The following is a 114736-nucleotide window of genomic DNA, read 5'->3' as shown; positions in this document are numbered from 1 at the left end:
ACGGTTGGAAATAAAGCCGGGATAATCGTTCACCACACAGGGAACCTTATTCAGCATTTTGGTAAGATCAAATACAGTTTGGGTCACATCCTTGTCTGTAGCATACCCGTTAATGATCTCTACCAGGCGCATTACCGGTACGGGATTCATAAAGTGCATACCGATCACTTTGCCGGGACGCTTAGTAAAGGAGCCTATGCGAGTAATGGAAATAGAAGAGGTATTGCTGGCCAGGATAGTCTTTTCGGGACAAAGACGATCGAGCTCCTGGAAGATCTTGATCTTAAGGTCGATATTTTCGGAAGCAGCTTCTACCACGAGGTCAGCATCCCCTACGGCTTCGGCCATGTCGGTAAACAGCTCGATACGGGAAAGTGCCGCCTCTTTATCTTCGGCAGTAAGCAGGTTCTTGGTCACCTGGCGATCCATATTGGCGCCGATCTTGGCCACCGCTTTTTCCAATGCTTCCCTGGAGATATCGACCATGTGCACTTTACAGCCGTATTGCGCAAATACATGGGAAATGCCATTGCCCATTGTGCCGGCGCCAATTACCGTTACTGTTTTTATCTGCTCCAGGCGTGCTTTGGCTGCCGCATCTAATCCTAATGTTTCTGCGTTCACTGCTGTTGTTTGTTCTTTAACTTCAGACATGATTAATAATTAATTTTTTTTAAAAACGCCTAAAGGTAACCTTTTTTTAATAATGGCGTGCATGAAAATGGCAGCTATATATACCCTCCGGAATCGGCTGTAAACATGCAGGGAAAAGAAATAGGAAAAAACTTCTTGTTATGGCTGAAAACTATAACTTTGCGCCCATGACACGAAAAAACCGCTTATTCGTTGCAGGCAGCTGCCTGCTTTTATTGGCAGCCTGCCAATCTCCCAAAGACCAGATCGTACGTAAATGGCAGATAGATAGCTTCGAAAGTCCTTTCAGAGATTCTATGCTGAAGGTACAGGAGCATTCTATAGATACCATTACCGTAGTGGATAGCAATATGGCCATGTATGTAGGTACTTTCAACGTGGATAGCTTCAAGATGTTGCTCAAAAAACAGATCAGGCAATCCAAGGAAGACTATGAGAAAGCAGCGAAGGAAAGCCGCCTCACCTTTACCAAGGACGGTTATATGATCAACGAGGAAGGCAGCGCCGGACGGAAAGATTCTATGAAATATACACTGACTGATGATAAAAAGCTGATCGTAAAGCCGGTAAATATTCCTGCCGGAATGCCCAGCAAGCCGGATACCATCAACATCGAAAAGATCAGCAGCAGCGAAATGCGCTTCAAAGTAGGTAAGGAAAAACAGGTGATGTATATCAACCTGAAACCTGCCGGTGAAAGCAAGGCTACAGAAAAGAAAGCTGAAGAGAAAAAATAACTTTTGTCAAGATTCAGACCAGACTACGCCTCCCGGTAAACGGAAGGCGTAGTTTTCGTTTTATAATTCGGTAGAATAAACTATTTTTACCCCCGCTTAAAATCAGATCAATAATTTATGGCAGAAATAGCTTTCCGGCAGGCGCTGCGCGAAGCGCTCAGCGAAGAGATGCGCAGGGATGAAAGAGTGTTTTTGATGGGTGAGGAAGTAGCTCAGTACAATGGCGCCTACAAGGTAAGCCAGGGCATGCTCGACGAGTTCGGCCCCCGCAGGGTGATCGATACGCCTATTGCAGAGCTGGGTTTTACCGCCATCGCAGTGGGCGCTGCATCCAACGGTCTTCGTCCTGTAGTGGAATTTATGACCTGGAACTTTGCCGTACTGGCGCTGGACCAGATCATGAACCACGCTTCCAAAATGCTCTCGATGAGCGCAGGCCAGTTTGGCTGCCCCATCGTATTCAGAGGACCCAATGGTTCGGCCGGACAGCTCGGCGCCCAGCACTCCTCCGCTTTTGAAAGCTGGTACGCCAATATTCCGGGACTTAAGGTGGTATCGGTATCTAATCCATACGATGCCAAGGGCCTGCTGAAATCCGCAATCCGCGATGATGATCCGGTTGTTTTCCTGGAGTCGGAGCTCATGTACGGCGATATGGGCGAGGTGCCCGATGGCGAGTACCTGATCCCTCTGGGTAAGGCCGCTGTAAAAAGAGAAGGCACCGATGTAACGATCGTTTCGTTCAACAAGATGATGAAAGTAGCCATGGGCGCTGCGGAAGAGCTGGCCAAAGAAGGTATCAGCGCCGAAGTGATCGACCTGCGCACCATTCGCCCGCTGGATAGTGAGACCATTATCAATTCGGTGAAAAAGACCAATCGTCTCGTGATCGTGGAAGAGCAGTGGCCATTCGCCTCCGTATCTTCCGAGATCAGCTACCGGGTGCAGAAAGACGCCTTCGATTACCTGGATGCCCCCATACACCGCATCTGCTCGGCCGATACCAATATGCACTATGCGCCCAACCTGGTGGCGGCTTACCTGCCCGATGTGCCGCGCACGGTGAACCTGGTGAAAGAGGTGATGTACATCAAAAAATAACACAACGTATACCTGCTCAGAATTTGACAAACTATCCGGTTTGTCAAATTTTGTTTTGGGGAACGCCCCGCTATAATAAAATAGCTTATTTTAGCGTTTAATCATTGAATCGCAGCGAAAAAAGACATGTTTTTATCCATAAAGAGAGCCCTCCTGCTTGCCTTCTTCGTACCCGGTATATTCAAAGCTTCGGCACAGGAGTTTTATCAATCTACCGAATACGGTGTGCTCCTGGGAGCCTCTACTTATTTCGGCGATCTTAATCCCAATTACGGCTTAAAATACATCAGACCTGCAGGCGGCTTGTTTCTGCGCTATCACCTGAATCCCTATATCGCACTGCGTGGCGCTGTTAACTATACCAAGGTAGGTTACGATGACCAATTTACCTCCAACCCTTACCAGCAGCAGCGCAACCTGAGCTTCCGGTCCGACATTGTAGAGGCCACCGTAATGGCCGAATTTAATTTCTTCTGGTTTTCTACCGGCGATCCACAACACCGTTTCACTCCTTACCTTACTGGCGGCATAGGCGCATTTTATTATGAGCCGTACACCGACCTGAACGGCAGGCGCTACAACCTGAGACCCCTGGGTACCGAAGGACAGAATACAGAAGAATTCAAAAACCGCAAATACAAACCTTACAGCATTTGTCTGCCGGTGGGCGCAGGGATCAAATACTGGCTGGGGCCAGGCGTCAACTTCAGCGCCGAGATCGTCAATCGCTTTACCTTTACCGATTATATGGACGATGTGAGCAATACTTATGTAGGCGCCGACCGCTTTCTCGCCAATCCAAAGAACCCCAGCGTAGCGTCTCAGCTCCAGGACCGCTCGATTACGGTAGATGGGCAAAAGCTGGGCCGTGCCGGCAAGCAGCGCGGCGACAATGCCAGCAAGGACCAATACCTGATGGTTCAATTTTCGCTCTCGTTCCAGCTGAAAACCTACAAATGTCCTTCACACCTGGAAGGACTATGGCAGCCGGATTAAACGTATCTTCGCGGCGCAAATTCAATTCAGCGCGATTTTAATGGCAGCAATTTTCGATATGGACGGCCTGTTGCTCGACACAGAGCCGTTATGGGGCGTAAGCATGCTCAAAATAGCCCGGCATTACCAGGTGCCCGTAGGCACCGATTTCTTCAAGTACACTACTGGTTTGAGAATATACGAGGTTACCGAATTCTGGAAAGAGAAGTTCGGATGGCCGGGCACTGTCACGGCAAAGCAGTTGGCCGAGGATATCCTGGACGACATTATCGCCCTATCCAAAGCAGAAGGCGGCGTAATGCCCGGCGCAGAGGCTTGCCTTCAATGGCTGCAGGCCAACAAGACCAAAACAGGTCTGGCCACCTCCTCACCCACCCGTATGCTCAACGAGCTGATCGGGCATTTCGGACTTACCGGTTACTTTGCTGCCATGACCTCGGCAGATACCGCTCTATTCGGGAAACCGCATCCGGAAGTTTACCTTCAATGCGCCCATGCGCTTACAGAATCGCCATGGAATTGTATTGCGCTCGAAGATTCGGTGAATGGGATGATATCGGCTAAAGCCGCCCGTATGAAAGTGATCGTGGTACCCGAGCCGGCACGATACGAGGATGCGCGCTTCGGCCTGGCTGATGTAAAGTTGCCCAGCCTGGAAGCTTTCAACGCACAGGTGTGGCAATCGCTGCAATAGCTGTGACTGAAGCATAAAATCACTTCCGCTTTGTCTTCGGCTTTACCAGATCGTAAGAGTGATCGATCAGCTCTTTAATCAGTTTATCGCCCAGGCTGCCATCGACGATCACGGTATTCCAGTGTTTCTTGTTCATATGGTAACCGGGAATAATCGTACTATAGGTTTCTCTCAGCTCCTGCGCCCTGTCGGGATCGCATTTGGCATTGAAGGATAGCGGCACGGCGTCGAGGCTGAGCAGCAGGAACATTTTTCCCGCCACTTTGAACACCAGGGCGCCTTCGCCAAAAGGAAAACTTTCTTCGGCGCCCTCCCGGGCAAGGCAATACGTTCTTATAGACTCTGCATTCATGCTTTTCAAGCTTTATGTATCTTTTCCAATAGATAATCGAGCCCCAGCAGCTCGGCGCTGGCCGCTACAGCATTGATGCTCACGCCAAGCACACCGTGGATGCCAATATTCTGGCCGGTAAAGAGCAGGTTGGGTATTTTGGTCCTGATGGGGATACGGGTGCCGGCCTGGTTCTGCACATCGGCCATGATACCGTAGATGCTACCATCGGGCGTGCCCATGTAATCGCGGAAGGTGAGCGGCGTCGCGACCTTGAACGCCAGCATATGCTGCCGTAGCTCGGGATAACGCGCTGCCACCGTATCGATGAGCAATGCGGCCTTCTCTTCCTTAAAGGCGTGGTAACCCGCCTCCCGCTCCGAAGGCGCTGCTGTGATATTACGGGTATCACGCCATTCATCGAGTTCGGAGGCGTGCATATACGTTAATATAGCTACGGTATCGGCATACCCCGGATATTGCGTATCGGCGCCGAAATATAATGCATAGTTAGCGGGCCATTCGCCGGGCGTATAGGCAACCGCCGCGTATACATCGGCGCTGCGGTTCCAGTAAATATTGTGATTGCGGTACGGCACTGTTCCCGGCTGTAACACAATATTGACCATAAAAGCCGATATCGAATTTTCTGCGGCAAGGATACGTTTACGGTATACCGGTTTGATAAGGCTGCAGTCGATCCAGGAGAGGGCCGCGGCCGGATGCACATTGGCTATAAACTGCCTTCCTTCGTATACTGCGCCGGAAGCAGTGACCGCACTTTGGATCGCGCCATTCTTTTCCCTGAGGCCGGTCACCTTTTCATTACGGAAAATGACGCCGCCATGCTCCTGAAGCCGCCGCCAGAGCAGCTTAGATACCTGTGAGCTGCCGCCTTTGATCTTGTAGGCGCTATCGATATAGCTTTTGGTCACCAGGCCATGCACATAAAAGGGGGTTTTGTCGCGGGCGCCGGCGTAGAGGAGGTTATTCCCCATCAGCACATGCTGCAGCTTTTCATCGGGGATCCGTCGCATAATATCGTGCATGGTCCAATGGCTTACGGCCTCCTTCTCATGAGCATTGCCGTTCCTGAGGTTGTACAGCGGGAAGCTATCGCCCACCTGCCGCAGTACTTGTACATATTCATCCAGCGCTTTGGCCGACCGGTTGAAATAAGGTTTCAGCAATGCGGCAAAATGGTCCAGGCCCTGCGCATGGGGGTAATCTTCGGGATCGTCGCCCAGGAGTATACGATCGAAGCCATCCCCGTCGAGCCGGCTGAGCCCGAGATCGTCCAGGATACCGGCATAGCGGAACACGCGATGCTGGCTTTGCCCCTCTTCCAGGGCGCCGATATAGTGCACGCAGGAGTCAAAAAGCTTTTTTTCAAAAGAAAAGGTTTGCAGACAACCGCCGACCTGTTTATTTTGTTCTATTACAGCAACGCGTAACCCTTCCTTTGCCAGGAAAACTGCGCTGAGCAAACCGCCCAACCCGGAACCTATAATTACGACGTCGTAAATTGCCACTGCTATGAATCAAAAACGATCAGATGCGAAGATTAAATTATTTTTCCACATATCCAGCGGCGAAAGTTGATAACCCCGGCTAACAATAAAATAATGGCTTAAGGATTCCAATTTATACATAACTTTAAGTAACGCGCCACGCCGATAGCGCCTCCCGTGGCCTATGATCGAACAGTCCCACTATTACGTACATTAAATTTAACAGACTTTGACAGAACTCATCATCAATCTCGAGACCGTAAACCCCATTGAATTCTTCGGTGTAAACAACAGCAAATTTGACATCCTGAAGAAGAAATTCCCTCTCCTGAAAATATTATCGCGCGGTACACAGCTAAAACTTGCCGGCAAACCGGAAGAAGTGGAAACCGCACGCGAAAAGATCGATCTTATTATTAAATACCTGGAACGTAACGGCAATCTTTCCGAAAATTACTTTGCACAGATTCTGGGCGATGCCGAGGATGACGGCGACGGTACCGGCGAAAATGCCAATATCGTCGATGGCAACGACATCCTGGTCTTCGGTCCCAATGGTAAAGTGATCCGCGCCAAGACGCAGAACCAGAAAAAGCTGGTTGCTGTGTCAGAAAAAAATGACATCATTTTCGCCATCGGACCAGCAGGTACCGGTAAGACCTATACCGCGGTAGCTCTGGCCGTACGGGCCCTGAAGAACAAGGCTATCAAAAAGATCATCCTTACCCGCCCCGCCGTAGAAGCCGGCGAGAGCCTGGGCTTCCTACCCGGGGACCTGAAAGAGAAGATCGATCCCTACCTGAGACCCTTGTACGATGCGCTGGATGATATGATACCCAGCGACAAGCTCAGCTATTTCATGGCCAATCGCGTGATCGAGATCGCTCCGCTGGCTTATATGCGCGGCCGTACGCTCGACAACGCTTTCATTATCCTCGATGAGGCGCAGAACGCGACCGACCTGCAGCTGAAAATGTTCCTGACACGTATCGGGCCTTCAGCCAAAGCGATCATTACCGGCGACCTGAGCCAGGTCGATCTGCCCAAAAATCAGAAATCGGGCCTGGGTAAGGCCGTGCGGATATTAAAGAACGTCAACGGTATCGCTCATATCGAGCTTAGCGGCAGCGATGTGGTGCGTCACAGGCTGGTTAAGGCCGTTATCGCTGCTTATGACAAGGAAGCAGAGCGGGAAGAGGAACTGGAAGAGATGCGCAAAGAGCGCAGAGCCAACCTTAAGGCCGAGCAGCAACCCTGACCTAAACGTCAATTACAAAAAGAGAAGTCAAGTTTTGAAAACTTGACTTCTCTTTTTGCATCAGATCGTCTTTCCCTTCCAGCGACCACTGAACAGGTAACCGCCTGCCGTAAGCAGCAGACAGCCCCAGTAAACGAATTCCGAAGCCCAGGCCACATGCAGTGAGGCCCGCAGCCGTTCTACCGCAATGGTAATATAGACGATATAGACGCAAACGCAGAGCACTTCGATCCCCAGGTTAATGAGCGTATTGCCAGTACCGATAACGGCATTGAAGCAAATGGTGGCCATGCACATTACCAGTGACGAAATAGCCAGCACCCGCAGGCTGTTGACACCCATGGCTACTACCGCCGTATCGCTGGAATAGGCCCCCAGAAACGTTTTGGGAAAAAGAAAAAGAAAGAGGGAAATAAAAATAGTATAGGAAAAGCTGATCCCGATAATCTTTTTTACCAATGGAATTACTTTTTCGGTATGTCCCTGCCCTATGATATTGCTCACCATGGTGTTGCAGGTAGACGCCAGCGCCCAGGTACCGATGCTCACAATGCCCAGCACACTGCGCAGGATATGCGAAGTAGCCAGCTGAGTGACCCCCAGGTGCTCGACATAAATATAAAAGATCTGCCAGCCGCCAATGCTGAAAACATATTGCACGATGAGGGGAGCAGCTACCTTAAGTGTTTGGGCCGATATGCGGGTATCGAATTGCAGGTAGCGGCGGATGGGATACTTGCGGTGCAGCCCTTTCAGAAAAAAAAGACTGTACATAACCAGGCAAAAGATCACTTCTGCTGATATAGAGGCTACCGCGGCGCCTTTCAGGCCCATACGGGGCAATCCCCAGTTGCCGAAAATAAGACCGTAGTCCAGTCCTACATTGACAAGATTGGCCAGCACTGCGCCGTAAATCAGCAGGCGGGATCGATTGGTAGCAATATAAAAGGCATTGATCAATTGCGTGAACATGAGGAAAGGCAGCCCCCAGATACGCAGGTACAGAAAGTCGATGGTAGCGAAAAAGATATTCTCGTCTTTGAGCGTATAGCCAAACAACAGTGGAGAAAACCAGAACGAAAGCATCATGAGCAAAAGCGAGCCCATGGCAGACAGGAACAATCCATTGGTGAAGGTGCGGCTAAGCCCCTGCTCATCACTTTCACCTGCCCTGCGCGAGAGCAGCACCATGATCCCGTTGCTGAGGCCGAAACCGATATAGGTGAGCAGCAGATAATAAATACTGGTCAGGCCGTTCACCACCAGTTCCAGCTGCCCCAATCGTCCCAGAAAAACGGCGTTGGCCATAAAACTGATCTGCGGTATGAGCAGGGACAGCGAAATAGGCGCAGCCAGCTTTAATATTTGTCGTCTCGTGGCGGTAAATTGCATTAATCAAAAGCAGTGGTTGTCGGTTGAACCACAGACAAAATTATTCTATTAATTTTGCGCAGCACATTTTTGCTCTGAAAATATTTCAATATACCAGCCCATGTCCCTTATCAAGCACGAGATATTGCAGCCCGTCCGGCATTTCAATATGCACGACGATCCCCTTACCAATATAGAGACCCTGCACCTGATCGTTTGGGACAAAGGCCTGTGTATAGCGGGCTACGGCCGGGACAGCAATGTGCTCACGACGAAAGTATACCATTACGCCTCCTGGAATATGGCTGCTATCGAATCTATTTTTGTCAACGAGCCGCTGGTGGCGGGTCCGCAGCTGGTCACACATATCTGGATCGCAGATGAAAGAAGCCAGATCATCCCTCAGCCACTTTTCGAAAAAGAAGCGGCTGCTTCCTGGCTACGCCGCTTTTATTTTATCGAAGCCGGAGAGCAGGTAAGGGCGACACCGGTATCCCGCGTACTACCGGCGACCATAAGCTATCCCGCACCCGAGAAGCTGGTGCAGCTGGCGCAGAAATATTTTGCTGAAGGCCGTATTGAAGCGCTTTCGGCAACGATCCTGTGCCAGGAAATGACGCCTGAGCAATACTATGCCGATCTCGTTTTCCTGGATGCGAAGGTATTGCTCACGGTAAGCAGCAATGGCCGGCTGCTCCTGCACCAGGTGATGGAAATGGACCATGTAAATAACCTACTATACCGTATCGCACTCATTTGCCGGGAGCACGACCTGCAACAGGAAGAATTGCGGGTAAGTGTTTCGGGCTTGTGCCTCTCCGAGGCCGTACTGGACGAGCTACGGCATTTCTTTCCCAGGATCACCGTACCCGGCACGGAGCAATTCGCCTCTTTTACATTATTAAGCAAGCTGATATCATGCGCATCATAAGTGGCACACATGGCGGCAGGAAGATCCATCCGCCTACAAATATGCCTCATACCCGCCCTACTACTGATGTGGCCAAAGAGGGCTTATTCAACATTTTACAGAACCAGATCGATTTTGAAGGGATAAGAACGCTGGACATCTTTGGCGGCACAGGCAGCATCAGCTATGAGCTGGCTTCCAGAGGCGCCGCAGACCTGACCATTATTGAGCGGGACAAAAATATGGCTGCTTTTATCCGTAAGACCGCCGCTGAGTTCGGCTTCAGCCAGATCAAGCTGTTGCAGGTAGAGGTTTTCAAATTCCTGAAGTCCTGTATCGATCAGTACGACTTCATCTTTGCCGGTCCGCCTTATGCATTGGTAGAGATTGACGCCATTCCCGACCTTATCTTTGAGAAAAACCTGCTACTGCCCGATGGATTGTTCATCCTGGAACATACACCCCGCAACAATTACGAAGAGCATCCCCGTTTTCTGAAAGTAAAAAATTACGGTACTACCCTGTTTTCTTTCTTTGGGTATGAAGAAGAATCTTAAGAAGGATGAGCGCTGCGCCCTATACTTTATAAAACAAGCTATATTTTTCACAAACACAATCATTGTGCGTAAAGACCTGCTAAAGTTCTATCGTGATCTATCGACAAGGAAAACGGTATAGACAAAGGAAAAATGGAAAAGGAGCTGTATGATAAATGAGGAAAAACCTCATCGAGCTCATCACCGGCCGGGTGCCGGGCTGCGATAAATTGCAGGATGAATTGCAAGCTATTCAACTGGTAGCGCAATTAAAAAATAGCTCAAGTTAAAACGCTACACGCTATCAGCAATCCGGGCTTATTCATTAACGCTACAACATTGTGCAATACGTCGCTCCAGGAATTGTCTGTCAGCTGACATAACCGCCACGGCTAGTGCACGCCGGTAGGCTGCAGCAGCCGCTTCCCACAGCCCCATACGCCGGCAGATATCTCCTTCGGCTGCCGGCAACAGGAAGCGATCTTCCAGGTCGCCGGCGTTTAAAGCCCGCAGATGGCGAAGACTATCGCCTGGGGACAAATAACTTTCGGCAAGAACACGGTTGAGCGTTACCAGCGGGGAAGGATACAATAACTCGAGCTGCCGGTATAAAGCGACAATACCGGCCCAATCGGTCGCGGCAAAGGTAGCGGCCCGGCAATGATATGAAGCAATGAGCGCTTCCAGGTAAAAACGGTTCAGCTGCTGCGGCACGGCCTTGCCGAGGTAAATATAGGCCTCTTCGATGTAAATCTTATTCCAGAGACCACGGTCCTGCTCTTCCAGGCTTAGTAACGCTCCCGCAGCACTTATACGCGCAGGAAAACGGGAAAGCGAGAAGAACATAAGGGCTAAAAGTCCTGCGGCCTCCCCGCCGGTATCGGCCTGCTCCGCGACGAGCTTTGTCAACCGTATGGCTTCATAGCACAGATCATAATTGATGGATGAGTCGCCCCTGGTTGTCTTATAACCTTCATTGAACATCAGGTATAGTACGGTAAGCACGGTGTGCCACCTCCCGATAGAGAAGGCAGCCGGGCCGGGGGTCAAAGGGGCTTTCCTCCTCCCGAAGCAGCGCCTTGCTCCGGGTCAATGCTTTCTTGGCTGCTTCGGGCTGCATCAGCAAGGCATTGGCAATCTCCGGCACGCCGAAACCACACAGTACATACAATGTCAAGGCGATCTGGTTCCGGGTCGAAAGAGAGGGATGACAGCACAGCAGCAACAGTTTCAGCTGGCTGTCTTTTATTTCACCCGGTGCGCAATACAGGTCTATTTGCTGCGTAAAGCCTTCCAGGGTTTGCTGCAACGTCGAACGCAATGCCCGTTCGCGTTGTTCTTTCTTGAATTGGTTGATGGCCTTGTTCCGGGCCACTTGCATCAGCCAGGCCGGCGGGTTAGCAGGTATGCCGGAAAAGCGCCAATGTGTAAGCGCAGCCTCAAAGGTGTCCTGTACGATATCCATGACCTGGTCCAGCTGCTGCAGGCCAAACAGGCGCGACAATACCGCAACCATCTTTCCCGAGTGTTCCCGGAAAAGATGGGCGGTCAGCTGTGGTATGGGATCTGCCTGCAGCACAGCAACGCCTATTCCGTTAAGATCACTTCGCGAATTTCTACCATACCACCGTAGTCCAGGGAGGGACACCCTTCAGCAATGCGTGTAGCCTCTTCCAGCGATGCAGCCAACAGGAAGTAGAAGCCACTGACACCTTCCTTGACCTCGATATAGGGCCCGTCGGTTACGATTCTTTCGCTGCTCTTGATGTACTTACCGGCGGGTGTAAGCGGGTTACCGCCTTTGAAATGGCCTTGCTGCACCAAGGTTTCTACCCATTTTACGTGCCTTTCAATATCTTCCTGCATTTGTTCAGGAGTCATGTTACCATATTGGGCCAGGTCTTCCCGGATCAGCATCAAAAATTCTTTCATCTTTAATTTTTTGAGTGTTGCAATAAGATTGTCGTTACAATGACAACGGCCTTTCGCTTACCGGGACAATTTTTGGTTATTTTTTAAAAAAAGAAGATAAAATAAGCTTATTCCAGCAGCTCTGCATCGCCTTCATCAAGCAGGTTCAGATTAACAGAATCGGCGCCGGCAATGCCTTCCACCGTTCCCCTGATATGGGCTGCATTCAGCAGCACCTTTTCCAGCTGCTTTTCCCTCGCTTTCCACAGGCGTTCCATGGCATCGCGTTCCTTCTGGATGCTCAGCTTCATATTCAAAAAGCCTTCGCGTATGGCCTTCCACTGCTCGCCAAATTCGTGGCCGGTAAGGTAGTCGTACAGCATTACCATTTTATCGCCCTTATTTTCGCCGCTCTTCCGTGTTTCCGCTATTTTCAGCAGTCCGTTGCGCAGCAGCAGAGCCACGCTGCGCACTTCCGCAAAGGAACAGATGTACACACCATCCTTCTCACCAAAGCGGTCCATATCGCGGGGAAAAGCCTGGGTTACGATCACGGCGATATCGGCGCCCAGCTGCCGCATATCGGCCTTCAGCTTTTCGATCCAGTCGAGGGCAAACTCTTTCGTCCTTTTGCTCTCGTAGATAATCTTTCCTGCTTCCTGACCATAATGGTTACGTACCACCTGGATACAATCGGCGCCGCGCACGCCCTTGCCCACTTCCGTTACCTGGTCGAAGGGAAAAGTGGATTGCAATAGCTCTTCCAGCAGCAGCTCCTGCACTTCGCCCTGCAGCTGCATACTGCCTTGCTCAGCCTTGCGCTTCATTTCATCGACCAGTTTCTTCTGATCTTCGATCTGCTTTTCCAGCTCGCGGGTGCGCAGCTGATGCTCCTGGTCCTTTACCTGCATACGCTCGGCCTGCTCTGTCAGCAGCTGCTCTTTCAGGTGTTCGCGTTCCTGGATCAGCTGGCGCTGCAGCTGTAGCTCCAGCTCTTCCTCCTTGTTCTTCAAGGCTTTTTCTTTTTGCAGGTATTCCAGCTCCTTTTTACGGGCTTCTTTCAACCGTTCTTCATTTTCCTCGGCCGATTGCTGCAGGGTCTTCAATTGGTTTTCGTAGTCGGACGACAGCTTTTTGCGCACCAGTTCCTCCAGCTGCACATGCTGCCGCTTCAGCTCGTTATCCAGCTGCTGCCGGAAGACCGTTTCCTGCTGTTCCTGCAGCTTCCTGAACTCTTCGCTTTTTTGTTGCGCCTCGTCTTCTTTCTGCTTTTTATAGTCGAGCATTTGCTTGCGCAGCAACTGCTTTTCTTTTTCAATATTTTCCTTCAGCTCGTCGTTCAATGCTTCTTCCAGCGGGAATTCGGATCCACAGCTGGGGCATTTGATCATGGTTGCCATACTTCAAAAAATTTATGTGCGCCAAATTACAAAAGGAAATCGACATGCCCTGGCGCAGGCCTTGTTCCCGATTAAAAAGGAATGCTTACCTTGCGGGCCTCAAATACAATCTTCATGCAACGTATCTGCGTGTTTCCCGGCTCTTTCGACCCCATTACCAAGGGGCATGTCGATATCATTCAACGTTCTATAGCCTTGTTTGATAAAATGGTGATCGGCGTGGGCATCAATTCCAATAAGCAACCCATGTTCAGCGCCGAGCAACGGGTAGGCTGGATACAGGAAGCATTCAAAAACGACGCCCGCATTGAAGTCTCGGCCTATGAAGGGCTTACCGTCAACTTCTGCAAAAAAATCGGCGCACGCTTCATCCTGCGCGGTGTACGCTATGTGAGCGACTTTGAGTACGAGAAAGCGATCGCCGATATGAACCGCATGCTGGAACCCGGACTGGAAACGGTTTTCCTCACCAGCTCTCCCGAATTCTCCACCGTATCTTCCACGCTGGTCAGAGATGTGATCCGCAACAACGGCAAGGTGGATATGTTTATCCCCGAAGTAGTGAAGTGGTAACGAGGCAGCTGCGTTGCCTTCGTCGATGTATGAAAAACGCTGGAACGCGACGGACATCCCGCTAATACAATAATAGTGGCTCGTTACACGCCCCGGAAACCTGAAGGCTACTGCCAGCGCTTGCCCGATTCCATCAAAATTTCCTTGATGGCTTCGTAGGAATGGTGCACATAGCTCCCCAGCTTCTTTTCGGCTATCCAGCGTGCCTCGAGAATATTCTCCTCTTTCTGCGGATAGAGTTCGAAAGCCTTATCTGTAGTCATATGGTACCAATGCGTCGTTTTGAGCAGCTCGGTGCCGCGCTGATCGTACACATGATAAGTTTCGCAGATCTTGTCGCCAAGATCGAGCTCCGGCAGACCGGTCTCTTCGATCACTTCTCTTACGGCACAATCTTCAATGGCCTCGCCATCGTCGCGCTTTCCCTTGGGCAGATCCCATTTACCCCTGCGATAGATCATAAGCACCCCGCCCTCGGGATTGCTCACTACACCTCCCGCTGCCTCAATAGGCTCATAGGCTTTGTTCAGTTCCCTGATCAGCGCATCAACCGATATATCTTCAACGATAACACCCAGGCTCAGCAAACCTGCAAGGTGTTTTTTTGCCAGGCGGAAATTACGGGGAAATGCTCCGGTAAGCAACATATAGCCGGCGGCGATAGGATGGCTGTTAATGTACTCATCGGCAGAATTGGTCAGGATCAGCGGCCGGTTATTGATATATATTTTACGGGAGAAAAACATGAATTATGGTCGGTATTTGGATGGGTGGCGGCGAAAATCGCTCCTGTGCGAAGGTAGCAAATGAAGCAGCCAAAAAAAATTATAAATAGCGGATATCCCTGCCGGATAAGCTGTAAATTTGCGCCTCATGAGTACAGCTACCCTTTTTGCAGAAAAACTGCTTCATATCAAGGCATTGAAGATAATGCCCGACCAGCCTTTCACATGGGCTTCCGGTTGGAAATCGCCGGTATATTGCGACAATCGAAAGATCCTTAGCTACCCGCACGTAAGGGATTATGTTAAAAGTGAATTGGCCAATACTATTATGGAGCACTTCCCCGATGCAGAAGCGCTTGCCGGTGTGGCTACAGCGGGCATCCCACATGGCACGCTGGCAGCCGATCTGCTGCGTCTTCCCTTTATCTATGTACGCAGCAAGCCCAAAGAACACGGTCTCAGCAACCAGATCGAGGGTGTGCTGACCGCCGGCCAGAAAGTAGTGGTGATCGAAGACCTGGTATCGACCGGCATGAGCAGCCTGGAGGCAGTAGAGGCACTTCGCAACGCCGGCGCCGAAGTGATTGGCATGTGCGCCCTCTTCACTTACGGATTCCCGCAAGCTGCAGAAGCTTTTGAAAAAGCAGGCGTAAAGCTGATCACCCTCAGCAACTACAATGCCTTGATCGAGGTGGCAGAGACGCAGGGCATTGTACAAACTGCCGACCTGGAAAAGCTGTCGCAGTGGCGCCTGTCGCCGGCGACCTGGGGACAATAAGCTTCATCTTTTATAAAGGAAGGCCTGGTATCTTCTTAAAATATAAAGAGAGCGGAACAATATCGTTCCGCTCTCTTTTTCAGTACCGCAAAGGAGATTAACCTTCCTGGTTTGTTTCTTCTGCTGGAGCAGCTTCGTCGTTGTTACCTTCGGGAGCAACTTCGGCTTGTGTAGCGGCAGCAACTTTTGCAGCATTCTTCTCTTCTACACGGCGTACAGACTCCTGGGCAACGCTGTGGCGCTTATCCTGCCTGTGCTTACGATGTGCTTCTTCACGCTTAACCACCAGCTGCTCGTGCTCTGCATTCCATTTTTCAAATTTTTCGTTTGCTGTTTTCTCATCGAACAGTCCGAGGGAAACACCACGCATCAGGTGCTTCATGTACAGTACGCCTTTGAAAGAAAGGATACGGCGAACGGTATTGGTAGGTTGTGCACCTTTGTGCAACCAATCCAGCGCCCTTTCGTTATTGATACGGATAGTAGCAGGAACGGTGAGGGGGTTGTAAGTGCCCAGCTTTTCGATGAATTTACCATCGCGGGGAGAGGTGCTGTTAGCAGCTACAATGAAATAGAACGGGCGTTTCTTAGACCCGTGGCGTTGCATTCTGAGTTTAACCGCCATAGAAATGGAAATTGTTTTTGGGTAAAAAAAATAATTTGGATTGCGAAGTTAATTCTATTTTTTCAAAAATGAATTCAGTAAGGTGAAATAATTCGCCCCGACTTAACGTTTTTTAACGGTAAGGGTACTTTTGCGCTCATTTACAGGACAAGGTTATCGATCAGTCGTATCTCGCCGATGTAGGCTGCGATAAGGGCTACCATTTTCCTGGATGGATCATAATCTGGCAACAGCTCGAGGGTATCGGCAACAGCCAGCTCGATATAGTCGGGCCTGAAGCCTTTGTGGATCAGCAGCTCCCGGCACTCTTTCTGGATCACCGCAAAAGGCTGCATTCCTTTTTTTGATTGTATGGATACCAGGCATTGATAAATAAGGCCGGCCACGCTGCGCTGCGATTCGGTGAGCCTGCGGTTGCGGGAGCTCATAGCCAGTCCGTCAGGTTCCCTGGTGGTGGGCACGCTTTCCAGTTGTACCGCCAGCTGCCGGGTATCGATCATGCGCCGGAGCACAGCCACCTGCTGAAAATCTTTCTGCCCCAGGTAAAGCTTGTGCGGCTTAACGATCTGCAGCAGCCGTTCCACAACCTGTGCTACGCCCTGGAAGTGTCCGGGCCTGTAAGCGCCTTCGAGCACCGTTTCGAGGTAGCCCAGGTCATACGGCTCCTTTACGGCCTTACCATCGGGATAGACTTCCTGCTCCGTGGGCAGGAACAGCACATCGCAGCCTGCCCCGGTGAGCAGCGCAATATCCTGCTCTGTGGTGCGGGGATATTTTTCCAGGTCAGTAGCATTATTGAATTGCGTGGGATTAACAAAGATGCTGCAAACCGTAAGCGCCGGCAATTGCTGTGCTGCCTGCAGCAAGGAAAGATGTCCCTTATGCAAAGCGCCCATAGTGGGCACGAATGCAATGAGCCTGCCCTGCGCCCTTTGCGCCTCCAGATGAGCGGTAATATCTTTTACCGTTTTGAAAATGAACATAGTAAGTTAAATAAAATCACGTGTTGGCATAGCGACCTCCGGCCTCTTTACCATAAGGCGTCCTTTATTTTATAATAATTCCGTACCTTTGCCGCCAAACCTACGGGAAAATGACGGGATTTTCCTGTTTTCGCAGGAAAGATTTTTCAGGAAAAGGCTGTGTTTTCCCGACGCGCGCAGGATTTTTTTTATTTAAGAAAAGACAAATAAACTTCCGTTAGGAAACAATCAACTTGTTCATGTCAGTACAAAGTAAGAAGCGCATACTCATCATCACCAACGAGCTATCACCCTATCTTGAAATTACCGATTTTGCCCATATTCTGAATAAACTTTCCGTAAAGACCTTTGATTCCGGTATGGAGATCAGAGTCATCATGCCCCGCTTCGGCATTATCAACGAGCGCAGGCATCGTTTGCACGAAGTGGTTCGGCTTTCAGGCATCAATGTGGTTGTGGACAAGGATGATCATCCCTTGCTGATCAAAGTAGCATCGCTGCCGAATGCCCGTTTGCAGGTCTATTTCATGGACAACGAGGACTTCTTCAAGAGAAAAGCGGTTTTCCGCGATGAGCATGAGCATTTCTTTGATGATAATACGGAGCGACTGATCTTCTTCTGCAAAAGCGCGTTGGAGATCGTTAAAAAGTTTGGATGGCCGCCCGATGTGATCCATTGCCATGGCTGGATGACCTCGCTTATTCCCATGTTCCTGAAAACCTCTTATAAAAAGGAACCGGTTTTTGCACATTCCAAGTCGATATATACGGCACAGAAGGAGCAATTTACCGAATCGCTGGGTCCCGACTTCCTCAAAATGGTAATGAATAGCGCCGCATTGAAAGACAAAGATGTGGAGCCTTATAATAAAAGCAACAACGAAGCGTTAATCTATGGAGCATGCAAATACGCCGATGTGATTATCCATGGCGAAGAAGAGCTCAACAAGGAAATCGTTTCTGAATTCAAGCCGGGAAAAGGGAAAAAGGTAGTCCCCTACAACCCGGATTGGATGGAAAATACCGAACCGCTCTTTGAGCTTTACCAGAATCTATCCCAGGACTAAGTTATTGATCACAATAGAAAAGAAAATCATTGAAGAGCATATTCTATAAGAATTTAAAAGCCTTTACGCTATGCGCAGGCTTTTTTTCGTTGGCGGCTTGTAAGGAAAAAAGCGCTGTAAGGCCAGACCTTATTCCTCCCGTGGATAATATACATACTTTCGAGGTCAACGATTTTGCCCTTACGGTAAAGAACCTGTATTACGACTCGATGTGGACAAGCGATGTCCAATATAAGTTTGTCAGTATCGGCGGTGTAACCAACGATCCGTTTTTCGGGAAAACACAAGCCGGTTTGTATGTACAATTCCTGCCGCCTTCGGAAGGCTTTACCTTCCCTACAGGTGTTATCATCGATTCGGCGCTGGTATCGCTTCCCTTTAATAACTTCACCTATGCCGATACCGTGGCCTCCAGCACACTTAGTCTGAAGGCTTACCAGATCACCGACCCCTTCGTGCTTGGCGATGGTTCACGTAAATATTACGCGTTCAACAAGCTTCCTTATATCACGACTGCTATCGGGTCCAAGACGTTCACCGTGAAGTCGCTCCGGGATACCACAGTTGTGTTCCAGAAAGATACAGTGGGTGGCTTGCTGCGTATGCGGCTGAGCAATGCGCTGTGCGAGCAGTTCCGTTCCATGCCGCCTTCCATGATGGCCACCAATGCCGCCTTCCTGGATTTCTTCAGGGGCATTTACCTGGGGCCCGACAGTACTGTGCAACAAAATACACTGGCGTCGTTTGCGCTTTCGGGTGGCAGCACAAACACCACCTACGCTGGAGCGCAAATGGAGTTCTTCTACCATACCGCAACCAACGACACGCTGAAGCGCGCTATTTTCCCTTACAATTCCCTGCTCTGCTCGTTTTTCAACGGCATATACCGGAATTACAACGGGGCACCGGTGCAGGGTTACCTCGCCAACCAACAAACTTTGCGGGATTCTATAGTTTTGCAGGGCTACCCGGGCTTCCGTACCGAGGTTACCGTACCCATAGATCCGGCGACTATTCCACCTTCTATCATCAATAAGGCAGCGCTCACGGTCACCTTGCTCAAAGTAGGCGACGACAATCGTTTCAGCGCACCGCCGCAGCTCATCATCCGTACCGTCAAGGATGATGGCACCGAAGCCGTGATCGATGATCTGCTCAATGGCGACGATTCGACTGCAAACAGCTCAGGCCCTGCTTTTGTAGGCGGCACCGCCCTGTCGACCCTGATCGGTGGCTCCCAGTACATCCGTTATATCTTCAATATACCCCGTACCGTTCAGAAAGCGATATCGGCAGGCAAAACCCAACTGAGGCTGCGCATGCTTATCCCCACTGCCTACCAGGGGTCATATCGCCTGGTGGCCGATGGACCAGGGAGCGCCAACAATGATACAAAGCTCCGTTTCAATGTCATTTATACTAAACTAAACTAAGACGATTATTCTATGTGTGGTATCGTTGGCTATGTAGGCCCAAGAGAAGCCTACCCTATCCTGATCAAAGGACTACAAAGATTGGAATACCGGGGTTATGACAGCGCCGGTGTCATTATGCTGCAATCCGATGACTTCAACCTCTACAAAAAGGCCGGAAAAGTAAAGAACCTGCAGCAATATGCCGAGGAGCATGATATCCTGGGCAATATTGGCATTGGACACACCCGCTGGGCCACCCACGGCGTCCCCAACGACGTTAACGCCCACCCCCACATATCCAATTCAGGCCGCTTTGCGATTATCCACAATGGTATTATAGAAAATTATGCCTCTCTCAAGGAGCAACTGAAAAAAAGAGGCTATCACTTCCATTCCGATACCGATACGGAAGTGCTGATCAATCTTATTGAAGAAGTGCAAAAGCAGGAGCAGGTAGCGCTTGAAGATGCCGTACGCATTGCCCTCAATGAAGTCGTAGGCGCTTATGCCATCGTCGTTATTGACCGGGAAGACAGTGACAGCCTCATTGCTGCCCGTAAAGGAAGCCCTCTGGTCGTAGGCGTTGGCAAAGATGAGTTCTTTATCGCCTCCGATGCCACGCCCATTATCGAATACACCAAAAATGTAGTCTATCTCGACGACCAGGAATATGTGGTAGTGAACCGTAACGGGAAAATGCAGATCAAGACTCTGGGTAATATCGAGAAAACGCCCTTTATCGAAGAGCTGGAAATGGACCTTGAGGCCATTGAAAAGGGCGGCTTCGACCACTTCATGCTCAAGGAGATCTACGAGCAACCCAAAGTGATCGCTGATGCCGTAAGGGGCCGTATGAGCGCCGAAGAAGGCTGGATCAAGCTGGGCGGCGTATCGGAATACATCAACAGGATCAACCAGGCCAAACGCTTTATTATTACCGCCTGCGGTACATCTTATCACGCGGGCTTGCTGGGCGAGTACCTGCTCGAAGAGCTGAGCCGCGTACCTGTAGAGGTAGAATATGCCTCGGAATTCAGGTACCGTAATCCCATTATTACGGAGAACGATGTGGTGCTCGCCATTTCCCAGTCGGGCGAAACAGCCGACACCCTGGCGGCGATCGAGCTGGCTAAAGAGCGCCAGGCGCTGATATATGGCATCTGCAACGTGATTGGCTCTTCCATTGCACGCGCAACGCATGCGGGCTCCTATACCCATGCCGGACCCGAGATCGGCGTGGCCTCAACCAAAGCTTTTTCGACACAGGTCGTGATCCTTACCCTGCTGTCGCTGCAAATCGCGCAGCACAAGGGTACCATTTCCACATCTTACCTGCGCCAGGTACTGTATGAGCTGAAAAATATGCCTGAAAAGATCAAGCAGACATTGAAGCTGGATAAGCAGATCCAGGAGATCGCAGCGAAGTTTAAAGATGCCAGCAATTTCCTGTACCTGGGTCGCGGCGTCAACTTCCCGGTGGCACTGGAAGGTGCACTCAAGCTTAAGGAAATCTCCTATATCCACGCCGAAGGCTACCCGGCTGCTGAAATGAAACATGGCCCCATTGCCCTGATCGACGACCAGATGCCCGTAGTAGTACTGGCGACCAATGCGAGTGCCCACGACAAGATCGTATCCAATATACAGGAAGTGAAGGCGCGCAAAGGCAAAGTGATCGCGGTGGTGAACGAGGGCGACCTGGAAATCGCAGCGCTGGCCGATTACACAATCGAAATACCGCTAACGGAAGAAATCCTGAGCCCGCTGCTCACCGTGGTGCCGCTGCAGCTGTTGTCGTATCACATTGCGCTGATGCGCGGAACTAACGTAGACCAGCCCCGCAACCTGGCCAAATCGGTAACTGTCGAATAAAAAAACGCCATCAAATAATAACAACAGGACTCAGCCGGGTATTTCGAGGAAGTACCCGGCTATCTTTTTGGCTCCGGAGATCGTTAAAGAATTATTTCAAATATTTTTCCATTTTTCACCTCCGATTCGTTTTTTTACTTACCTTTGCACTCCCAAATTAGATATCATGCCAAAAGTAAAAACACACTCAAGGGCTAAAAAAACGTTTAAAGTAACCGGTAGCGGCAAGATTACCCGTCGCAAAGCGTTCCGTAAGCACCTTTTGACAAAAAAATCTGCTAAACGCAGGCGCAGCCTCGATGGCTCTGTGTTTATACACAGCGCTAACCTGAAGCTGGTTAAGCGTATGCTGAACATGCGCTAAGCATGCTGCTCTGTTGAAGCAATTAGTCATTTCATTTAAAAACAATAAATTATGCCACGTTCAGTAAACGCTGTAGCATCAAGAGCAAGAAGAAAGAAAATCCTGAAGCAAGCTAAAGGATTCTACGGCAAACGCAAAAACGTCTATACGGTTGCCAAAAACGTATTGGAAAAAGGCCTTGGTTACAAATATGTAGGCCGGAAATTAAAGAAACGTGAATACCGCACTTTGTGGATCGCCCGTATTAACGCGGCAGTACGTGAAGAAGGCCTGAGCTATTCCGTATTTATGAATAAGCTGAACCAGAAAGGTATCGAGCTGAATCGTAAAGTATTGGCCGATCTGGCGCTGAATGAGCCGGAAAGCTTTAAAAAACTGGTTGCTGAAGTAAAATAGCTTAGCTGCCGCTACTGTCCTCCGGACAGTAATTATATCATTAGAAAAAATAATTCCCGATGGAAGCTATTGCATTTGTACACGAGCAATTCAATACAAAAAAAGAGATCCCGACGTTTAAAGCTGGGGACAACATCACCGTAAACTACAAGATTGTAGAAGGCGCCAAAGAACGTATCCAGTCGTTCAAAGGCGATGTGATCAAGCGCCAGGGCCGGGGTGGTACCCAAACTTTCACCGTACGTAAGATATCTGACGGTGTAGGTGTAGAGCGTTTATTCCCACTTTATTCTCCCAATATCGAGTCTATCGTTGTTAATAAGCGTGGCCGTGTACGTCGTGCCAAGCTTTACTATCAGCGCGAACGCTTTGGTAAATCTGCCCGTATCAAGGAGAAAAAGCAAGCTACAGCGAAATAATTTTGCCTTAGCGGCATATAAAATGCCCAAAGCCCCGCAAGATAACCTGCGGGGCTTTGGCTTGTACGGCTATGTGACTATTTACCCATTACTGCAGCGCAGAGACGCCCGCACACCTATAGCCTGGCCGGTATTGGCCGCAGCTGCGTCTCTGCGCTACCAGCGTCGCATTTAGTTCCTCATTTACATGCTGCAGCAGCTTCGGTTATGAGCGCCGCCACTTCCGATGGCATTGAAGCCAGCGAAGCATGGCCAGCTGCCAGGGTAATTACCTTGCGGGCGCCGATCCGTTCCGACATTCGTTTTTGATTTTCCGGCGCAATCATCCTGTCCTCGCTGGATATCTGGTACCAGGACGGCTTATTTTTCCAGGCCGGATTGGTGATCGCATCGCCAAAGGCGCTCGCCAGCGGCGCTTTTTGGGTTACCCCCATTACCATACCTTCCTCTTCAGTAAGATCCTGGCAGAAGCTTTCGTGGAAAAGCGCCGGTTTAACCCATAAATACCCATCGCTGTCGGGCGCCAGGTTGGCTGCCGCTGCCGGAACATGTTCCTGCGTGATGCCACCGGGGCTTTCACCGGCGTCGGGAGCGAATGCAGCGATGTAGACCAGCCCTGCCACATTCGGTTGATTCCCTGCTTCGGTAATAACAGCGCCGCCATAGGAATGTCCTACTAACAGAACAGGGCCATTCTTTTGTGCGATCATCTTCCGGGTACGTTCCGCATCATCGGCAAGCGACGTAAGCGGCAGTTCTACGGCGGAAATGGAAGCGTATCCATCCTGGGCAAGCAACGGAATAACCTTGCTCCAGTGGGCCGCTCCGCCCCAAAAACCATGTACCAGGATGATGTTCAGTTCTCCATTCATAACGATTCATTTTTAGAAGATTAAAAAATAAATTTCATCACGCTAAAACACAATAAATCAGATTTGAACTTAGCCCGGCTATCCCTCTACAACCCCGTAATAGCCGGTATAAGAAGAGCCGGGTCAATAAAGGTAGCGCTTTAAGTGACGAAGCCGCACCGGTAATGCAACCTTAACATGACCTCACTGCCCGAATTTTATGGTTAAAAAGAAGCTTAGCAGGTGGGGCTTTCATTATTTCCTATCTAAACGACCAGCTTAATGAACAGGAGCAGATTGGCTCGATAAGGGGCGCAAGACCAGGCAGGCCGCCGGTCTCTGTAACGAGGGTACCATTGTGATATGCCTGGCATTCAAAATGAAAATTTGCTTGTATACTAAGGCACAGTGGGTTGTTCCGCTACTTTGTTTCTACGGAGGGCACAACACCTGATCAAGCAATCGCTATAGCCCCGGATCCCGGAATAGGCCTACAGTACCGCTTCTTTATCAACCAGCAAGATTAAGAACACAAAAAGACAGCAACCACGTACGGTTGCTGTCTTCAATATAATATGGACACAAAGGCTTACGCCAGTGTTGCCACTTTCTTTGCCAGCTGGGATTTCAAATTGCTCGCTTTGTTCTTGTGGATAACATTGCGTTTAGCCAATTTGTCAATCATAGAAATTACTTTAGGAAGCTGCTCCTGAGCTGCGTCTTTCTCTGTAATTTTCAACATTTCACGGATCGCGTTACGGGTAGTTTTACCATAGTAACGGTTACGGTCACGACGCTTTAAACTCTGACGGGTATCCTTTTTTGTAGCTTTATGATTTGCCATTTTTTACTAGTATCTTTTGTGTTCTTAATTTAGGACTGCAAAGGTATGAAAAGATTATTAATTCTAAAACTTTTTTTTAATACTGCACTTTTGCGGAAGCTTTTTCCATGGCGCTCAATTTTTCCAGGAAAACATCCAACCTGTCTTTCGGTATCCGGAAGTTATAAATATTGCCGGCCTTATAGGTCTCCAGGTAGTCAAAGTAATCGTAGTTCCAGCGGCCCAGCTGACGACGGTCGGTCTCCAGCATTTGCGATACAACCTCAAGGTCCAGCGGCGTTTTGATCCTCACAATGGCCATTCTTTTTACTTCGTCTTCTGTAAATTTCGAAAGCAGTGGATTGGCAGCTTTTTTGACCTTAGCTACAGATCCGCTTACATTGAGCGTACTCCAGTCAAAATTGGTGGGTACTCCGGGTAGCAGGAAATGATTGAGGCGCTCCATGATGGTGGCGGTAGCGACGAAGGCCAGCACATGGTTCTGTGTTTCTTTGGGAAGATACGACTTGATCGACCAGAAATCATCTTTACCAGTACGCTTCATCGCGTTGATCACCGGCCGGGGACCACTATTATAAGCAGCCACTACCAACAGCCAGTCGTCGAGCTGATCGTAGAGATAGCTCAGGTATTTGGCAGCCGCATGCGTAGATTTGGAAAGATCGGTACGTTCGTCACGGCGCCCGCTCACAGTAAGCCCCATCAGTTTGGCTGTAGATTCCATAAACTGCCAGTAGCCTACGGCGCCCACGGGCGATTTGGCGTTCTTATTCAGTGCCGATTCAATTACGGCCAGATATTTCAACTCTTTGGGAATAGAATGGGATTTCAACACGCGTTCGATTACCTCGAAGGTCGCACCGCCTTTGCCACTCACATGGTTCAGCCGGTCGCCGAAATTGGTCATATACTTCTTCACATAATCGACCATATAGCCGTTCATGTTACCGAAATAATCGGTTTCGCCGGCCAGCGGAACAGATTTGAACTTATCGTTCGCTTCCATGATCCGGTCCAGTGGACGGGCAGCTGCCGGCGCTAGGGCCAGCTTAGGTGCCTTGGGTAGATCGGCGGCGCTAACGGCAAGCTTCTCGTTATCCTTATCCCGGTTGTTCCGGCTACGCAGTTCCTGGTTATTGATCACTTTGCCATTTCCATTCATGGCAAAGGGCATAGGCGTTACGCTGTCTATGGCGCCAGACCGGGTATTGAGCGCTGACCTGCTCTCTCCCGGTTCTCTCATCGCAATCTTTTTACCATCCGTGTTTCCCTGACGGGAAATCTGGGCTGTGAGGCCCAGGGGGGTCATTATCCATACTGCACACAAAAGTGATTTCCATTGCATGGGCTAATCGTTATGTTTTAGCGGTTACACATGCAACCGGATTTAATTAAAAACCGGCTGTTTACATCTTAGATCGGAAATAATTCCGACAGGTAGGCTTCACAAAATAATAATAAAAATTTTATTTTGCTATAGCTGAAAACAGAAATTTCAGATGGTGCTTGATTAAGCGTTGGTTTGCTGCTGTTGCTGCTGGTTGGCAACCATATTGTTGCTTGTAGTAGAAGAAGGGGTTTCTTTCATACCGCTTTCAATTTCTTTTTTGATGCCATCTTTAGCATCATTGAATTCACGGATGCCTTTACCAATGCCCTTCGCCAGTTCAGGTATTTTCTTACCGCCAAATAATATGATCACAACCAGGACAATCCACAACCACTCCATACCACTAGGCATAGACAATAACATCGGGAAGTTCATTGATGAAATAGCCATTAAAAAGAATTTATTAAATGAAGCAATAAGACAAAGATAACCTTTTTTTGGTCAACCCGTACATTTTATTCCCCTACTTTAACGCTTGGTTGAGGAAAAAAATCCACTAACGCCTCCTCGGCAACTGACAATTTCTAAAGTACGAAAATGTTTTTTTCCTATAAAAAAAATATTCTACCGATAGCATTCCTACCTGTCAGATTCTTTATTTTTGCACACACTTAACTTATTTAAAATATAACCATGCGGGTTTCCTATTGCCTTATCACCTTCCTGGCGCTTCTGACAGCCTTCCGGGGGCTGGCCGGCGGCAATAATATTGTTGAAAACGAACAAACACTGCGCCAATACCTGGAGCAAACGGTATTCCCGGTCGATACCGGCGCACAAGCTATCGTCCTTTATGAAAAAGGAAGTGCTGAGCTCTATGAGGGCAACCTGACTTACAGGGTTGAAAAAACGATCAAGATCCTGGGGAAAGATGCTATCGGCGACCTTAGTGAAGTAGTGCTGCCCTATGGCGGCCACGGATATGTGCGCAGGATATCGGGCACTACTTATAACCTGGAAGACGGTAAGATCGTAAAGCAATCGATAGAACGGGACGATATGCTGAAAGACAAGATCGACAAAAACACCAAGCTCACGAAATTCAGCCTGCCTTCCGTAAAGGTCGGATCGATCATTCACTATTCCTATATTAAGGAGCAGCCGGGATTCCTGTATGTACCCGACTGGTACTTCCAGGAAAAATATCCCAAGCTGTACTCTACCTTCAGCATGAGCATTCCCAGGTATATCATTTATGATGCCTTACTGCGCGTGAATGTAGCCATGCATGCTACCGAAAAGGAGTCGGCGCTGGACACCTGCAGCGCCTGCTTTATGGACGATCCTACCACCCAGGCCAACGTACGTACCTGGGTGCGCCGGGATGTACCCGCCTTCAGGGAAGAGCCATACATGAGCAGCGAGCAGAATTACCTCGAACGGATCAAGATCCATGTATCCTCGGTAAGACTTGGCGGCATTACCTATAATGTGCTCAAGGACTGGCCCAGCTTTTCGACCGAGGCTTTTATCAAAAGCGAGGGCAGCTGTGGCCAGGCTTTCGCCCGTAACGGTTTCCTTGAAGACAAAGTAACGGAGTTGACCAAAGGCACAACCGACGAGCTGGCGAAGGCGCAGGCTCTATACAGCTATGTAAGGAATCATTATACCAGGGTAAGCGGCGGAACCTTTTCCACCGATATTAAAAAAGTATTCGAAGAGCAAAAAAGTAACCAGCCCGGCATCAACCTGTTGCTAACGGCATTCCTGCGCAAGGCGGGCCTCAATAGCGTGCCCGTGATCCTTAGCACCCGGGACCAGGAGCGCCTGAATATGCTCTTCCCCAATCCCGACCCTGTCAATTGCCTCGTCAGTATGGTAACGATAGGCAAACGGCAATATTTCCTGGATGCTTCCTATCGGTTCCTTCCTTTCGGCATGCTGTTGCCCGAGTGCTATAATGGCTACTGCCGTACGATTACCGAGGCAGGGGGGAGCGGGGTTGAGCTGGAGCCGGACAGCCTGCTGAACAAAACGGTATTTATGGTTTCCTTAATGCCCTCGGAAAAAGACAAACAGAAGCTGCGGCTCAAATTGCAGGAGCAGTTGGGTATCGTCACCAGCGCCTCCTACCGCAGCTCCTGGCAGAAAGATTCTACCAAGCTGAAAGAGAATATTCTTAACTCATTCAACAAAGGCACCATGAGCATAGAGACGGTGACCTGCACGTTTAAGAATATGGATCGTCCCGATGAGCGGCTACTGATCGAGTTTGAAACCCAGGTTAACCTGCGCGACGCCGGCACACTTTATTTTGATCCCTATTTTATCAAATTCCAGGAAAAAAATCCGTTTACTGCCGCCACCCGACATTATATGATTGAGCGGGAGTACCGGGAAGACATCAACTATGTTCTCAACTTTCAGCTGCCGGAAGGCTACGAGCTCGACGACTATCCCAAGTCTTCGGTGTTCAAATTCAACAACCCCGAACAGATCGTGATGAAGAACCTGATGGCCTACGATGAACAGGGTCGCCGCTTCTCACTCAACAGCCGGCTCAGTTCCAACACTACCCTGTTCCCAGCCGACGATTACAATGACCTGCGCACCTTTTACGAAAAGGTGATGGAGCTACAGCAGCAGAAAATTGTTTTGAAGAAAAAAGATTAACCTGTGAAATGCCTTTGTCTCATTCCCGCCTTGCTGTGGGTTACATTCCTGTCGTACCGGGCCGGCGCCCAGAACAAGCGCCTGCTGGATAACGATTCGTTGCTGAAAGTATACCTGCAGCAGCAACCCGGTGGCGCTGATACTGGCGCAGAAGCGATTACCCTGTTCGAAAAAGGATCGGCACGGCTCAAAATGCGTTACGAAAGCTATTATGATCTTACCTTAAAAACAGAACGTTATTTAAAGATCAACAAGCAGCAAGCGCTTGACCTTGCCAATGTTTCTATTCCTTATGCTAATGGACTTGACGTGGATGATATCGATTTCCAATCCATCAACCTGGTAAATGGCGAAGTGATACGGGAAAAGCTTCGCAAAAAAGACATTCTGAAAGAACGGCTTGCCGGTGATGTGAAGCTATATAAATTCAACTTCCGGAATATTAAACCGGGGTCCATTATTTACTACGCTTATACTTACGATATCAGGTTAAATTATTACATGGGTAACAACTTGCCTGCGAGCTGGAGCTTCCAGGGACAATACCCTGCCCTGGAGTCCTGGTTTGAGCTGGTCATACCCGATCATGTAAGCTATCGGTGGGTAGCTAAAAACGTCGCTTTTGCCCGCACTACCCCGGAAACATTTAACCAGCGGGACAGCGCAAGGCTCGAGTCCTACAACGAAAAAAGAAAAGAGAATACCTGTATCTGGAGAAGACACTCGGTTCCGGCTATCAAGCAGGAGGATTATATACGTAATCCCGATCTGCTTACCGAACGGATTAACCTGTCGATCTCGGTCAGATCTCCTTTCTATAATGTAGAAAGCCGAACAATACCGGAAAGCTGGGCCAAAGCGAATGAGCTCTTTTTATACAGGCATCCCTTCCTTGGCTATTGGGCTTTCCACCTGCAGGATACGCTCTCTACGGTACTCGATAAGCTGAATAAAGGCTGGTCCGACAACATGGTAATGGCCAGAGATATCTACACTTTCGTCCGGGATTCAATAGGCGAAAGGGATAAGAACACGAACCCGGTCAGTACCTATTGGGATATTTCGCCTGAAGCCGTCCTTAAGAACAAGAAGGGATCGGCAATGCAAAAGAATATACTGCTCACAGCATTGCTTCGAAAGGCCGGATTCAAAAGCAATCCGATATTGCTCAGTACCACTAACGGCGAGAAAATAGAAGAGCGGTATTTTGAGATGGAAGCTATTAATTATCTAATCTCCTCGGTAAAGATAAACGACAAAGATTACCTGCTTGATGCATCATCAAAGTATCTTCCCTTCGGCATCCTGAAGCCGAGCTGCTACAATGGCTTTGCCTGGATGATAGACAAGGAAGGCAAACCTTTGCAATTGGATCCGGACAGCCTGGAAGAGCGTAAAACCACCGTGGCTACCATAACACCTTCACCAAAAGAGGGCGACTACCACCTCACGATTGAAGAAAAACTGGGCAATGTAAGTGCCCCCCAAATGCGCGCCGCGCTTAAGGAGGATTCGGTCGCCGTCAGGAAAGAGCTGGAGGAAGAGATGAGCAAGCTGAGCTGCAAATCCCGGCTGAAAAGCTATAAGATCATGAACCGGGACCTGCCCGATACCAGCCTCAGAATCCTTTACGACCTGGATATGACGCTGGACACCAGCGGCAACATCATCTATATCAATCCCTTTTTTAAACCGCTGTTTCACACCAACCCGTTCTCGGCCGACCAGCGCCGGTACCCTGTTGAATTCGGCTATGCCTTCACCTACCAGTTTATCCTGCGCTTCAGGATTCCCGACGGCTATGAGCCCGAAGATTACAACAACCCGGTACAGCTGAGCCTGAACGATTATATGTTCTACAAAAGCCTGATGCGTTATGATCCGGCCGACCGGGTACTGTCGCTCAGCTATAGCTTATCGTCTAAAACCGCAACCGTCGATGCAGCAAGCTATGCAAACCTGCGCACCTTCTACGACCGGATCATCAATGAGCAGCATAAAAAAATCGCCCTAAGAAAAACCAACTGATATGAAATCATTCACCACTATTGCCCTACTGCTGCTGGCATCATTCTGCTGCCCGGCCAAAGAGGCTCCTGCGCCCGATCTGGCCACTTCGGGCCTGCCGGATTCGCTAAAGAAAAATGCACACGCCATTATCCGCTACGACAACACCTCTGTGAAGATAAAAGCGCTGGACGAGGTGATCCATACCCGCAAATATGCAGTGACCATACTGGATGAGGCAGGAAAAGGATATGCCGTACTGCGCGAGCAATACAATCTGCTGGTCAAAATAGAGAAGATCAAAGGCCGCCTGCTGGACGCTGCCGGCAAGGAGATCAGGAGCCTGAAGGAAAAAGAGATCGTCGACCGTTCGACTTTCGGACAAAGCTTCGTTTATCACAGCGATTCCCGGATCAAGTATTTCGACTTTCAGCACACGACCTATCCATACACAGTCGAATACGAGATCGAAGAAACATATAAAACCACTTTCTTTTTACCGGGCTGGATGCCGCAACCCGACAACGATTGCGCTATAGAAAACGCGGAATGCACGGTATATTATCCCAGCGACCTCAACATCAGCTACCAGGAATTTCTAATGCCTGCCAATATAGCCCGGAGTACGAACACAGATGGCGACCAGAAGAGCATTACCTGGAAAATAAAACAACTGCCGGCTTACGAAAGGCAGCCTGCCAGCCGCATCGGCAACTATGAAGATCCTACCATAGTGTTTACGGCCAACCGCTTCGAGCTGCTCAAATATAAAGGGGATATGCAAAACTGGCAAAGCTTCGGCTCCTTCTTCTACCAGCTGAATGAAGGAAGGGATGTATTGCCCGATGAAGCCCGGGCTAAAGTACATGCATTGGTAGACGGAGAAACGGACACTTATAATAAGATCCAAAAGTTGTATGCCTATATGCAGCAAACTACGCGCTACGTGGCCAACGAATACGGTATTGCCGGCTGGCAGACCTTTGACGCGGCGAGTGTAGCCAAAAATGGTTACGGTGATTGCAAAGGACTAACCAACTATCTCAAAGCCATGCTTAAAGAAGCTGGCATTCCTGCCTACACCACACTGGTTTATGCCGGAGAGCAGCATCGTAAAATGGACCTGGAGCATCCCGCCAATACCTTCAATCATGTGATCCTTTGTGTGCCGCAGCCCAAAGACAGCATTTGGGTCGAGTGTACCAGCCAGCAACTGCCTGCTGGTTACCTGGGCGGCTTTACCCAAGGCCGGAAGGTGCTGGTGGTAACGGAGAACGGCGGTTATGTATGCACCACGCCCACATACGATAAGGATAAGAATTATATCCAGCGTACGGCTACACTGCAGCTGGATCAGGCTGCCAGCCAGCAAAAGGTAAACCTGCGCTGCCGGTACAGCGGTCCCATGCAGGACGACATCGACAATATGGTCAAGACACAGCCAGAGCACAAGATAAGGGAGCTGGTGAACAGCAAATTCGCTTTTCCCTCATACAGCGCGACCAATTACCAATACCACCAGATAGGCGCGCCCCGGTTGCCAGGGCTGGAAGAAGATGTGGAAGCACAGGTCGCCGGTATTATCAGCAGCACCAAAAAAAGGAGCTTTGTGAACATCGCCTGGATGCGCAATCCCATGCCCGAGATATTCCAGAGCAAGCCACGCACCGTTCCCTTTGTGCTGGCGCAATCTTTCCGTGTCACCGACAGCATCATTGTCGATCTGCCTGCCGACCTGGAAGTGGAAACCCTGCCCAGACCTACCAGCCTTAAATATCCCTTTGCCGAGTACCATGTCCGGCTGGAAAAAGCCGGAAGCAAAATGTCCCTGATACGTATCTACGAGCAGAACGAAGGCGTGTACAGCGCTGCGGATTTTGAAAAATACCAGGAGATGTACCGGACGATCAATGCAGAAAAGGAAAACCTTAATATCGTACTGCTGAACAAAACACCCTGATATGCTTTTATGGAAAAAAGCAGCGCCTGCGTCTTACCGTAAATCGCCTGTCGTTACTTATTAAAACGGCCGGCGTTGTACATGCAGTACCCTTGTTTCACCTCCGGCAGGCGATGTTCCTGTAGTCACCCGCCCCAAAACCGAGACTAAGATGCGTATGTTTGCTTTTCCGCTTTTCCTGGTTATGTTCTTGTCTGCATGCAAGCCGGCGACCGACCCGCAATCGACGCCTGCGGCAAGCCAGCAAGCCGAGCCTTTGCCGGCGCCGCCGGCAAAGGTGGGCGCTATCCCACTGCCTCCGGGCTACGTACGGATCAAAGCAGGGCCTCACGATTATGCCACCTTCCTGCGTATGCTCCCCCTGAAAAAGGACAACACGGTATATCTCTACAATGGCCAGAAAAAGCGCAACCAGAAGGCCCAGTATGCCGTTCTGGTTATGGATATCGGCAACAAAGACCTGCAGCAATGCGCCGACGCGGTAATGCGGCTACGTGCCGAATACCTCTTTGAGCAGCAATTGCCAGGCGCCATCGCCTTCCGCTTCAACAATGGCTTCCTTTGCGACTATGAGCACTATGCAGCGGGCTACCGGGTCTCGGTAAACGGGAATCGATATGCCTGGGTAAAGCAGCAGCCGGCCGATCCCTCTTATGAAACCTTCCGCCGGTACCTGGACCTAGTCTTCAGCTATGCCGGCACCCGGTCGCTACATGCGCAGCTGAAACCGGTCCCCTTTACCAGCCTGGCTGCCGGACAGGTGCTGATCCAGACAGGTGAACCTTACGGACATGCCGTAACAGTAATGGATATGGCTTATCACCCGGAAACAAAGGATACGATCTTCCTGCTTTCCCAAAGCTTTATGCCGGCGCAGGACATCCATATTCTGCGCAATTTTACAAACCCGAAGCTATCGCCCTGGTATTCGATACACACGGAAGGCGACCTCGACACGCCCGACTGGACTTTTCACAAGGAAGACCTGCGCACTTTTTGACAGGGCAGCAGTCCAAAAATGGCAAAGCTGCCGGCTAATGGGCCGGCAGCTTTGTATTACCTATCGCATAAGCTAGTTACATCCTTTCGTAGATGATCGCAGCGCCCTGTCCTACACCAATACACATAGTCGCTAAGCCATAACGGACCTCACGGCGCTTCATCTCGTGCAACAAGGTAGCAGATATACGCGCCCCACTGCAACCCAGTGGATGTCCCAACGCAATAGCCCCGCCGTTCACGTTCACTATTTCGGGATTGATCTTCAGATCACGGATCACGGCCAGCGACTGGGATGCAAATGCCTCGTTGAGCTCTGCCAGGCCAAGATCGTTGATCGTAAGTCCCGCCCGTTGCAACGCCTTTTCGGTGGCCGGTACCGGGCCGATACCCATAATAGCAGGATCGACGCCGGCAACTGCACGGCTCACGATACGGGCCAAAGGTTTCAGGTTATATTGCTTTACGGCGTTTTCCGAGGCCAGCAGCAGCGCCGCGGCGCCATCGTTGATACCGCTGCTATTGCCCGCAGTTACGGTACCATCCTTAATGAAAGCGGGTTTCAGCTCGGCCAGCTTTTCCATAGGCGACAGACGGGGGTGCTCGTCTTTATCGAATGAAAGTGTTTTTCCCTTGCCCAGGGCCACGGTTACCGGCGCCAACTCATCGGCAAATTTACCGGCATCGTGCGCTTTCTGGTACTTATCCTGGCTTTCAAAGGCAAAGCGGTCCTGCTCTTCGCGGCTGAGGCCCCATTGCTTCGCTACATTCTCGGCAGTCTCTCCCATGGTATAGGGATGATATAGCGCCGACAACGCCGGGTTGATGAAACGCCAGCCCATAGTCGTGTCGAACATTTGCTGGTTCCTTCCGAAAGCACCATCTGCCTTACCCATAACGAAAGGAGCACGGGTCATGCTTTCCACACCACCGGCGATGAACAGTTCGCCTTCACCACATTGGATCGATCGGCTGGCATCCATAATGGCCTGCAGCCCCGAAGCACATAACCGGTTTACCGTATTGCCGGCAACGGAAACAGGCAAGCCTGCCAGCAGGGCCGACATACGGGCCACGTTGCGGTTGTCTTCCCCGGCCTGGTTGGCCGCGCCCGCGATCACATCTTCGATAGCGTTTACATCAACTGAGGGATTGCGGGCTACCAGTGCTTTGATCACATGCGCCAACATATCGTCGGGACGCACGGTGCTTAGCGTTCCGCCATACTTGCCAATGGGCGTACGAACGGCATCGATTACATATACGTTATTAGACATTAGATATTAGACATTAGATATTAGACCTTAGATATTAGATGTTAGACCTTAGATATTAGACGTTAGATATTGGACCGCGGACCTACCAGTTGTCTTTGGCCTTGTTGCCGGTCTTGATGGCCTGTTCCAGCTGGGTAGCGACATTCAGCAGCTTTTCATTCACTTCCTTCCGGATGTGCTTGGCCGGCTTGTTGTTCCGTTGCAGCTGATCGTAGCCCACCGTTTCGACAATACCATCGGCATAGGCAGCCTGAACGGCGATATTATCGAAGGTAAATTTATAGCGGCCGTCCTTGAACATGATATTCAGCTTGAAGTTCACCAGGCCATGCGTGATCGCCCAGTTAAAGCCCGAAGCTGCTTTCATGACTAAAGTAGCGGTATTGGTAATGCTCAGGTCGCTTTCGTCGAACTTGATATTGTTATCGTCCGTTTTCATATTGGCGATGATCCAGCTCTTCGCTCTTTTGAACATTTCTTCTTTGCTCACGCCTTCTACATTGACCACCTGCTCATATTGATAGCTTCCGTTCTCGCCTTGCACTACCACTACTTTATACTCCTCTTCTTTATCCTTGGCCTGTACAGCAGGCGCTGTCATCAGCAAGGAAAGTACAACTAACCATATTTTTTTCATGTTTCCGGGATTTCGGTATTGATGTATTAAAAACTACTTGATCACGCCCAGCTCTTTGCCTACTTTGGTAAAGGCGGCGATGGCTTCGTCGAGATGATGCTGCTCGTGACCTGCAGAGATCTGCACACGGATACGGGCCTGTCCTTTGGGCACCACGGGGAAGAAGAACCCGATCACATATACGCCTTCTTCGAGCAGGCGTGCGGCCATTTTTTGCGCGAGCACCGCATCGTACAGCATAATGGGGCTGATGGGGTGCGTGCCAGGCTTGATATCGAATCCGGCCTCGGTCATCTTGCTGCGGAAGTAGCGGGTATTGGCTTCCAGCTTATCACGTAGCTCGGTGGTCTCGCTCAGCATATCCAGCACAGCGATTGAAGCGCCCACTACCGAGGGCGCAACTGTATTGCTAAACAGGTAAGGACGACTACGCTGGCGCAGCATTTCAACCACTTCTTTCTTACCGCTGGTAAAACCGCCGGAAGCACCGCCCAGGGCTTTACCAAGAGTACCAGTAATGATATCGATACGTCCCATAACGTTGCAAAGCTCATGTACGCCGCGACCGGTCTTACCCATAAAACCGGAAGAATGACTCTCGTCGATCATCACGATCGCATCGTATTTGTCGGCCAGGTCGCATATTTTGTCCAGAGGGGCTATAGTACCATCCATTGAGAATACCGAATCGGTAACGATAAGACGGGTACGGGCATCTTTGTGCTCGATCAGGCGCTGCTCCAGCTCGGCCAGGTCGCAGTTTTTATAACGGGCTCTTTTGGCCTTGCACAACCTTACACCATCGATGATAGAAGCGTGGTTGAGCTCGTCGGAAATAATAACATCATCTTCGCCCAGCAAGGGTTCAAACACACCACCATTGGCATCAAAACAGGCCACATACAATATCGTATCTTCCGTGCCCAGGAAAGTGGACAGCTTCTGTTCCAGCTGCTTATGAATGTCCTGTGTGCCGCAGATAAACCGTACAGAACTCATTCCATAACCCCTTTCGTCGATGGTCTTCTTGGCAGCCTCCAGCACTTTGGGATGAGAAGAAAGCCCCAGGTAGTTATTGGCGCAAAAGTTGAGCACTTTTTTGCCGTTCACCATGATCTCGGCGCCCTGCTCAGAATCGATGCGGCGCTCACTTTTAAAAAGACCGGCTTCTTTGATCTCGTCAATTTCTCCCTGTATGCGGGTATAGAATGATTTGCTGGACATATTGTTCCTGGTTAGTTTAAATATTTGAATAAAAAAACAGTGCAAAGCTAATCAATTACCCCCGAGATATACATATTTCCCGCAAACGATTTCGGCATGCAGCATCGCCGGCAGACCCTTATTGCGGCTGTTTTCGTATTTTTAGCGCCTTAAATCATTTTTTGCCTTAAATGTCGTTTCAGAAATCCATTTTGTTCCCTTGCCTCCTGGCTTCCGCGGCAGCGGTATATGGCCAGGAAAAGCTGGGAGAAGGTATGCTTACCTATGCCGTTACTATCAGCGGAAAAGTACCCACACCCGCGAATGAGCCTGCGCTTACGGAAGCCAAATCGGGTATCCTTTCCATTTATGTGAAGGACAACTACGTACGCCAGGATATTAAGCTGGAAGATGGCTATACGTATTCCCGCATCAGCAACTATATTACCGATAAAGATATTATCCTTCAGACGATCAATACCACACACTACGCTATCGAGATCGGGATGAAAGAAGAGCGTAAAAAGAATATAGCCTTTCTGAATGCCACCCTGGAACCGGGGCGGAGCCGGAAAAAGATAGGCGACTTTGAAGCGCAGGAAGCAAAGCTGCAATACCGTGACGGGAGCACTTTCCAACTGTATTATATCGACCGCTATACCCTGTTGCATCCCGAAGTGTTTGAGCGCAGTCCGGAGCTGAACGGTATACCCGCACTATTCGACATACCCGGAAGCAATGGTTTCAGCACGCATTTCGAGCTGAAGACCATCAGCCCTGAGCCCGTATCCTCATCGGTGTTCCAGGTACCTGAGGGCTATCGTATCATCAGCAGAAAGGAGTATGAGAAATTAATACGTTAGTATTGTACATTTGTTCATAGATTAAGCAACGCACATCCTTAAAACCTATTTTCTATGCGCTGGAGAGGCGAACGCGAAAGCGACAATATCGAAGATGGCCGCGGTATGAGCGGCGGCGGCAAAGTGGCCATCGGCGGTGGCATCGGCGCCATTATTGTATTGGTGATCGGCTTGCTTACCGGCAAGGATTTTTCCAGCCTCCTCAATACTTCCCAGGATCCATCGGTAACCCAATCGGCCAACAATGGCCCCCGGGCGCCCAGGAGCGACGATTCCACGGCACATTTTGTGAGCGTGGTGCTGGCCAGTACCGAAGATGTATGGAGTAAGATCTACCGCGACAACAATATGCAATACCAGCAGCCGAAGCTGCGCATGTTTGACGAGGCTGTACAAAGCGCTTGCGGCAATGCCTCGGCCGCTATGGGTCCTTTTTATTGCCCTGCCGACCAGAAGGTGTATATCGACCTCTCCTTCTGCAACGAATTGAAAGAGCGTTTCCGCGCGCCGGGCAACTTCGCTATCGCCTATGTTGTCGCGCACGAGGTGGGGCATCATGTACAGAACCTGATGGGCATTTCGGAACAGGTACAACGCCAGCGCAGCCGCCTGAGCGAAGCAGATTACAATAAGCTTTCCGTAAAGCTGGAGCTCCAGGCCGACTTTCTCGCCGGTGTATGGGCCTTTCACGCCAATCAAATGCGCGGTATACTGGAGCCGGGCGACCTGGAATCGGCGCTTACTGCGGCTAATGCTATCGGCGACGATAAGCTGCAAAAAGAAGCACAGGGCTATGTAGTCCCCGATGCCTTTACCCACGGTACTTCCCAGCAGCGGATGTACTGGTTCAAAAGAGGCTTTGAGAGCGGAAACCTTAACCTCGGCCGCTTCCAGGATATCCGCTAGCGCAGCCCGTTTTTTTAAAGAAAAGAAGATGTCTATTCAAGTTGAGCATTTAACCAAGATATTCGGCGAGCAGAAAGCCGTCAACCAGGTCTCCTTTAGTATTGAAAACGGCGTAGTCGGTTTTCTCGGCCCCAATGGCGCCGGCAAGTCTACCACAATGAAAATGCTGAGCACCTATATCAGTCCCAGTGCAGGCAAGGCACTGGTATGCGGGTACGACGTAGCCCGCCAGTCGATGGAAGTGCGCCGTAATGTAGGCTACCTGCCCGAAAGCAATCCTTTGTATTACGACATGTATGTGCGGGAGTACCTTGAGTTTGCTGCGGGTGTACACCAACTGGGCAGCCGGAAAAAAAGCCGTATCGATGAGATGATTGTCCAAACCGGTTTGCAGAAAGAGATCAAAAAGAAGATCGGCGCTCTGTCCAAGGGATACAAGCAAAGAGTGGGCCTGGCCCAGGCCATGATCCACGATCCCAGGGTGCTGATACTTGATGAGCCCACCAGCGGCCTCGATCCCAACCAGATCATGGATATCCGCGACCTCATTATCAATCTGGGCAAAGACAAGACGGTCCTGCTGTCTACACATATTATGCAGGAGGTGCAGGCAATGTGCAGCCGGGTGATCATTATCAATAACGGCACTATCGTGGCCGATGATGCGATCGGCAATATCCAGTCAGCCGAAAAGCCCGCTACCGGGCTGCTGGTGGAATTTGACCGGCCCGTCGACGAAACAGCGCTGCGCGCCCTGAAACAGGTACGCCAGCTAAAACAGGTGGAACAGCGCTGGCTACTGGAGACCACACAGCCGGAGGCCTTGCGCAAGGAGCTGATGACCTGGTCGCTGCAGAATGATATCGCGATTGTATCCCTCCAGAACAGCAGCCAATCGCTGGAAGAGGCCTTCCGCGACCTGACCAGGGGAAAATAAGCCGATAGCTGGCCGGTAGAGACGTAACATGCTACGTCTCTACCGGCTATCGGTAAAAATTATCTGATCCTTTTTCTAATTGATACCTGAAGTCACCGATTCCCGGTGGATCTTTTTCACCAATCCCTGCAGCACGTTACCGGGTCCGCATTCCGTAAATTCTGCTGCACCGTCGGCTACCATATGCTCGATGGTTTGGGTCCAGCGCACCGGCGACGTCAACTGGTTGATCAGGTTGGCTTTGATCTGTTCCGGGTCGGTATACGGACGGGCATCTACATTTTGATAAACAGGACACATCGGCGTATTAAAAGTGGTCTGCTCTATAGCTGCCTGAAGCTCCTGCCGGGCCGGCTCCATCAACGGCGAATGGAATGCACCGCCTACCTGCAGCACGAGCGCACGCTTGGCTCCGGCAGCCTTCATGGCCTCGCAGGCCTGGTTTACACCCTCGATGCTGCCGCTGATCACCAGTTGTCCGGGACAATTGTAATTGGCGGGCACCACTACTTCATCCGTAATGCGGGCGCATATCTCTTCCACCTTGGCATCTTCCAGGCCGAGGATCGCGGCCATCGTGGAGGGCGTCAGCTCACAGGCTTTCTGCATAGCGGCGGCCCTTGGGGCAACCAGCTTCAGCGCATCTTCAAAGCTCAGCGCGCCGGCGGCCACCAGGGCCGAAAATTCACCGAGGGAATGGCCGGCAGTCATATCCGGTTTCAGTCCGGGTGTCACCGAATAGGCAATTACAGAATGGAGAAATACCGCAGGCTGCGTTACTTTGGTCTGCTTCAGCTCCTCTTCTGTACCCGAAAACATAATATCGGAGATGCGGAAGCCAAGGATATCATTGGCTTGCTCAAACAACGTTTTTGCCTGCTCGTTGCTCTCATAAAGGTTCTTGCCCATACCCGGGAACTGCGCACCCTGTCCGGGAAAAATGTATGCGTGTTTCATAAGCTCGTTTTCGGATTAGCCCCGCACAAATGACCATTATTTACTATAGGTACCGAACGGGACTGCAATGATACAGTTTCGGGGCAATTCAGCAAAAATTTACCCGGCTTTGCCTTCCGAAAATTTGTAATTTATCCACAATCTCCCCAAAATCCATTCTTTGAACGTATTTTTGTAACCCTTAATGACCGTTCCGCATCGGAACGGGAACAAAAAACCATCCAGGCAGAAAGTATGAAATTCACATTTTATGGCCACGCTTGCTTTGCCGTGGAAGTTTCCGGAAAAAAGCTGCTTTTCGATCCCTTTATTACGGGCAATGAACTGGCAAAAGATATTGATATCCAAAAAATAGAAGCCGACTATATCCTGGTTTCCCATGGCCATGGCGATCACGTAGGCGACCTGCTTGCCATAGCCCGGAATACCGGCGCTACGGTTATTTCCAATGCAGAGATCACTACCTGGGTCGCCGCACAGGGTTACGATAAAGTACACCCGATGAACTTTGGCGCCCGCGAATTCGACTTTGGCAAGGTCCACTATGTGCCGGCACAGCATAGCAGTGGCCTCCCCGACGGCAGCTATGGCGGCAATCCCGGTGGTTTTGTGATCCGCACCAGCGAGATCAACTTCTACTTTGCCGGCGATACCTGCCTCACTATGGATATGCAGTTGATTCCGAGGTACACCAAGCTGGATGTCGCGATCTTACCCATCGGTGGCAATTTTACCATGGATGCGGAAGAAGCCGTGATCGCAGCCGATTTTGTGCAGTGCGATAAAGTGGTGGGCATTCACTTCGATACTTTTGGTTATATTGTGATCGATCACGAAAAAGCAAAGACGGCCTTTGCCCAGGCTGGTAAGGAGCTGATCCTGCCCACGATCGGTCAAACGATCGAATTGTAATTCAGGTGAGCAGCAAAGGCAGGCAGCGGCTGATAGGATTTGGAAGCCTGTTCACGCCCTTAATCACTTTGCTGGCTATAGGAGTTAAAATCTTCCTGAAGGCTCCGGTGAGGAGCGGTTATAACGGTGATGAAGAGCATGCTGTCATTAGCCTGGTAATCATCATCGTTGCAGTGTCCTTGCTACCACCCATACTGCTTTGGGGAAATGGCCTTAAGGAATATGCAAAAGGTGCTTTGTGGGGCGTGTTGGTCTTTTATCTGATCGTTTTTTATCTTATCCTGACACTTATCGATAGATAAGTCATTTTTTAAACTGCTCTGTAAAGAGCTTGTTACATGGCAAAAGTAATAGCAATAGCAAACCAGAAAGGGGGCGTGGGTAAAACTACCACGGCGATCAACCTCGCAGCCAGCCTGGCTGTACTGGAATACAAGACCCTGCTGATCGATGCCGATCCGCAGGCCAACAGCACTACAGGCAATGGCTTTGACCTAAAGAACATCCAGGTGAGCCTCTACGACTGCATCGTGAACGAGATGCCCGTATCGCAGGCGATGCTGGAAACGGAAACACCAAACCTGTACCTGCTACCCTCCCACCTTGACCTGGTGGGTGCGGAGATCGAGCTGATCAATCATCCCAACCGTGAGCATATTTTGCGACACGCCCTGGAAAAAGAAGGCCGGGAGTTCGATTTTATCATTATCGACTGCTCTCCTTCTTTAGGCCTGATCACTGTAAATGCGCTCACCGCCGCCAACTCGGTGGTGATCCCGGTGCAATGCGAGTACTTTGCCCTGGAAGGCCTGGGCAAATTGCTGAACACGATCAAAATCGTGCAAACGCGCATCAATACAGAGCTGCAGATCGAAGGCATTCTGATGACTATGTACGACGGGCGTCTGCGCCTCAGCAACCAGGTAGTGGAAGAGATCAAAAATCACTTTGAGGAGCTTGTGTTCAACACGATCATTCACCGGAATACCAAGCTGGGCGAAGCACCCAGCTTCGGCAAGCCGGCGCTGATGTATGATACGGAAAGCACAGGCGCAATCAATTACCTCAACCTGGCAAAAGAGATACTGCAAAAGAATAACCTGACCAAGATCAAGAACGAAGACAAAATATTTGAAGCGGACGAGCATGGAACAAACAACTAGCACTGTGGACAAAGGGAAAGAAAACGCGAACATGACAAATTCCAACAATAAGAAGAAAGCGCTGGGACTGGGCATTAAAGCCCTGCTCAACAACATTGACGAAGAGCTCAAAGCTACGGCGGAGGCTATTCCCAGTGCATCGGGTAAAGCTGCTACCGTCGTGGGCGGCCGTATCCCGATAGACCAGATCGAGGTGAATCCCAAGCAACCCCGTCACGATTTTGACGAACAGGCGCTGAAGGAGCTTTCGGAAAGCATCTTATTGCACGACATTATCCAGCCGATCACCATTTCCAAAATGGCGAACGGCAAATACCGGCTGATCTCCGGCGAACGCCGCTTCCGGGCCTCTAAAATGGCCGGCCTTAAGGATATCCCGGCCTACATTCGCACTGCCAACGACCAGGAATTGCTGGAAATGGCGCTGCTGGAGAACCTGCAACGGGAGAACCTTAACGCCATCGAAATTTCGCTAAGCTACAAAAGGCTGATGGACGAATGCGCCATGACACAGGAGCAGGTAGCCGAAAGAATGAAAAAAGAACGCAGCACCGTGGCCAATTACCTGCGGCTGCTCAAATTGCCACCAGATATACAAAAAGCGGTGCGTGACGGCTTGCTGAGCATGGGACATGCCCGTGCCATTATTGGTCTGGAAAACGTGGAAGAGCAGCTTTACGCATACCGCGAAGCCACACAGAAAGGCTTGTCGGTACGGCAGATCGAGCAGCTGGTCAAAAATATGCTGCACGAAAAGAAACCGCTGGAGAAAACTGCGGCTGTGGCCAATAAGCTACCGCCTGCCTATAAGCGTATAGAAGATAACATGGCCTCTCACTTTGCCACGAAGGTTTCGCTTGACCGCAAGAAAAACGGCAAAGGAACGATCGTGATCGACTTCTACAACGATGAAGACCTTGAACGCATCATGGATGCGATGAAAATATAAATTATCTATTCGTGCCAGTACGAAAACAGAGCAGCCAGACCCGGAAGGTCCTGGCTGTTTTGTTTATTGCGGAAAGCAGGTCATTCATTCTTGAATTTCGGCAGGCTCAGCCTGTACTTCACAGCCAGTATGCGAACGATGAGGATCAATAGGCCGGACAACAAAAAGTTGGGGTTCCGGTCCAACCCGAAACGGTCGAGCAGCAGGTACACAAACGCGCCGGCCAGGCAAGCAGTAGCATAGATTTCCTTATGAAAAAGTATGGGTGTCTGGTTGGTAAGCACGTCGCGGATTACACCTCCCATGATAGCGGAGAACATACCCATTATGGCGGCTACCATAGGATGTACACCCATCAACAGGGCTTTCTCCGTACCGAGTATGGTAAAGAGGGCAATCCCGAAAGTATCGAAGATAAAAAGGGTACGGCGTAGCTTTTTCAGGCGGGTATAGAACAGGCTTGCCAGCACCACGCCGGTCAATATGGCGTAAAGAAAGGCCACATTACCGATCCACACCAATGGATAGCTTCCCAGCAGCATATCCCTGATACTACCGCCGCCTATCGCCGTAATAAAGCCGATAAAGGTAACGCCGAACCAGTCGGGATTAGACTTTTCGTTGGCGGCCAGCGCGCCGGATACCGCAAAGAAACCGGTACCGATCAGCTCAAAAACATACTGAATGTTCATGATACGAATGTAAGCATTAGCGGGCAGCAGCGTACATCATTTCGATAATGCGCACGACTTCCCTGCCTTCTTCGGCGCCGGTCATTACCGGATGATTATGATTGAGCACGTCGGCTACATTCTGGATCACCTTGTCATGATTGCTCATAGAGCCTTTATACAAACCGTAGTCATTTTCCTTGGCCACGATATTGATCTGCGGCAGCTCTTCACCCCGCAGGCATTGATACTCGAGCGTATTGAGGTATTGTCCGCCTATCTTAAGCGTACCGTTCTCGGCCAGGATCGTGATGGATCCTTCCATATTCTTTTCATAGGCGCAGGTCGAGAAATTAAAATTGATCAGGGCGCCGTTGGTAGCCTTTAGCAGGAAGCTGCCGCTGTCTTCAAATTCCGTATTGTGACTGTGTGCAAAATTGGTCAGCGTTCCCGAAGCCTGGGCAATACTGCCATTCAGGTAATACAGTATATCGATGAAATGGCTGAATTGCGTGAACAGACAGCCGCCATCCTTATCTTTTTTGCCCCGCCAGTCGCTTTGGGCATAGTAGTTATCGCTGCGGTTCCAGAAGCAATTGACCTGCATCATGTATACCCTCCCCAGTCGTCCTGAGCTGATCAATTCCTTTACGGCCACTACCGGCGGATTGTAGCGATTCTGCTTTACAGCAAAAATGATCTTATGGCTTTTACCAGCTGCTGCGATCATCTCATCGCATTCTGCATCGCTCATCGCCATAGGCTTTTCCACCACAACGTGCTTTCCGGCATTCAAGGCTGCTACCGCATTCCGGCAATGCAGGTAGTTGGGCGTACAGATGCAAACAACATCGGCTGTAGTGGCCGAGAGCAGGTCATCAATATTGGGATAATATGAGATTTCTTTATCCGGTAGCTGACCGACAATATCTGTATTGGTGTCGCAAATAGCAACCAACTTACATTCTTTGTTATTTATTATATGCTCAGCATGTCGTTTCCCGATATGCCCATATCCAATAATCGCAAATTTTATCATTCCGTTTCCTTCCGGTTTGCCCCCAAAAGAGGCATTTTCAATATTGTTTATGCCGGCCCTATATCGTCGATATGCGTATAAACCGGCAATCCTTTGGCTTGTACCAGATCGCGCTCCCTATTGGCGCCCGGACTTTCTGCGAGCAACAGCAACGCTTGGCAACTATCGATCACCGCCAGGGAAATGGCCATGATCGCCTGATTGCGTTCAACACCTGGCCCCGCCTTATCTACTATAGCTAAGGCTGCGTGTACACCAATGACAGGAGTATGTCCCTTTTCCAGCAACCGTACCGCAGCGGCAGTCATCCGGTCAAGGTTGGCCTGCTGCTGCTCTTCGGTAGCTGCTGTGTATGGCCCTGCCACGCCGATGATCATAACAAACAGGTTTACAGGCAAAGGTAATCAAGTAGCAAATATAATCCCTGTAGGATATACACGACATAAGCTTTCATCATGCAGCAAGCGCACATATTCTATGACATGTTCCGCCGCGGTGCCCGGGAAGGCTGCCGTGAGCCCCGCAATGCTGATCTGCTGCTGCTCGCGGATCAATGCAAGAATCTGCTCCCTGATATCTTTTGCCGGGGGGTGTTGGGCCTTGCGGCGGCACACATCGCATCCGCCGCAAGGCTGAGGAGAGGACTCCCCGAAATACTGCGCCAGCAGCACATTACGACAAGTTTCCTCGTTTTGTATATAAGCGATCATCTTTTGAACCCTGCGTTCATGCGCCTGCCGCAACTGATCGATATGCCGGGTATCCAGGCGCAGCTGCGCCGGCGCAAAACGATGATGCATCCAGTATAATGTACCGCCGGTAACAGCCGGCTGATAAGCGATAATGCCCAGCGCCGACAGGCGCTGAAGCGCCAGGTCGAGCTGTGGCTTTTCTATACGCAGCAACTTACTGACCTCAAATTCGCGGATCACCGTGGGATAGTGAAATATACTGCCGTACAGGCGCAGCAGGCTGGTTGCCACATAAGACAGTTTGGGCTCGGTATTTTCGAGATAATTGAGCGTCCTCCTGTCGGTAGTGAACTGGACCAGGGTTTGCATATTGGCGTTTTCATTCCATTGCCAGAAGCCTTCGCGATCCAGCAGGCGTATAGCGCTCAGGGTTTTAAGGGTCTCCAGCTCAAATGCATGGGCAAAAGCTACCGCGTCGAAGGCTTGTAATTGCTCCATGCCCTCGCCGACGGGCATTTTCAGGTAATCGCCTACCAAATGATAGACCTTGCGGATATACGCCTCCGGAGGATAATTGATCTCAGTGGATTCCTGCAGACGGATAATATCCTTGTGATCGTAGAGCAGCACTGCATGCGCCTTCAGCCCGTCGCGCCCCGCTCTCCCGGCCTCCTGGTAATAAGCTTCTATATGCTCCGGAGCATCGTAGTGGACCACCGTGCGCACATCGGGCTTATCGATACCCATACCGAAGGCCGTAGTGGCGCACATGATCTTTTGTACACTTGCCGTCCACTGCCGCTGGGCCTGTTCCCGTTCTTCCCGCGGCATACCGGCATGGTACACACCGGCATCGAAGCCTTCCTGCCGTAGCCTGATCGCCGTTTCTACACAACGCTTACGGCTCCGGCAATAGAGGATACCGCTGCCGGTGACCTTATGTAACCATGTTTCTGTATCACCGGGTTTGTTCTCCGTGTAGCGGATATGATAGAAGAGGTTTTCGCGTACAACGCTTTGCCGGAATACTGCCGGCGTACCCAGCCGTAATTGCCGGATGATATCCAGCTGCACTTCTTCGTTTGCCGAGGCCGTAAGCGCCAATACAGGGACACTGGGAAAACGTTCCCTCAATGTTCCTATACGCCGGTATGCCGGCCGGAAATCGTGCCCCCATTGAGCAATACAATGCGCTTCATCTACAGCGATGAGATTAAGCTGAAACGTGTCGCAATATTCTTCAAAGGCCGCTGTTTGCAAGCGCTCCGGCGACACATACAGCAACTTCAATTCACCGGCGGCAGCCTGCTGCAGCACAGTATTCATTTGCCGGCCGGCCATACCGGAATGGAGAAAAGCTGCCGGGATGCCGCGCCGGTCCAACTGCATTACCTGGTCTTGCATCAACGCGACCAGCGGGCTCACTACCAGGCAAAACCCTTGCTGTGCCAATGCCGGCAGCTGATAGCACAGGGATTTGCCGCCACCCGTCGGCAGCAGCGCCAGAGCATTGCCACCATCGATCACGGTATCGATCACTTCTTCCTGCAGGGGCCGGAATGCACTATAATGCCAGTATTGCTGTAACAGGTCTTTGATCAGGCTCATCCTCTTTGTTTCCTCAACTGAGATAACAAAAATACGGAGGATTAGGATCGCTTCTTATACAGACACAGAATGTATTCAAACGCCATCAAATTTGAGTGTATCAATTATTTTTATTTGATTAGTGTTGTGCAACACGCTACATTTGTTTTGCAATAGATACAAGGCTAAATATTGATCCTGTAAACAATCGAGAATGCCTGTAAAATCATTTATTCACAAAGGACTTAAAGTATTTTACACAACAGGAAATGGCTCCAGGCTTCCCGCCGAGCAGCGAAACAAGATAAACAGGATACTCGACATGCTGGACGCCGTGACCTGTATTGCCGATATTGAGCATCTTGGAATGGGTATCCACCGGCTAACAGGAAATCGATCGGGGGGAATGGAGCCTTGTGGTCACAGGCAATTACCGGATCACCTTTATATGGGACCCTCCAGATATTTTAGACGTTAATTACGAAGACTATCACTAAGATAAGACCTGAAAAAATCCGATAAAACAACTGAAATGAGACGAATGCTTCCACCGGTACATCCAGGTGAGATATTAAGAGAAGAATTTATTCTTGCACGAGGGTTAACGGTAACACGTGTAGCTGAAGCCCTGAATATCAATCGCACTACCTTGTCCCATGTTGTAAACGAACATGCCGGCATCAGTGTGGAGCTAGCTGTTAAGCTAAGTGCGGCATTTGGAAATAGCGCGCAATTTTGGATAACCCTGCAAAAAAACTATGATCTGTGGCACGCAGAGCAAACTATAGACCGCTCAAAGATTGTTTCTCTTGCCAGCTAATCCTATCCTTTTTCTTTACCTGACTATTCCGACATAGAAAATATGGACAAATTTGCGCCAGCCATGGTTGCAAAATCTGTCTAAACAACATTTACAACTGCCCACAGGGCAGGCTTAAGAACCGGAGGGTACTTCGTTCCTATATGGGGATAGTCCCTTTTCTTTATTACTGCCAGGGTCTATCTTTGAACCGCTAATAGTATTTCATTTGTAAACCCAGAGGCCTTTCCGCAGGAAAACCATTAAAGCAACAGCTCAAGTATGGTAAAGACGGCAAATAGGATACTGGCGATACCGTTGGTATTGGCAAAAGCCATATTTACTTTGCTCAGATCGTTGGGTTTTACCAGGAGATGCTGATAAACAAGCAAGCCGCAGAATACCGTAACGCCGATCCAGTACAGGATACCAAATTGTCCGAGCATACCGGCAGCAATAACAAACAGGCCAGAAAAAACATGCAGCAGGTTGGATACCCAAAGGGCTTTTCGCTTGCCCAGCGCAGCCGGTATAGAATGCAGCTTTTGTCCCCTGTCGAAATCTTCATCCTGGAGCGCGTAAATAATATCAAAGCCCGAAACCCAGGTAAACACCGTGAAAGAGAACAACAGCGGCAGCAGGCTGAAATAACCCGTTACTGCCAGGTAGGCGCCTATTGGCGCCAAGGCAAGGCCGGCGCCCAGCACAAGGTGACATAAGGCCGTAAACCGCTTGGTATAGCTATAAAAGAGGATCACGAACAGGGCCACCGGCGACAACATAAAGCAGATCTTATTGATCCACCAGGTAGTTGCTACAAACAGGAGGCAATTGACAATGGTAAAAATGAGCGCTTGCCTGGGAGCGATCACGCCGGCAGGGATCTCTCTTTGCGCTGTACGCGGATTAAGAGCATCGAAACGGCGGTCGAGAAAACGGTTGAATGCCATAGCGGCGCTACGCGCAAAGACCATGCACAGCAACATGAACACAAGCAGATACCAGTGAAAGGTCTGACGCTCGTAAGCTACCGCCAGGGTAAAGCCCAGGAGCGCAAAAGGCAAGGCGAATACCGTATGGCTGAATTTGACCAGGGAAAGATACTTGCCGATAACTGAGGCTTGCCGCGGCATAGCTTGTATATTGCTCATGAAAAATACGTTATTAAAAATTCCGGCTGCTTATTCAGTCACTTCAGCTTCGAAGGACAAGGAAACCCGCTCGGGATCTGAGTTGGAGACAACAATCAGGCTTTTGTGATTCTTGCCCACCCTTCCCTTGGTATTAAACTCGGCCACAACTTCTCCTTCCTTTCCCGGCAATACAGGCTCTTTGGAAAAAGAAGGCACCGTACAGCCACATGAGGTAATGACGTCGGAGATCATCAGGGGATGCTGTCCTGTATTTTTGAATTTAAAAGCATGCTTTATCTTCCCGCCTTCTTTTACTTTACCAAAATCGTAATGCGCTTCCGTAAAGGATACCGAGGTTTTGGGCATTGTCTTTACTTCCTTATCCCTGGCGTTCCTTTCTTCCAACTCCGTAGCATGCGGCGGCGGACTGCCTACACCATATTTATTGAATAAAGCGCGCGAGCTGACCCCGCTAAGCTCTACGATGGCGATCGTAAAAACGGACAGTGTAAGTATTGTAAGTAAGATGGTCTTGACCTGGGCGTTCATCAATTCGGTTTTAAAAGATTTTGATACAGGATACAAAGGTAATCCGAAACCGCTATAAAAAAATTTGCTCCATCGCTTTTGCCTTCAGGCGGGTCTCCTCCCATTCGGCCAGCGCCAGGCTCTCATAAGTGATCGCCCCGCCCGTATGATAGGAAAGATAGCCCTTGGCGGCATGATAGACCAGACTACGGATCACTACATTGAAATCGAAGTCGCCACTGGGCATCATATAGCCTATGGTACCGGAATATAGCGCCCTGCGCGAACGCTCGTATTGCTCGATCAGCTCCATGACCATTACTTTGGGGGCACCGGTCATACTGCCCATAGGAAAGGCCGCGTCGATGATCTGCCGGTTGGTAACACCGGGCAGGCATTCGCCGCTTACCGTAGAGATCAGCTGATGCACTTGTGGGAAAGAGTAGACGCCAAAAAGCTCCGGAACCGCTACCGTACCGGGCTTGCAGCTACGGGCCAGGTCGTTGCGCACGAGGTCAACGATCATCACATTCTCGGCGCGTTCTTTCGGGTCACTGCGTAAGGATCGTTTTAAATCCTCATCTGCGACCGGATCGCTGCTTCTGCGTACAGTGCCTTTGATCGGCTGGGATACCAGCCGATCCTGCTGCCGGAACAAGAAACGTTCCGGACTCGCACATACCAGCCAGGAGGCTTCATTGCGGTATAAGGCCGCAAAAGGCGCCGGATTAACCGTATTGAGACGGGTGAAGGTGTATACCGGATCAAGCTGCGGCACTGTCGCATAAGCTTCCGTGCAAAAATTCAGCTCATAACAATCGCCTTCTTCTATATGCCGGCGTATTTCTGCAATACAATCAAGATAATCTTCCTGGCCGAAACGGTATTGCCAGTCCACCCCAGATCCAGCAACCCCTTCATCTGCAACAGTATCCGGCATGGACAATATTTGCGCCAGGACCTGCGCAGGATCGACATGCACTGTAGCGACATGCAAGGTGTGGCTATGCGCCGGTATATAAACCACTGTCTCAGGGCAAAAGAAAAAAACAGTATCGAAGCCCGTGGTATGCGGATGCCGGCTGGATAGCTTCGGTTCCACATGATTCTTATAATCATAGCAAAGGTGACCGAAATACCAGTCCTCGCTATTGTCCGGCATATGATCGGAGGAATCGATCATACCCGCCCCTGCCAGCAGCTCGAAGCGTACGGGTGCATGATTGTAGCTGTTATTGTCCAGATAAGCAAAAATGCTGAAAGGGCGGAGCCAATTCAGCATTTTATTCTTTAGTTGCGACAGGTCCTCTTCCGCAAAGCTATAAGTAACGGAAGTACGTGCAGTCATTATTAGTAAAGCGAAAATTAAAAATCGTCGTCATCGTCATCATCAAAACCACCACCGCCGCCACCACCAAAGTCATCGAAGCCAAGATCGCTGAAGTCATCATCAAAGTCATCGGCACCTTTCTTTTTTGGCGCGGAGCTGCTGCTCTTCTTAGACTTGGGAATATCAAATTCTTCAAAATCGGGATCTTCATCAGCAAACTCGTCCTTGTTGAAATCATCATCTTCGTCGAGCTCATCATCATCGTCTTCCTCGTCATCATCGTCTTCGTCATCATCATCACGCTTAGCCTTTTTGGGAGCAGCTTTCGCAGTTTTAGCACCCGCTTTTTTCTTGGGTGCCTCATCTTCAAAAAGCTCCCCATCTTCGTCCTCTTCCAATTCGTCCTCTTCTTCCTTCTTTGCATTGGCGCTTTTCTTAGGCGCGGCTTCTTTTTTTGCAGGAGCGGCCTTTTTCGCCGCAGTCTTTTTTTCTGAATTAGATTTCATAACACACGAACTGTTAACAGGTTCTATAATTAGTAGTGTAAATTTTTATCAGTTTTTTGGTTTGGCAAAATTTTTTTTCAAAAAATATTTCGCCTGGTCGGTTGGTTATGCGCTGCAATTTAAAACAAAGTCAGCAATTGATCCCTGCCTGTGCCATTTGATATAAACTGTATGCGTGTTTGCAGGTAATCTTCTACAAAGCTACAATAGTTTTTAAACGTTTCAGGAAGCGCGTCTGCACTGTCGCAGCTGCTGATCGGGGTATCCCATCCTTTGAAAGAACGGTATACAGGAATGATATTCCGGTCGCAAATATCAAAGGGAAATTCTTCGCTTTGCTGACCATCCATATCGTATGCGGTAGCCACCTTGATCTCGTCAAAGCCGTCCAGCACATCGGCCTTCGTCATGATCAAACGGGTAACGCCACTGAGCATGCATACATAACGCAGCGCAACAAGGTCCATCCAGCCGCAACGGCGCGGACGCTTCGTTACCGCTCCGAATTCATGGCCTGCAGCCCTCAGGCGTTCGCCTGTCTCATCGTTCAGCTCTGTAGGGAAAGGGCCACCGCCTACGCGGGTACAATAAGCTTTGGTAATACCATACACTTCTCCGATCTTGGAGGGAGCAACACCCAATCCTGTGCAAACACCCGCAACAATAGTATTGGATGAGGTAACAAAAGGATAAGTACCATAATCGACATCCAGCATGCTGCCTTGTGCACCTTCAGCCAGCACTTTCTTTCCTTGTTTCAGCCGGTCGTTGAGCCAGTATTCGCCATTAACAATATTCAAAGAACGCAGGTAAGTGATCGCCTCAAAAAAATCGGCTTCCCAGGCTTCCCATTCCGGCACCTCTTCATACAGGCGCAGCATCTCCATATGCTTGCTCTTCAGACGTTGATAGCGTTCATCCCAATCAGCGGCCAGTATATCACCTACCCTCAGGCCATTCCTCCCGGTCTTATCCATGTAGGCGGGACCTATGCCTTTCAATGTAGAACCGATCTTCTCTTTCCCTTTAGCATGTTCTGAAGCGGCATCCAGTGCACGATGCGAAGGAAGGATCAGATGGGCTTTATGCGAAACGAACAGGTTCTTATCCAGTTGCACACCCAGGCTCTTCAAGCCTTCGATCTCCTCCCTGAGCGTAACCGGGTCTATAACAACACCGTTCCCGATAAGGTTCAGGGTTTGCTCCCGGAACACACCGGATGGGATCGTGCGGAGCACTACTTTTTGCCCGTTCACGTATAAGGTATGCCCGGCATTGGGGCCACCCTGGAAGCGGGCAATGATATCATAATCTGCAGCAAGGTAGTCTACTATTTTGCCTTTGCCTTCATCTCCCCACTGCAAACCAATTAATACGTCAACCATGTTGAATTTTTATAGCGAAAAGGCAAAAATAAAAAAAGGTAGTGGCTTAGAAACAAGAAAATCCAGTTTTTTTATTTCGCTTTTTTGGCTTAAAACTGCAAGCTTTCAAGCCTTGGCAGGCGGAATGCTCTTTTTATCCAACAATTCTATTACTTTGCAATACGCAGACGCTTCCCGCGCGTCCGCGTATATCTTTATTCGCAAATACCGGATCCAATAATACAATGAAAAAAATCGTCCTCGGCATCTGCTCCTTCAGCTTGATGGCCCTAAGCTACAGCTGTCATTCCGATGCTACCGAACAAACGCAGGGAACAGCCGCCACCACTGAAGAACCCAAAATAAAAGTGCCGGTATTCAACGCCGACAACGCCTACAACCACGTTGCCGCGCAGGTTACCATGGGACCACGTACCCCCGGCAGCGAGGCCCAGCTTAAATGCGCCGACTGGATGCAGCAGCAGCTACGCACCTATTGCGATACCGTCTATCGCCAGGAGACACAAGTGACCGCTGGCGACAAGAAAACGAAGCTGCGTTGCATCAATATCATCGGTTCCATAAGGCCACAGGCCAAACGAAGGATCCTGTTCCTGGCGCATTGGGACAGCCGTCCCTGGGCCGACCAGGATCCCGCCGGGAAAGATAAGCCTGTAGACGCCGCAGACGATGGCGCCAGCGGCGTAGGCGTGCTGATCGAGCTGGCCAATGTACTAAAGAGCCAGCCGCTCAACAATCCCGACCTGGGCATAGATATTTTGCTGACTGACGTAGAAGACTATGGCAAAACAGAATGGGGCGATAAGTCGTATGCCCTGGGTACGCAATACTGGGCCCAGCACCCGCATGTACCGGGATACAGGGCCGAAGGCGGCATATTGCTCGACATGGTCGGTGGCCGCAATGCCCGTTTCCCGCTGGAAGGCAACTCGCAGCAATATGCAGCCAATTTGCAAAAAGAAGTATGGACTGCAGCGAATCAGGCGGGCTATTCCTCTTATTTCGTTTACGAGAATGGTGGCACCATTACCGACGACCACGTACCTGTTAACGAGATCATTAAGATACCGACCATCGACATCATACACCTGCCGGCTGGCTCCCCTACAGGATTTCCCGACCACTGGCATACGCTCAAAGACAATATGGATGTGATCGACAAAGCAACGCTCAAAGCAGTAGGGCAAACACTGGTCCAGTTCCTTTACGAGCAATAGGGAACAAAATATCGCGCTGCAAGTCGCCAGGAGGAAAGTGCGACGCGCCCAGGGACCAAGGGGTGTTTTGTTTCTATACCAGGACAGCCGGGGAAAAATAAATTAAAGGAGCCGTAGCGCCGGTTGCCTTTCTCCTATGGATTTCATGCCCGGGTACCTAAACCGGACCGGTAATATCTATTTCATAAATCGCTTATATGCTTTCTGGATACCTTCTTCCGTCTCAGGCACCAGATATTCCATTCCCCGGTTGATCCTCGCCTGCACACTTTCGACAAACGGCCGGTAGGTTTGGTTATAATTTGCAAATGCCGTTTTATAGTCATCATTTGCGTGTAATTCTTTTGCCAGAATTGTGGCGCCCTGCATCGCCAGGCTTGTCCCCATACCGGTATGGAAGCTTGGTGCATACGCTGCATCGCCAATAAGCGCCACCCTCCCCTGAGTCCAGGTGGGCATGTGAATTTGGCAAACTTCATCAAAATACAAGCTGTCTGAATGGAGCATTGCGTCTAAAATTTCGGGGATTCTCCATGAACTGTTCTTGAAATTGTCCTTCAGTATCTGCCTATGCTGCTCATGGTTCCGGTAGTCCCAATCTAGTTTGGGCGACCTGAAAATAACAAAAGCGTTCACCGTATTTTTAAAAGCGTAGATCGCAGCCATCTTCCCGGGCTCGTTGTACATAGCTCCGGAGTTCGGTTTGTTCGGCTTTATATCCGGCGCCTGAACTATGGCACAGTATTCGCCGAAAAATTGCGAATACGCTTCCTCATTCCCGAAGACAAGTTTTCTTACGCCTGAGTGGACACCGTCTGCACCAAAAACGAAATCGAAGGTCCCGGTCGAGCCACTTTTGAATACCACCCCGACATTGTTTTCGTGCTGGGCCAGTTTTTCGATCCTGTCTCCAAAAAGAAACCGGACCTCTCCTTTCGGAATGTTTTCGAAAAGGATATCTATCAGATCATCGCGATGAATTTCAATATCGCCAAAGTATTCATCCTGGGCATTCAATGCAAAAGCTACGATCGTTTCGTTTTGGGCGTTTACAATTTCATCTGTGTGCACAAATTCCATCGATTTGATTTTTTCCAGGATGCCCATTTCTTTGGCAACATCCAATGCCTTACCCCTAACGTCGATAGGCGAGCCGCCCCTTCGCAGGCTTTCCGAAATTTCAACGACGGTTACAAAGTAACCGAATTGATTCAACCAATAGGCCAGGGTTAAACCTGCAATGCTCGCACCGGATATCAACACTTCCTTTTTCATTTTTTTATTTTTTATCAAAATTATCTACACCTTTACGAATAAAATAGCAATATGGCTACCAAAAATAGTCGTAAAACATATGATGGAGAAGGTGAGCAAACGAATCTTCTCAAGCTCGTAAACGACCTTGGCTACGATATTGGAGATGGCATGGTGCAGCATGTAGAGATGCAATACCAGAAAGGCTTTAATTTTTTGCCCGACCTTGCCATGTTTGCTGCTTCCTATTGGGTAAAGAAGACATTCAAACGTCAGGTTACGCCACCGAAGCACATCAAAAACAGTATTCGTTTTTTCTTCCATAACGCATTCGATTACGAGGTTCCGTCGCATCAAAAAGGAGGATTTAAAAAGACAGAAAAGCTACCCTACGTGCGGGTATTTCCTTCGGACGCATCCTATTCGAGTCTTTTCCGGAAAGGCACTCATGTAAAGGTCGTTTCGATCTTTATAAGCGCCGGTTACCTGAAAAGTTTTTTGGGAAATGACAGCGATCATTTCCGGTCCCTATTTGAAGGCGGCAATAATTTTCTGATTGAAGAAATGATGACTGATGATATCATCCGAACCGTGAACGACATCATCAAAGAAGAAGAACGGGAATCGTTAAATGGATACTACTACAAGCTAAAAGCTCTGGAACTGCTGTATTATTTATTTCAGAGCTTGAGCCGACGTGAAAAATCTGTTCATCAAAAACTAAACGCAGCTGACATAAAATCGATTTACAAGGTGCGCGACAAACTGGCTTCATCGCTGCATACGCCCAGCCCGATCGCGGAGCTGAAGCAGATCGCCGCAATGAACGAGCTGAAGATGCGCAGGATTTTTACGCAGATTTTCGGGATGGGTATCTATGACTATTATCAGCACATGCGTATGAAAGAGGCTGCTAGGCTATTGCGGGAAGAACATCTATCGGTATCAGAAGCAGGATATCTGATGGGATTTGAAAATCTCAGCCATTTTGCCCGCATATTCGAAAAGCACATCGGCAAAAAACCAAAGAAATACAGCAGCGAACTGTAGCGACAAACGGATCAACGAGATCGCCGATGAAAGCCATCTAAATAAATTCTTCAAAAGACACCGCTAGCATAGTCTTACAGCTTACAAGAAAGGAAAAGTGAAAAAAGAAGGCAAGCAAACCGCCTCGCGCCCTGTAGCAAGAACCTTAAGCGCCGGTGCTTCTTAAAGCATCCAATACGCTTCGATCCTAAGCTTCGTCCCATTTGGCATAGGATACATTGGGCAAATGTACCGACACCAGGATCCCCGATCTCGGCGAAGCGCTATGTTATGGCTGTCCTTTCTACACTGGGATCGGATGGCGCCTGCTTCCTAAACCGGGATGGCCGCTCTAATCCGTTCCCATTTCATTACTCATTTATTTTCCAAACAATACTTCCGTAAGGCTACCGGTGCGGCAATATATCATTTCTGCTCAGTTACATAGCGATCCTCCTCAGCTAATAACCCGCACGATTCTAGCAGGAAACAATGTGCTTTCTTGCAGGCGGGATGACTGTTTGTTGAGGAACACCGCAGAACACTTCCAACCGGCCGGCAATATCGCAGCAACCTTACGCGCTGAACAACCACCCCAAGGCGCAGCGAAGACAGGGGAGGATTTTTACTAAAATCGATGTCATGAAAAAGAAGAAGATCGGGTTAGACCGGAAATTAATCATCAGGAAAGAGACTATCAGCAGCCTGAACCCCAGGGACTTGGTTAAGATCGCAGGTGGAGATCCCCCTAGCGTGTCCTGCCCAGGCACTGTATGCCCCCCTCAGACAGACGAAAAGAGCGTCTGCAGGTGCATTATGAGCGGCAACCTGCATACCTGCAAACCTCCGGGCGAAACCGGTTGCTAATTGCTGCCGACAGTTTTCTAAACCGCATTAAAAAAAAAGGCCTGTCCATTCTTGGTACAGGTCTATTTTCATGCGTTTATCTGATAGCAATTTGTATTGCGCCTTATGGTCTCCGGTTGTCTATCCTATTCCCATCAAGGCACATATTTCTTCAACGAATCCAGCGGCGTATCACCGTTGAAGGTCTTGACCAGCTTGCGGTCTTTATCGTAAATATTGATCTGCGGCAATGTGCTATAGCTGTAAAGCTTATCTACGGCGCCGGCGCTGTCCACACCCACTTTGATCTCCGGATGGCTTCCGATGCCGCTGGCCTGGTAAAAGCTACCCATATAAGGCCCCATGGCCGCGCCGGCCATAAAGAGCACGTCATTCTTCTTAAAAGTCGTGATATTCTTCCCCATCAGCTTAGCCATTTCGATGCAGTGCCCGCAGGTAGGATTGAACAGGAACACGAAAAAATGGTTATTACCCTTAAACGCTTCGCCGGTATAGATCTTGCCGGTAGTATCGATCACTTTCAAAGCGGGTAGCGCTGCTCCTTTACTACGATACTGCGCATTGGCTTCCTGCCCCCGGGCAAAGAAACCTGTAGTCATCAATACAGCTGCGGCGAAGAATATTTTTTTCATCGGGAATGGTTATTTAAACAGAGCTTTCGAACTTTACGGTTCCAAATGTACAGTAAAACAAGTGATTCCATGCCGCCTTCTCAGAACAATAACATCCCTTTAGCCGAGCGATTACGCCCCCGCAGCCTGGACGATTTTATCGGCCAGCAGCACCTCGTAGGCGAGGGTAAAGTGCTGCGGCAAATGATCGAAAGCCGGCAATTGCAATCCCTTATTTTCTGGGGGCCTCCCGGCGTAGGCAAGACTACGCTGGCACAGATCATCGCCCACCAGGCAGAGATGCAGTTTTTCCAGCTGAGCGCCATTGAAAGCGGCGTGAAAGAGGTGCGCGGCGTGATCGACCTGGCCCGGAAAGCCGGTAAAGCGATCCTGTTTATCGATGAGATACACCGTTTCAACAAGGCGCAGCAGGACAGCCTGCTAGGCGCTGTAGAAAAAGGCATCATTTCGCTCATTGGTGCGACCACCGAAAACCCCTCTTTCGAAGTAATCAGCGCCTTGCTGAGCCGATGCCAGGTCTATATCCTGGAGGCCTTCAGCGAGGAGGAACTAAAGCGGATCGTGCTGCAGGCTTTTGAAAAGGATGCCTGGCTTAAGGCGCAGCAGGTAAGCGTATCGGAATGGGGCGCCCTGCTACAATTGAGCGGTGGCGACGGGCGCAGGATACTCAATCTGCTCGAGCTGGTGGTACAAGGCCTGCAGGAAGGGCAAAAAGAGATCACCAATGAGATCGTACAGCACATCGTGCAGCAAAAGATGGCCTTGTATGACAAAAGCGGCGAGCAGCACTACGATATCATTTCGGCATTCATCAAGTCGATCCGGGGCAGCGATCCCAATGCCGCCGTGTATTACCTGGCGCGCATGATCGAGGGGGGCGAAGATCCGAAATTCATCGCCCGCCGCCTGGTGATCCTGGCCAGCGAAGATATCGGCAACGCCAACCCCAATGCGTTACTGCTGGCCACTTCCTGCTTCCAGGCCGTTGAGATGATCGGCTACCCCGAATGCCGTATCATCCTGTCGCAGGCGGTTACCTACCTGGCTTCTTCGGTAAAAAGCAATGCTGCTTACATGGCGATCAACAACGCCCAGGCCCTGGTGCGGCAAACCGGGGACTTGTCTATTCCCTTGCCTATCCGCAATGCACCGACGAAGCTGATGAAGGAAGCCGGGTACGGTAAACATTACCAGTATGCACACGATTTTCCCGGCAATTTCGTGGACCAGGAATTCCTGCCCGAACAGATCGCCGGCACCACACTTTATGAACCGGGCGACAATGCGGCGGAACAGCGGCAAAGGGAGTACCTGCGCCAGTGCTGGAAAGAAAAATATGGCTATTAGGCCGGAAAGTGCTTAGAGGAATAACGGCGTACCCATATCCAACTCCCCTTGCCCCGGCCAGGGACCCGAAAGCGGTTGTAGCCCTACATGCGGCCATTGCTGCCAGCCTGTCCTGTCCCAGGCCGCTGCTCTCAACAAGTTACCGATGACGGTTTCGAGATCTTCGGGACGCCACACATCGTCGTTGGGATCATCCGGCTTACCTTGGGAAGCCTGTATCGCCTCCTGGCCTACACGCGATACCACCAGGGTGCTGCAAGGCGGACTCCAGCAGCCCAGGCCCGAAAAAGTTCCGTGAATGCGCGCAGCCACTTCTACACCCCCTACCGAATCCATACTCACAGCGCAGGCTACAGGCTTTCCCCAAAAGGCCGGCGACTGCTCAAAAGCGGTTGCCACCTCCACAAACCGCTGCATGGGCGAGCTCCAGCTGTTCCAATATACACCACTGACTACCAGCAAGCCATCGCAGCCGCACAGCTGTTCATAAACAGCCTCGACGGAATCCCTGATCGCCGCCAGGGTCAGCACCGCTGAAGTTGCATCAGGTCGCGCGGCGATCAGCGTCTGTGCATATTGCACCAGCGCATGGGAATTGCCCCGGTCGCCCCTTAGCGAGCCGTTCAGGATCAGTATTCTTGTTGTACCTGTTGCCATGGGATGTAGATTATAGCAAAGCTATGAAAAGGCGGGCGGGGCAAGGTACGAATTACTTGTACCCACGTGTGACGCTCTATTATATACGCCGCTACTAAGTTATCTCACGATGGTATGGTGTCGCAGCGCTTTCTTGTATGCTGGCGCACGCGCCCTCGCGTGTGCCTGTTAAGCGATGATTTACCCACAGAGGCACGACGGCGCAAAGTAGGAGCTATTAAAGACGGTGCCTTTGTGTCTTAGTGAGAAACCGGGATCTCGATATTACTTAAGAACGCGCAAAGAAGGAACGATTAACACAGAATCTTTATGCTCCCGTGCGCTATATAAGGCCGGGAGGCCGACCGTTACTTGAGGTAATACCGGTTCTCAGCGATGCATTCCATTACGGCGTCGGGTACCAGGTAGCGTATCGACCTGTTTTCCTTTACTTCTGTACGGATGTGTGTGGAAGATATCTCCAGCAAGGGGGCTTTAAGCGTCGAAGCATTGGGATGCAGGCTTTGTTTGTCGACAGGAAAGCCGGGACGTTCAAAAATGATGATACGATAGTATTCCAGTATCCTGGTATAATTTTTCCAGCGGGGAAGGTTTTGATAGCTATCGCTACCCATGATCACCGTAAACCGTTCGAGGGGAAATTTCTCGCTCAGGTAGGCCAGCGTATCGATCGTATAGGAAGGTTTGGGCAAATGAAACTCAACATTACTTACCCTGAATTTGTTGTTGTTTTCTATGGCAAGCTCGGCCAGGTGCAGCCTGTCGTATTCGTTCAGCAGGCTGTGGCTTTCTTTGAGCGGATTGTGCGGCGATACGACAAACCATATCTTGTCGAGGTCGGCATGCTCCAGCACATGGTTAGCAATGATGAGATGACCGGTATGTATGGGATTGAAGCTTCCGAAGTATAGACCTATGTTCATGTATCGGCAACAGTTACGGTAATATGCAAATTCGGTTCCGGGCTCAGGCGATCTCTACCCAGATATGGCGGGCTTCGTTCTTGCGTAAGCTAAGACAGTAGCCGGATACCTGGATAGCAATGGGATCGCCCAGGGGCGCTATGGCTTCGATCGACACGGCCTCCCCGGGAATACAACCCATTTCCATCAGTTTCACCTTGGCCTCGTTGTCGTCAAATTGCTGGATCACACCGGAAGAACCGGATTTAAGATCGGATAAGCGGTACAGCATATATTAATAAAAAGCGGTGCAAAAATACGGCTCTTCAACGGCGATGCCAAATTAATTCGCGCCACGCCGGCCCCGCAAGCCACATTTGACAATGGCTTCCCGGCAGTTACGAAAAATCTTGTTACTTTTGCGCCAGCATTCTAACATCGGCTAATGAGTATTCACAACAATTATGTTGCCATACTGGCAGGAGGTGTAGGCAGCCGTTTCTGGCCCGAGAGTCGATTAAAGCTACCAAAGCAGTTCCTCGATCTGTTGGGTACCGGCCAAACACTCTTGCAAAACACCTACAACCGGTTTAAGGATATATGTCCCAGGGAGAATATCTATGTGGTTACTTTTGAGTCCTATACCGATCTGGTAAGGCAACAGCTACCCGGAGTACCCGAAACCAATATCGTCGCCGAACCCTCACGTAAAAATACCGCACCCAGCGCAGCGTATATCTCCCATAAGATCTATGCACGCAACCCGCAGGCCAATCTTATTCTGACACCGGCCGACCACCTGATCACTGACGAACGTATCTTTGAACGGCAAGTGTTTGAAACCCTGGATTTCGTTTCCAAAAACAATCATATCGCTTCCATCGGCATACGCCCTACCCGGCCCGATACGACTTACGGCTATATCCAGTATGAAATGGGCGACGGAGACGATCTTTTTCATAAAGTAAAGACCTTTATCGAAAAACCCAATCTGGATATTGCCCGTACTTTTCTCCGCTCAGGCGACTTCCTTTGGAACTCGGGCATCTTCGCCTGGAATGTCAAAACATTTATCAGTGTGCTGGACGAGCATCTCCCCGAGCTGAACGATGTGTTTGTACAGGCACGCGATGTGCTCAACACACCCAAAGAAGCGAAAGCTATGGAAATGCTGTATGCCCAGTGCACCAATATTTCGATAGACTATGCCATTATGGAAAAGGTACGCACGGTATATGTGCTGGCCTCACGATTTGGCTGGAGCGACCTGGGCACCTGGGAATCTGCCTATGAGCATTCGGAGAAAGACTACCTGGGCAATGCGGTTTATGGCAAAAACGTGATGATCATCGACGCTTCGGGCAGCATGGTCATGGCACCTGACCATAAGCTGGTCGTGCTGCAGGGACTGGAGCAATACATCGTAGTCGACACTCCGGAGGTGCTGTTGATATGCGAGCGCAGCAAAGAGCATCAGATCAAGGATTACCTGGCCGAGGTCAAACGCAACAAAGGCGAGAAATTTTTGTAACACATTTATATTTTTAACCAATCGATTCAGATATTTTAACGCACATGTTACCAAAGTACAACAGAATACTACTCAAGCTTTCAGGAGAATCATTAATGGGCGACCGCAGCTTCGGTCTCGATCCGCAAATGCTGACACAGTATGCGATCGACATCAAAGAGGTAACAGACCTCGGTGTGCAGGTAGCAGTAGTAATCGGCGGGGGTAACATATACAGGGGCATGAACGAAGCGGAGACGGGCATTGAAAGGGCACAGGGCGACTATATGGGTATGCTGGCAACGGTGATCAACGGCATGGCCCTGCAAGCCTCGCTGGAAAAAGTAGGTGTGAAGACCCGCCTGCAAAGCGCGATCAAGATGGAACAGATCGCTGAACCTTACATCCGCCGCCGCGCCATACGCCACCTGGAAAAGGGCCGCGTCGTGATCTTTGGCGCCGGTACCGGCAACCCTTATTTTACAACCGATACGGCAGGTTCGCTGCGTGCGATCGAAATCAACGCCGACGTGATCCTTAAAGGCACGCGGGTAGACGGTATCTACACAGCCGATCCCGAGAAGAATCCTGATGCCACCCGCTACGAGACCATCAGCTTCAGCGAAGTGATCGCGAAAGAGTTGAAAGTAATGGATATGACGGCCTTCACCCTCTGCCAGGAGAACAATCTGCCCATCATCGTATTTGATATGAACAAGACCGGCAACCTGTCGGATGTCGTGAGCGGCAGAAATGTGGGCACGCTGGTTCGTTAATTATACTAAGTGACTATCGGATATAGGAAACAGGATACAAATGGGTTCCCATTAACGGTTGCTGAGCATGTCGCAGCATCATCTTTGTCCTTTCGACAAGCTTAGGGGCCGGCTTTGTTTCCTATATCCGGATAGTCAGATCATATTATTTGTCCCGCAGGCCTATGAGCAATCCCGGGCTCACCGGAAGGATTAAACGGGAACAATGTCGCATTGGCGGGCCCGGCGACCATTTATTTCAGGCTGTCCAACATTTTTGCGTATGACCCGTAAGGAGCGCTACCAGTTTGTGATCGACTATTTTTCGGAGCACGCTCCGGAAGCGGAAACGGAATTGCTGTACGACAATCCGTTCCAGCTACTAGTCGCCGTGATCCTGTCGGCCCAGTGTACCGACAAGCGGGTGAACCTGACCACGCCCGCCATCTTTGCCCGTTATCCCGATGCGGAAAGCCTTTCTACCGCCACTTTCGACGACCTTTTCCCGCTTATCCGCAGCATCAGCTACCCCAACAACAAGACCAGGCACCTGATCGGGATGGCCCAAATGCTGATGAGCGACTACCATGGCGAGGTGCCCCTTACGGTGGCCGAATTGATCCGCCTGCCCGGCGTAGGCCGGAAAACGGCCAATGTGATCACTTCTGTTGTCGATCAGCAGCCCAATATGGCGGTGGATACCCACGTCTTTCGCGTTTCGGCGCGCATAGGCCTCACGCTTAATGCCAAAACACCGCTTCAGGCAGAGCAGCAATTGATCAAATTTTTCCCTAAAGAATTGATACACAAAGCGCATCATTGGCTCATTCTTCATGGAAGATACATTTGCGTGGCCCGCAGCCCCAAATGTGAGCAATGCGGCCTGCAGCAAGCCTGCAAATATTATCAGGCAACATTGAAAAACTAGTTGCATCTTTGCATGCTAAAATTTAATACGGACATAATATTAGCTGTCCGGATGTGAAGTATCCCTGTGTGTCGCATGTTGTCCTTTAAAGAAAATAATACCCTACCGGCCCTGACCTGGAAAGAAGCAGTGAAAGCAGATAGCTTCAAGATCAGGCTGCTCGTAATATCTCTTATTTTTGCCGCGATCCTGTTTGCATTTCCTTTCTTTTTCCAGCATATTGAACAGAGGGACGGTTATCTGCTGAAAGATTTCATTGTCGATCATCTCAAACCGGCAGATGTTTCTGTCCCGATCTTCGTTTGCATCTGGGGCATTACCCTGCTCATGATCATCCGGTGTATCCGCAATCCGATGCTGTTCCTGGTAGGCCTCTACGGCTTTATCGTGCTGACGCTGATGCGGATGCTCACCATTTCGCTTATCCCGCTCAATCCGCCTCATGGCCTGATCCCATTGGTCGATCCGCTGTCCAACTTTTTTTATGGCAACAAAAGTTCGTTCGTGACCAAGGATCTGTTTTTTTCGGGCCATGTTTCATCACAGTTCCTGTATTTCCTCTGCCTGCTGAAGCCCCGTGACAAAAAGCTGGCGTTGATCTCTACTGTCATCGTGGGTTCTCTGGTGCTGGTGCAGCACGTTCATTATACCATCGACGTCGTGGCTGCTATTCCGCTCTCTTACCTGGCCTATCGCATCGGCAAACGTGTTGCCATGGGCCGCAACGCAGCCTAGTTTTTCTCTGTATTCCGGGATTTGTCCCTATTGCCACGAAGACTTTATATCCTATCCGTAGAAATCGGCAAAAGGCTAATAAATATACCTGTTTTTGAAATATTTTTCAAAAGGGGCGGCACTTATTCAAAAATTCTCATACTTTTGAAATAACAATGTTTTCTGGGGTGCCTAAAGGCTGAGATTATACCCGTAGAACTCGATCCAGGTAATACTGGCGTGGGGAGCGAACATTAATGTAAGCTGCGTTTGCGCAATTGGACATAGGCCATTCATACAACAGCATTGATCTCCGGCAAATGCCGTGATCTCCTCCACTCCATTTTACCTGTTTGTTTTACGGCATTCTTTTTCCACAGCACTCCCCAAAACATTGAGGCATACACGCTGCTGCTTATACCCCGCAGCAATGGTTGTATGTACCCGTATATGTAACAAAGCCCACGGCAATAGATACTGATCAGCAGGCTAAAGCACCTCGCCTTGAAGAAGGTGTATTCTTTTAAAATTGTAAGACCATTTTGTATGAAAAAGAAACCAAATGCCGGTAAAATCTCTTTAAACAAGAGCACCGTTCTGTCCATGAGCAAATCCAACAGTGAAAAAGTTCAGGGCGGAGCCACTGTAACCTGCTTTGCACCGTCGCACAGGGCGATGACACAGGTAGTCCGCCAGGGCGGCTGTGTTTGCTCCTGCGCACCCTGCTAAGCCATCCCGTTTATGATGACACACGGTTAGGAACCCATCCGGAGGGGTTCTTAACCGTGTGTCTTACACGTATCCTAACTTATGCGATCCCATCCTGCACCCATTAACCCGGCTACAACAAAGGCCTGGACAGATGATCCTGCGCTGTTGCTGCGACAGCATGCCGACGATATCCTGCAACAACGGGACCGTATCCACGAGCGCAGCTCCGAATTCTATTTCCAGGAAACGATGGAAATGTGCCTCACTTTCGCGCATTTGTACCGGTATTACCATCACGAGCCTTACCTGGCTTACGTACAGGACCTGCTGCTGCGATGCCTTGAAAGCCTCCAGGAAGACCATCTGGGCGCAGGCTTGTGTGGCGGTGTCTCCGGCTTCCTGTGGCTATACCATCATCTGAGACGAATGGAGCTGATCGACGCCAGCTTTCCTTCGGTAAAAGATATCGAAGACCTGGTGATCGCATCGTTGCAACAAGACTTCGAAGCCGGAGATTACGATTTGCTTGGCGGCTTTGCCGGTAAGGCGGTGGCTTTGCTCGAAGCGCCGGTAAACCGTAAACGCCATAAAGCTTTGACGGCCGTAGTAACACAACTCGAACAAATGGAAATAACCGACGCGGAAGGTGGCCTGTACTGGCTCGATCTTGATTTTGACAACGGCAGCAAAGCGGTGATCAACCTGGGCCTGGCCCACGGCATGCCCTCACTTATTATCCTTCTCTGCAAAATACATGCTGCCGGTATTGCGATCAGGAAATCGAAGAAGCTGATTATGCAGAGCGTCCAATGGTTGCTGCGGCAGGAAGTCTACTCTGAAACAGCATCTTTTCCGCCCTTCCTCGGCTATGGCGGTCCTGCCCGCCTAGCCTGGTGTTACGGCGACCTCGGCATTGCCTTTGCCTTGTTGCACGCCGCCGCTGCAATGGATATGCCACGATGGCGGGATGAAGCGATCCGCATCGCGCTCAAAAGTACCCAAAGGCGGCTCGACGACGCGGGTGTGGCCCGCCATCCTTCTGCTCCGCTTCATGATATCAGCTTTTGCCATGGCACCTCTGGTCTGGCGCATATGTACCACCGCCTGTTCCAGGCGACCTCGGTAAAAGCATTTGATCAGGCGGCCAACTATTGGTACGATCTTACTTTTTCGATCGAAAAAAGCGATCGCTTCCTGGCCGGATATCCTTTTTTCTTTTATAATGAAACCGGGGAGGAAGTGATGTTCATGGAGAATTTCACCCTGCTGAACGGCCTGCCCGGCATCCTGCTGGCCCTTCACTCCCGGATTACCAATACCAAGCTACACTGGGATACCTGTCTGCTGACCGACCTGAGCATGCCGGTTTCCTGAAACAAATACACCATTGATAGCTTCCGTTTTCTTCCTTCGTCAAAAAACCGCGCATTTGCGCGTTGATTTGAATTCCCGGCCGGGAAATATTACTTTTGCACCGGAGCAGGTCAAGGCCTGTTCTTTCTACTTGCTACTAAAGCAACCTCGGGGTGCCTTACTGATCAGGCTGAGATTATACCCGTAGAACCTGGACCGGATAATGCCGGTTAGGAAAGGTAAGCACTGGTTTTCCCCACAACTTACCTTCTTGTATTCAGTATCCTTCTGCAGCGATGCATTATGGGGTCTGTAATTGTTGTTCCGCCGGAAGCGGAGCAGGAATGAGTATATCAAATTTGTGTGACTATGATGAACATTCGACCAAGAACCTTAAGCCTGCTGGGTGCCCTCTGTGCCAGCTTGAGTACTTATGCGCAGGAGAAGGACAGCATCTCTACTTTAGACCGGCAACAGGAGCTGATACCGGTTGAGGTAAGCGCCGTACGTGTGGGCGACAAAGCGCCTTTTGCCGTCGCCAATATTAAGGAAAAAGATATTCGCCAGGCTAACCTGGGTCAGGACATTCCCTACTTGCTGAACCTGACCCCTTCTGTGGTGATCAGCTCCAATGCCGGCGCCGGTGTGGGTTATACCAGCATGCGCATCAGGGGTACCGACGATTCCCGCATCAATTTTACGATCAACGGTATTCCCGTGAACGATGCCGAATCGCAGGCGGCGATCTTCGTCGATTTCCCCGATCTGCTTTCCTCGACCAATTCGATACAGATACAGAGAGGCGTAGGCTCGTCGACCAACGGCGCCGGTGCTTTCGGAGCATCGGTAAACCTGAGTAATCTTCAGCAGGAAAAGAAGGCTTATGCCGAGGTCAACAATAGCTATGGCTCCTACAACACCTGGAAACATACGGTGCGTGCAGGCAGTGGCCTGTTGAAAGGCGGCTTCCAGTTTGATGTAAGAGCGTCGAAGATAAGCTCCGACGGTTATGTGGACCGCTCATCCTCCGATCTGAAGGCCCTGCAATTCATTGCGGGCTGGACATCCAAAGATGAAAGAACGGCGCTTAAGTTCAACCTCTTTACCGGTACGGAGCGTACACAACAAGCCTGGAACGGAATTCTGAAGGATTCGCTAAAGACCAATCGCCGCTTCAATAGCCTGGGCCTGATGGCCGACGGCAACTATTATGACGACCAGACCGACAATTACCAGCAGGACTATTACCAGCTGTTCTTCGACCATCGCTTCGACGAGCAGTGGAGTGTTCATGCCGGCCTGTTCCTTACACGGGGAAAAGGATTTTATAACGAGTACCGGCTCCAGGACCCGCTTTCCGATTACAACCGCCCGGCATTCGTGACGCCTAAAGGCGATACCTTAGCGACTACCGATCTTACCCACAGGTTGTGGCTGGACAATTATTACTATGGCGGCATCTATTCCCTGAACTATAAAAAAGAGAAGACCCAATTGATACTGGGCGGCGCCTATACCCGCTACGATGGCAAGCACTATGGCTTCGTAACCTGGGCTGACTACGGTGTTCCGGTCAATTATCGTTATTACAACCTCACCTCGTTCAAAGGCGATTTCAACATCTATGCCAAGCTGCAGCAGCAGATAGGGACGCATCTGTATCTCTTTGGCGACCTTCAGTACCGCATGGTCCGCTACGAGATCAACGGTTTCCGCAAAAACCCCGACCTGATGCCCCGTACCAATTTTAATTTTATCAATCCCAAAGCGGGGCTCAGCTATATCCGCAACCATGCCAACAATGCGGAAAGCAAGCTCTACGGCTCTTTTGCCATAGCCAACAAAGAACCGAACCGCGACGATTTCGAAGCCTCCCCTGCACAGGCACCCAAGCAGGAAACCCTGTATGACGGAGAGCTGGGCTACCAATACCGGGGTAAACAATGGGAGGCAGGCGCCAACCTATACTACATGTACTACCACAACCAATTGATCCCTACCGGCAAGATCAATGACGTGGGTACCGCTACCCGCACCAATACCCCTAAGAGCTACCGCGCCGGCATCGAGCTGATGGCCGCTGCCACACCTGCCGGCTGGCTGCGGCTACAAGCCAATGCCACCCTATCCCGCAACCGTATCCTGGATTTTGATGAGTATATCGACGATTATGACACCAATATCCAGATCAAAAACAGCTACAAAGAAACCGACATTGCCTTTGCACCGTCTGTAATCGCGGGCGGAACGGCTACCGTAGAACCCTTCCGCAAGCTGTTGCAGCAGCAGCAGTTCTTTGTCGATGTTATGGGAAAATATGTGGGCCGGCAATACCTGGACAATACCTCCAATAAAGACCGGAGCATCGATCCTTACGGGCTTTGCGACCTGCGGTTGCGCTATACCATACAACCTTCTTTTGTAAAAGAGATAGGCCTTTCGCTGGCGCTGAACAATGTGCTGAACAAGAAGTATGAAAGCAGCGGCTACACCTTCAGCTATAAGGAAGATGGTACATTGAGCACCGAGAATTATTATTTCCCCCAGGCCGGCACCAATTTTCTGCTGGCGCTGAATATCCGTTTTTAAGTATGACCACATCTCCTCTTCTTTCGGCGCAAGCTGTCGCCCATCCCGCTACCTTGCTTGATGCCGGTACCATACGCCTGCTCCGGGAGCATGCGTTCCGGGCCGAAGAAGCGCGGAGCTTACCAGCTCCTGTACTCGACCTGATCTATGAGCGGCGATGGTTCCAGTTGATGGTGCCCCGTGCCTGCGGCGGTCTTGAGCTGAGCCTACCCGAGGCCGTACGATGGTTTGAGGCGTTGGCCTGGGCCGAAGCCAATACCGGCTGGTGCGTCAACCTGGGCGCCGGCGCCAACATGTTTGCCGGTTATTTCGATGCCGGTACCGCCACGGCTATTTTCAATGATTCCCGCACCTGCTGTGCCGGCAGCGGCGCTATATCGGGCACGGCCCTCCAAACAGAAGGTGGGTACCTGCTTACCGGCCGCTGGAAATATGCCAGCGGCGCCAACCATGCCACGCATTTTACAGCCAACGCCTGGCTGCATGATGCTGCCGGTACGGCCATCACTCATGAAGGGGAACCTTTGTTCCGCTCTTTCATTGTCCCGGCTGCACAGGTGCTGAATCACCGCAATTGGAATGCCATAGGGTTAAGAGCTACTTCCAGTAACGATTTTGAGATCAGAGATATCTTTGTGCCCGATACGCATGTATTCAATCTGCAACAGGCTTCGGGATTTGCCAATGGCTCCTTGTACCGCTTTCCCTTTGCCCAGTTGGCCGTGATCGATATGGCCTGTATGCTTACGGGCATTGCCTTGCACTTTATGGCGCTGTACGAAGAGTTGGCGGAAAAGAAAAAGCCTTTGCATGGCGAACAATTGTTGCGGGACAACCCCGTAGCCCGGAGTATCTATGAACCGGCGGGCCGGTCTTTTCTTAAAGCCCGCGATGCGATGTATACTGCTCTCGGGGAAATATGGCAGCTATATGAAGATAACCAACAGGCTACTCCTGAGGCGTTGAGCACCTTTGACGTCGCCGCCAAAAACGCGGCCCGGAGTGCCCGGGACCTGATCAATGCCCTCTACCCGCTTTGTGGCATGAGCATACTCGATCCGGGCACAGAACTGAATAAGGTATGGCGCGATGCGATGACCGCCGCGCAGCATTACCTGCTATCGCCCTTGAATGCCTGACCGACCGGGCACCTATAAGGAAAGAGCAAAGCTGATGATGCTTTGCTCTTTTGTCTTTTCAGGCTGGTCCGGTACTGGTTAACAACCGGAATAAGCCGGGTTGAGCGTGCAGGCGCCGATGCTCTGTGCACAGGTACCGGTTACTACGACACAGTCGTGGCCGCTCTGGAGCTCGCATTCGCGGGTAATCGTAAATCTGCCGATCCTGGTCTCACCGCCAACTAGTTGTTGCTGTGCGAGGCTGGCGATCTTTTGCTTGGCCAGCTGCAGACGGCCCATGTTCACTTTAGTTTTCTTCATTGTTGCTGATGTTTGGATAAAGCAGCCCTGTCGTGCCTTGGGCCGCATGTTCGGCATTTGCAGCAGTAATTTACGATATTTCCGGCAATGGCGCGGTGGGTTGTCCGTTGATGATCTGTGCCAAGGCCGCATCCAGGTGAGGATACAGAAACCCAAAACCCTGTGCCAGCAACCTTTCCGGCAATACCCAGCGGCTTTTGAGCACCAGCTCCGTTTCGGTATGGATAAGCCTGGCGCCGGTCTTCAGTAACCATACCGGCACCGGAATGCCAAACGGCATATGCAGTTGCCGCCGCAATAAGGTCATCAGCTCGCTATTGGTGACGGGAAAGGGCGCAGCGCAATTAACCGGGCCGCTGAGCGCTTTCTCCCGGGCGACAAAGTTGATCGCACGATACAGGTCTTCGATGTGGATCCAGCTGAACCGCTGGCGCCCGCTACCCTGCCGGCCGCCCATACCCCAGCGCACCATATTGCGGTAAGGCCCCATAACACCGCCGCCTGCTCCCAATACGATGGCTATGCGTAAGGCTACCTGGCGGGTATGCGGACATTCAAAAGCAAAAAAGGCTTCTTCCCAGGCTTTGGCTACGGACACAGAAAAACCGTTGCCGATTTCGCCCTCCGCCTCCGTCATCGGCCGGTCCTCGGCATGCCGGTATATCGTGGCCGTGCTGGAATTGAGCCACAACCCAGGCGGCTGGCTGCACTTACCGATCGCTTCACCCAGGATCTGGGTTGTTTCCGTTCTTGATTTCAGTATGATCTCTTTATTCACCGGTGTATAACGGCAATCGACCGATCTGCCAGCAAGATTGATCAGCATGGCAGCACCTTCCAGGGCATGGGTTATACCAGCAGTATCTTTCCAGGCAATTCCTTCGTTACGTGAGATGATCTGCACCGCTTTGCCTTCGGCATGAAACCTGGCGGCCAGGTAGCGGCCTATAAAGCCGGTTCCACCGGCCAGAATAATTTTCTCTTTGCTCATAGGATGATAATGAGGACCAGCAGGCGATAGAGGATCCAGGTATAGCTAAGGTAAGCCGGAAGCGCCAGACGCGCAACCCTGGCGCGATGCGTGAGAAACATGATAGCCACGACGCCAAAGAACCAGCAAAGGGCCGTGATTGCAGGTAGCTGCAGCCATTGGCGTAACCCGATGTATGGCCAGAGTAATAATGAACCGATAAGGGATACCGTCAGCTGCTGATACCAATATTGCGCTATCCGCTGCCAGGACTGCCTGAGCAGCCAAAGTGCCTGGAACAATAGCTGGCCGTTAACCATACCCAGCTCCAGCCAGAAGGAATAGTGTACGGTAAGATACACTTGCAGGTATCTGGCGTAAATGCTCAGCGTAAATGCCGTAAACAAGATACAAACCAGAAGATAAGCCGGCCGGTATAGTGAGCTGATACGTTGCAAGAATACCGTTTTTCAGTAAAAAATGAGTTAAACCTTGGCTTCCCGGCTCCAGGATAACAGGGAATCGTATTGCTCGTCGATAAGCGGATGCGGCAGCACGATCGCAGGCTGCGTGGTATGAAGAAAGATGGTCTTCATGCCCAGGGTTTTACCAAACTGCATATCGCTGAGATTGTTACCAACCATAACGCTTTGTTCAAAATCGATATCCGGAAAATCCTTTTGTGCGTCAAGTCCCATGCCGGCATTGGGCTTGCGATGCGAATGGTTACTGTCGACAAAAGGTGCAAAATAGATCCGGTCGATCTTTCCTCCCGCCGCTACTACCGCTTCAGTAAGGTGATCGTGTATCTCCAGCAGGGCGGCTTCGGTCATATAACCGCGCCCTACGCCACGTTGATTGGTAACGATAAAAACATAATCAAAACGACCCGACAGCGCTACCAGTGCGGCCACCGCACCCGGGTAAAAAACAAATTCATCTTTATGAAAAATATAGCTGCCTTCTTTTTCTTCGTTAATGACCCCATCGCGGTCCAGGAACAATGCCGATGCCATAGCTGTAATTACCTTAAATGACTATCCGGATATAGGAAACAGGATACAATTTGCTTCTAAATAACGGTTGCTCAGCTCGTCGAAGCACCACCTTTGTCCTTTCGACAAGCTCAAGGACCGGCTTTGTTTCCTATGTCCGGATACTCAAATTACCTTATTGTTTAAAATCTTCCTGCGCCTTATAATAATCTTCGGGGATACCGATATCGATAAAATAAGTATCGCTCACAAATCCCTGTAGCGTTCCCTGCCCGGCTTCGGGTTCCAGGAATTCCTTTTCGAAAGAGAATTTTTCGGGAAATGCTGCCAGGCCGGCTTTCTCTTTATCCAGCAGATACACGCCGCCATTGATTAGTCCTTCCTTGCGGAATTGCTTCTCTTCAAAAGCGGTAATATCGAGCTCCGCGTTGAGCTGCACGGCGCCGTAACGTTCAAAGTCCTGCATGGGCTTGAGCGCCAGCATAGCCTTATGCCGGGCATCGAAGGCCTCCTTCATGCTATGCAGATCGACAGCAAACATGGTATCGCCGTTAAGAATAAAAACCTGAGCTTCTTTTGATTTTATCAATGCCCTGCGCATACCGCCACCGGTGCCCAGGGGCTCCGGCTCCAGCACCCAGCTGGTCTTAAAGGTGTAGGCCTTCTGTCGCAGGTATTCGATGACCACCTCAGATTTGTAGCCCAATGAGAAGATCACATGGTCGACATGCTGTTGCTCCAGGTATTGCAGCACATGTGCCAGGAACGGCTGACCCGCTACGGGCGCCATACATTTGGGCACATCGCTTACCACGCCGCTTAATCGCGTACCAAGCCCGCCGGCCAATATAATACACTCCATGGATCGATAGAATAACGGGGGATTCTTATTATGATTTGGGAAACAAGCGTTCTTCTGCCAGCTGACAGATAATATGGCCTATCGTAATGTGACATTCCTGTATCCTCGGCGTATCGTTGCTGGGAATATTGATCAGGTAGTCGCAGAGCGGCTTCATTTTGCCACCGCCGGCACCGGTGAGGCCTACGGTTATCACACCCATTTCTTTTGCCAGCTCGAAGGCCTTAAGAATATTGGCAGAATTGCCTGAGGTGCTGAGCCCGACAAGCAAATCGCCGGCTTTGCCCATACCCCGCAATAAACGGCTATAGACCAGCTCGTAGCCGTAGTCGTTGGCTACTGCTGTGAGGTACGAGGTATTACAATGCAGTGCTTCGGAAGGCAAGGGATTCCTGTCGGTATAAAAACGGCCCGAGAACTCGGCTGCAAGATGCTGGGCATCGGCAGCGCTACCGCCGTTGCCACAGAATAATACTTTATTTCCCGAAGAAAATGCCGCGATGATCTTCTCCGTCACTTCACTTACGGTGGCGATCAACCGCTCGTCGGACAGTACCTGTTGTTTGACCTTTATGGATGCGTCTAAAATATCGGCGATCTTCTGATTCATATCTGTGGGAATGTTTGCTAATGGTCAAAAATAGCAATTAATCAGAAACCCGCTTAATCTTTAGTACTTTTGCGCCGTTATTTTCAAAAGTATAAACACAGTATCAATGAACCAGGATTTTGAAACCGTAGCCCGGATCATCAAAGACAGGCGCACCACTAAAGCAGCCGCCATGAACGGGCAGCTGATTCCGGACACAATCATACAACAGTTGCTGCAGCTGGCCGACTACGCGCCTACGCATGCACGCACAGAGCCCTGGCGGTTTTTCGTTTATGCAGGAGCGTCGCTGAAACAGTTTTGCCAGGATCATGCACAACTGTACTGGGACCACACTGCCGAAGAAAACCGTAAAGAACAGACCTTTGAGAACCTGGCCCATGCCGGCGATATGGCGTCGCACCTGGTGATCACGGTGATGCGCCGGACACCCGAAGCCAAGATTCCCATGATGGAGGAATATGCCGCCACATCAGCGGCAGTGCAGAATGTGTTGCTGGGTGCCGAAGCCCTGGGCCTGGCTGCGATATGGAATACGGGCGGTATGGCTTTGAAGCCGGCTATGAAGGCCTACCTGAAGCTGCAGGAAGAAGACCAGGTAGTCAGCTTTATGTACCTGGGCTACAGCGACCAGCCGCGTAAAGAGGCCGTACGCAATATTCCCCTGGACGAGAAGATCGTTTGGGCCTGAGGGGGACAAGCATTTCCTAATTGATATAAGCATACATGTACCTGAAGCAGATACTCACACTCATCCGTAAAGATTTCCTGCTGGAATGGCGCCAAAAGCATACTTTTTTTGGCGTCATTCTTTATGTGGGTTGTACGGTATTTGTACTGTATATGATGGCCGGCCGGCCCGAAAGCCGCATCTGGAATGCCTTGTTTTGGGTAGCGCAGTTGTTTGTTACCGTTAATACGGTGGCCAAGAGCTTTTTGCAGGAAGGAGAAGCGCGCATGCGTTATTATTTCACCTTGGTAGCACCGGTGCAATATATCCTGGCCAAAATGGTCTATAGCCTGGTGCTCATGATAGCCATGATGTTCATTTCCCTGTTGTTGTTCCACCTGCTGCTGGGCAGCCCTGTTATCCGTGCCGGTACTTTTATCGGTGTAGCCAGCCTGGGTGCGGGTAGCCTGTCGCTGCTGTTCACCTTCCTGTCGGCCATAGCAGCCCAGGCAAGGCAGAACGCCGCGCTGATGGCTATTCTGGGCTTTCCCATCGCCATTCCCCTACTGATGGTGCTCAGCAACCTTGCCCTCGGCGCCGTAGCCTCTGTACAACAGGAAAGCTGGTGGAGCATGGTATGGGTCATGTTGGGGCTTGATGTGCTCATACTGGGCCTCGCCGCCGTGCTGTTCCCCTTTTTATGGAAGGAGTAGTTTTTAGATGTGAGATATTAGAGGTTAGATATTAGATGTGCGATATTAGATGTGCGATTAGCATCAGGATTGAAGTGCCAGGGTTATTGGATTTTGAATTTCGGATTTTGAATTTTGAATTTTGATTCTTAGGTCTTGAATCCTGACTCATGGCTCTTGTATCTCATCATCATTTATCTTTATCTTTTCCCTCACACCGGGTTACGAACAAAGGTTGTACATTAGACGTTTAATTACGGGTCGTGCCTGTTGGCCGATCGTATTTTAATCATCTGATCATTATGGATACCGCAGCACTTCAACGTGAGATCTGCAAAGTGATTACCGGCATAGGCGGCTATATCAAGTGGAAAAAGGAATTTGGATTACCTGCCAGGGTACTTTACTTTTTTTCGGGCAAGCAACCGGTAATCAATATCGAAGCCCTGTTCCTGGGCGAACGTTTCGCAGTCGTAATCGGGCAGAACAAAGGGCGCAGGAATACGAATATGTTCAACGCAAGCGGTTATCGCATCATTGTTTGCGATACGATCGCAGACTTCAAAAGGCAATTCGATGCTTTCAAAGCCCAAAAACTGCAGGACCGTTAATAGCAACCGGTAAGCTCTTTACTATTTTATACCGGATTCAATAATTACGATACGATTAAATTTACATTTTTTCCTTAGCTTTGCGCTCCCGTCTTCGTAGCTCAGTTGGTAGAGCAGCTGACTCTTAATCAGCGGGTCTAGGGTTCGAGTCCCTACGAGGACACTGAAACAACAAGGCGCTTATGATAGAAATTCATAGGCGCTTTTGCTTTGCACCACTATTGTTCCCGATCTGCAATGCCACTCCCTGCAAAATCATAGACTCGCGATCCGATCGGCTATGTTCTCTTTAAAAGCTGGCATACATTCAGCGGCCGTTCAGACCGCTGACGCATTCCGGCCGGCACCGGACAGGACGGTTGATCTCATTATCATTCCTCCCGCTTTGGTACATCCTTAGGAACACCAGATCAAATACCAGGTATTCGCCTCCCTTGCATATAAAGAAAGCTTAAAAGCGCCTTTGACCGGTTGCGGCAATTTTTCTTCTATTGTACATTTGAACAGGACCAAACAACCAAACCTAAAATATGGAAACCCCACTGAAAAGGAACCACTACGTTCCGCCCGGCGAAAAGATCGCCTGGCTATTAGGCCTCAACATGGCGGAGTATGAACAATTGAGCCACTCCGGCATCAGGGCCATCATGGACATGAATGGCAATATCATGAAATACTACATGATCATCAGCTTGCTGAATCCCGATCACCTCCTCCGGAAGATCAAAATGAACAAGCTCAGGATGGTATACTTTCCACACGATGCCTTTGGCTGGAAAGATATCCCGGTCGACGAGGCTATATAGCTTTCTCCGGCAATCATCGACCCGACGCAGTGCTACGGAAGCGAATGACGAACCTGGTCAATCTTGCGACCAGCCTGCTCAAAAGAAAAGCCCCGGCAATACTACCGGGGCGAAAACAGAAAACAGAAAACGCTTACGTCTACTTCAACGACGTTTACTGATGGGACAAATATAGCGGCCAACAATCAATGATAATGCTTTTTTGCATTAATTAAGATTATCATATATTACAACAATAAAACAGCAGCTCTTTAGGGCTGCCGTTTTGTGACATGTCATTGTAGTTGCGCTCAACATTTGGGGTTACGGGTCTCGATACACATAAAGGTCACGCCGCAGAGTATCTCTACCACCGTAACACAATTGGCAGCCGTATATTTATTGCAGGTACCCGAGTTGGGCGCGCCGCCGAAGATATAACCGGCTGTCAAAGACAGTACACTCTTTTTTGCCAGGGATAGCCTGGTGCTTTGGTTTTTCTTTTTCATTGCCGTGTTGATTTAAAGCACAAGATACAGACCAGCCTGTTCCGGAAAATAGCAGCATACCTTGATTTTGGCACCGGGGGTTTTCCTGTAGTCCGTACAGCATCGATTTTCCCCGAAACGGCTTTGATTATACCATGTTTTGTAATACCTTTGCCTGCGTTAAAATAAAGCTTCCGACAATATAAATATCCGCATATGACCTCAGTACTGCTCAACGTTTACGATGCCGGCAACAAGATCGGTGAGATCGTTACCTATTCCCTCGTGATCCTGATGGCGATCGTATGGATCTGGGTAATGTTCAAATACCTGAACACTTCCGATCTTCATGACTGATATTTCCAAACATATTGGACAAATACGTGCCGACTACCAGAAGGCGACGCTGAATGAAACAGAAGTGGGCGACGATCCGCTTCTGTTTTTTCAAAAGTGGTTCGGCGAGGCCGAAGCCGCCGGCATTACCGAGGTCAATGCCATGACCCTGGCCACTGCCAATGTATGGGGTCTGCCTTCGGCACGCATTGTACTGCTGAAAGGACTGGACAAGGAGGGCTTCTCTTTTTTCACCAATTACGAGAGCGATAAAGGTCGCCAGATCGCCGAGGAAGAATCGGTAGCCTTGTTGTTTTTCTGGAAAGAGCTGGAGCGCCAGGTACGTATCGAAGGCGTGGCCCGTAAAGTACCCGCGGCCGATTCTGACGCCTATTTTCATTCCCGGCCCAAAGGAAGCCAGATCAGCGCAGCCGTATCGCCGCAGAGCCAGGTGATCGAAGGCCGCGAAGAGCTGGAACACCGGGCACAGGAAATGGAGACGCAATATGCCGATAGTGAAGTGCCACGTCCCGCACACTGGGGTGGGTATAAGGTGATCCCGGAAAAGATCGAATTCTGGCAAGGCCGGAAAAACCGCCTCCATGACCGCATAGTGTTTTTTCGCGAGCCTGAAACCGACAACGGGGAAGACGCCCTGCCTGGCTACGGTGCCTGGGAAAAATTCCGTATCGCACCTTAACCGATCATTATCTGCGGTGCAACCCGATATAACCGGCAACGCCGTATAACCGATATTATGAAATCGCTTTTCAACCAGCAACAGCTACAGATCACGATCGAACGCCTGGCCCACCAGTTGCTGGAAAACCATGTTGACTTTTCGGCTACTGTGCTGATAGGGCTGCAGCCAAGAGGCATTTATCTTTCCGACCGTATTCATCATAAGCTGAAAACCTTGCTGCCTGCGGCACAGATCCCGTATGGGAAACTGGACATTACTTTTTACCGCGACGACTTCAATACTTCCGGCGAGCTACATATCGCCAAGGAGACGGACATCAATTTCAGTCTGGAAAATAAAAAGGTAGTGCTGGTAGACGACGTGCTGTACACCGGGCGCACCATAAGAGCCGGCCTGGATGCCCTGCTCGATTTTGGAAGACCCGAATCGGTGGAGCTGCTGGTGCTTATCGACCGCCGTTTCAGCAGGGAGCTTCCCATTCAACCCGACTATGTGGGCATGACCGTCGATTCGGTGGCTGCGCAGAAGGTAAGGGTATTGTGGCAGGAAAAAGATGAAAAGGACGAAGTGGTGATGCTGGACTAGCGATCGCCCATCTTTAAAGTTCAAAAAAATAATACAGCATAGTGTCATTATCCGTAAAACACCTGTTGGGCATCAAAGATCTTACGCCGGGAGATATAGACCTGATACTCCGTACGGCAGATCAATTCAAGGACGTGCTGCAACGCCCGATCAAGAAGGTTCCTACCCTCCGCGACACTACTATAGTTAACTTATTTTACGAAAACTCCACCCGTACCCGCATTTCGTTTGAGCTGGCGGAGAAAAGGCTTAGCGCCGACACCATCAACTTTACCGCATCGGGCAGTTCGGTATCCAAAGGGGAAACCCTTATCGATACCGTGAACAATATCCTGTCGATGAAGGTAGACATGGTAGTGATGCGCCATTCGGCCAGCGGCGCTCCGCATTTCCTGGCGCAGCACATCAATGCCGCCATCGTCAATGCCGGCGATGGTATCAACGAGCATCCTACCCAGGCGCTGCTCGACGCCTTTTCCATAAGGGAGCGACTGGGTAGCCTGGCCGGGAAAAAGGTGGCCCTGCTCGGCGACATCATGCATTCACGGGTGGCGCTCAGCAATATTTACCTCCTCACCAAAATGGGCGCTGAAGTAACGGTATGCGGTCCGCCCACACTCATTCCCAGGCATATTGAAAAATTGGGTGTAAGGGTATCTTATAATGTACATGAAACCCTTGCCTGGTGCGACGTGGCCAACGTATTGCGTATTCAGCTCGAACGCCAGAACAAGCCCCTGTTCTCCACCCTGCGGGAATATTCGCTATACTATGGCGTAAACAAGACCCTGCTTGACTCGCTGGACAAAGAGGTGGTGATTATGCACCCGGGCCCCATTAACAGGGGTGTGGAGTTGAACAGCGATGTCGCCGACAGCAAGCAATCGATCATTCTGGACCAGGTGCAAAATGGCGTGGCTGTGCGTATGGCTGTCCTGTACCTGCTTGCCGGAAAAAAGGAAGAGGCGCTGAATTAGAAATCCCGGATCCGCCATACTATTTAAAGCAGACACACGTTTTATACCCGCTGCAACCGACAAGCAGGTTGCCCTAATTTCTAATGTTTACTACTACTCATTCAATATTGCCTATGGAGCCCTTACAAATGGTGGATCTCAAACGCCAGTACCAGAAAATAAAACCGCAGATCGATGAAGCGATCGCAGCTGTGATCGACAGCACCGCTTTTATCAACGGTCAGGATGTCAAGCTGTTTGCACAAGAGCTGGAACAATACCTTGATGTGAAACATGTGATCCCCTGCGCTAATGGTACCGACGCGCTGCAGATCGCGCTGATGGCCCTGGACCTTAAGCCTGGCGACGAAGTGATCACACCGTCCTTTACCTTTATTGCCACAGTGGAAGTAGTAGCCTTGCTGGGCCTCAAGCCCGTATTCGTAGAGGTGGATCCCCGTACTTTCACCATAGACCCTGCTGCAATAAGGGCGGCCATTACACCGCGTACAAAAGCCATTATCCCGGTGCATCTCTATGGCCAGAGCGCGGCCATGAACGAGATCCTGGATATTGCTGCTGAATATAAAATTCCCGTGATTGAAGATAATGCCCAGGCGATAGGTGGACATTACACCTTCCCCGACGGTCTGCGTAAAGCTAACGGGACCATGGGAACCATTGGCACCACCTCCTTTTTCCCTTCCAAAAACCTGGGTTGCTACGGCGACGGCGGCGCCATCTTCACCAATGACACGGCGCTATACGAAAAGATGCAGATGGTCGCCAACCACGGTCAGAAAGTGCGTTATTACCACGAGATCGTAGGCTGCAACAGCCGGCTGGATACCATTCAGGCCGCAGTGCTGCGTATCAAGCTCAAGGAACTGGATCACTACTGCGATGCCCGCAGGGCGGCAGCCGACTATTACGACCGCGCCTTCGCCGGCCATGAGCTGATCACCACACCCTATCGCGCCGATTACGGCTATCACGTCTTTCATCAGTACACGATACAGCTGGACAAGGTAGACCGGGACGCGGTGCAGCAACGCCTGGCCGAGCGCGGCATCCCTTCCATGATCTATTATCCCGTACCGAGTCATAAGCAAGAGATGTTTGCCGCCATGGGCGGAGCAGATTACAACCTTGAGATTACCGATTACCTGAACAAACGCGTGTTGTCGCTGCCCATTCATACCGAGTTGAGCGACGATGAATTGAATTATATCACCACACAGGTGCTGGAGATCGTCAATGAGTTGGCCGGATAAATGCTACCAGCTAAAATATTGCTATACAAAAGGTTGCCTATCGGCAACCTTTTGCTTTTTAATTAAAAACCAATAATCTGGCCATGGATAACCAGGGGCTGCACCCGCCGGCCGGTGAACCTTTTTCCGGCGTTATTTATTATTGGAATAGTATACCCTAACCTATGACGAATGAGACGTTCATCAGGATATTCCCAATGGCCTGTGCCTGGGCAAAGCAGCAGGAATCCTGGATCCTCGACAACGGCGTCCCCCTGAACGAGGATCAACAGATCGACGCCTATCTGGCCGGCGTTAAAGCGATCGAGAAGGTACGGCTGTGGTACGCCGACCGGGCGCCGGAGCCGGCGTTACCGGAGCTCAAGGCCGCCACCGAGCGCCTGGGGCTGTTATGGTCCGGCACAGCCGGCACTACTTTCCGCTATGGCATTTTTATCCGCAACGACCGCCGGCACGATCGCAGCCTGGTGGTACACGAGTTGGTACATACGATGCAATACGAACGCATGGGCGGCTTTGAGCCCTTCCTGGAACAGTATCTTAAGGAGTGCCTCACCGTGGGCTATCCCGATGGCGCGCTGGAGCAGGAAGCCCGGCTGATCGAACAGCGACTATGCAGGTAAGAGGAGCAAAGCCCATTTCATGGCAGGCAAATGATCTTTATCTTTGTAATACACTTCCGACCCATGAGCGAGTTACTTTTTTCCCTGCTGGCACTTACAACACTTATCCTGTTTTTGGGTGCCCTTGTACGTACTGAAAAATCGACTAAAAGGAAATGGAGGTTACCGGCAGCTGCAATACTCTTCATCCTGCTCGCCCAAGCCTCTATCGGCCATAACTGGAAAGCAGTGTCGTTCAGGACTCCGGAGCACCTTCGCACAACCATTGTACATGACATCTACGATGAACTGACCACTAGTATAAAAGAAACACCGTCCGGCAATTACCTGCTCCGTGTCCATTACGGGCGTGATACCCTCAGCGGTCGTTACGTGCCCCTGAGCGCCGTATCTTTTCAAACCGGCTTTCATTATGGCCATGTCTGGAGACCCTTAGCTGTACAAGTATTAACAGCGCCCGACAACCTGCATTTCCGATATATCGTAGAGGCCACCAGGGAGTGGCGGTTATTAGGCATGCCCTTGTATACCGGAACAGAAACTTTCAACGGAGAAATACCGATCCCGGCTTCCAGCAAACAAGGCAATATCTAACGAAAGGCCCCGGCGGGCCGGCCTATCCACATTTTTGGCCTGTTCCGGGGAGGCTCCGATAGCCCTTTCCTGGTATTTCCATTTTAATTTCTTCGTTTCTTAACCTACTTTTGCATTTCCAAAAATACGGTACGGGCTATCGTAATTCTTAAATCGCAATCCGCACATTCCATAATGGAAGCAACACTCGATCAAGCCAGGCAACTGGGACTGCAGGAAGCAGAATTTGAAGAAATCAAGAAGATACTGGGCCGCACGCCCAATTTCAACGAAACCGCGATGTACTCCGTTATGTGGAGCGAGCATTGCAGCTACAAGAATTCCATCAAATACCTTAAAAAGCTTCCCCGCGATGGCAGCAGGCTGCTGGTAAAAGCCGGCGAAGAGAACGCGGGCCTGGTCGATATCGGCGATGGCCTGGCGGTAGTATTCAAGATCGAGTCGCACAACCACCCCTCGGCTATTGAACCTTTCCAGGGTGCGGCTACAGGCGTGGGCGGCATTCACCGTGACATCTTTACCATGGGCGCCCGTCCTATCGCAGCCCTCAACTCGCTGCGCTTTGGTAACCTGAAAAACCCCAAAACACAGCACCTGCTGAAAGGCATCGTAAAAGGCATCAGCCATTACGGCAACTGTTTCGGTGTACCTACAGTGGGCGGCGAGGTATACTTCGAAGATTGCTACCAGACCAATCCCCTGGTAAATGCCATGAGCGTGGGCATTGTAAAGGTGGGACAAACCTTCTCTGCAACTTCCTATGGCGAAGGCAACCCCGTATTTATCGTAGGTGCGGCGACTGGTAAAGACGGTATCGGCGGCGCTTCATTCGCTTCTGCCGATATTACCGAAGACAGTGCCGAGCAACTGCCGGCCGTACAGGTAGGCGACCCTTTCGAAGAGAAAAAACTATTGGAAGCCTGCATGGAACTGGTAGGCAAAGATCTCGTGATCGGCATGCAGGATATGGGCGCAGCAGGCATCAGCTGCTCCACTTCCGAGATGAGCGCCAAAGGCCAGCATGGCATGAATATAGACCTGAGCAAGGTACCCACCCGCCAGGAAAATATGAAAGCCTGGGAAATGCTGCTGAGCGAGAGCCAGGAGCGTATGCTGATCGTGATCGAGAAAGGCAAGGAAGCCGAAGTACAGGCCATATTTGACAAATGGGATATCCATTGTGAGCAGATAGGTGAAGTGACTAAAGAAGAGCGTCTTAAATACTACCTGGATGGCGAATTGATGGCTGACGTGCCCGGCGAAAGCCTGGTGCTGGGCGGCGGTGCCCCGGTATATGAGCGTGAATATAAAGAACCTGCTTATTTTGCACAGGTCAATGCATTCGATCAGAACAGCATTCCCCGGCCCGGCGACCTGAAAGCGGTTGCAGAGCAGATCATCCGCCTGCCCAATATCGCTTCCAAACGTTGGGTATACGATCAGTACGATTCGATGGTAGGTACAGCCAATGCTTCGACCAATAACCCCTCGGATGCGGCTATCGTACGTATTCATGGTACCGACAAAGCGCTCGCAGTAACGGTAGACTGCAATAGTCGCTATGTATTCCTCAATCCGCATGTAGGCGGTATGATCGCGGTGAGCGAGGCGGCCCGCAATATCGTATGCAGTGGCGGCCAGCCCGTAGGTGTGACCAACTGTCTTAATTTCGGTAACCCCTACAATCCTGAGGTTTACTACCAGTTTGTGCACGCACTGCGTGGCATGAGCGACGCCTGTATCCAGTTTGACGCCCCGGTTACCGGTGGTAATGTAAGCTTTTACAACCAGTCGGAAGATGGTCCCGTGTACCCTACGCCGACCATCGGCATGGTAGGCGTGCTGGATCATATCAGCCATGCCATGACGCTGGACTTTAAGAACGAAGGCGATCATATTTACCTGCTGGGTCGCAGCCGCAACGATATCAACGGTTCGGAGTACCTGTTCAAGCTGCACGAAGTGACCCATAGCCCCGCGCCACATTTCGACCTGCAGGAAGAAGCAGCCCTCCAAAACAAAGTAGCTTCGCTCATTAAGGACAAATTGGTCCTGTCGGCCCACGACGTGAGTGAAGGTGGCCTGTTCACTACCCTGCTCGAAAGCGCGGCCGTAAATGATAAAGGTTTTTCCATTGCGCTGAACAGCGAACTACGTCCCGATGCCTTCCTCTTCGGCGAAGCACAAAGTCGCGTAGTGGTGAGCGTAAACCCGGGTCAGAAAGCAGCTTTCGAAGCCGCCGTTGGTGATCATCCCCTGGAATACCTGGGCACGGTTACCGCAGGCAATATTGTGATCGATGGCGCCGACTGGAGCGCTACCGCATCCTGGAAAACGCAATATGATACCGCAATAGAAAATGAGCTGCGTTAATAACTTAAGCAAAACAATGAATACGAGGGCATTAACGAGAAAAAAACATGCCGCTTGCTATTAAAATCAAAATCTTCGTAGTACTATTACGCCGTAATTAAAATTACGGCGTAATCCATTTAACTAACCCTCAATTTTTTTATGAAAAAAGTTATCCTTTCTGCTTTACTGATCGGAGGCGCAGCCATGGCTGCAAACGCACAGGCCAATAGTGTTCTGGTATTCGGTGACCTGGGCATCAATACACGCAAAGATGCCGGCGATAATAAAACTTTGGGCCTTAACATCCATCCTGGTGTAGGCTACCAGTTCGACGATCATTGGACACTGGGTGTTACCGGCTCTTTTGGTACTACAAGGCGTAAGGCCAGCGGCGCCAAAGACTGGACCTACAACAACGAATACACCGCCGGCGTTTTTGGCCGTTACACCCAGCCGCTCAACAAGATCTTTGCGTTCTATGCTCAGGCAGAAGCTTTGTATCTGGGAAACAGCGACGGTAGCACCGCATCAGGCGTTAAAGCGCTTCATTCCAATGGCTTCCGGGCTACAGTAACACCGGCCATCGCCATCATGGTCCACAAAGGCTTTGCCCTCAATTTCTCTTTTGGTGGCGCCGAATTCGAAACCCTCAAAGCTTCCGGTGCAAAAAACGCTGCTACAGGCTTCAACCTGACTTTCGGCAGCCAGGCTCATATTGGTGTGTCCAAGAATATCTTCTGCGGTCACGGCCATCGTAAAGGCCACCACATGAAAATGAATCATGGCAGCCGCATGGAAAAAGAAGAAATTGAACAAGATAAAAAAGAAGACAATAGCGAAGATTAATGCTTGTCGCTGAATCGATAATAAAAGGGCCGCCGTGTGTGGCCCTTTTTATTTTTCCGTCCCCCTGAAATAGAGCGCCAAAGCGACCTGTTGCATGGTAAAAAATGCCTCCGCTCCTGAAGAGGAACGAAGGCTTTCACAATCAAAACACTAACAGTGCCATATTGAAAACGCATCACAAAACAACTCTACTGAATTATAGCACTGCCAGTATCTTCCGAATGCGTTGTAAATATTCGTTGTACCTATATAACAACTACCGGGCAAAGAAGTTGGTTAAAGGTGTGATAATGTATGACGCCCCTTGCATTCTATACCACTGCGCATAGATCATACTGTATCCGGCGTGCGTCCATGCCGCAATTTGCTTATTTTCGCAACAAAATTTTCATATGGGTATAGCAGATATACTGGCTTCCAAGAACAAGGAAAAAGCAGAAGCCAACCTGAAGGCCGGAGAGGCCTTTCTCGAAGAGAACAAAAATAAGGAAGGTGTTGTAAGTCTCCCCAGCGGCCTCCAATACCTGGTGCTGAAAGAAGGCGAGGGCCCTAAACCCGTCGCGAGCAACCGCGTTACCTGCCATTACCATGGTACGCTTATCGACGGTAAAATATTTGACAGCTCGGTGCAGCGCGGCCAGCCTGCAACCTTTCCACTCAACCAGGTGATCGCCGGCTGGACCGAAGGCGTGCAGCTCATGAGCCTGGGTAGCAAATACCGTTTCTTTATCCCTTCGGCGCTGGGATACGGCAGCCGCCAGATGGGTAGCGATATTGGCCCCAATTCAACTTTAATATTTGACGTGGAATTGCTGGGCATCAACTAAGGCCTGTTATACGGCAGCTGGTTTGAAAGGGTTATCCGTTGCGGATGGCCCTTCTTTTTTCCCAAAAAGAGCAAAAGGATATCCTTTTAAAAATAGGCGGTATAGCCGAAATGCAGTTTCGCCTGCCGGAACTGGAAGTTTTCCCCGCTATGCTTACCCAGGCCTATCGCCACGTTAAATATTCCCGATTTATTTTCGAGCGTAATACCACCTCCGAAGCTTACCGGGTAATCGTCGTGGCGGATATCTGTATAGATGGCCTGGATATAGGCATTATCGCTGAAGAGGTAAAAGCAGGAATTGCGGCCCAGCAGCAGCCTCAGCTCCAGGGTACCCACATGATACTGGCTCGCATAGATACTTTGCTCGTCGAATCCCCGCAGTAATTTGAATCCGCCCAGCTGGTACAGCTCATTAAGGAAAAGACGCTTGCCGCTGATATATCCGGCATTGTAACCCAAGCGCAAGCTGATATTGCGGGCAAGGGGGAAATAATAATTACCCGAACCAGAGATACGATATTGGTATTTATCTGTATTAGCGGTATCGTAGAGCGTTGCATAGTCGAATCCCGACCCGTCGCTGATACCGGTGATCGCATCATTGGTAAGTACGGAACGAACCAACCCCGAGGCCGAAACCTTTGCCTGCCAACCTTTCCGGGGATTGAGCCGGTAATCGGTGCGATCCATATAAAACTCTACAGTTGCTCCCTTCGTGGTCACATCCAGGTTATCGGGTAGCTTGCGGTTGTTGCGTACATAATTGGTATCGGCCGTAATCAGCCGGTTGCTAAAGGTCTGGTAACCTACCTTTACATAGTCCGTAGCGTTAAACTGGTACCGGACACCGGCATCGAAAGAGGTACGCCGGAAGGTGGTATCCCTTTTGAAGAGATCGAAGCTGCCTTCCAGTCCGAAAGGCGTTCCCAGCAGATAAGGTAGTGCGGCATCGGCATGAAAACGCGGCGATTTGTATTGCAGGTTTTGATACGTTGCAGCAATGCTCTCGCCATAGCCGAGCACATTTTTCAACGCCAGAAGAATATCGGCCGTCAGCAGGAATTTACCGGTCTCCACCGTATTGGGCTGCAGACCAATGATACCGTTCAGCTGGTTTGCCTTCTTCTCCTTCAGGTAAAGGTGCAGCTTGGTGCCCATCACGCTGAAGTCGATTCGCCAGGGCTGTGCTTCCTGGAGGAAGGGTAGCTCACTCAGTCTTTTGCTCAGCAGGCGTAGCTGGCTTTCATTGTAGAGATCGCCCTGCCTGATGCCAAGATACTGTTGCAGGAATTCGCGGGACACTTCCACTTCGCCTTCTATTACCAGGGTATCGTACCGCACAAGCTCTCCCCGCTCCAGCACCATCGAGGCTTTCAGCTCATCTGGTTTACCTTCAATATCGCTGAAGGTGGTATACGCAAAAGGATAGCCATTGTCTTCGCAATACTTCAGCATACGCTCGCTAAGCGCTGTTAATCGCCGGGGCCCGACCGGCTGCCCCTCCCAGTCCCTCGCCGCTATACCCATGCCGGTCAGCAGCGCAGCCGGTATCTTATCGAAGGAAAGCCGGGCCCAGCGGTATCTTGGCCCCCTGTAAAGCCGTACTGTAATCGTAGTATCGGCATAAATAACGCTATCGGTCGAGGCTGCCAGGTATCCCTGCTCCCTGATACGCGGTACCAGGTCACGGAGATAAGCAAAGGCCTCCGGAGGATTGTCGAACGTCTGCCGTGCAGGCAACGGCTTTTTATCGAGGTACGACACAGGCGTATCCACGGCTTCCAGCACCAGGCTCATTTGCTGGGCCGAAGCGCGGAACGATGGCAGGCACAGACAAGCCGCCAGGACCAAAGGCAATAAGTACCGTTTCATGAGCGCCATAAGGACGAAAACCAAAAGTAGTTTTTATTTGGTTACCCGGATTTTCTTAAATTGGACTGGCAAAAATTACCTGTCCATGAAAAAAAGCATGCTCCTATGCGGCCTGTTGGTCGCGGTAAGCCAGTGCGTCGCCTTCCAGACCAGGCACTACATGGTGTCGCGGGATGATGCCTATTATAAAAAAGAAAGCCAGGCCATAGCCCAGCTGAATACTTTGTTTGCCGCGGGCCAATATGATTCGGCCATACAATATTGCAGCCGGGCACGAAAAGAGAATTTCATCGATTACAGCAAGCTGGAGCTGGCGCTGGCCACCGCCTACTGGTATAAGAATGACCGCTCCACAGCCTACCTTTATGTGCAGAACAATGCCGATTATGGTTTGAAGCTCACCGGCGGCGGCGGTAATCCCTTCGACATGCTCAACGATTATACTTTCGGACCGGCACTGGCAACCGATACCTTTCTGCAGCGTCTGATCGTAACAAGAGTATCGGATTACTATCGCACACTGGATTACTATCCCGACCGGAACACCGGCCTAAAGCTTCTGCTGCTGAACGCTCAATGGCAACGATTAAAGGAGAAACACAACTATGATCAAAAGCAGGAATTATCCAAAGCGCGGCGGCTGCAGATAGAACAGCGATATAAGGAAGATGTAGCTGACTGGTCGCAGCAATTGGTTTCGCTCCTGCAGGACAACGGCAATCTCTTCACCAGAACTGCCGTAGGGCCGGCAGCGGAAGAGCAGATTTCCATGATCGTTAATCTTGACCAGCTGGAAAACCTGAAAGCCTGCCTGCCCCTGGTACAACGGGCCTTACAAACGGGCGATATCGCAGCAGATGATTACGTCGCCGTGCTGGTTGCCGAACAAAGGTTGCTGGCATCCAACACACTGAACGAAGCACGGGTACGTGATTCCCTGTGCCGGGTCTATCGTTGCAAAACAGTCACCTTCGACAGCACGGGCCGGGGCTATTCGTACGCCGAAGGCAAATACATTAACATGAAAAGCGATACCCTCTATTATAAGAGCGGGGACAGCACAAAGATGATCATCTCCGCGCCCCAGCCTTACCGTTGATTCTTCCCACAGGTCATAGCTACAGACTGCAACGCCGCATGATCATGCAGGATAGCTGATACTCCGTGTCCTATATTGCTCCCGCCGTAGGCCTATATGAATATTCGATGCGTATAAACGAGGAACTACCGGAAATATTTCCGACCTTTGTGCCGCAAAATTAATTTCAGGCTAACAGGCATTCATGAGTTCAACAAACGCGCTTCCTAAATTTCCGGGCACCAGGCATTCGCTGCATCAGGAGCTAAAACACCGTGTACAGCAATATTTTGCCGAAAACAACCTGAAACAGACCGGCAATTTTGCGTTGTGGCACAAAGCGATCGTGCTTGTTCTGGGTTTCGTAGCGCTCTATCTTCACCTGCTCATTTTTCAGCCGGCATGGTATTGGGCCATTCCCGAATGCGCGCTGATGGGTTGCATTATAGCATCTATAGGCTTTAATGTGATGCACGATGGCGGACACGGCAGCTTCAGTGAAAGCAAGACCATCAATAAGATCGCTTCCTGGTCCAGCAGTATGCTGGGGGCCAGCCAGTTTATGTGGAATATGAAGCACAACATGATTCATCATACTTACACCAATATCGACGGTGTGGATGACGACATTGAGATTGGCGCGCTGATGCGGATGGCGCCTACACAAAAACATTACAAGCTACACCGCTTCCAGCATATCTATTTTGTGGTCCTGTACATGTGGATGTATATCTTTTGGGTATTCTTCAGTGATTACAACAAATATTTTTCCCGTAAGATCGGCGATATGCCGTTGAAAAAGATGTCTGTAGCCGATCACGTACGTTTCTGGGTCGTGAAGCTATGGCATGCTGCCGTATTCGTCGTGATCCCTATTGTGGTGCTCGGCTGGCTCGAGTGGCTCATCGGCTTCCTTACCCTGAGCCTGGTGGGTGGCTTCATCCTCAGCATCGTGTTTCAGCTGGCGCATACCGTAGAGGATGCACATTTTCCTGTGGCCGACCAGGAGACGCATAAAATGCCTGATGAATTTGCCGCACACCAGATCAAGACTACGGCCAACTTCGCCACAAAGGATAAGATCATCAACTGGTTTGTGGGCGGTCTCAATTTCCAGATCGAGCACCACCTGTTCCCAAAGATCTCCCACATCCACTACCCTGCCATCAGCAAGATCGTGAAAAAGGTATGCCAGGAATATAAGCTGGAATACATCGAATACCCGACCATGCGCAAGGCCGTGCTGGCGCACGTCAATTTCCTCAGGGATATGGGACGGGGGTAGTTTTGGATTGAAGACTTTAGATGTTAGATATTAGATGTTAGATATTAGATGTGAGATATTAGATGTGAGATTTTAGATAGTGGCGCTCCTGGAGGGGCGCTTTTTTTAGTATTCGAAGAATACAAAATCATTCGTTTTCTGCTAATCGTCAAAGTAGATGTTTTTATTATTAAAGTCCAGAATGACGTTAATCACAACGGGCTTCTGCTTAAAGAGCGGGCCTTGCCAATCAAATTTTTGCATAGTATTCAAAACAGCTTTCTCATACAGGTGCACTTCCGGTATATAATTGATATTTCCCAAAAAACTCGTCGCCGGTCCGGCAGCGACAATTTTCCCTTCACGAAACTCAATATTGATCAACAACGTCCAACCATCATTTGCCGCTGTAAGCGAGTCCCAGAAAGCCGGTAAAGCGGCCTTGACCATTTCTAGTTCTTCGTCCTTACGGCCGTTGATATAAGGCAGGAGCAATCCCTGGCCTCCTGCATTAAGCTCATTAGCCTCTCTTTCCACGCGCTCAAAAAAATCTGCTCCGTATTTTCTACATATCGCTATGTTCATTAGACTGTCATAACAGGCCAGGTAATGTTCATCGACACATCCTGTATAAAGTGCCTCACTTATATTATATCGATGTTTAATAAGATACCAGTAGGTATCATCATGAACTACGGCAGATTTCCTTGCCCGCAATGGCCACGTAAAAACATCATTGGCTACAAAGTCTGTTTGTATATAGCGGTTGACCAGCGCGTATTCCACGGAATCGTAAAGACGCTCGTAACTTTTAATGGCAGCAGCCTTGCCGGTATCATCGTTCCGCGTCAGGTATTGGTAATAGCTTTTATCTTTATACAGACTGTCACAGAGCCTTTCTACCTCCTGATCTGAAACCTGCGCCCACAGCATGGATGCAGTTAATATATTGCACAACAGCAGATACAAGGACTTCATAACATTGATTTTTAAACTGATTTTCGATGGCGCACCACTAGCTGTTTCAAATATTGTTCCACTCCAGGAACCGTTCGCTGAAGAAGTGGTATTCTTTTTCCCGCATAAAGCCACGGAAGGCCTGGTACAGGAACAGACCGGCGAGCGGAATAAGGAAGATGACCAGGCTGGCTATCCAGCGGTCGGCAGCCCTCAGGTGGCGGGCCTTCATTACTTTGACAGCAGCAAGCGTGCTTATATATTGAACAAGGATCAGGAAGAGCGGGTACATGACGAAGCAAAATAAGCATATCCTTGAATACAAAAGAAGTCAAGTTTTCGAAAACTTGACTTCTTTTATGTTCCGGACCAGCTATCGCTTCACGATCTTTCCTGTATAATAGCTGTTATTGCTGAACCGTACTTTAACCGCATAGATGCCCGGAGGCAGCGCCCCCAGGTACACTGCAGCGGCTTTTCGCTCGCCATCGGCTGCTGCTGCATCGCGGTGCTGCAACAGGCAGCGGCCATTGATATCAAAGAGCTCGATCAGTATGTTTCCTTTAGACCTGGCGGCATAAGCGATCCTGCATTCGTCACGGGTCGGATTGGGATACAGCCTCATCCCTTCTATGCTGCTTGTTCCGTTCATTTTTTCCGGAGCAGGCGCATCGTCATCGCTTCCCGGCGCTGCAGGCTTTGCCGAAGTATGGGCAAGGGCGCTGATCTGCCCTGCCTGATGCGCATGGCAAAAGGTATTCATCAGCTGCCGTATTACTAACGCCGTATCGCTGCCATTGACTACGTGATGCGTTCCGAAAAAAGCAGCATTGACACGGCCGTATCCAAACTGGCCAGCCAGCGTTTCCGCAGGAATAGCGCCAGCACGGCTGGCTTTGATACTCGTAAGGGCCGGGAAAGTCATTGTCGTAGCGGAGCCTTCGTAATTACCATCGGGCGATTTACCGGCAAAGAGATTGAAGCTGACGACAAGCTGTACCCTGACCCATTGCGATAGCTTTGCGGCATACTGCTCATCGGTCAGGTTGCCACCGCTCTTCAGTATATTAGAATCCAATGTTTCCCATTCCACAAGACCACTTACATCCGATACGGCAGGCAGCCGGTCATAGCTGTCCAGGGCCGATTCATTATTGGTCAATACATAGGAACGGGTAGCGCCACTGCTACGGGCTACACCGCCGGTATCATAGGTGGTCACCGCCAGCTGTACAGCCGGCATCATCAGGTTCGCCCCGGCAATTCTTCCATTCACCGCCACTACGGGATACTCCTTCAGCGCCACCTGCGCCGTGCGTCCCGATACCGCAAGACCAGCCACCGGCGTGGTCAGTAGGTTATACAGGCCAAGGGTCTCATTATACAAAGGAAAGTCGCCTTTGGCGCCGCTGCCGGGACGGAATTCCGGCGCATACTTTGCATTTTTGGAGCCGGGTGTGGTAAAGAAAACATTGCTGAACACCGGGCTCTGTATACTGAGCGTACCCTGCAGGGCCAGGTCGGAATAGACCAGGCTGGGCTGGGGATCGGGCATTTTTACCGGGATATTGACATCGGGTGCGTCCTTCAGGTTTTCATAACGGAGCTGATTGGCATGTGCCGACGTGAGCGTGCCTCCTGCTTCTATAAATTTACCAGAGGCCTCTACAAATTTTCCTGTTGCCTTTATAACAGCAGAGTGATCGCCAATAAGCCCTTTCAACGGCTGGACTCCGGCAGCTTCCCCTATTGCGGAAATCGTGGTACCTGTGGCAACGATGAAAGTACCGCTGGCTTTGGTCAATTCGCTTTGCCACTTTAAACGCGCTTCCTCCTTTTCCCAGGTAGCTACCTTTTTTCCCGGCAGGGTAAACCGGGCATAGTTTTTCATGCTATCAACGCCCCATTGCCGGTAGTTATTAAAAGTAAGGTCACCCATGGTCTGGCTCAGGCTGCCGTAACTGCTATTGAGCGCGCCGGCCAGGAAGTTACCGTTCTTCGCCATCCAATCGTTGATAGCCGCACTACCGGGAATGCTGCCGCCCAGCGAACGGCCTACGATGCTCATGGTACCCTGGCTGAGCTTATCCACTTTTACCTGTATTGCCGATTCAAAAAAGGCTACACAGGGATCGTAGTTCATCTGGAAATCGGTATAATAGAAACGGCCGGATGAGGTAGAGTTCAGTTGCTGCGCCTTGTAATAATCCGGCGCCGTCAGACTTGCATCATCCAGCGGCTTGCCCTGCAGATAACTGCTCCAAAGGAAAGGTGGCTTATATTGAGCATTGGTCCCTTCACCCTCCTCGCCATGTATACCTGCATTGGCAGCCAGCAAGGTGATCTTGTAATTATTGGCTATGGAATTGTTGTTGAGGTAAACAAATACCCGCAGCTTGCCGCGATACCGGTTGTACAGGATCATATAAGGCTCTGCCCGCAGGTTATTGGCCTCGACCTCTGAACCGTCGTTCCTGTATCCCAGGTCAGCCTTGATAAGCTCCCAGCCGGAATAGGGATTATTATCTTCACCGCCTGCATGTTTACCGGCTGCATTGTACTGGGCCGAGATACCCTTAAGCTCGGTGTGATCGCTGAAAAAAGGACTATTAACGGTCTCGCTGATCGCCATACCATTGGACTTATACCGGAGCCGGTAAGTCCTGGTCCGCCAATCGAAATTGTTGACCAGACCGCCTGGATCGGTGGACATAGGCAAGTCGGGATTAGTAGATGTGATGAACGGCGCCTGCGTACCGGCTGTGCTGTTGGAGAACAGCCAATTACCAGGCTTATAGCCGGCGAGAAGCGTATCTCCCGGCCGGAGCCGGGCCACCAAACCGGCTTTACTCCCCAGACCCTCCGACAGGATGCTATGCACCGGCACATCGTAAAAGACTACCGAACTGCTGATGCCGTTGATGGTCTGGCTTACTTTCATTTTCCCGGCTTCAATAGCGACAATCAGGGGATGGCTTTTCCGGAAAGTAGTCGCCGTGCTGAGTGTATCGGCAAAGCCCTCTTTGATGGCATAAACCTTATTATTGGCTACCCCGATGCCAAAGCGGGGAAGGGCGGCACGATCTCCCATATAGTTTTGTACCGCATTTTGGCTATAAGTTACTTTCTCGTACGACAACCAGCCGATACAGGCATTATCGGCGCCGGACAGGTCTACTTTCAGCAACGTATCGTTTTTCAGCTCCCCCACGAAAGCATGACAGGACAATACAACGTCCTTGGCTTTATTACCATCTTGTGCATTCCGGCTTAGACGCGTTAGCTTTTCACCTCCGGCCAGTGTCACTATATCCTTATTATGATAAGCCGAAGCCTGGAAAGGTATGGCCTGAAACGGGCTGATGCCGCCGGGATAGACATAAGGCTCCAATCTGAAGGTAACTTCCTGCCGGCTTCCGGTATAGTCAGGAAGGTTACAATTGTAACACCATTTATGCGTTACCGGATCTGTTTTAAGATAATGATCGGGTTTGGATGCAATGGAGAAGGCATACAATTTTCGATCTGCAATGCTCCAATCTACCCATGCCGAATCGGTAGCTGCAGGCCCCAGGTTGTACAGCTTATTGTAGTTGGGCACCAGGAAGTTTAGATAATGAGCGACATCGGGATTTGCTTCGTTTCCCTCCTGATCCAGCTGGGGGACCGGATAAAGCTTGGGCGTAGTGGCGGTTGCATTGACAAAACCCAGCCAGTATTTATCTGCAGCACTTACCAATGCAAAAGCATTCCGGTTGTAATCCTGAACGAGAAACCAAAGCATATATTCCAAGGAAGGAGGCGAGAAAAGCCGATCCCTCCAATAGGCAAAATCAGTAAAAACAGGATTGGAAGAAGTCCCAAAACGAAGACTGGTCAATACTTCATCCCGACCACTCTTCTTTACATTTTTATGTATAATTACCAAACCCTTAATTTGTTGCCCGGGATATAAATCGGGGAATTGGATATTGGGTATCGTTTGTGCCTTGGCTGCCCCCAGAAAGAGCAGGCAAAGCAATGCCAGCGTCAGCCGTCGGCTGACCTGAGATATATAGCGTTTCATCGAATAATGTTTAAAGGTGAATGATTATTTATCGACGGTCGCCAGCTTCGCTTCAAGTTGCCTGATCCTGTCGTTGAGTTGAATGATATAGAGACTCAGCTCTTCCACCTTTTCCACGGTCGCTATGCTTACCTCAGCCAGGTTGAGGCCCTTGCGTTGTACCTCTTTTTCCGAAGGCATGCCGGGCAGCTTTTGATGTTCCTGCACATAACCCGCAAGCGCATCTATGGAGCGAAGCTGATAGGCAGGCGCAAACACATAATCGGGAAAAGAAGAAGCATCTGTAACGAAGCCGGTGGCTTTTACTTTTCCATTCACCGCCAGCCGCTCCACGGCCGTATCCAGGCCGATAGCTATATTTCCATTCTGCATGACCTTCAGGCGATCAGTCATCGTGCCGGCGTTATCCGCAGCAATGCTGAACACCGGGCCGGAAGCCGTTTTCCGGGTACGAAGCTGCACCAGTTCCTGGTAGCCGCTACCATTAGTATTGGTATTGGCCGAAAAGCCGACATGCCAGGAATGCGTGGTTGCCGATTTGGCATTGTGCAACTTCAGCATTTTATAGGAAGCGCCGGATGAAGCGTCGCTAGTTCCCAGGTAAGCGATCATACTGCCCCGTATGGCCATGCGGTCGATATCGGGGTCAGGTGTATTGGTTGTTACTCCGGATAGATCTGCAGGCATGCCTAAGCCGAGATTACCGATAAGATTCAATTTCCGGATGGAAATGCTATCTGCAATCAAGCTATTGCCACTAATCCTACCGTTAATCCTGAGGCTGTCGCCGATAAAGTACTTTGCAGTAGTTGTATGTCTTGATTTCAAGCTATCGGCTATTACAGAGCCATTTGCATAAATAGGCATTTGCGAATAGAAGCCGTCGTACCTAAAGGCATATCGATAATTAGCCATTGATGGATCAACCGTGCTGACCATTGGGCTCTGAAAATGATGATATAAGTACAATTCTGCCGGAATAGCAACTGGACGATTCTGAACCGTACCGTTAGCAGAGTGTATGGATGTCCAGGGACCTTCTGAACCTCCCGTGTTCCAGTTCAATGAAGGATTCTGCGCTTGCGCTGCTATACTTATCCCGATCGCAAGTAAGCCGGTTATCAATCCCAATTTGATTTTCATTTGCAAAAATTTTTAGTGTTTGGAAAAAATTATCGCGGGCAAAGCTAAAGGGGATAGCAACTATTTATGCATGTTTTATGTAAATAAATTATTAATTAAACAATTGTATTTCAAAACGTTAAAAATAAATAAGAAAATACTACATGAAAATGGAGCAGGAAATTTCCAAGCCCGCAACTGGCGAACAGAAAGCAAAGGGCATAAAAAAAGCTACCCGGCTGGTTACCGGGTAGCTTCATTGCAATATTAACTGGATCTTACATATTTCTACGATACTGGCCGCCCACTTCAAATAGCGCCTTAGTGATTTGCCCCAGCGAGCAGTATTTCACCGTTTCCATCAGCTCCTCAAAGATGTTCTCATTATGAATGGCTTTCTGCTGCAGCTTATGCAACATTTCGGCCCCCTGGTCGCCGCTGCGTTCCCACAGATTTTGTATGCTGGTGATCTGGAATTCCTTTTCCTCGGTAGTCGAGCGGATCACCTCGGAGGGGACTACCGTAGGCGAGCCTTTTGAGCTTAAGAAGGTATTCACACCAATGATGGGGAACTCGCCGGTATGCTTCAACATTTCGTAGTACAGGCTTTCTTCCTGTATCTTACCGCGTTGGTACATGGTTTCCATGGCGCCCAACACCCCACCACGCTCTGTAATACGGTCAAATTCGGCATAAACAGCCTCTTCCACCAGGTCGGTCAGCTCTTCGATAATGAAAGAGCCCTGCAGCGGATTCTCGTTCTTGGCCAGACCCAGCTCTTTGTTAATGATGAGCTGTATGGCCATAGCGCGGCGTACACTTTCTTCCGTAGGTGTTGTGATGGCCTCGTCGTAAGCGTTTGTATGCAGCGAATTACAGTTGTCGTAGATCGCATACAAGGCCTGGAGCGTAGTGCGTATATCGTTGAAGTCGATCTCCTGGGCATGTAGGGAGCGCCCTGAGGTCTGGATATGATACTTCAGCATCTGAGAACGCTCGTTACCGCCATACTTCAGCTTCATGGCCTTGGACCAGATACGGCGAGCCACACGGCCGATCACGCTGTACTCGGGATCGATACCATTGCTGAAGAAGAAAGAAAGATTGGGCGCAAAGTCGTCGATATGCATGCCACGGCTCAGGTAATATTCTACGAAGGTGAAGCCGTTGGAGATGGTAAATGCCAGCTGCGATATAGGATTGGCGCCGGCTTCGGCAATATGGTAGCCCGAAATGGATACGGAATAAAAGTTCCGCACACCTTTATCGATAAAATACTGCTGCACATCACCCATTACCCTCAGGGAGAATTCTGTGGAGAAGATGCAGGTATTCTGCGCCTGGTCTTCTTTGAGGATATCGGCCTGCACTGTGCCTCTCACCGCTTTCAGCGTATCGGTCTTGATCTTTGCGTATACGTCGGCCGGCAGCACCTGGTCGCCGGTAATACCCAGCAACATGAGGCCTAGGCCATTGTTACCCTCCGGCAGCACGCCGGCCTTACCTTCGGCCTCTTTGCCTGCGCCCACATTGGCGCTGTAGTAAGGACGGGGCATACCATTTTCCTTATAGATCGCTTCGATCTTCGCTTCCACCTCAGCTTCCAGGCCATTGGCCTTGATGTACAATTCACATTGCTGATCGATGGCCGCATTCATAAAGAAGGCAGTGATCGTGGGCGCCGGGCCATTGATCGTCATCGATACGGAGGTCTTCGGATCGGCCAGGTTGAAGCCGCTGTACAGTTTTTTGGCATCATCCAGCGTGGGTACGCTCACGCCCGAGTTTCCGATCTTACCATAGATATCGGGACGATGGTCAGGATCCTGACCGTAAAGGGTCACACTATCGAAGGCCGTGCTGAGACGGGCTGCGGGTAGCCCTTTGCTTACGTAGTGGAAGCGTTTGTTGGTACGCTCGGGACCACCTTCGCCGGCAAACATACGGGTAGGATCCTCGCCTTCACGTTTAAAAGGATAAATACCGGCCGCATAAGGAAACTCTCCCGGGAAATTCTCGGTCAGCGCCCATTTCAGTATCTCGCCCCATGCTTCAAATTTCGGTACGGCGACTTTAGGCACCTGGGTATGCGACAGCGATTCGGTATGTGTTTTGATGCGCAACTCTTTATCCCTTACTTTAAACACATAGAATTCATCCTGGTAATGGCGCTTTTTTGCTTCCCAGTTCTGCAGCAGCAGCAGGTTTTTGGGATCCATCTCCAGGGTTATTTTGGTATACAATTCTTCCAGTTCCTTTATCAGGCGGTCCTTGTCCTCGATCTGTGTGGCCTGCAGCGTATCGATCGTCTTGCGGATACCGAATAGTTTTTGTGCAATATCGGCCTGCTCCTGGGCTTTTTTATCATAGCCGCGATTGTTCTCCGCGATCTCGCTCAGGTAGCGGGTACGCGCCGGCGGAATGATAAAGATCTTTTCGCTCAGCTCTTCACTGGGGTGGAAGTCGGATTTCAGATCGGCGCCGGTCTTGGCTACGATCACATCCATCAGCGCACGGTACAGGGTATTGGTGCCCGGGTCGTTGAACTGGGAGGCAATAGAGCCAAATACCGGCATACCATCGGCATCCTTATCAAACAGCTTATGGTTGCGCTGGTATTGCTTCTTTACATCACGCAAGGCATCCATGGCGCCGCGTTTATCAAATTTGTTTACGGCTACAATATCGGCAAAGTCAAGCATGTCGATCTTTTCGAGCTGTGTGGCAGCACCGTATTCGGGCGTCATCACATACATGCTCAGGTCGCAGTAATCGGTGATCTGTGTATCGCTCTGGCCAATGCCCGAGGTTTCCAGGATGATCAGGTCATATTGCGCCGCTTTTAAAATATTCACGGCATCATGAATGTATTTCGATACGGCCAGGTTGCTCTGACGCGTAGCCATGGAACGCATATATACCCGTTCATTCCGGATGGCATTCATACGGATACGGTCGCCCAGCAGGGCGCCACCGGTTTTCCGCTTGGAAGGATCGACAGAAATGATACCGATGGTCTTGTCTTTGAAATCGAGCAGGTAACGGCGTACGATCTCGTCTACCAGCGAGCTTTTGCCCGAGCCGCCGGTGCCGGTAATACCCAGTATCGGGGTTTTGCTCTCTTTAGCTTGCTCATTGATCTTTTTCAGCATCGCCTGGGTTTCGGGCAGCTCGGAAAAGTTTTCCGCTGCAGAGATCAGCTTGCCTACATCGCGGGCATTTTTATCCCGTATATGCCCCACTTCGCCATTGAGCTGGTTGCCGGTGGGAAAGTCGCTTTTCTGCAGCAGATCGATAATCATGCCCTCCAAACCCATAGCACGACCGTCGTCGGGCGAGTAGATCTTGGTAACGCCATAAGCATGCAGTTCCTCGATCTCCGTAGGCAGGATCACACCGCCGCCGCCGGCAAAAATGCGGATATGGCCGCAACCGCGCTCCTTCAGCAGGTCGTACATGTACTTAAGGTACTCTACGTGCCCTCCCTGGTAGCTGGTCATAGCAATAGCATTGGCATCTTCCTGGATGGCGCAATCGACCACTTCCTGCACACTGCGATCGTGACCCAGGTGGATCACCTCGGCGCCATTGGCCTGCATAATGCGGCGCATGATATTAATAGCGGCATCGTGGCCGTCGAACAGCGAGGCCGCTGTAACAATACGGATCTTATTTTGAGGCGTATATGACATAAAACGAAAAACTGACCAAGAAATGACTTGTCCGGCTGGCAAAATTACGATATTAATCCTGCCTTTTCAAGGGTTTTCGACCTGCCTGCCGTCCAGGCAGAATACCCGGAAGCATGACGCACAAACAGCTACATTCCCTGCTGTATTATTCCCTGATGCTCACCGAACCACCGCAGCACTCGCCTTGCGGAACGCCGTTCAGTCATTCCTGCACCGCTTTGTTCTTGGTTTCGTCAGCTCAGCAAGTTCCGGCTATATAGTACATCGGCGCGATAGCGTCAGCTACAGACGGGCCACAGAGCGTGAGCGATACACATTCCACGATAACCGGTCATAAAACATCAAATAAAACATCTAGCCAGCGCTTCCGGCAAAAAAGGACACGAATACCAAAAGCGCAAATGCCGGAGCAGAAGACATCGCTATTTTTGAAAATACCGACATCCCTTTTTATGAATACAAAGCATTTCCTGTGTCTACCGTTCCTTTGTATGCTGATCTGTCAATCCGCCTGCGGGTACGAGGCGTCATCTGTACAACAACAAGCGAAAGATTCTTTGTCGCAACAACAGGACACTGCTGCTGTGGAAATGTCGCAGGAAGAGACAAAGCAATATATGGCCTGGTCTGCTATCCAGGATCGCTTCGTCCGGGAATGCCATAACCCCTTCCTGAAAGCGCGGCATATACAGACCAGCTGCTCCGGCTGCGACCGGTTCCAATTCCGCTACCGTATCAGTGTTGACGATGCCGGGCATGTTACCGAGGCCAAAAAGCTGATGCAACATATCTCTTGCAAAGCCATGCACCGGGAAGGCCTGGAAGCACTTGACCTAGCTATTCAGAAGTTCTTCAGGCAATTGACATTGCCATCGCTGTTGCAGGGCAGTACCCGGGAGATCGCGCTGGGCCACCTGCTCAAATGCTGACATCATTATCTATTCCGTAACCCTTAAGCACCGGCATTTATATGAGATTCTTTACCGAAAAAGATAAAATCATCAAATCATTCGCGATTGGCGACCAGGAGATCATGGCAGCCGACACATTTTTCCCGGTTGAAACGGCCTTACGCGAATACATAGACAGCGGTAAAAAGAAACTGCTGGACACCGCCTTGCGTTTCCGCTATGAGGACATTGGCCACATATTGCTTTTCGATAACGACAACTGCGTCCGGCTCCTGGTCAAAAAAAACGGAAAAAGTCAAAAGATTCCCCTGGAGTTCAGTTCAAGAGATGATTACAACTGGTTGCTGCAATTGCTGGAAACTAAGACAGGCCTGCAACCAACCTCGTCGAAACCCGGCGCCGGCAATGGATGGGCCCGCATCAGGAATTACCTGATCACGCTTGCGGTAGCATTGTTCAGCGCGGCGCTTGCAGGTATTGCTTATGAGCAGGAACAGGGAAAGCAAGTACCCATTTCCGGTGGCAGAAGAGGAATAAAGATGTTGATGAGCGAGATGGCCGGATGGCTTGGCTTTTATGGCAGCCTTGCGCTGGGCCTCGCAGTTACACTGGCCGTGTTGTTTTATACGATCAGGAAGAATAAAAGGCTTGTCGCAACGCAGGCGAACCGATCATAAGCTGTGGCCGGTGAAAGCGCCGGAAAACAAATTTCCCCGAAGCGCTCCTGCTCAGCACTCCAGGGAAATATACACAAGTCAACCGCACATTGTAAAGGCATAGCTTGTATAACGACAGGTACCGTACAAAAAATGCGTTTTCCTAAAACCAAACATTGCCTTCCTGCACACCTACCTCCTGCTTCGTCGTCATACAGATTGCAGCCTGCACCAAGCCGACACGCAAATGCTTTACAAGGTAAAATTAGGCCGCCCCCGGAGAATGAACTATACCCGGATTCCGGTAAATTCCTTGGTTGCCGCATTGCCGAAGTTCTCTTAACTTCATACGATGGTGGTAGCAATAATGCTTATCGCCGATCGAATCCCATTTCCGATGGACCACAAAGCGCTTATTGAACAGTTCTATACGGCTTTTGCCCACGCCGACGCGGAGACTATGGTCGCTTGCTATGCACTAGGTATTGTTTTTGAGGATCCGGCCTTTGGCAGGCTGGAAGGCGTTGCCGCAGCGGATATGTGGCGTATGCTGGTCAAGCCAGGCCTCCGGCTTACCTTCGACAGGGTATGGGCAGAGGGAGACAAGGGCGGCGCCCATTGGGAAGCCCGTTACCGTTTCAGCCAAACAGGCAGAACGGTTGTGAACAGGATCGAAGCTTCCTTTGTCTTCCGCGATGGCAAAATCGTACAGCATACCGACCGCTTCGATTTTTATCGCTGGTCAAGGCAAGCGCTGGGCCTGCCCGGGTGGCTATTGGGCTGGACGCCCTACCTGAAACAAAAGGTACGGCAACAGGCGCTTCGCAAACTACAGCAATTCCAGGCTTCACAATCATGAGTATAAGCGTAAGACCGATGCAGGCGCAGGATGCGGCCAGCGTCAACCGGCTGGCAGCACAGCTCGGCTATCCCCACCCTGCCCAAGAAACGGAACAGCGCATGGCCGCCCTGTTGCGCCAGGAAGCGCATTGTCTGCTTGTAGCTACCGAAGCCGGCGCTGTGATCGGATGGCTCCATGCGCTGGAAACGATGTGGCTTGAGACCGGACGCTTTGTAGAAATAGCAGGCCTTGTGGTGGACGAGCATCATCGTGGCAAACAGGCGGGCGAACAACTGGTCGCAGCGGCGCTGCAATGGAGCCGTGAAAGACAATGTACCAGGGTGAGCCTCAGGAGCAATGTGCTTCGTACACGGGCGCACCGGTTCTATACGCGGCTGGGCTTCGAAGAGATTAAAGAAAGCAAGGTGTTTGAAATGCTTTTATAGTCCTGGGCTATTGGATGCCATACCGGACCAATCGCTTTTCGCGGAAGTGCGTACTTTCCGGGAGAAAAGGCATTGTTTCCGAAACGATGCCCAGGTGCAGCGCATAGCGACGATGGGCATAACGCACCTGCTGCGCGGTGCTGCCTGCCTGCCGGATGGTAATGGTCCGGCGGCAGTTCAGGGTGAGAAACAAGCCTGCAGGTACTGCTGTAGTTGCATAGCCCTCCTCCATACCCTCCTCGATCCAGGCCAGCGTATCCGGCGATGGTGGTTCCTGTAGCGGAAAAGCGGCAAAGGGTCCTGGCTGCGGCTCCGAAGAAAACCATTTACGCCCCTTATCATCGACCAGGTAGCTCAACGAATCGCGCAACCATCGCTCACAGGTATAACCACCTGCACCGCCATTTTGAGAGGTAAGAAAATAATAGGTATTTCCCCTGATCATCGTGTCTTTGCTGATATAGCAGCTATCATATTCGGCTGTAGGCGAACCATTGCCGGCACTATCGACCTCGAATACCTGGTAGATCCAGTAATTGCCCGTCTTCAGCCGAGAATAGCTTTCATAGATCACAGGGGCAGGCGCATTATTTTTACAGGCAGACAGCCAACAGCACGACAGGGCCATAGCCATAAACATGTTTTGCTTCATGGGGGAGAAGGATGGGATAGTTTACTAACGATGCTGCATCCCTTTTATTGTCCCTAAAAAAACATCCCGGATGGTTGCCGGGATGCATTTATCCTGGATCTTTTCTCTTACTGGTAGACGATCTTGAATTCCCATTTGTCTTTACCGCTAACCACGCGTAACACATAGAGACCGGGTGTAAGCGGTATCCTTGACAGATCAAAACTGTATTTGCCACTGTAGTTATTATCATTAGCATAGCCCGAAAATACTTTCTGCCCCACAACGGAATAGATCGACCATTGCAACTCATCGTCGGTACCTTTGAACCAGTCGAGGTTAAGCACACCATTACGGACAGGATTGGGATAAACGATCACGGAGCCATCTGCATCGCTCCAGTCGACTCGCCTGATGAGGCTTACATATTGGGCGCCGTTCTGCATGGTATAACGGATGCGGTAATAAGCGGCAGGCCCGTTCAGCAGGGGCGTATCGATATAGCTGTAAGCCTGCCCGTTGTTACCGATGGCATTAAGCGTACCCACCGTAACAAACGACAATGAGGCATCGGCGCGCTGTATTTCATAACGCATTGTTTGCGCATCGATATAGGAAGTCCAGTTGAGTAGGGCCTGGCGTGCACCGTAATGCTGTGCCGTAAAGTCAAACAGGTTGGCCGGCAAGGGCTGGTCTTTCGTAGGGCCGCCATCGTTGAACCAGAACTCGGAAAAAGATTTCACTTTGGTTTCGGCATAATACCCGATATCATAAGGGATCCACCGGATCTTTTCTTTGGGCGTAAAGGTATAGCTGCCATTAACGTTATCGGCCAGGGTGTTGTTCTCTACCGACTTGTTGGGATCGCTGTATTGGGTAATACCCAGACCCTGCACCTCTCTTACTTTGCTGCAGGAGTAGCATTGCTCATCGTCGCGAATGGTGCGCATGGCTTCATCGGGTATGTAAAAGCGCAGCAAAACGCTGTCTCCGGGCGCCTGTGCCGTTTGTACCACAAAATTCTTCGGCAGGTAGTATTGAGTGCTGTCGTCGTTGATGAATTGTGCATGTTTGTAATCCTGCACCTGGGTATTACCAAGGGCCGAGACGCCGTTGATGAGGCCAAATCCTATCGCATTACCACTGAGCCATTCGGCTTGCTGACCTGCAGCGATATCTTTGCTCATAGCATCGGGAAACGCTTGCTGATCGAAAATGGGATGCTGCAGGTCATAGATATGGATATCATCTATCGCCACGCCCTCCCGCTCGGTACCCTGGTCGGACTGCAACACAAAACGGATAGAGATCACCGGACCATCCTTGGGTAATGGGATGGTGGCCACATGCCAGTAGTCCTGCCTTGAGCGGGCCCATGCCTGCGCGGTTTCGTTATCGTACCAATTGGTTCCCTGCCCCGAAGCACCCAGTTTTTTCCAGGTATACCCGTCGTTGCTGTATTCTACATAACTAACGTCAAAAATATTTGTTCCGTCAGGGTCTTCCATATCTGTGGCGAGGTTAAAGCTCAGCATCGGCTGCGTCATACTCCCGATCTCGAAGCATGGGCTGTAAAGGTAACTTACCTCAAGCCGGTTGTAGTTTCCGTTCAGGTTGGTTTTCCAGGCTTTGGCGCCGCTGGCGGCATGATCGATATGCGGCGATATAGGTGTACCATAAGCCCAGCTGCTGCTATTTCCTTCGGCATAGAAGTTGCCATCGTTCTCTTCAAACGTCTGCAGGTAGGGGAAGGTAGCAATGACCGGCTGGTTCCGCACACCGAAATTCATGATGCTGTCGTTAAGCCGGTAGGTATCTGTAGCGACATAAATCCACGTCGACAAATTGTGCCGGACAGCTGTAGCGGACAGGTCCATCGGTTGGCTGAAAGTATAAGATGTGGTATCCTTGCCTTGTATGGAATCGATAAGGCCAGAGATGACGGCTCCCCCATTTACCTGGTAGAATACGCCAACGTTGTATACCGTGTTGTTGACACCATTTCTTACCCGGATCTTCAGCGGCACCTGGTCGCCCAGCGCGCAGTTATAATGATAAAGCGAATCAATAGCCAGCAACTGCACATCATCCGTTACGAGGTAGAGCTGGAAATTATCCATCGTAAGGCCATTGCCGTAGTAAGCAGCGGCGATACGGGAAGTATCGTACTGTGTAAAGCGGATCTGCGTGCTGGCCGAAAAGTTCTGCCCTCCGGCGGCAAGCACATCGGTGAGCGATATTGACCCCGAATTGTATACCAGGCCCAGATTGTTGGTATCAATACGATAATTGAGCAGGGGTAGCCAGGGATCATTTTCGCTTCCCCTTATCCATACCTTGTTGCCGGTATCGAATTTGGGTACACCATGCAGCAGGTAATCAAATTCGCAGCGCACTTCCCAGTTGCTGGTCGTATACTGGCTCAGGTTAAAGGTACCTGTAAGGGTATTGTAGCTGCTACCGGCGATATCACCAGCCTGGTTCCCGGCATTGTCCATGCTGGCCGAACGGGTTCCCGATATGGTGATCGCGCTATTGACAAAGGTTTGCAGACGGCCCTTCGGCATGCTTTGCGTAAAATCCCATTTTTCAGCGCCATCAATACCCACCAGGCCACGTCCGGTAACGCCTTGTGCGCCGGTAGCTTCAAATCCTTCGGTATAGCCGGCGCTCAGGTTCATTACCGGGTTGGCCACCTGCTTTACCGTCAATACGGCGGTATCGTTAACATTTACCGGATCAGCAAGAGCAAGGTTGGTAATCGCGGCACGGATCTGGTAAGTTCCGGGCGCCGACATATCCAGGTTGCCCAGTGTGATCTGCCGGTCGCCTGCCGCACTTACAGGGTCGGTATACACCTGGCTCTGCCAGGCGCTGCCATTGACCTGGTAAGCGATGCGGTATTGATTGGCCACCTGGTTGTCCAGGTTGCTGATCAGCACGGTCACAGCCTGGGCGGTACCCAGGCTGCTTGCCGTAAATTGCCTGCCGCTGCCCGGCGCCTGTACGCTGGCAAGGCGCAGGTCGCCATGAGCGGTGGTCCCTGTGCATTGACCATCGGAAGGCCGGCGATCCAGCCCCAAAGAACGCATACCGGTGGCGCCATTGATGAGAGGGGCCACGGCAACCCAATAGGTACTATCAGGATTGAGGCCGGTATAGGTGTAGCTGGTACCGGTAACAATAGTAAGCGGCGCCATATCGACACCTGTTTTCCGGTAGATACGATAGCCGGTAGCCCCGGGTATCGCATTCCAGCTGATCTTTATCGAACCGGGACACTGCTCGGCCTGCGGGTTAAGCGTAGCTACCGGCCGGCCGGCCATGGTAAAGGCCCGGCTTTGCGATTGCTGCGTGGTGCTGTTGCGCTGTACCCTTATCAGGCATTGGTTGGAGCTTATCCCTGCGGGGGGATACCAGGTATAGGTATGGGTATTGACGCCTATATTGCCGGCAATCGTATTCCAGCTGCCGCCATTGTCGGTAGAGTAAGATAAGGTAAAAGGATTGGCGCCTGCAGAGGCTTCCCAGTAGATGCGCATCGAGTCGGCAGCATCGAGCGCTTCCCCGCCAAAAGGATATTGCAGGGTAATGCCATCGGGAATGAAATCGTAAGCCACGAAGAATTCCTGGTTGATCTCGGGCACATTGAAGCCTTTTACTTTGACCGTATAAGCGCCGGCAGCAGGGTTGTCGAGCGTTACCTGCTCTACATTGTTGCGCCGGTCTATGCCTGGCGCCGCCGGCGTGGCGACTTGTCCCGGCGCAGGGTTGAGCACAAGCGGCAGTACCGTAGCAGCAGAAGGCGTAGTTACGGTAATATCCAGGTCGTTGATGAGATTACTGGCACTGAGCGGTGCGGCCGCGGGATCGTTCCAGTACAGCATAATCTTTGCCTTGCTCGTATTAGCGGGGATATTGACTGTGAAGGATTGTTCCTGAGTGGTGTTGATGGTACCGGAGAAATACTGGTTGCCCTCCATCATGGTAAGCGAATGGCCCACATTCATGAGGCCGAAACCATAACGAAAATCGGGGCCGGGAATATCGAGATCCGTAGCGCCGTTCATCAGCAATGTCTTGATCAGAGCACTTTTGGGATTGGCGCCGCCGTGCAGCTGGCGGTAACGTTGGTACAGCAAGCCTGAAGCGCCGGTCACATTGGGACAGGCGATGCTGGTACCCGAGTTGAGCGCATAATTGTTGTTATCGATCGTGGAGATCACACTGAAGCCTACGGCCGTGATCTCCGGCTTCAGCCTGCCGTCCTTTACGGGTCCCCGGGCGCTGGTCAGGTGCTCCAGGAGCGGGGTTTTCCCGATATCGCCCACAGTGAGCACATTCTTGGCCGTCTGGTACGACCCGGCAACCGTTGCATAGCCCGTAGGATAGGGACTACAGGTCAGCTTGCCGTCGTTGCCGGCAGCGAAGATCGTGAGCAGTTCAGGGATATCACGCATCTGCTGGTCGGCAAACTGCGTATATACATCATAAGTACCGGCATAGCTGCAATCGCCCAGCGTATTGCCATAGGAGTTATTGGAAGTGACCATTCCGAAATCCTGGTTGTAGGTAGCGCCATTGGCGATGATCTGGCTGAAGAAATCTTCAACGGCCTCGCTACGGGAGGCAAAACCTTTGTAGCGCTCGTCCCTGATACCGTTGCCTACAGTAGTACCGGTAGTATGAAAGGCGTGTGTGGTGCCGGTATTGGGATTAAAGCTTCTGATACGGTCGATATAATCAATATGCTGCGGATCTGCTTCATCGCCGATGCCGATCATTACCCCTTCGCCATGCAGATCGCGCCCGCCGATCGCCACCGGTTGGTGTGCCGCCTGTGTATTGGTAAAGCCTATCGCCTGGTTGTTGAGTGCCTGTGGTGCAAACAGGGGATTGATAAAACGGATAAATGGCGCTGCGGCCAGCACTGCTACCTGGTCGGCCTTGAGGGTGAGCTGCCACAGATCCTGCGTACGCCAGCTTTGTTGCGCATCGGGGTGAAGACCATATGCTGCCAGCTTTTCCCTGAGCTCCGTTTCACTCATTCCTTTCAGTACGGAGAGCAAAACCGTTTGCTGTCCTGCATCGTGGTCGCCGCCCGGCTGCAGCATCGGATGGATCTTATCGGCCGGCGCTACCGGAGCCCAACCGGCGATGCCGGCGGCATCGGGAAAAGCAGCGCTCCGGCATATGGCAAGGTATACATTGGGTTGTATGGGTGTCTGAAGACTGATACCCGAAGCTTCAAGAAGCTTGTAATCGGGCGCCCGGTCAAATTGCAAATAAACCTGTGCCAGCTCCTTGCTACTTAGGGCTTCCTGCAAGGCTTGCCTGAGTGCGGCCTTATCTATTTGAAGCGGGATATCCCTTCCGGATAATTTTACAGTTTCCAACGATGACCGCAATGGTTGCGCCCGGAGACCGCCCAGCGACAGACACAATGTTAAACCCAGTATAAAAGTCTTCTTCATAAATCTTGGTTAAGCCTTGGCCCGTAAGGATTTGGGTACTAAAAATACAAATTCTACCGTTAACTAATATTAACTGTTATTAACTATCCCTTTCCCAACCCCCACATAAAAAAGACAGGTCTTTCATTGCGGAGGATAGCAGTAAGTACAATTTAGAAAAAAACAACAGATATTCTTTGTTTTTGAAAATATTAAATTTTATCTTGTTCTTTAATTAAAGTACACATCACTCACTCTTAAACAAACGTACTATGCTCTTTCAACGTACTTACCGTTACAATACTGCCCTGTCTGCAGAAGACATCAGGCAGCGTCTTTTAGGAAAGCATATACAGGTTCATCATTTGGATTTTGAGATTTTGGAAAAGGAGCAAATGTTGAAGATCATCCCGCATGCCGAAGATGCCAACGGTATTAAAACTTTACCCATTACACATGTGGAAATGCAGGGCATGGGCACTTCCGGCACCAAGGTTATCGTTACATCCAAACCCAGGAAAATAGATGTAGGCGGCCCTTACCTCATCATTATCTTTTGCCTTTTCTGTATCCTGGGCGCCAGCCTGTTTTATGTCATGAATCCTTCGGAAAGCTATTGGCCCTCTCTGGCGATGATTGGCGTAGGGCTGCTGATCTTTATCATTTTCTGGCTGCGCATGGAGGCAGGCTACTTTGACTATACCCGCAAGATACGTGACTTCATAAAGCACCACGTACGTTAAACCCTAAGCCGGCCAGGCATTACAAAGCTGGTCTCACCGGCTTTAAATATTATTGTCCTTTTGCTCTTGCAGCCGGAGGACAATTTTCTTTTCTGCGATAATTTTCCTCTTCCTATCCCCTGCTCCATTACAACAACAGTCAGCAATTGGACAGCCGACTGTTAGGGCCTTTATGCGTCCTGGCCGGCCTGAAAGACAGCATACCGTTCAGACCGCTTTGCGTTACGGCCGGTGTACCGAACGGGCAAAAGAAAAACCGGCTGAAGGGTATCAACCGGTTTGCTATGTCATGCCTTTATATTTAACCTGCCTGGCCCGAAAGCCGGGCTACGGGAGTTCGTTTTTGCTTTATCCGCTGGTATAGCTTCTTTCCTAAAAACCAGGCCAGGTTAAAGACCTGCCAGCGAAGAAAAGAAACGCCGACCATTTTTGCTGTATGCTTTACAGCGGGTTTGGCCCATAAGCCAGCCAACCCTTTCTTGGCTTTTTCAGACTTGTTCCGGGCTTTGCCTTCCGGCTTCCCGGCAACATAAGAAGCTGCTGCAGATGATTTCCGGCTCCGTCGTTTCAACCAGCCGCCGATAACTGAAATAGCCAACTGCTGCGGATTCATAATACCCAACACATCATCTTCCAGTCGTCGCATCTTCAGCTTGATACGCTCCTGCTCCAGGTCCAGGTCCTTCAGACTGCTTACATGTTTCCGTGAATATTTTCTAGCCATAGTTTTGGGGGATCATTGTCTTCGCTAAAAGGGCCGGAAGCCGCTCCCGTCAAGCGTTTTCGTCGTCGGATTCGTCATTTGCCCGTTTTTCTTCCTTTTGCTTTGTGAGCAGCCAGGCCAGCTTGCCGGCAAAGAACCGGATAATGGACTTACTGGACATAAATACAAACGCAGAGCAAATAAGAATCACTATGGCAGTGCAGAAGTACCCCAGAGCATAACTATTGAACCATTGGTTGAACAGCTCGGCCAGGGCCAGGAAAATGAAGAAGATGATCAGGAACACCAGAAAGATGGCAATGATCATAAAAGCGAAATAACCCATTACATTCACGAGGCGCTCGATCACTTCCAAACGGGCAAGCTCGAACCGCAGCTGTATGTATTGGGTTATTTTCTCTTTAAGCGAACTGATAGGATTTTTCAAAATGCCTTCGTTTTATATAAATCTTAAGCGCTGAAAATTTCATCTTCGATATCAGATGCTTTGCGGCCCAGCTTTGCTTTCAGCCGGTCGATGCTGTTCTTCAGGCGGTCAACCTGCTCCTGGCGTTTATCTTTATCGGTGCCCAGAACATAACCTACAGCTGCGCCAACGGCCGCTCCGATTAATAAGGTTGCTACTGTTTTTCCTGCATTGTTTGCCATAACTAATTGATTTTAATTGTGAAATTATTCGAGTTGCTCTACAAACAAAACTACAATCTTCCGTATAAGATTGTTCGAAAGCCGATATCTTTTAATAAAACCTTATCATTTTGCGACAAGCCTTTAACCGGTTAACAGGCAACCGTTTACAAGAAAATAACTTGTCGCCGCTTTTTTCTCTCCGGCTACCGTTCGCGTATTCCTTCTTTTCCGGAGAAAACGGGAATGAACAGCCCCTGGCAAAAAAACGGCCATAGAACGGCCGCAGGATAAAGATAGGATAATCCGGTCAATAAATATTCTTCTTATCTTAGAGACGACATTAACGACCATGCAACTTTTAAAGCAGATCGTGGTTATAGCAAACAATTCTACGACCGGCCTATGGATATCTTAAAGACAAATGGTTTGAAACAGGTAACCCTGTTGCTCCTTATCGCATTTATCGGCATTCTGCTCGTCTGGCAGCTGCAATATTTCATCCCCGGCTTCCTGGGAGCCCTTACCTTGTATATCCTGCTCCGGCAATATTATTTCCGGCTGACGATCAAGCGCCGCTGGAAGAAATGGGTAGCTGCGATAACGCTCATCGCCACCTGCGTCATCGTATTTGTATTGCCCATATGGTTGCTGGTCCAATTACTGATCCCGCAGTTTACCTATGCTTTCCAGCACTCAGGCGAGCTGGTGGCCGAAGGTAACCGGCTCGTGCTGCTGGTGAAGGAATACCTGCCCCGGCTTAAGATCGACGACCAGCAGATACAGCAGGGCATCCAGCGGGTAGCGATGATCATACCCACTTTTTTGTCCGCAACCCTTAATGCTACCACCAGTGTTATGATCAATGTACTTACGGCTTTCTTTATTCTCTATTTTATGCTGCTGAGCGGAAGGGATATGGAACGCCGTCTTGTACGCCTGCTACCGCTAAAAGACGCCAATATCAACTCGCTCTGGACCGAGACCAGGAACATGGTTATTTCCAATGCCATTGGCATACCGGTATTGATGCTGTGCCAGTGCATTATTGCCGTGATCGGCTATTGGATATTTGGTGTAAAGCAGCCGCTGATATGGGGCGTGCTTACCGGCGTGGCGTCTATTATTCCCATGGTAGGCACGATGATTGTATGGGTACCCGTGTGCATCGTGGTGATTGCGGGAGGTAAGGTGGGTATGGGAATAGGCCTGGCTTTGTATTCCGCCATCGTAGTATCCAATATCGACAATGTATTGCGGTTTACCATACTCAAAAGGATAGGCGACGTGCACCCGCTCATTACTGTATTTGGTGTCATTGTGGGTTTGCAGCTCTTTGGTATTATGGGACTCATTTTCGGGCCGCTGCTGCTTGCTTATTTTATCCTGCTGATCAAAGTGTACCGGCTGGAGTTCTCCTCCGGCCCTGGCGAACCGGGCGGCGATGCTGTGATCCAACAGGAAATTATTCAGACCGGAACGGTGAACCAGGTCAATATCGACAACAGGCCGCCTGCAGATGAATAATGCAACCGGCAGGTTGTACGGCTTTTCTTAATTTCGCTTTTTGGCCCGCCTTACCGGCAAACGATCCCTTTACGGCAATAAAGGAGGTAAGGGCTTCATTTTTTTGTATTTAAATTCTGATTTAGTGCCCGATATTATTCAATTACTACCCGATCATCTGGCCAACCAGATCGCAGCGGGAGAAGTGATCCAGCGGCCTGCGTCTGCTGTAAAGGAGCTGCTGGAAAATGCTATAGACGCGGGAGCGACAGAGATCCAGCTCATCATTAAAGATGCGGGCAAAGAGCTGATCCAGGTAGTGGACAACGGTAAAGGGATGACGCCCATGGACGCCCGCATGAGCTTTGAGCGGCATGCTACGTCCAAGATCAGGCATATCGACGACCTGTTTTCGATCCGCACCATGGGCTTCCGGGGCGAGGCGCTGGCCTCTATTGCCGCCGTAGCCCAGGTAGACCTGAAAACACGGCCGCATCAGGAAGAAATAGGCACCCACCTGGTAATCGAAGCTTCGGAAGTGCTCAAGCAGGAGCCTGCGGCATGCCCGCCCGGTACCAGCTTCGCTATCCGCAACCTGTTTTACAATGTACCCGCAAGACGAAAATTCCTGAAGTCCAATACTTCGGAATACAAGCATATCATCGACGAATTTACACGGGTAGCGATGGCCTATCCGCATATTGCCTTCCGCCTGTTCCACAACAACACGGAACAGTTCCGCCTGTCGGCAGGCAATCAAAAGACCCGTATAGTGGAGCTCCTGGGCAATAAGGTAGAGAAGACCCTAGTGCCAGTGGAAGAAGATACCGAGCTATTGCGTATCCACGGTTTCATAGGTAAGCCCGAATCGGCGACACGCACCCGCGGCAACCAATTCTTTTTTATCAATGGCCGCTTTATCCGCAATGCCTATCTGCATCATGCGGTAGCTACCGCTTTTGAAGGGCTTATTGACAAAGAAGCTTTTCCTTTCTACGTGCTATTCCTGGAGCTGGATCCGCAACGGGTGGATGTGAATGTGCATCCTACCAAGCAAGAGGTGAAGTTTGACGACGACCGCCTGATGTACGCCTACCTGCAGTCGACGGTAAAGCATGCACTGGCGCGGTTCAATATTGCACCGGCCCTCGATTTTACGCTCGATACCGAGATCCAGAACATGGAGGCGCTGCGCCTGCCCCAGAGCCCGGCGCAAAAGGACAGCACCCGGGAAGGCTACCTGTATCAATCTTTCAGCCAGGGCGGCAAGGCCCATTTCCTGGAGAAGAGCGACGACAGGCAGCAATGGAATACACAGCGCGAAAAGCTGTTTACACCATTGCCTTCCCTGCCCGAGATACCTTCTGCACACGACACCACCGGAGGGAAAGCGCAAAGTGAGTTGTCTTTTAGCGAGGGCGCCGATCATCAGCAGCCTGTGCTGCAATGGCGTGATTACCTCATCAGCACTATGAAATCCGGCTTGCTGATCATGCATCAGAAGCGGGCCCTGGAACGAATACAATATGAACGTTTACTGGAAAGGATCAACCACGAACATACGGTCACCCAGCAACTGCTGTTTCCGGCTACGCTGCAATTAAGCCCTGCCGACGCCGCACTGCTGGAGGAGTTGCTCCCTTTTCTACGTAAGCTGGGTTATGATATTTCGCCCTTCGGGAGTCATACTTATG

General features: G+C 50.4%; 116 protein-coding genes, 1 tRNA gene and 2 riboswitches (2 of these 119 only partly in view). Of the genes, 66 read left to right on the top strand and 51 right to left on the bottom strand.

Annotated elements, in window-relative coordinates; all coding sequences use genetic code 11:
- Positions 1–654, bottom strand: the 5' portion of a protein-coding gene (locus DZK30_RS03075; protein WP_205529347.1) for a 3-hydroxyacyl-CoA dehydrogenase family protein. 336 nt of this gene lie to the left of the window's left edge; only the first 654 of its 990 coding nucleotides appear in the window; it begins with the start codon at positions 652–654; the stop codon falls past the left edge of the window.
- Between the two features lie 140 nt (positions 655–794).
- Between DZK30_RS03075 and DZK30_RS03070 the strand changes: the two genes are divergently transcribed.
- The 4 genes from DZK30_RS03070 (at position 795) to hxpB (ending at position 4182) form a co-directional block, all read left to right on the top strand.
- On the top strand, positions 795–1391 hold the full coding sequence (locus DZK30_RS03070) for a hypothetical protein (RefSeq protein WP_162902796.1): 597 nt from the start codon (positions 795–797) through the stop codon (positions 1389–1391).
- A 117-nt stretch (positions 1392–1508) separates the two neighbouring features.
- On the top strand, positions 1509–2492 hold the full coding sequence (locus tag DZK30_RS03065; RefSeq protein ID WP_118972601.1) for a pyruvate dehydrogenase complex E1 component subunit beta: 984 nt from the start codon (positions 1509–1511) through the stop codon (positions 2490–2492).
- A gap of 126 nt (positions 2493–2618) precedes the next feature.
- On the top strand, positions 2619–3488 hold the full coding sequence (gene porG / locus DZK30_RS03060) for a type IX secretion system protein PorG (RefSeq protein ID WP_118972600.1): 870 nt from the start codon (positions 2619–2621) through the stop codon (positions 3486–3488).
- Between the two features lie 40 nt (positions 3489–3528).
- A complete protein-coding gene (gene hxpB, locus DZK30_RS03055) occupies positions 3529–4182 on the top strand; it encodes a hexitol phosphatase HxpB (protein ID WP_118972599.1) in 654 nt (217 codons plus the stop codon).
- A 19-nt stretch (positions 4183–4201) separates the two neighbouring features.
- Here hxpB and DZK30_RS03050 read toward each other — a convergent pair whose 3' ends face one another.
- Both DZK30_RS03050 and DZK30_RS03045 read right to left on the bottom strand, forming a co-directional pair.
- Positions 4202–4534, bottom strand: a complete 333-nt coding sequence (locus tag DZK30_RS03050; protein ID WP_118973382.1) for an MmcQ/YjbR family DNA-binding protein — start codon at positions 4532–4534, stop codon at positions 4202–4204.
- Between the two features lie 5 nt (positions 4535–4539).
- A complete protein-coding gene (locus DZK30_RS03045) occupies positions 4540–6045 on the bottom strand; it encodes a phytoene desaturase family protein (RefSeq protein WP_162902795.1) in 1506 nt (501 codons plus the stop codon).
- Positions 6046–6253: 208 nt separating this feature from the next.
- Here DZK30_RS03045 and DZK30_RS03040 point away from each other — a divergent pair, with 208 nt between their 5' ends.
- Complete coding sequence (locus tag DZK30_RS03040) at positions 6254–7282, top strand: PhoH family protein (RefSeq protein WP_118972597.1); 1029 nt, start codon at positions 6254–6256, stop codon at positions 7280–7282.
- Positions 7283–7342: 60 nt separating this feature from the next.
- On the opposite strand, the gene DZK30_RS03035 is transcribed toward DZK30_RS03040, so the two are convergent.
- Positions 7343–8674 (bottom strand): MATE family efflux transporter, encoded by a 1332-nt coding sequence (locus DZK30_RS03035; protein WP_118972596.1) that lies wholly within the window; start codon positions 8672–8674, stop codon positions 7343–7345.
- A gap of 100 nt (positions 8675–8774) precedes the next feature.
- Here DZK30_RS03035 and DZK30_RS03030 point away from each other — a divergent pair, with 100 nt between their 5' ends.
- Together DZK30_RS03030 and DZK30_RS03025 are read left to right on the top strand one after the other, a co-directional pair.
- Positions 8775–9584, top strand: coding sequence for a DUF3822 family protein (locus DZK30_RS03030; RefSeq protein ID WP_118972595.1), 810 nt, complete (start codon positions 8775–8777; stop codon positions 9582–9584).
- Positions 9572–10120 (top strand): RsmD family RNA methyltransferase, encoded by a 549-nt coding sequence (locus DZK30_RS03025; RefSeq protein WP_118972594.1) that lies wholly within the window; start codon positions 9572–9574, stop codon positions 10118–10120. Before DZK30_RS03030 ends, DZK30_RS03025 begins: the two co-directional genes overlap by 13 nt.
- Before the next feature lie 297 nt (positions 10121–10417).
- On the opposite strand, the gene DZK30_RS03020 is transcribed toward DZK30_RS03025, so the two are convergent.
- From DZK30_RS03020 to DZK30_RS03005, 4 genes are all read right to left on the bottom strand, one after another.
- A complete protein-coding gene (locus DZK30_RS03020; protein WP_162902794.1) occupies positions 10418–11104 on the bottom strand; it encodes a DUF6596 domain-containing protein in 687 nt (228 codons plus the stop codon).
- On the bottom strand, positions 11073–11678 hold the full coding sequence (locus DZK30_RS03015; protein WP_162902793.1) for a sigma-70 family RNA polymerase sigma factor: 606 nt from the start codon (positions 11676–11678) through the stop codon (positions 11073–11075). Before DZK30_RS03015 ends, DZK30_RS03020 begins: the two co-directional genes overlap by 32 nt.
- A gap of 8 nt (positions 11679–11686) precedes the next feature.
- Positions 11687–12031 (bottom strand): YciI family protein, encoded by a 345-nt coding sequence (locus DZK30_RS03010; RefSeq protein WP_118972591.1) that lies wholly within the window; start codon positions 12029–12031, stop codon positions 11687–11689.
- A 107-nt stretch (positions 12032–12138) separates the two neighbouring features.
- Positions 12139–13410 carry a DUF2130 domain-containing protein gene (locus DZK30_RS03005; protein ID WP_118972590.1) on the bottom strand — a complete coding sequence of 424 codons (1272 nt, stop codon included), beginning with the start codon at positions 13408–13410 and terminating at the stop codon, positions 12139–12141.
- Positions 13411–13524: 114 nt separating this feature from the next.
- Here DZK30_RS03005 and coaD point away from each other — a divergent pair, with 114 nt between their 5' ends.
- Positions 13525–13983: a pantetheine-phosphate adenylyltransferase gene (gene coaD, locus DZK30_RS03000; protein ID WP_118973381.1), complete on the top strand. Its 459-nt coding sequence runs from the start codon at positions 13525–13527 to the stop codon at positions 13981–13983.
- 107 nt (positions 13984–14090) lie between these two features.
- On the opposite strand, the gene DZK30_RS02995 is transcribed toward coaD, so the two are convergent.
- A complete protein-coding gene (locus DZK30_RS02995) occupies positions 14091–14729 on the bottom strand; it encodes an NUDIX hydrolase (RefSeq protein ID WP_118972589.1) in 639 nt (212 codons plus the stop codon).
- 127 nt (positions 14730–14856) lie between these two features.
- Here DZK30_RS02995 and pyrE point away from each other — a divergent pair, with 127 nt between their 5' ends.
- Positions 14857–15486, top strand: a complete 630-nt coding sequence (pyrE, locus tag DZK30_RS02990) for an orotate phosphoribosyltransferase (protein WP_118972588.1) — start codon at positions 14857–14859, stop codon at positions 15484–15486.
- 97 nt (positions 15487–15583) lie between these two features.
- Here the strand turns inward: pyrE and rpsP are convergent, their stop codons facing one another.
- A complete protein-coding gene (gene rpsP / locus DZK30_RS26505) occupies positions 15584–16111 on the bottom strand; it encodes a 30S ribosomal protein S16 (protein WP_118972587.1) in 528 nt (175 codons plus the stop codon).
- 140 nt (positions 16112–16251) lie between these two features.
- Positions 16252–17094, bottom strand: coding sequence for a pantoate--beta-alanine ligase (gene panC / locus DZK30_RS02980; protein ID WP_118972586.1), 843 nt, complete (start codon positions 17092–17094; stop codon positions 16252–16254).
- Between the two features lie 239 nt (positions 17095–17333).
- On the opposite strand from panC, the gene DZK30_RS02975 reads away from it, so the two are divergent.
- The 7 genes from DZK30_RS02975 to DZK30_RS25635 all read left to right on the top strand — a co-directional run bounded on the left by DZK30_RS02975 (position 17334) and on the right by DZK30_RS25635 (position 22802).
- Complete coding sequence (locus DZK30_RS02975) at positions 17334–18161, top strand: glycogen/starch synthase (RefSeq protein WP_118972585.1); 828 nt, start codon at positions 17334–17336, stop codon at positions 18159–18161.
- Positions 18162–18190: 29 nt separating this feature from the next.
- Complete coding sequence (locus tag DZK30_RS02970; protein WP_118972584.1) at positions 18191–19594, top strand: DUF4270 family protein; 1404 nt, start codon at positions 18191–18193, stop codon at positions 19592–19594.
- Between the two features lie 12 nt (positions 19595–19606).
- Positions 19607–21448 (top strand): glutamine--fructose-6-phosphate transaminase (isomerizing), encoded by a 1842-nt coding sequence (gene glmS, locus DZK30_RS02965; protein ID WP_118972583.1) that lies wholly within the window; start codon positions 19607–19609, stop codon positions 21446–21448.
- A 166-nt stretch (positions 21449–21614) separates the two neighbouring features.
- Positions 21615–21812: a 50S ribosomal protein L35 gene (rpmI, locus tag DZK30_RS02960; protein ID WP_118972582.1), complete on the top strand. Its 198-nt coding sequence runs from the start codon at positions 21615–21617 to the stop codon at positions 21810–21812.
- A gap of 51 nt (positions 21813–21863) precedes the next feature.
- Positions 21864–22208 (top strand): 50S ribosomal protein L20, encoded by a 345-nt coding sequence (gene rplT / locus DZK30_RS02955; protein WP_118972581.1) that lies wholly within the window; start codon positions 21864–21866, stop codon positions 22206–22208.
- A 59-nt stretch (positions 22209–22267) separates the two neighbouring features.
- Positions 22268–22627: a 50S ribosomal protein L19 gene (rplS, locus tag DZK30_RS02950; protein ID WP_118972580.1), complete on the top strand. Its 360-nt coding sequence runs from the start codon at positions 22268–22270 to the stop codon at positions 22625–22627.
- 22 nt (positions 22628–22649) lie between these two features.
- Positions 22650–22802 (top strand): hypothetical protein, encoded by a 153-nt coding sequence (locus DZK30_RS25635; protein ID WP_162902792.1) that lies wholly within the window; start codon positions 22650–22652, stop codon positions 22800–22802.
- Between the two features lie 4 nt (positions 22803–22806).
- Here DZK30_RS25635 and DZK30_RS02945 read toward each other — a convergent pair whose 3' ends face one another.
- The 4 genes from DZK30_RS02945 to DZK30_RS02930 all read right to left on the bottom strand — a co-directional run bounded on the left by DZK30_RS02945 (position 22807) and on the right by DZK30_RS02930 (position 26102).
- Complete coding sequence (locus tag DZK30_RS02945) at positions 22807–23499, bottom strand: alpha/beta hydrolase (protein WP_118972579.1); 693 nt, start codon at positions 23497–23499, stop codon at positions 22807–22809.
- 568 nt (positions 23500–24067) lie between these two features.
- Complete coding sequence (gene rpsT / locus DZK30_RS02940) at positions 24068–24322, bottom strand: 30S ribosomal protein S20 (RefSeq protein ID WP_118972578.1); 255 nt, start codon at positions 24320–24322, stop codon at positions 24068–24070.
- A gap of 76 nt (positions 24323–24398) precedes the next feature.
- Entirely contained in the window at positions 24399–25565 is a 1167-nt protein-coding gene (locus DZK30_RS02935) for a lytic transglycosylase domain-containing protein (protein WP_162902791.1), read from the bottom strand.
- Positions 25566–25832: 267 nt separating this feature from the next.
- Entirely contained in the window at positions 25833–26102 is a 270-nt protein-coding gene (locus DZK30_RS02930) for a Sec-independent protein translocase subunit TatA/TatB (protein ID WP_240432844.1), read from the bottom strand.
- Between the two features lie 243 nt (positions 26103–26345).
- On the opposite strand from DZK30_RS02930, the gene DZK30_RS02925 reads away from it, so the two are divergent.
- The 4 genes from DZK30_RS02925 to DZK30_RS02910 all read left to right on the top strand — a co-directional run bounded on the left by DZK30_RS02925 (position 26346) and on the right by DZK30_RS02910 (position 33292).
- Positions 26346–28325 (top strand): DUF3857 domain-containing protein, encoded by a 1980-nt coding sequence (locus tag DZK30_RS02925; protein ID WP_118972575.1) that lies wholly within the window; start codon positions 26346–26348, stop codon positions 28323–28325.
- Positions 28326–28328: 3 nt separating this feature from the next.
- Positions 28329–30353: a DUF3857 domain-containing protein gene (locus DZK30_RS02920; protein WP_162902790.1), complete on the top strand. Its 2025-nt coding sequence runs from the start codon at positions 28329–28331 to the stop codon at positions 30351–30353.
- 1 nt (position 30354) lies between these two features.
- Positions 30355–32292: a DUF3857 domain-containing transglutaminase family protein gene (locus DZK30_RS02915; RefSeq protein ID WP_118972573.1), complete on the top strand. Its 1938-nt coding sequence runs from the start codon at positions 30355–30357 to the stop codon at positions 32290–32292.
- A 151-nt stretch (positions 32293–32443) separates the two neighbouring features.
- The gene (locus DZK30_RS02910) at positions 32444–33292 is read left to right on the top strand and encodes a DUF4846 domain-containing protein (protein WP_205529346.1); all 849 of its coding nucleotides are present in this window, start codon (positions 32444–32446) and stop codon (positions 33290–33292) included.
- Positions 33293–33368: 76 nt separating this feature from the next.
- Here the strand turns inward: DZK30_RS02910 and DZK30_RS02905 are convergent, their stop codons facing one another.
- The 3 genes from DZK30_RS02905 to kbl all read right to left on the bottom strand — a co-directional run bounded on the left by DZK30_RS02905 (position 33369) and on the right by kbl (position 36429).
- Positions 33369–34568: a thiolase family protein gene (locus DZK30_RS02905; protein ID WP_118972571.1), complete on the bottom strand. Its 1200-nt coding sequence runs from the start codon at positions 34566–34568 to the stop codon at positions 33369–33371.
- An 82-nt stretch (positions 34569–34650) separates the two neighbouring features.
- Positions 34651–35205: a DUF4468 domain-containing protein gene (locus DZK30_RS02900; RefSeq protein WP_118972570.1), complete on the bottom strand. Its 555-nt coding sequence runs from the start codon at positions 35203–35205 to the stop codon at positions 34651–34653.
- Between the two features lie 33 nt (positions 35206–35238).
- On the bottom strand, positions 35239–36429 hold the full coding sequence (gene kbl, locus DZK30_RS02895) for a glycine C-acetyltransferase (RefSeq protein ID WP_118972569.1): 1191 nt from the start codon (positions 36427–36429) through the stop codon (positions 35239–35241).
- Between the two features lie 170 nt (positions 36430–36599).
- Here kbl and DZK30_RS02890 point away from each other — a divergent pair, with 170 nt between their 5' ends.
- From DZK30_RS02890 to gldA, 3 genes are read left to right on the top strand one after another with little or no spacing between them, the layout of a single operon-like run.
- Positions 36600–37271, top strand: a complete 672-nt coding sequence (locus DZK30_RS02890) for a hypothetical protein (RefSeq protein ID WP_118972568.1) — start codon at positions 36600–36602, stop codon at positions 37269–37271.
- A gap of 54 nt (positions 37272–37325) precedes the next feature.
- A complete protein-coding gene (gene ypfJ, locus DZK30_RS02885; protein WP_118972567.1) occupies positions 37326–38177 on the top strand; it encodes a KPN_02809 family neutral zinc metallopeptidase in 852 nt (283 codons plus the stop codon).
- Positions 38178–38205: 28 nt separating this feature from the next.
- A complete protein-coding gene (gene gldA, locus DZK30_RS02880) occupies positions 38206–39114 on the top strand; it encodes a gliding motility-associated ABC transporter ATP-binding subunit GldA (protein WP_118972566.1) in 909 nt (302 codons plus the stop codon).
- A gap of 75 nt (positions 39115–39189) precedes the next feature.
- Here gldA and fabD read toward each other — a convergent pair whose 3' ends face one another.
- The gene (gene fabD, locus DZK30_RS02875) at positions 39190–40071 is read right to left on the bottom strand and encodes an ACP S-malonyltransferase (RefSeq protein WP_118972565.1); all 882 of its coding nucleotides are present in this window, start codon (positions 40069–40071) and stop codon (positions 39190–39192) included.
- A gap of 234 nt (positions 40072–40305) precedes the next feature.
- Here fabD and DZK30_RS02870 point away from each other — a divergent pair, with 234 nt between their 5' ends.
- The 4 genes from DZK30_RS02870 to DZK30_RS02855 are packed head-to-tail and all read left to right on the top strand — an operon-like array spanning position 40306 to position 43095.
- Complete coding sequence (locus tag DZK30_RS02870; RefSeq protein WP_118972564.1) at positions 40306–40983, top strand: metal-dependent hydrolase; 678 nt, start codon at positions 40306–40308, stop codon at positions 40981–40983.
- A 5-nt stretch (positions 40984–40988) separates the two neighbouring features.
- The gene (locus DZK30_RS02865) at positions 40989–41285 is read left to right on the top strand and encodes a hypothetical protein (protein ID WP_118972563.1); all 297 of its coding nucleotides are present in this window, start codon (positions 40989–40991) and stop codon (positions 41283–41285) included.
- Positions 41286–41321: 36 nt separating this feature from the next.
- Positions 41322–42146 (top strand): ParA family protein, encoded by an 825-nt coding sequence (locus DZK30_RS02860; protein WP_118972562.1) that lies wholly within the window; start codon positions 41322–41324, stop codon positions 42144–42146.
- On the top strand, positions 42130–43095 hold the full coding sequence (locus DZK30_RS02855) for a ParB/RepB/Spo0J family partition protein (protein WP_240432843.1): 966 nt from the start codon (positions 42130–42132) through the stop codon (positions 43093–43095). The genes DZK30_RS02860 and DZK30_RS02855 overlap by 17 nt, the downstream gene beginning before the upstream one ends.
- An 80-nt stretch (positions 43096–43175) precedes the next feature.
- On the opposite strand, the gene DZK30_RS02850 is transcribed toward DZK30_RS02855, so the two are convergent.
- The 4 genes from DZK30_RS02850 to DZK30_RS02835 are packed head-to-tail and all read right to left on the bottom strand — an operon-like array spanning position 43176 to position 47105.
- The gene (locus DZK30_RS02850) at positions 43176–43787 is read right to left on the bottom strand and encodes a trimeric intracellular cation channel family protein (RefSeq protein ID WP_118972561.1); all 612 of its coding nucleotides are present in this window, start codon (positions 43785–43787) and stop codon (positions 43176–43178) included.
- Between the two features lie 16 nt (positions 43788–43803).
- Complete coding sequence (locus DZK30_RS02845) at positions 43804–44805, bottom strand: Gfo/Idh/MocA family protein (RefSeq protein ID WP_118972560.1); 1002 nt, start codon at positions 44803–44805, stop codon at positions 43804–43806.
- 47 nt (positions 44806–44852) lie between these two features.
- Positions 44853–45182 carry a TIR domain-containing protein gene (locus DZK30_RS02840; RefSeq protein WP_118972559.1) on the bottom strand — a complete coding sequence of 110 codons (330 nt, stop codon included), beginning with the start codon at positions 45180–45182 and terminating at the stop codon, positions 44853–44855.
- A 27-nt stretch (positions 45183–45209) separates the two neighbouring features.
- A complete protein-coding gene (locus tag DZK30_RS02835; RefSeq protein WP_118972558.1) occupies positions 45210–47105 on the bottom strand; it encodes a RecQ family ATP-dependent DNA helicase in 1896 nt (631 codons plus the stop codon).
- 193 nt (positions 47106–47298) lie between these two features.
- On the opposite strand from DZK30_RS02835, the gene DZK30_RS26540 reads away from it, so the two are divergent.
- Complete coding sequence (locus DZK30_RS26540) at positions 47299–47562, top strand: type II toxin-antitoxin system RelE/ParE family toxin (RefSeq protein WP_394342374.1); 264 nt, start codon at positions 47299–47301, stop codon at positions 47560–47562.
- Positions 47563–47616: 54 nt separating this feature from the next.
- Positions 47617–47904 carry a HigA family addiction module antitoxin gene (locus DZK30_RS02825; protein WP_118972557.1) on the top strand — a complete coding sequence of 96 codons (288 nt, stop codon included), beginning with the start codon at positions 47617–47619 and terminating at the stop codon, positions 47902–47904.
- Positions 47905–48146: 242 nt separating this feature from the next.
- Here DZK30_RS02825 and DZK30_RS02820 read toward each other — a convergent pair whose 3' ends face one another.
- The 5 genes from DZK30_RS02820 to DZK30_RS02800 form a co-directional block, all read right to left on the bottom strand.
- Complete coding sequence (locus tag DZK30_RS02820; protein WP_240432842.1) at positions 48147–49034, bottom strand: UbiA-like polyprenyltransferase; 888 nt, start codon at positions 49032–49034, stop codon at positions 48147–48149.
- A 30-nt stretch (positions 49035–49064) separates the two neighbouring features.
- Positions 49065–49565: a DUF1573 domain-containing protein gene (locus DZK30_RS02815; protein ID WP_162902789.1), complete on the bottom strand. Its 501-nt coding sequence runs from the start codon at positions 49563–49565 to the stop codon at positions 49065–49067.
- Between the two features lie 52 nt (positions 49566–49617).
- Positions 49618–50892, bottom strand: coding sequence for an anthranilate synthase component I family protein (locus DZK30_RS02810; protein WP_118972555.1), 1275 nt, complete (start codon positions 50890–50892; stop codon positions 49618–49620).
- Between the two features lie 17 nt (positions 50893–50909).
- The gene (locus DZK30_RS25630; protein WP_162902788.1) at positions 50910–51380 is read right to left on the bottom strand and encodes a hypothetical protein; all 471 of its coding nucleotides are present in this window, start codon (positions 51378–51380) and stop codon (positions 50910–50912) included.
- A 119-nt stretch (positions 51381–51499) separates the two neighbouring features.
- Positions 51500–52765, bottom strand: a complete 1266-nt coding sequence (locus tag DZK30_RS02800) for an adenylosuccinate synthase (protein WP_118972554.1) — start codon at positions 52763–52765, stop codon at positions 51500–51502.
- A 224-nt stretch (positions 52766–52989) separates the two neighbouring features.
- Here DZK30_RS02800 and DZK30_RS02790 point away from each other — a divergent pair, with 224 nt between their 5' ends.
- On the top strand, positions 52990–53982 hold the full coding sequence (locus tag DZK30_RS02790; RefSeq protein WP_118972552.1) for a M28 family peptidase: 993 nt from the start codon (positions 52990–52992) through the stop codon (positions 53980–53982).
- A gap of 177 nt (positions 53983–54159) precedes the next feature.
- Here DZK30_RS02790 and DZK30_RS02785 read toward each other — a convergent pair whose 3' ends face one another.
- Complete coding sequence (locus tag DZK30_RS02785) at positions 54160–55257, bottom strand: FAD-dependent monooxygenase (RefSeq protein WP_118973378.1); 1098 nt, start codon at positions 55255–55257, stop codon at positions 54160–54162.
- A gap of 51 nt (positions 55258–55308) precedes the next feature.
- Between DZK30_RS02785 and DZK30_RS02780 the strand changes: the two genes are divergently transcribed.
- Both DZK30_RS02780 and DZK30_RS26535 read left to right on the top strand, forming a co-directional pair.
- Positions 55309–56286 (top strand): helix-turn-helix transcriptional regulator, encoded by a 978-nt coding sequence (locus DZK30_RS02780; RefSeq protein WP_162902787.1) that lies wholly within the window; start codon positions 55309–55311, stop codon positions 56284–56286.
- A 621-nt stretch (positions 56287–56907) separates the two neighbouring features.
- Entirely contained in the window at positions 56908–57132 is a 225-nt protein-coding gene (locus DZK30_RS26535) for a class I lanthipeptide (protein ID WP_118972551.1), read from the top strand.
- A gap of 134 nt (positions 57133–57266) precedes the next feature.
- Here DZK30_RS26535 and DZK30_RS02770 read toward each other — a convergent pair whose 3' ends face one another.
- Positions 57267–57764: a TlpA family protein disulfide reductase gene (locus DZK30_RS02770; protein WP_118972550.1), complete on the bottom strand. Its 498-nt coding sequence runs from the start codon at positions 57762–57764 to the stop codon at positions 57267–57269.
- 69 nt (positions 57765–57833) lie between these two features.
- Between DZK30_RS02770 and DZK30_RS02765 the strand changes: the two genes are divergently transcribed.
- Positions 57834–59111, top strand: a complete 1278-nt coding sequence (locus tag DZK30_RS02765; protein ID WP_118972549.1) for a replication-associated recombination protein A — start codon at positions 57834–57836, stop codon at positions 59109–59111.
- A 12-nt stretch (positions 59112–59123) separates the two neighbouring features.
- Here the strand turns inward: DZK30_RS02765 and DZK30_RS02760 are convergent, their stop codons facing one another.
- From DZK30_RS02760 to DZK30_RS02750, 3 genes are all read right to left on the bottom strand, one after another.
- Entirely contained in the window at positions 59124–59768 is a 645-nt protein-coding gene (locus DZK30_RS02760) for a flavodoxin family protein (RefSeq protein ID WP_118972548.1), read from the bottom strand.
- A gap of 347 nt (positions 59769–60115) precedes the next feature.
- The gene (gene nadD / locus DZK30_RS02755; protein ID WP_118972547.1) at positions 60116–60691 is read right to left on the bottom strand and encodes a nicotinate (nicotinamide) nucleotide adenylyltransferase; all 576 of its coding nucleotides are present in this window, start codon (positions 60689–60691) and stop codon (positions 60116–60118) included.
- A gap of 43 nt (positions 60692–60734) precedes the next feature.
- The gene (locus DZK30_RS02750; RefSeq protein WP_118972546.1) at positions 60735–60962 is read right to left on the bottom strand and encodes a FeoA family protein; all 228 of its coding nucleotides are present in this window, start codon (positions 60960–60962) and stop codon (positions 60735–60737) included.
- A gap of 153 nt (positions 60963–61115) precedes the next feature.
- Between DZK30_RS02750 and DZK30_RS02745 the strand changes: the two genes are divergently transcribed.
- The 8 genes from DZK30_RS02745 to DZK30_RS02710 all read left to right on the top strand — a co-directional run bounded on the left by DZK30_RS02745 (position 61116) and on the right by DZK30_RS02710 (position 70369).
- Positions 61116–62201, top strand: a complete 1086-nt coding sequence (locus tag DZK30_RS02745; protein ID WP_118972545.1) for a mannose-1-phosphate guanylyltransferase — start codon at positions 61116–61118, stop codon at positions 62199–62201.
- Between the two features lie 44 nt (positions 62202–62245).
- Positions 62246–62956, top strand: coding sequence for a UMP kinase (gene pyrH / locus DZK30_RS02740; RefSeq protein ID WP_118972544.1), 711 nt, complete (start codon positions 62246–62248; stop codon positions 62954–62956).
- Positions 62957–63218: 262 nt separating this feature from the next.
- Complete coding sequence (nth, locus tag DZK30_RS02735) at positions 63219–63863, top strand: endonuclease III (RefSeq protein WP_118972543.1); 645 nt, start codon at positions 63219–63221, stop codon at positions 63861–63863.
- Between the two features lie 75 nt (positions 63864–63938).
- A complete protein-coding gene (locus DZK30_RS02730; RefSeq protein WP_118972542.1) occupies positions 63939–64598 on the top strand; it encodes a phosphatase PAP2-related protein in 660 nt (219 codons plus the stop codon).
- Between the two features lie 153 nt (positions 64599–64751).
- Positions 64752–64841, top strand: a riboswitch (TPP riboswitch).
- A gap of 282 nt (positions 64842–65123) precedes the next feature.
- Positions 65124–65306 (top strand): class I lanthipeptide, encoded by a 183-nt coding sequence (locus DZK30_RS25625; protein ID WP_162902786.1) that lies wholly within the window; start codon positions 65124–65126, stop codon positions 65304–65306.
- An 81-nt stretch (positions 65307–65387) separates the two neighbouring features.
- Positions 65388–66662 carry a lanthionine synthetase C family protein gene (locus DZK30_RS02720; RefSeq protein WP_118972540.1) on the top strand — a complete coding sequence of 425 codons (1275 nt, stop codon included), beginning with the start codon at positions 65388–65390 and terminating at the stop codon, positions 66660–66662.
- A 138-nt stretch (positions 66663–66800) separates the two neighbouring features.
- Positions 66801–66895, top strand: a riboswitch (TPP riboswitch).
- A gap of 115 nt (positions 66896–67010) precedes the next feature.
- Entirely contained in the window at positions 67011–69230 is a 2220-nt protein-coding gene (locus DZK30_RS02715) for a TonB-dependent receptor (protein WP_118972539.1), read from the top strand.
- A 2-nt stretch (positions 69231–69232) separates the two neighbouring features.
- Positions 69233–70369, top strand: a complete 1137-nt coding sequence (locus DZK30_RS02710; RefSeq protein WP_118972538.1) for an acyl-CoA dehydrogenase family protein — start codon at positions 69233–69235, stop codon at positions 70367–70369.
- A gap of 78 nt (positions 70370–70447) precedes the next feature.
- Here the strand turns inward: DZK30_RS02710 and DZK30_RS02705 are convergent, their stop codons facing one another.
- From DZK30_RS02705 to DZK30_RS02680, 6 genes are all read right to left on the bottom strand, one after another.
- A complete protein-coding gene (locus tag DZK30_RS02705) occupies positions 70448–70669 on the bottom strand; it encodes a hypothetical protein (RefSeq protein ID WP_118972537.1) in 222 nt (73 codons plus the stop codon).
- Positions 70670–70739: 70 nt separating this feature from the next.
- Positions 70740–71660 (bottom strand): TIGR01777 family oxidoreductase, encoded by a 921-nt coding sequence (locus tag DZK30_RS02700; protein ID WP_118972536.1) that lies wholly within the window; start codon positions 71658–71660, stop codon positions 70740–70742.
- Entirely contained in the window at positions 71657–72097 is a 441-nt protein-coding gene (locus tag DZK30_RS02695; RefSeq protein WP_118972535.1) for a hypothetical protein, read from the bottom strand. Before DZK30_RS02695 ends, DZK30_RS02700 begins: the two co-directional genes overlap by 4 nt.
- Positions 72098–72124: 27 nt before the next feature.
- Positions 72125–72655 (bottom strand): D-glycero-alpha-D-manno-heptose-1,7-bisphosphate 7-phosphatase, encoded by a 531-nt coding sequence (locus DZK30_RS02690; RefSeq protein WP_118972534.1) that lies wholly within the window; start codon positions 72653–72655, stop codon positions 72125–72127.
- Positions 72656–72809: 154 nt separating this feature from the next.
- Positions 72810–73496, bottom strand: a complete 687-nt coding sequence (locus DZK30_RS02685) for a nucleotidyltransferase family protein (RefSeq protein WP_118972533.1) — start codon at positions 73494–73496, stop codon at positions 72810–72812.
- A 28-nt stretch (positions 73497–73524) separates the two neighbouring features.
- Entirely contained in the window at positions 73525–74106 is a 582-nt protein-coding gene (locus tag DZK30_RS02680; RefSeq protein ID WP_118972532.1) for a D-sedoheptulose-7-phosphate isomerase, read from the bottom strand.
- Positions 74107–74212: 106 nt separating this feature from the next.
- Here DZK30_RS02680 and DZK30_RS02675 point away from each other — a divergent pair, with 106 nt between their 5' ends.
- The 5 genes from DZK30_RS02675 to DZK30_RS02655 all read left to right on the top strand — a co-directional run bounded on the left by DZK30_RS02675 (position 74213) and on the right by DZK30_RS02655 (position 76885).
- Positions 74213–74797 (top strand): nitroreductase family protein, encoded by a 585-nt coding sequence (locus DZK30_RS02675; protein WP_118972531.1) that lies wholly within the window; start codon positions 74213–74215, stop codon positions 74795–74797.
- Between the two features lie 35 nt (positions 74798–74832).
- On the top strand, positions 74833–75489 hold the full coding sequence (locus DZK30_RS02670) for a heme exporter protein CcmB (protein ID WP_118972530.1): 657 nt from the start codon (positions 74833–74835) through the stop codon (positions 75487–75489).
- A gap of 281 nt (positions 75490–75770) precedes the next feature.
- Positions 75771–76079: a hypothetical protein gene (locus DZK30_RS02665; protein ID WP_118972529.1), complete on the top strand. Its 309-nt coding sequence runs from the start codon at positions 75771–75773 to the stop codon at positions 76077–76079.
- A 90-nt stretch (positions 76080–76169) separates the two neighbouring features.
- A tRNA-Lys gene (locus DZK30_RS02660) sits at positions 76170–76242 on the top strand.
- Positions 76243–76609: 367 nt separating this feature from the next.
- Positions 76610–76885 (top strand): hypothetical protein, encoded by a 276-nt coding sequence (locus DZK30_RS02655; protein WP_118972528.1) that lies wholly within the window; start codon positions 76610–76612, stop codon positions 76883–76885.
- A gap of 290 nt (positions 76886–77175) precedes the next feature.
- Here the strand turns inward: DZK30_RS02655 and DZK30_RS02650 are convergent, their stop codons facing one another.
- Complete coding sequence (locus DZK30_RS02650) at positions 77176–77373, bottom strand: hypothetical protein (RefSeq protein WP_118972527.1); 198 nt, start codon at positions 77371–77373, stop codon at positions 77176–77178.
- 195 nt (positions 77374–77568) lie between these two features.
- Between DZK30_RS02650 and DZK30_RS25620 the strand changes: the two genes are divergently transcribed.
- From DZK30_RS25620 to DZK30_RS02605, 10 genes are all read left to right on the top strand, one after another.
- Positions 77569–77709, top strand: coding sequence for a hypothetical protein (locus DZK30_RS25620; protein WP_162902785.1), 141 nt, complete (start codon positions 77569–77571; stop codon positions 77707–77709).
- The gene (gene pdxH / locus DZK30_RS02645) at positions 77702–78388 is read left to right on the top strand and encodes a pyridoxamine 5'-phosphate oxidase (RefSeq protein ID WP_205529345.1); all 687 of its coding nucleotides are present in this window, start codon (positions 77702–77704) and stop codon (positions 78386–78388) included. Before DZK30_RS25620 ends, pdxH begins: the two co-directional genes overlap by 8 nt.
- A gap of 57 nt (positions 78389–78445) precedes the next feature.
- Positions 78446–78976 (top strand): bifunctional pyr operon transcriptional regulator/uracil phosphoribosyltransferase PyrR, encoded by a 531-nt coding sequence (pyrR, locus tag DZK30_RS02640; protein WP_118972526.1) that lies wholly within the window; start codon positions 78446–78448, stop codon positions 78974–78976.
- A 41-nt stretch (positions 78977–79017) separates the two neighbouring features.
- On the top strand, positions 79018–79953 hold the full coding sequence (locus tag DZK30_RS02635) for an aspartate carbamoyltransferase catalytic subunit (protein ID WP_118972525.1): 936 nt from the start codon (positions 79018–79020) through the stop codon (positions 79951–79953).
- Positions 79954–80066: 113 nt separating this feature from the next.
- Entirely contained in the window at positions 80067–81206 is a 1140-nt protein-coding gene (locus DZK30_RS02630) for a DegT/DnrJ/EryC1/StrS family aminotransferase (RefSeq protein WP_118972524.1), read from the top strand.
- Between the two features lie 164 nt (positions 81207–81370).
- Entirely contained in the window at positions 81371–81829 is a 459-nt protein-coding gene (locus DZK30_RS02625) for a hypothetical protein (RefSeq protein ID WP_118972523.1), read from the top strand.
- 63 nt (positions 81830–81892) lie between these two features.
- Positions 81893–82423, top strand: coding sequence for a hypothetical protein (locus DZK30_RS02620; protein WP_118972522.1), 531 nt, complete (start codon positions 81893–81895; stop codon positions 82421–82423).
- 174 nt (positions 82424–82597) lie between these two features.
- Positions 82598–84796 (top strand): phosphoribosylformylglycinamidine synthase subunit PurL, encoded by a 2199-nt coding sequence (purL, locus tag DZK30_RS02615; protein ID WP_118972521.1) that lies wholly within the window; start codon positions 82598–82600, stop codon positions 84794–84796.
- Between the two features lie 141 nt (positions 84797–84937).
- Positions 84938–85624: an outer membrane beta-barrel protein gene (locus DZK30_RS02610; protein ID WP_118972520.1), complete on the top strand. Its 687-nt coding sequence runs from the start codon at positions 84938–84940 to the stop codon at positions 85622–85624.
- Between the two features lie 392 nt (positions 85625–86016).
- Positions 86017–86451, top strand: coding sequence for an FKBP-type peptidyl-prolyl cis-trans isomerase (locus DZK30_RS02605; protein WP_118972519.1), 435 nt, complete (start codon positions 86017–86019; stop codon positions 86449–86451).
- Positions 86452–86537: 86 nt separating this feature from the next.
- On the opposite strand, the gene DZK30_RS02600 is transcribed toward DZK30_RS02605, so the two are convergent.
- Complete coding sequence (locus tag DZK30_RS02600) at positions 86538–88325, bottom strand: BamA/TamA family outer membrane protein (protein ID WP_162902784.1); 1788 nt, start codon at positions 88323–88325, stop codon at positions 86538–86540.
- 85 nt (positions 88326–88410) lie between these two features.
- On the opposite strand from DZK30_RS02600, the gene DZK30_RS02595 reads away from it, so the two are divergent.
- Both DZK30_RS02595 and DZK30_RS02590 read left to right on the top strand, forming a co-directional pair.
- Complete coding sequence (locus tag DZK30_RS02595; RefSeq protein ID WP_118972517.1) at positions 88411–89424, top strand: hypothetical protein; 1014 nt, start codon at positions 88411–88413, stop codon at positions 89422–89424.
- Between the two features lie 184 nt (positions 89425–89608).
- Positions 89609–90688 carry a fatty acid desaturase family protein gene (locus DZK30_RS02590; RefSeq protein WP_118972516.1) on the top strand — a complete coding sequence of 360 codons (1080 nt, stop codon included), beginning with the start codon at positions 89609–89611 and terminating at the stop codon, positions 90686–90688.
- Positions 90689–90829: 141 nt separating this feature from the next.
- Here DZK30_RS02590 and DZK30_RS02585 read toward each other — a convergent pair whose 3' ends face one another.
- The 4 genes from DZK30_RS02585 to DZK30_RS02570 all read right to left on the bottom strand — a co-directional run bounded on the left by DZK30_RS02585 (position 90830) and on the right by DZK30_RS02570 (position 96833).
- On the bottom strand, positions 90830–91645 hold the full coding sequence (locus DZK30_RS02585) for a hypothetical protein (protein WP_162902783.1): 816 nt from the start codon (positions 91643–91645) through the stop codon (positions 90830–90832).
- A 46-nt stretch (positions 91646–91691) separates the two neighbouring features.
- Complete coding sequence (locus DZK30_RS25615) at positions 91692–91916, bottom strand: hypothetical protein (RefSeq protein ID WP_162902782.1); 225 nt, start codon at positions 91914–91916, stop codon at positions 91692–91694.
- 81 nt (positions 91917–91997) lie between these two features.
- On the bottom strand, positions 91998–95690 hold the full coding sequence (locus DZK30_RS02575; RefSeq protein ID WP_118972513.1) for a T9SS type A sorting domain-containing protein: 3693 nt from the start codon (positions 95688–95690) through the stop codon (positions 91998–92000).
- A 24-nt stretch (positions 95691–95714) separates the two neighbouring features.
- Positions 95715–96833, bottom strand: coding sequence for a hypothetical protein (locus tag DZK30_RS02570; protein WP_162902781.1), 1119 nt, complete (start codon positions 96831–96833; stop codon positions 95715–95717).
- A 19-nt stretch (positions 96834–96852) separates the two neighbouring features.
- Here DZK30_RS02570 and DZK30_RS25610 point away from each other — a divergent pair, with 19 nt between their 5' ends.
- Entirely contained in the window at positions 96853–97083 is a 231-nt protein-coding gene (locus DZK30_RS25610; RefSeq protein WP_162902780.1) for a hypothetical protein, read from the top strand.
- Between the two features lie 7 nt (positions 97084–97090).
- On the opposite strand, the gene DZK30_RS02565 is transcribed toward DZK30_RS25610, so the two are convergent.
- On the bottom strand, positions 97091–100504 hold the full coding sequence (locus DZK30_RS02565) for a methylmalonyl-CoA mutase family protein (protein WP_118972511.1): 3414 nt from the start codon (positions 100502–100504) through the stop codon (positions 97091–97093).
- Positions 100505–100956: 452 nt separating this feature from the next.
- Between DZK30_RS02565 and DZK30_RS02560 the strand changes: the two genes are divergently transcribed.
- The 4 genes from DZK30_RS02560 to DZK30_RS02545 all read left to right on the top strand — a co-directional run bounded on the left by DZK30_RS02560 (position 100957) and on the right by DZK30_RS02545 (position 103358).
- Positions 100957–101433 (top strand): hypothetical protein, encoded by a 477-nt coding sequence (locus DZK30_RS02560; RefSeq protein WP_162902779.1) that lies wholly within the window; start codon positions 100957–100959, stop codon positions 101431–101433.
- Positions 101434–101474: 41 nt separating this feature from the next.
- A complete protein-coding gene (locus DZK30_RS02555) occupies positions 101475–102092 on the top strand; it encodes a hypothetical protein (RefSeq protein WP_118972509.1) in 618 nt (205 codons plus the stop codon).
- A gap of 376 nt (positions 102093–102468) precedes the next feature.
- The gene (locus DZK30_RS02550) at positions 102469–102930 is read left to right on the top strand and encodes a nuclear transport factor 2 family protein (RefSeq protein WP_118972508.1); all 462 of its coding nucleotides are present in this window, start codon (positions 102469–102471) and stop codon (positions 102928–102930) included.
- Complete coding sequence (locus DZK30_RS02545) at positions 102927–103358, top strand: GNAT family N-acetyltransferase (protein ID WP_118972507.1); 432 nt, start codon at positions 102927–102929, stop codon at positions 103356–103358. The genes DZK30_RS02550 and DZK30_RS02545 overlap by 4 nt, the downstream gene beginning before the upstream one ends.
- 7 nt (positions 103359–103365) lie before the next feature.
- Here the strand turns inward: DZK30_RS02545 and DZK30_RS02540 are convergent, their stop codons facing one another.
- On the bottom strand, positions 103366–104010 hold the full coding sequence (locus DZK30_RS02540; protein ID WP_118972506.1) for a hypothetical protein: 645 nt from the start codon (positions 104008–104010) through the stop codon (positions 103366–103368).
- 107 nt (positions 104011–104117) lie between these two features.
- Positions 104118–109463, bottom strand: coding sequence for a S8 family serine peptidase (locus tag DZK30_RS02535; RefSeq protein WP_118972505.1), 5346 nt, complete (start codon positions 109461–109463; stop codon positions 104118–104120).
- 251 nt (positions 109464–109714) lie between these two features.
- Between DZK30_RS02535 and DZK30_RS02530 the strand changes: the two genes are divergently transcribed.
- Entirely contained in the window at positions 109715–110185 is a 471-nt protein-coding gene (locus DZK30_RS02530; protein WP_118972504.1) for a hypothetical protein, read from the top strand.
- A 301-nt stretch (positions 110186–110486) separates the two neighbouring features.
- On the opposite strand, the gene DZK30_RS02525 is transcribed toward DZK30_RS02530, so the two are convergent.
- The 3 genes from DZK30_RS02525 to DZK30_RS02515 are packed head-to-tail and all read right to left on the bottom strand — an operon-like array spanning position 110487 to position 111557.
- On the bottom strand, positions 110487–110909 hold the full coding sequence (locus tag DZK30_RS02525) for a hypothetical protein (protein WP_118972503.1): 423 nt from the start codon (positions 110907–110909) through the stop codon (positions 110487–110489).
- 49 nt (positions 110910–110958) lie between these two features.
- On the bottom strand, positions 110959–111336 hold the full coding sequence (locus DZK30_RS02520) for a phage holin family protein (protein ID WP_162902778.1): 378 nt from the start codon (positions 111334–111336) through the stop codon (positions 110959–110961).
- A gap of 23 nt (positions 111337–111359) precedes the next feature.
- Positions 111360–111557 carry a YtxH domain-containing protein gene (locus tag DZK30_RS02515; protein WP_118951285.1) on the bottom strand — a complete coding sequence of 66 codons (198 nt, stop codon included), beginning with the start codon at positions 111555–111557 and terminating at the stop codon, positions 111360–111362.
- Positions 111558–111965: 408 nt separating this feature from the next.
- On the opposite strand from DZK30_RS02515, the gene DZK30_RS02510 reads away from it, so the two are divergent.
- Both DZK30_RS02510 and mutL read left to right on the top strand, forming a co-directional pair.
- Positions 111966–113063 carry an AI-2E family transporter gene (locus DZK30_RS02510; RefSeq protein WP_240432841.1) on the top strand — a complete coding sequence of 366 codons (1098 nt, stop codon included), beginning with the start codon at positions 111966–111968 and terminating at the stop codon, positions 113061–113063.
- A gap of 124 nt (positions 113064–113187) precedes the next feature.
- Positions 113188–114736, top strand: partial view of a DNA mismatch repair endonuclease MutL gene (gene mutL, locus DZK30_RS02505; RefSeq protein WP_118973375.1) — the 5' portion only. It continues 281 nt past the right edge of the window; only the first 1549 of its 1830 coding nucleotides appear in the window; it begins with the start codon at positions 113188–113190; the stop codon falls past the right edge of the window.

This window comes from Taibaiella koreensis (assembly GCF_003545715.1).
Lineage (GTDB): Bacteria > Bacteroidota > Bacteroidia > Chitinophagales > Chitinophagaceae > Taibaiella > Taibaiella koreensis.
The sequence above is the reverse complement of the archived record's forward strand: the minus strand, read 5'-3'. Positions and strand labels throughout refer to the sequence as shown.

Bases quoted from the DNA above. Each gene is read 5' to 3' on its own strand.
- DZK30_RS02995 (WP_118972589.1), bottom strand. From the start codon at position 14,729: ATGTTTTTCTCCCGTAAAATATATATCAATAACCGGCCGCTGATCCTG.
- DZK30_RS26540 (WP_394342374.1), top strand. From the start codon at position 47,299: ATGCCTGTAAAATCATTTATTCACAAAGGACTTAAAGTATTTTACACA.
- DZK30_RS02605 (WP_118972519.1), top strand. From the start codon at position 86,017: ATGGGTATAGCAGATATACTGGCTTCCAAGAACAAGGAAAAAGCAGAA.
- pyrR (WP_118972526.1), top strand. From the start codon at position 78,446: ATGAAATCGCTTTTCAACCAGCAACAGCTACAGATCACGATCGAACGC.
- DZK30_RS02570 (WP_162902781.1), bottom strand. From the start codon at position 96,833: ATGAAAATCAAATTGGGATTGATAACCGGCTTACTTGCGATCGGGATA.
- pyrE (WP_118972588.1), top strand. From the start codon at position 14,857: ATGAGTACAGCTACCCTTTTTGCAGAAAAACTGCTTCATATCAAGGCA.
- DZK30_RS02685 (WP_118972533.1), bottom strand. From the start codon at position 73,496: ATGGAGTGTATTATATTGGCCGGCGGGCTTGGTACGCGATTAAGCGGC.
- DZK30_RS02815 (WP_162902789.1), bottom strand. From the start codon at position 49,565: ATGAACGCCCAGGTCAAGACCATCTTACTTACAATACTTACACTGTCC.
- DZK30_RS02855 (WP_240432843.1), top strand. From the start codon at position 42,130: ATGGAACAAACAACTAGCACTGTGGACAAAGGGAAAGAAAACGCGAAC.
- DZK30_RS02525 (WP_118972503.1), bottom strand. From the start codon at position 110,909: ATGGCTAGAAAATATTCACGGAAACATGTAAGCAGTCTGAAGGACCTG.
- DZK30_RS25620 (WP_162902785.1), top strand. From the start codon at position 77,569: ATGACCTCAGTACTGCTCAACGTTTACGATGCCGGCAACAAGATCGGT.
- DZK30_RS02785 (WP_118973378.1), bottom strand. From the start codon at position 55,257: ATGAAAAAGGAAGTGTTGATATCCGGTGCGAGCATTGCAGGTTTAACC.
- DZK30_RS02850 (WP_118972561.1), bottom strand. From the start codon at position 43,787: ATGAACATTCAGTATGTTTTTGAGCTGATCGGTACCGGTTTCTTTGCG.
- DZK30_RS02790 (WP_118972552.1), top strand. From the start codon at position 52,990: ATGAAAAAAATCGTCCTCGGCATCTGCTCCTTCAGCTTGATGGCCCTA.
- DZK30_RS02550 (WP_118972508.1), top strand. From the start codon at position 102,469: ATGGACCACAAAGCGCTTATTGAACAGTTCTATACGGCTTTTGCCCAC.
- nth (WP_118972543.1), top strand. From the start codon at position 63,219: ATGACCCGTAAGGAGCGCTACCAGTTTGTGATCGACTATTTTTCGGAG.
- DZK30_RS02925 (WP_118972575.1), top strand. From the start codon at position 26,346: ATGCGGGTTTCCTATTGCCTTATCACCTTCCTGGCGCTTCTGACAGCC.
- DZK30_RS02630 (WP_118972524.1), top strand. From the start codon at position 80,067: ATGGAGCCCTTACAAATGGTGGATCTCAAACGCCAGTACCAGAAAATA.
- DZK30_RS02910 (WP_205529346.1), top strand. From the start codon at position 32,444: ATGCGTATGTTTGCTTTTCCGCTTTTCCTGGTTATGTTCTTGTCTGCA.
- DZK30_RS03030 (WP_118972595.1), top strand. From the start codon at position 8,775: ATGTCCCTTATCAAGCACGAGATATTGCAGCCCGTCCGGCATTTCAAT.
- rpsP (WP_118972587.1), bottom strand. From the start codon at position 16,111: ATGGCGGTTAAACTCAGAATGCAACGCCACGGGTCTAAGAAACGCCCG.
- DZK30_RS02915 (WP_118972573.1), top strand. From the start codon at position 30,355: ATGAAATCATTCACCACTATTGCCCTACTGCTGCTGGCATCATTCTGC.
- DZK30_RS02690 (WP_118972534.1), bottom strand. From the start codon at position 72,655: ATGGCATCGGCATTGTTCCTGGACCGCGATGGGGTCATTAACGAAGAA.
- DZK30_RS02945 (WP_118972579.1), bottom strand. From the start codon at position 23,499: ATGAATGGAGAACTGAACATCATCCTGGTACATGGTTTTTGGGGCGGA.
- DZK30_RS02905 (WP_118972571.1), bottom strand. From the start codon at position 34,568: ATGTCTAATAACGTATATGTAATCGATGCCGTTCGTACGCCCATTGGC.
- DZK30_RS03010 (WP_118972591.1), bottom strand. From the start codon at position 12,031: ATGAAAGAATTTTTGATGCTGATCCGGGAAGACCTGGCCCAATATGGT.
- rpsT (WP_118972578.1), bottom strand. From the start codon at position 24,322: ATGGCAAATCATAAAGCTACAAAAAAGGATACCCGTCAGAGTTTAAAG.
- DZK30_RS02710 (WP_118972538.1), top strand. From the start codon at position 69,233: ATGACCACATCTCCTCTTCTTTCGGCGCAAGCTGTCGCCCATCCCGCT.
- coaD (WP_118973381.1), top strand. From the start codon at position 13,525: ATGCAACGTATCTGCGTGTTTCCCGGCTCTTTCGACCCCATTACCAAG.
- DZK30_RS02585 (WP_162902783.1), bottom strand. From the start codon at position 91,645: ATGAAGTCCTTGTATCTGCTGTTGTGCAATATATTAACTGCATCCATG.
- DZK30_RS03025 (WP_118972594.1), top strand. From the start codon at position 9,572: ATGCGCATCATAAGTGGCACACATGGCGGCAGGAAGATCCATCCGCCT.
- DZK30_RS02900 (WP_118972570.1), bottom strand. From the start codon at position 35,205: ATGAAAAAAATATGGTTAGTTGTACTTTCCTTGCTGATGACAGCGCCT.
- DZK30_RS02800 (WP_118972554.1), bottom strand. From the start codon at position 52,765: ATGGTTGACGTATTAATTGGTTTGCAGTGGGGAGATGAAGGCAAAGGC.
- DZK30_RS02665 (WP_118972529.1), top strand. From the start codon at position 75,771: ATGGATACCGCAGCACTTCAACGTGAGATCTGCAAAGTGATTACCGGC.
- DZK30_RS02935 (WP_162902791.1), bottom strand. From the start codon at position 25,565: ATGAGAGAACCGGGAGAGAGCAGGTCAGCGCTCAATACCCGGTCTGGC.
- gldA (WP_118972566.1), top strand. From the start codon at position 38,206: ATGTCTATTCAAGTTGAGCATTTAACCAAGATATTCGGCGAGCAGAAA.
- DZK30_RS02650 (WP_118972527.1), bottom strand. From the start codon at position 77,373: ATGAAAAAGAAAAACCAAAGCACCAGGCTATCCCTGGCAAAAAAGAGT.
- DZK30_RS25615 (WP_162902782.1), bottom strand. From the start codon at position 91,916: ATGTACCCGCTCTTCCTGATCCTTGTTCAATATATAAGCACGCTTGCT.
- DZK30_RS02595 (WP_118972517.1), top strand. From the start codon at position 88,411: ATGAAAAAAAGCATGCTCCTATGCGGCCTGTTGGTCGCGGTAAGCCAG.
- DZK30_RS02730 (WP_118972542.1), top strand. From the start codon at position 63,939: ATGTTGTCCTTTAAAGAAAATAATACCCTACCGGCCCTGACCTGGAAA.
- DZK30_RS02560 (WP_162902779.1), top strand. From the start codon at position 100,957: ATGAATACAAAGCATTTCCTGTGTCTACCGTTCCTTTGTATGCTGATC.
- panC (WP_118972586.1), bottom strand. From the start codon at position 17,094: ATGTTCATTTTCAAAACGGTAAAAGATATTACCGCTCATCTGGAGGCG.
- DZK30_RS02760 (WP_118972548.1), bottom strand. From the start codon at position 59,768: ATGGCAACAGGTACAACAAGAATACTGATCCTGAACGGCTCGCTAAGG.
- fabD (WP_118972565.1), bottom strand. From the start codon at position 40,071: ATGAAACACGCATACATTTTTCCCGGACAGGGTGCGCAGTTCCCGGGT.
- glmS (WP_118972583.1), top strand. From the start codon at position 19,607: ATGTGTGGTATCGTTGGCTATGTAGGCCCAAGAGAAGCCTACCCTATC.
- DZK30_RS02545 (WP_118972507.1), top strand. From the start codon at position 102,927: ATGAGTATAAGCGTAAGACCGATGCAGGCGCAGGATGCGGCCAGCGTC.
- rplT (WP_118972581.1), top strand. From the start codon at position 21,864: ATGCCACGTTCAGTAAACGCTGTAGCATCAAGAGCAAGAAGAAAGAAA.
- DZK30_RS25635 (WP_162902792.1), top strand. From the start codon at position 22,650: ATGCCCAAAGCCCCGCAAGATAACCTGCGGGGCTTTGGCTTGTACGGC.
- DZK30_RS02780 (WP_162902787.1), top strand. From the start codon at position 55,309: ATGGCTACCAAAAATAGTCGTAAAACATATGATGGAGAAGGTGAGCAA.
- DZK30_RS02675 (WP_118972531.1), top strand. From the start codon at position 74,213: ATGAACCAGGATTTTGAAACCGTAGCCCGGATCATCAAAGACAGGCGC.
- DZK30_RS02835 (WP_118972558.1), bottom strand. From the start codon at position 47,105: ATGAGCCTGATCAAAGACCTGTTACAGCAATACTGGCATTATAGTGCA.
- DZK30_RS02720 (WP_118972540.1), top strand. From the start codon at position 65,388: ATGCGATCCCATCCTGCACCCATTAACCCGGCTACAACAAAGGCCTGG.
- DZK30_RS02860 (WP_118972562.1), top strand. From the start codon at position 41,322: ATGGCAAAAGTAATAGCAATAGCAAACCAGAAAGGGGGCGTGGGTAAA.
- DZK30_RS02765 (WP_118972549.1), top strand. From the start codon at position 57,834: ATGCCGCCTTCTCAGAACAATAACATCCCTTTAGCCGAGCGATTACGC.
- DZK30_RS02930 (WP_240432844.1), bottom strand. From the start codon at position 26,102: ATGGCTATTTCATCAATGAACTTCCCGATGTTATTGTCTATGCCTAGT.
- DZK30_RS03050 (WP_118973382.1), bottom strand. From the start codon at position 4,534: ATGAATGCAGAGTCTATAAGAACGTATTGCCTTGCCCGGGAGGGCGCC.
- porG (WP_118972600.1), top strand. From the start codon at position 2,619: ATGTTTTTATCCATAAAGAGAGCCCTCCTGCTTGCCTTCTTCGTACCC.
- DZK30_RS02840 (WP_118972559.1), bottom strand. From the start codon at position 45,182: ATGATCATCGGCGTGGCAGGGCCATACACAGCAGCTACCGAAGAGCAG.
- DZK30_RS02575 (WP_118972513.1), bottom strand. From the start codon at position 95,690: ATGAAACGCTATATATCTCAGGTCAGCCGACGGCTGACGCTGGCATTG.
- DZK30_RS02705 (WP_118972537.1), bottom strand. From the start codon at position 70,669: ATGAAGAAAACTAAAGTGAACATGGGCCGTCTGCAGCTGGCCAAGCAA.
- DZK30_RS02750 (WP_118972546.1), bottom strand. From the start codon at position 60,962: ATGCTGTACCGCTTATCCGATCTTAAATCCGGTTCTTCCGGTGTGATC.
- DZK30_RS02515 (WP_118951285.1), bottom strand. From the start codon at position 111,557: ATGGCAAACAATGCAGGAAAAACAGTAGCAACCTTATTAATCGGAGCG.
- pdxH (WP_205529345.1), top strand. From the start codon at position 77,702: ATGACTGATATTTCCAAACATATTGGACAAATACGTGCCGACTACCAG.
- rpmI (WP_118972582.1), top strand. From the start codon at position 21,615: ATGCCAAAAGTAAAAACACACTCAAGGGCTAAAAAAACGTTTAAAGTA.
- DZK30_RS02870 (WP_118972564.1), top strand. From the start codon at position 40,306: ATGAAATTCACATTTTATGGCCACGCTTGCTTTGCCGTGGAAGTTTCC.
- DZK30_RS02975 (WP_118972585.1), top strand. From the start codon at position 17,334: ATGTCAGTACAAAGTAAGAAGCGCATACTCATCATCACCAACGAGCTA.
- DZK30_RS02590 (WP_118972516.1), top strand. From the start codon at position 89,609: ATGAGTTCAACAAACGCGCTTCCTAAATTTCCGGGCACCAGGCATTCG.
- DZK30_RS02845 (WP_118972560.1), bottom strand. From the start codon at position 44,805: ATGATAAAATTTGCGATTATTGGATATGGGCATATCGGGAAACGACAT.
- DZK30_RS02555 (WP_118972509.1), top strand. From the start codon at position 101,475: ATGAGATTCTTTACCGAAAAAGATAAAATCATCAAATCATTCGCGATT.
- DZK30_RS02655 (WP_118972528.1), top strand. From the start codon at position 76,610: ATGGAAACCCCACTGAAAAGGAACCACTACGTTCCGCCCGGCGAAAAG.
- DZK30_RS02565 (WP_118972511.1), bottom strand. From the start codon at position 100,504: ATGTCATATACGCCTCAAAATAAGATCCGTATTGTTACAGCGGCCTCG.
- DZK30_RS02825 (WP_118972557.1), top strand. From the start codon at position 47,617: ATGAGACGAATGCTTCCACCGGTACATCCAGGTGAGATATTAAGAGAA.
- DZK30_RS03005 (WP_118972590.1), bottom strand. From the start codon at position 13,410: ATGGCAACCATGATCAAATGCCCCAGCTGTGGATCCGAATTCCCGCTG.
- kbl (WP_118972569.1), bottom strand. From the start codon at position 36,429: ATGTCCAGCAAATCATTCTATACCCGCATACAGGGAGAAATTGACGAG.
- rplS (WP_118972580.1), top strand. From the start codon at position 22,268: ATGGAAGCTATTGCATTTGTACACGAGCAATTCAATACAAAAAAAGAG.
- DZK30_RS02540 (WP_118972506.1), bottom strand. From the start codon at position 104,010: ATGAAGCAAAACATGTTTATGGCTATGGCCCTGTCGTGCTGTTGGCTG.
- DZK30_RS25625 (WP_162902786.1), top strand. From the start codon at position 65,124: ATGAAAAAGAAACCAAATGCCGGTAAAATCTCTTTAAACAAGAGCACC.
- hxpB (WP_118972599.1), top strand. From the start codon at position 3,529: ATGGCAGCAATTTTCGATATGGACGGCCTGTTGCTCGACACAGAGCCG.
- ypfJ (WP_118972567.1), top strand. From the start codon at position 37,326: ATGCGCTGGAGAGGCGAACGCGAAAGCGACAATATCGAAGATGGCCGC.
- DZK30_RS02530 (WP_118972504.1), top strand. From the start codon at position 109,715: ATGCTCTTTCAACGTACTTACCGTTACAATACTGCCCTGTCTGCAGAA.
- DZK30_RS02700 (WP_118972536.1), bottom strand. From the start codon at position 71,660: ATGAGCAAAGAGAAAATTATTCTGGCCGGTGGAACCGGCTTTATAGGC.
- DZK30_RS02810 (WP_118972555.1), bottom strand. From the start codon at position 50,892: ATGACTGCACGTACTTCCGTTACTTATAGCTTTGCGGAAGAGGACCTG.
- DZK30_RS02610 (WP_118972520.1), top strand. From the start codon at position 84,938: ATGAAAAAAGTTATCCTTTCTGCTTTACTGATCGGAGGCGCAGCCATG.
- DZK30_RS02770 (WP_118972550.1), bottom strand. From the start codon at position 57,764: ATGAAAAAAATATTCTTCGCCGCAGCTGTATTGATGACTACAGGTTTC.
- DZK30_RS26535 (WP_118972551.1), top strand. From the start codon at position 56,908: ATGAAAAAGAAGAAGATCGGGTTAGACCGGAAATTAATCATCAGGAAA.
- DZK30_RS25630 (WP_162902788.1), bottom strand. From the start codon at position 51,380: ATGAAATCTAATTCAGAAAAAAAGACTGCGGCGAAAAAGGCCGCTCCT.
- DZK30_RS02745 (WP_118972545.1), top strand. From the start codon at position 61,116: ATGAGTATTCACAACAATTATGTTGCCATACTGGCAGGAGGTGTAGGC.
- DZK30_RS02890 (WP_118972568.1), top strand. From the start codon at position 36,600: ATGTCGTTTCAGAAATCCATTTTGTTCCCTTGCCTCCTGGCTTCCGCG.
- DZK30_RS02820 (WP_240432842.1), bottom strand. From the start codon at position 49,034: ATGAGCAATATACAAGCTATGCCGCGGCAAGCCTCAGTTATCGGCAAG.
- DZK30_RS02715 (WP_118972539.1), top strand. From the start codon at position 67,011: ATGATGAACATTCGACCAAGAACCTTAAGCCTGCTGGGTGCCCTCTGT.
- pyrH (WP_118972544.1), top strand. From the start codon at position 62,246: ATGTTACCAAAGTACAACAGAATACTACTCAAGCTTTCAGGAGAATCA.
- DZK30_RS02620 (WP_118972522.1), top strand. From the start codon at position 81,893: ATGAGCGAGTTACTTTTTTCCCTGCTGGCACTTACAACACTTATCCTG.
- DZK30_RS02600 (WP_162902784.1), bottom strand. From the start codon at position 88,325: ATGAAACGGTACTTATTGCCTTTGGTCCTGGCGGCTTGTCTGTGCCTG.
- DZK30_RS03070 (WP_162902796.1), top strand. From the start codon at position 795: ATGGCTGAAAACTATAACTTTGCGCCCATGACACGAAAAAACCGCTTA.
- DZK30_RS03035 (WP_118972596.1), bottom strand. From the start codon at position 8,674: ATGCAATTTACCGCCACGAGACGACAAATATTAAAGCTGGCTGCGCCT.
- purL (WP_118972521.1), top strand. From the start codon at position 82,598: ATGGAAGCAACACTCGATCAAGCCAGGCAACTGGGACTGCAGGAAGCA.
- DZK30_RS02625 (WP_118972523.1), top strand. From the start codon at position 81,371: ATGACGAATGAGACGTTCATCAGGATATTCCCAATGGCCTGTGCCTGG.
- DZK30_RS02670 (WP_118972530.1), top strand. From the start codon at position 74,833: ATGTACCTGAAGCAGATACTCACACTCATCCGTAAAGATTTCCTGCTG.
- DZK30_RS02680 (WP_118972532.1), bottom strand. From the start codon at position 74,106: ATGAATCAGAAGATCGCCGATATTTTAGACGCATCCATAAAGGTCAAA.
- DZK30_RS02535 (WP_118972505.1), bottom strand. From the start codon at position 109,463: ATGAAGAAGACTTTTATACTGGGTTTAACATTGTGTCTGTCGCTGGGC.
- nadD (WP_118972547.1), bottom strand. From the start codon at position 60,691: ATGAACATAGGTCTATACTTCGGAAGCTTCAATCCCATACATACCGGT.
- DZK30_RS03065 (WP_118972601.1), top strand. From the start codon at position 1,509: ATGGCAGAAATAGCTTTCCGGCAGGCGCTGCGCGAAGCGCTCAGCGAA.